The organism is Ruegeria lacuscaerulensis (genome assembly GCF_013034685.1).
GTDB classification, from domain to species: domain Bacteria; phylum Pseudomonadota; class Alphaproteobacteria; order Rhodobacterales; family Rhodobacteraceae; genus Ruegeria; species Ruegeria lacuscaerulensis_B.
The window spans coordinates 1-112,569 of sequence record NZ_WQGO01000001.1; the positions used below are offsets into that span (position 1 = coordinate 1).

The following is a 112,569-nucleotide window of genomic DNA, read 5'->3' on the forward strand; positions in this document are numbered from 1 at the left end:
GAGAATTGAATCAGCAGCTTGCCTCTCAATCAAGGAAGAGTTTTTCAACGACATCAGCCCAAACCGGAAGCGGTCCTGCGCTAAAGTTCGCAAGTGCAGCAACGCGAACGCCAAAATGGTTAGCCGTGCCGCAGTGAGAAAAGCAGACATTCAGCCCAAACTCAGCGAAAATGACTATGCGGATGTCCGAGTTGCGGACGAAGCGGACCTTGATGGTCACAGACTGAACGTCGGCTTCTGGCATTGTTGCGTGAGCTGTTTCTACAGGGCAATTAAAAATTGTCTGTCCGTTTCGAGCAAGCTTACAATGCCGGGCAACTTTCTTGTTCTATCTTCTACTTTCCGACAAGAATTGCGTGTTCCCGTTCTATAACCTTTTCCCAATCGCCTTGCGTTTTCAGACCGGTCGAAGAGTCTCCCATTAGCGAAGTCACCATCAGTCTTCCGCGCGCTTTCGCTTCTTCTTTCGAAAACCCGGCCTGTTCAAACATCCAGGCGGCGAAGTGGAACCGTTTGCCGATGGTTCTTTGATACGATTCTTTCACCTTCTCATCGGTGTTCGCCCACACTGAGACAGCGTGATCCGGCAAGGCGGCGTCCTCTTCTATGACCTTTTTCATAAGAAGAAGAATGCGGTCTTCCGGGGGACCGCCAAATGTCTTTGCCTGTGCGATCACTTTGTCAGTCAGTTCCTGCTCCCAATATCTGAGAACCTCATCCAAAAGCTCTCGGACGTTCTTGAAATGCCAGTAAAAGCTACCGCTTGTCAGGTTCAGTCGCTTTGCCATTGGCACGACTTTTATCGCGGAAACGCCACCCTCGTTGAGGACTTTGTAGGCCAGCAATATCCAGTCTTCCTTGGTCGCGGCGTTTTTGGGTGAGGCTCGGGTGGCAGTTTCTGACATTCAGATTATAGCATTCATTATTTGACATAGAGTAGTCTATGGTCGTACCGTAGAGGAGTCTATGGGCAACTGGGAGTTCACGACATCGTGCTCTCAGAAACGCCATGCAGAAATGGGGGGATCAATGAAAAGCATTATGAATTCCACGACTGGCGCACTATTGGCTTTGGGTTTGTCGTTGGCTGGCACCGCTTCAGCGCAAAATGCGCTGCCGACTGGTCGAACTGCTTCTGCAATAGAAAATGGTGTTTATCCAGCGTCATACTTTCCCAACACTGAAATCCTTGGCACGGATGAAATGCGTATCACGGCATTGGGGACGGGTATGCCAAACCAAACCAAGGCAGCCGTCTCGATTTCGTTTTATGTGGAACTTGGGAATGGGGACGTCTTTCTGTTTGACGTAGGAACTGGCGCAACGGGAAACCTGTTCTCGCTGCGACCGGACTTCGCAAAGATCGACAAGGTCTTCTTCAGCCATTTGCATGTTGATCACGTTGGAGACTTCATGGGCCTCCACGTTGGAGGTTGGCTTTCGGGCAGATATACACCGCTCCGCATCTTCGGCCCGTCCGGATCAGAAGATGAACTGGGCACCAAAGCCTATGTTGAGGGCATGTCTAAAGCCTATGCTTGGGATTTGGCCACACGTACGGGGGCGCTGCCGGATGATGGCGCCAAGCTTGAAGTCACTGAATTCGATTACATGCAGGAAAACGAGATCGTTTATCAGGAGAACGACGTAACTATCCGTTCTTGGCCTGCGATCCACAGTCTAGATGGCTCGGTAAGTTATTCTCTGGAATGGAATGGGCTGAAATACGTCTTTGGTGGCGATACATACCCTAACAAATGGTATGTAGAATATGCCAAAGGGGCGGACCTCGCTTCTCACGAGGCGTTTCTACCACCGGATGCGCTAGCCCCCTACTTTGGCTGGGATATGAAACAGGCGACTTATGTAGCTACGCGCGTTCATACGGAACCTGCGGCTTTCGGCAAAGTTATGTCCGCTGTCAAGCCACGCATGGCCCTAGGGTATCACTCTGTTCTTTCGCCCGAAAACTATCAGGCAATCCTGGAAGGTGTCCGTTCGACATACGATGGACCGCTCACGCTGGCGCGAGATCTACAGGTGATAAACGTAACTAAGGATCAGATCGTTGTTCGGGAAGCGAGTGTTGACGAATATGCTCTGCCACCAGCTGTGAGCGACGAATACATCAATGCACCGCGTTCAAAAGAAAAAGAGCCTTCTGAAAAGGTTCAAGCCGGCAAATGGGATGGTTACACGCCACCGCCAATGCCGGAAAATTAACGTTCAGGGGTGAACAAAATTCTAATTTGGCGGTATCTGTGCCGACTATTCCTGATGCTGAGCGTGATGGTCTCGGGTGCATTGGCCGTTTCAGCAGATGTCGTTCTGACAAACGGTTCAGAAGTTGCCCCCAATATTGCTGTCCTTCATGTCAAAGAGGATGGGGTCTACGTCGACCTTGAGATCTATGTCGAAGATATTCCGTTTTTTGCGGATATGTTGCCAATAGGATGGTCATCAGATTTCGTCGGGGGTGAGCCGGAGGCTGAACAAGATACCAATCAAGGTTATGCGCAAGCCGAAAGCCGGGCGCTTTCGATTGTTGCAGGCGACGAACGGGTCCTAAACGCTGATATCAGAAAGGTGGAATACCGAACGCGCATAGACCGGGCCGCGCCGCTTGCAGGTCAGCGCGATCCATTCTCGGGGCAAGTTGTTCCCAGCCCGCCAAAAGATCCGCGCGTTTTATTCGCGGAAGTGTTCTTTCCGTTTCAAAACTTAGTTCCCAAGGAGCTGACTATAGTGCCGCCATCGCGGCTTGGTGAACCACTGGCGACTATCGGGATGCAGGTTTTTGACCGTGAGGTTCCGGTCACGGATTTCAGCTTCTTGTCAAAGCCAGCAGAGTTAAAGATTCACTGGCCTGATCCGTGGGATAGCCGCTTTTCTGCTGAAAGCCTGAATCGAAAAGCGCAGGACGGGACATCCACCTTTCTTTACATCGAACCTCGTGAAGTTCGTCATGAAACACTGATCCGCTTGCGTGAACTAGCGCCTTGGATTGATGAAACCACGGAAGTGGGTCAAATGCTTTCGCCACAGCGCAGCGCCTTGATCGTAAACGAGGCGGCGTCCTTCCTGGCGTCTCGTAACCCGGTGACAATTGATGGCAAATTAGTGCAACCGTCAAACGCTACAGCAAAACTCCTGGAGCTAACATCGCAGGGTTATCAGGTTGTCGAGCCTGGAAAGGAAGTGTCTGTGAACAATGCGTTTATCGGAGCTATCCTGTCGTTCTCATCGGCAGACCTTCCCGATCAGGTGACGGTCACATGGGATATGTTTGACGAGGAAATTTCCCGCGTTGCGACCATTTCAAACGATATCGCCGGGCCATTCTTTGGAGCTGTGACACCAGCGGACCCCCAGTTTCACTGGCAGAACCACCTACTCCAATACCAAAGAGCATCTGTTACTCAGATTCCAGTTGAACAGCAGAAACGGCAGAACCCGGCCGTGGCTTTGATCGCCGGGATTATCAGTGCCGCCTCACTCTGTTTTCTCCTGCTAGCCAGAGGCAAAGTCGCAAAGCGTACCAGTTGCGTGACTATGGTTGCCGCTGCTTCGGCAACGTTTGTATTTTCGGGATATTTGCCGGAATTACCCTGGAATAAGCCCGAGCCCCCTGAGCAACAGGTTGCGGAAGATATACTGCGCTCGATGGTCGAAAACTTGAACACGGTGACTCTGGAAGTTTCGCCGGCAGCAAGAAAGGCAGAGCTGGCCCACATTGTGACGGCAGCGTCTCTGGGCGACATCGCAACAGAGGTGGAACGTGGTCTCGTGATCCGAACGCCAGGAGGCAATCTTGCTACAGTTACCGATATCAGCGACCTGAAATTGGAGCGTATTAACCCGACCCTCAAGCCGGGAGGATTTAGTGCCCTGACCAAATGGACAGTGAAAGCACAAGGCGGTCATTGGGGACACGCCCATATACGCGCCGTTACGTTTCGGGTGCTGGCCGAGGTCATACCTGAGTCAGGGCAATGGAAGCTGGATGGATTAACTGTAATCGAGGCCCGAGATCCAAATGCATGAGCGTTTAAGACCAAAGGTTTTTGCTTTCGGCGCTCTGTTTGTCGGAGTGCTTTTGTCACTGACGCTGTCAGCCTCGGCGCATTTTTTACTAAACCTCAACGTTCGAATTTCGCATGTCGAGCATTCCGAAGACGGCCTACGTATCTACATGCGCACGCCTATGCCTTATCTGGTTGCAGATAAGGTCGGTGATCAGAATGGTGATGCCTTGCCGGAAGCTGCACCATTCACGACCAATGCCATGAGCGACGGTCAGTTGGTCCACTTTGTCGACTTGCAAGCTGTCATGAACGATCCCAATGGGCTGGGGCAATTCGCCGAAGGTGGGTTGCATCTGTTGGTCGACAATCAGCGCCTAAGAGGAACAGTTAAGTCCGTTCGCTTGCATCGCGTTGGAAATGAGCCCGGATTTGCAACTTTGGCCGAAGCTCAACAGGCCGTGGACACCGAAACGGCCCTCCTGCCACCGCTTTTTGTTGGTGACACAATTGTCGATCTCGTCCTGCATTATGACACTGACGGCCCGGTCCAATCATACAGCATTGCCAACGTGCTGGACCCCGGCTTGCCGGATCAGGATCAAACGGCCAACCTCATTCTCGACTACGCGTCGGACACACCGCAGATATTCCGATCTCGGGGCCTGATGACTGAACCATTGGTGGTTCAGCAAGAGGGGTATGGAGGATTCCTGAGTTTTGTCTGGGAAGGTATACGACATATCCTCGAAGGGTTGGATCATGTTTTGTTTGTTGTGTGTTTGGTCATTGGAGCGCAGACACTCAGGGCACTATTGTTGCGTGCGACTGGCTTTACCGTTGGGCATAGCGTAACGCTGTCGCTGGGGTTTTTTGGGTTTGTGCCATCGGGCGCTTGGTTTGTTCCTGCCGTTGAAACCGGAATCGCGCTTTCTATCATTTTTGCAGCCGCAGCGGCGTTTATGAGTTTCAAGGACAACGCGCGTTCTGAGATCACGATGGTGCTTCTGACAACGATGATTGGTCTCTTGCACGGGCTTGGGTTTAGCTTTGTGTTGCACAAGATTTTGCAGGTTACATCCCCAAACATCTGGCAAAGCCTGCTTGCATTCAATCTTGGCGTCGAGCTTGGCCAAGTTGCAATTGTTCTTGTACTCTGGCCTGCCTTGGTAATGTGTCGGCGCGTGAACTCCAGTTTGTGGATGTCCCTACGAGTGGGCTTGGCCGGTGGATGTGCGGCTATCGCCTGCTTTTGGACCTTTCAGCGAGTTGCCGAGGTTTATTCCACGCTGACTTAAGGTTATTGCAATGGCGCGTGCCGTGATGGTCACCTGGGAGAAAAGCGGACATTCGGCTGTTCCCCAGCATAAGACAGATTGGGCTCGAAGCGGACTTGCGGCACCGCAGCGGTTCGAACTGCGGACTGCTCCCGAAAGCAGGCATTGCAATCGTCGAGATGACCGGGCGTTTTCAGCGTCTTCGCCCAATGCGCTGACATTCAGATTTCGGAAGCTGTCGTTGGGACAATCCTGGTTCGCCAACCGCTCAGAGCCCTAAGCAGCCTCTTTTTGAGACCGTCTCGAATGGTGCTTATGGATCGCCATACGTGAATCTGATGATGCAAAAAAGCCTATTCAGCTACGACTGGTGCGATTTCATCCCGTTCATCGACTCGTCTTCGAACCATCTCAGCAATCAAAATGCCTGCCGGCGCCGATCCCCAAATGCAAATCTGGATCGCGAGGGCTTCGATGTCGCGAAACAGCGGATCGATGACAAAAAGTAGAACACGAAACAACCAGAATGATCCCCACATCGAACCAACAAAGCGCCACATCCAGATACGGTGCTGGGCTGTATCCTGTCGTCTTATTGCCAGTATTCCCATAACAGCGGCGGCATAGACGAAGATAGACATTGAGAAAAAGCCCCATGTCGACAGGGCCCCGCCGTACTCTCCAACAGGACCGTGTTGGGCCGCGAGTATCGCAGCGCAACCAACACCAACTGTCAGTATCCCAAAGCTGATGCGCCCAAGGATCGCGTGGTTCGCCCCCCGCCCACCGGGAAAGAACATTTGTACGTGCATCAGCACAAAAACAATGGAATTGCAGACGACATGCCCAAGCAGCAGAGCCGATCTCAGCTCTGGTCCATTCGCAAAACGATCATAAAAGGCAACGCCCCACGCAGGATGGTTTGTGAATGTGTTGCCCCAGACAGAGCAGGAATTGTCGGGGCACGTGGAGACGGCAGCGGCACTCACCGGATCGCTCAGTCCCAAATTGATCAAGACGTCATAGATACCGACAAAGTTAGCTATGGAGGCCGCGGGGCCGTAAATGACGTATCCGGCGTTCAAGTACAGCATCAGCAGAATGCCAAAGAGAAGTACGGGCACGAACTTTCTCTTCATGACCGCATGAACAGCCAGACCCGCCCATATTGCCAGACCGACGAAGACCGATATCACACCCAACGGAACCGCCATTTTGCCCTCCCCGAACAATACGATCGTTTAAGAGGCTCGCACAATGGGCGTCCGCGGCGCAATAAATTTTGCGATCGGAAACTCGCGCAGCGAGGACGAGCGCGTTTTACGATCCTCCCACAATGCGCGTCTCGAACAGGAAATCCTTGAGCTTTTGCTCAACAAGAGGTTCGGACGTCGTGTTTGCATCATTCAGTTTCACCGTCACGCAAAGCCCGCGTGGCCCTCCAGCCTCCACCTGCACATCGGCATCAGACACCTGAAGTTCGTCACAAAGCAGATTTGTCACGACCAGCTTTGCAGCATCGCATCGCAGGCTGGGTTTGAAAATCTTGCCCACGGACGTCAGGGGGATCTCATCAACAATTTCAATGATTTTGGGCCATGCCGGTCTTTCGTCGATGGTCTGCCGAGCATGTTCCATGAGTTCCTCGACCGTAACATCATCCGGTGTGTGAACCTGAACAAAGCACATGGGCAGTTCTCCGGCATAAGGATCAGGCATCCCGACCGCAGCGGCCAACGCGACAGCGGGATGGGTGCTCATCGCGTTTTCGATCATGGCCGGATCTATATTATGACCGCTTCTAATAATGAGGTCTTTCGAACGGCCAGCAACGTACAGGCAGCCATCAGCGTCTTTGTATCCCAAGTCGCCCGAGTTTAGGACACCCTCGTCGAATACCCCAGTGTTGAAGCTCGGCTCGCTGTATCCTGGAGACACGTGGGAGCCTGTAATTGCAATTACACCAATTTCGCCGACCTCGCATTCCTCTCCCAGACGGCCATCGCTTTCCAGCTTCAGAACGTCGACACTTGTGTATGGCAACGCCCAACCCACTGAGCCCGCAGTGCCAGAACCACCCAGTGGGTCGATACTGATCAGTCCGGACGCTTCTGTCATGCCAAGAATTTCGAACAAAGTGCAGCCCGTGACCTCCTTGAAGCGTTGCCCGACGGCGGGTGGAAGCAGTGATGCGCCGGTTGCACCCGCCCGCACGCCCGAGACGTCATTATCACCAATCGGTGTCTGCAGGATCGCCCCAATCGCGGTTGGAACACCTCCGACAATCGTGACTTTGTGATCTGCGACAAGCCGCCAGAAGCTTTCGACCACCGATGGATTACGCAAACCCGCGGGCGTCATCACAAGCAGCTCTACGCCTGCCATGAAACAGCTGAGCCCGCCCACAATCGTGCCGGCGACGTGGAAAAGCGGGAACGTGGCCGTAAAAACATCATCCGAACGAAAACCACACATAGCTGCGCCCCCGAAAGCTGCAACCAATTGACTGCGATGCGTGTGTGCAACAAGCTTTGGAACGTCCGTTGTACCCCCGGTGTGAAAATAGGCCGCCAGATCAGAACCGCTCCGGGCCTTCCCAAATGCCAGGTGATCCTGTGGTTGGTCAGACAATGCCTCGATGAGGTCAATCACCCCGGCTTCAGCAGGCGTACCCGGGGGAGAAACGCGTACCAGCACGAGGTCCGGGATTTGCTCCCTCAATGCCAAAGCTTTCTGCCAGATGTCGAGTTGTGGGTGTGGGCCAAGAGTAACGAGGATTTTCGCCCCCGACGCTTTGATAAGCTCTGCTATGCTCTCAGGCTGCAAAAGAAAGTTTATGGGCACAGCGTATCCAGCCGTTTCTGCGCCCCAAAGCGTGGCGTGTGTTTCAACCAAAGCGGGCAACATATACGCCACGCCCGGTGCCTCCCCTCCAATCTCGGCAAAAAGATTTGCTGCGCGCCGGATCTGCCCAAGTAGCTGGCCGTAGGTGACACGACGAGGCTGCTCATCTGGTGCTCCGGTCATCAACATCGTCAGTGCAACAGCATCGGGATCACGCTCAGCACTGTTTTCAAAGACCTCCAAGATGCTTTGCTCGGGCAACCGTTCGTCGAGCGTCATCTCGGCTTCGAACTCAGCTATGTCGTCGCGCGTCCTGATCTGACGTGTGCCCAGATTAGCCATGGGGTCTCCTTCTACTCTACTAAGGTAGTTTCCGAGCTTTGGCCGAAGAACAGGATTTTGCAACTCCGATGTAAGTGCTGAGATCCACATGCTGATCGAGTAGGCTGCGGAATCCAGCCATTTACGAATTTCCGGTGTGTCCGCATGTGAGACATAGAACTGGAGCGTAGCTAATGTCCGGATTGGATTTCGGTCGATTTGCGTGATTTGGACGTCCGCTTTCGGGAAATCGCGCTGCATTGCCGCGAGTATTTTTGCGATCTGGTTGGTGAGGGCGCGCGATGTTTGCTGCATCAGCATCCGGCAGCTAAGTCCGCAGAGCGGACATTCATGCAAGCTGTAGCGAATGGCTGTTTCGAGCCCACTTTGACCGATGCTGCGCGTTGCCCCAATTACAGAAACGCGCAGAAAGCGGACTTTGCTTCAGATAGCAGCGAGTGTCGGCCATGAGCCTTAAGGACTGCTAAGAGGCGCTTACTCTACGACGCGAAGCTGCGCCACAGAACCGGTATTCAGGTTAGCCAGACGTCCAAGTTTTTCGGTGCGCTTAAAATAGTGTTTCAGGATCAGGTTTGGGTCTACATCGCTCATCTGCGAGATCGTCAGAAGGTCCGTCGCCTGCGATTCTACCGCGTGGGTGATCGCGCCACGCCGGATCGCGTACAAGGTCGCCTCCTTCGGAAGCCCGACTTTCTTCACAGCCCACTTCATTGGGTATCGTTGGAAGTCTTGCTCTAGCCTGTTTCCTTCTGTGTCCGTGATCAATGGAGCCCAGCGAGACCGTCCTGCAACCAACCCCTGAAAGAACTCAACCGCGTCCGCAAACAACGGGATGACGAGCGGCGTGTCTTTCTTTGCTGCGTTCTTTCCGTACCTGAGTGTCAACTCCGCTCGGTCGGCATCAAAGTCCCGAACGTCGGCCATCCTCAAGGATTGAACGCGCTGCAGCGTCAGGAACATCGCTTGCGCAAATCGCGCGAAACCGATGTTGGTAGACGTCCCGATGACCGCCTCGATCTCCGGCACCGACAATGCAATTCCATCTAACTCATCCGCATCAGCTTTTCGGTGCGCCAACTCCCCTTTTGGAATCTTCTGAGCCTTTTCCCATGCGCGAGGCCCATGGTACTCCGCCGCACCGGCTGTGAGGACCGCTTTGACGTGGCCCATTTCTCTGTTGAAACCCTCCCCGCCTCTCTCGGTCGATCCCGTTTCCTTGTCGGCGCGCTCTTTTGGTCGCCCGGCCCACTCGTTGACCATGTCGACGGTGATCTGGCTCAGCGGTGTGTCATCGCCGAGGAACTCGCAGAGTTTGCTGCACGCCCAGCCCAACCGAGGATAGACTTCTCGGACACGCGCTTTCCCTTGTTTCGTTTCATTTTTGCCAGCCAAGCATCGGCACAGGAACGAACGGTTGGTTCGCCCCGCCGTTTTTCCTTAGCGGCCATTTCAGCGCGTTTTTGCTTTGCCCAGCCCAATACCTTGAGCAGCGCTTCTTCGTACCCGATACCGTCGCGCTCTGGCGCGCATGGAGCAAAAGTCTCGTAGACAAATCTCTTCCCGTTCCCAAGGTTCTCCACGCGGCCTTTCCAAGTCATCCCTTTTTTGCCGACGTACACTCCGAGCGCCACGTTTTCAGCGACAGTCTCGTAGTAAGGCGCAGAGCGGACTTCTAACCGCGACCGGCCAGTTTGGCTTCTGATGTTCATGTCGGTCGTTCCTTGTTCAGAATTTGGTTAATTCGCGCTGGCGACACATCGAAGTGTTCAGCCAATTCTCGTTGTGTGGGCTGCTTTCCCGTTTGCTCTTTGATCCATTCGCTCAACTTGGCAACGTCGGAGTAAACAAGACCAACCGTCTTTCTCGGTGCTTCAAGTAGGGTGATAAGGCGCGATTGATTTCCTGCCAGCGTCTGTGCTGCGTCGCTCAGGTCCACCAGATGCTTCAGGAGTTTTTCCGGTGGCAGGTTCTTTGCCAACTCAGGATTCTCTTTCAGCAACTGGACCTGACCGATCAAGTTGTGAAATGGCGGGATTGCGGCGTCCACTGCCTTCCGCGCTTCTGCCTTCGTTTCAGGCTGCGAAATTTTTTTCGTGTTCATCGGTTACCTCGTCCTTAACCGTTTCGGATTGATCCGGGTCTATACGAAATGACTAAGAGGTAAACACTATTTGTTCAATATGCGCGTTCAATTGTTTGTAAATTTAACTCTTATGATTTAACTTTTGCCGGGTAACCCTAGATTGAAATTGAATCGAAACCATGGGGGATTTGAGCGATGCCAGCCATCATAGCGGGAGCGAAGCCAAGCGGTAAAGCGGTGCCATACGTTGAGGAAATGAACCGTCGCGGGATCAAGAAAAACAAGGCAAACGAGATCGCGCGATGTGAAAAAGGCCCACAGACATTCTTTTTGGGCAACCGGCGAATGGTCGACATTGGCTATCTCGACGCGTGGTTCATGGCACAGGCCACCGGGCAAATCCGCGTCACGGCTCAAGACCTCAAAGAAGCGCGCGACGCCGCTGTGCCGAATGAGAAAATTAGGGAAGGAAAGCGGCGGGGAAAAGCGGCGCGCGAGGCGGAGACCGCAGCCTAACCTATCAGAAGATTGACCAAGCACGGCAACGCCTCGGGGCGAACAAGGAGGAGTTGCCAACCAGCAAAAGCGAAACGCGCCGCTGAAGGGGCGACGCGTTTCAAAGGTCAAACCGGGAGACCCGGCCAATTTACCTAATAACCGTGTGTAGATTAGCCGTGGCTCTCCACAAAAGAAAGCCTGACGGAATGGGCAAAAAGCCTCAAATGGACCTCCTGCAATACCACAAACCCCTCTGTAGCGGATTCCAGGGTCAAGCCGCCGCCAAACTCATATTCCAGCCGCTTCTATTCCGAGCGCAATTAGCGCCGTATTACTGGCACAACATCCGTGCCGGTGATCTGGTCACAGAATGGGCATTGGACAAAAACGCCGTCACTCGCGGCTTGCTGGCCTTGGAGCAGACCGGGTTGATTATTCGCAGCGGCCAAAAATACCGCGTCGATCCATTGCAACTTTCAATACTCGCAAAATCCGCGAAACAGGGATTTTTAGAAAATCCGCGAAATGCGGAATTTACCCCAAAAAAACCCGCAAAACAGGAGATTTCAGAAATCCACGAAACGCGGAATGAAAATCCGCGAAATGCGGAATCACAAAGAAAGAAGGAATAATTAATAGAGAAAAGGAGGACCGAGAGTCTGACGAGACCGAGATAGGCACCGACGTCAGAGGGAATGAATCTTGGACCTCTGTGGCATTCAGGTTAATGAACAACCTCAAACCGTGTTAGCCCGGAACGTCGATCCCGGTTCCAAGTTTGGGGCCGTATGAGGAACCGTTGCAGGTGGCTTTGAACAACGAGGGCTGGACGCCAGCTTCGGTGGAAGCTGCCGAATGAGTGATCCTGTATTCCGCATCGGCCAAATGACGGACGACGCGCTCCGGAGCCAGGTCGGGCGCATGGCCGAGAAAATCCAGACCGGCTTGGTGACGGCAGCGAACATGCCCGGCCTGTATCTGAGGGTGGGTCGCCGATCCCATAGCTGGCAGGGGCGCTACTACCTCGACGGACGCGAGAAACGTTTGCGGCTAGGGTACTGGCCGTTGATGAGCGTTGAAAAAGCCATAGACGCGCACACAGCTAACCGAGAGCGGGTCCAGCAGGGTATTGCACCCATAACCCCACGACAGGCCCCTTACGGGCATTCTCTGGGCGATCTCGTGGACGAATGGCAAGCAAACAACGGCACGGCGACCGCCCGGCACCGCGCCAATATCGTCAGACGCACGTTCCAGCCCCTGCTGGGACACGATGCTCGGTTCATTAGCCGAGACCACATTAAGCCAATCGCAAACCTAATCCGGCAGGAAAAGGGACCAACGCTGCGCAATGCGCTCGACAACCTGAGCGCCGTCTTCAACTACGGAAAACAAGTCGAATTGGTGGACCACAACCCGACGGCGGGTATTAAGCGCCCAGCCCGATCACTCGACCCGAATTGGTTTACCCTAGTCGACCTGTTCACGCTGTTCAGAGCGTTTGACCAGTTAGCCGAATGGGAGCAACGGTTCCTGCTGTTCTTAGTATTAACCGGGTGCCGGTCGGGCGAAACAATGGCGGCAAACGTCGGCCACTTCGATCCGAGCGCCGACATGGTGACCTTGCCACCTCCCCTCACGAAAAACGGCGCGGGCCTAATGATCCCTCTCCCGCCGTTCACCCTAAAGGTCGTCACGGATGCCGTGGGTGACCGCACGGACGGAAATGCGCCGCTGTTCGCAAGCCGTACCGGCGGTCGTATCGACCAACATCAAAAGCGTGGCCTCATAACCTTCTGTAACGCCAATCGGGCGACACCACTGCACCGCGGTACTTCGCCGGGCTGGGCCAGAATCCACGCCTTTAGAAAATCAATGGTGACGGAGGGCTGCGCTCTCGGCCTGCCACGGGATGTTCTGGACCGCATGCTGAACCACGTCGCGATCTCCACCACCAGCCAAGTCCTCGCCGCCTACAGCCTGTCTGAACGCTTGGAAGAACGAGTCGCCGCTGCAAACGCATGGGCCAGCGTGATCGAATGTATATACAAACACGCCGTAGAAAAAACCTTACCCATGCCCAGAAGGCCCGAACTGAAAAACATCGTTAACCAACTCTATTGGAAGGGAAAAACCTAATGCCAGACCCGCCTTTTACAATGTGGCACTGCAACACTGTAAATTTAACGGTTTGGGGTATCGTTGCGTCTGTAACTAAACTGAATGGGACGCAACATGACCCCAAAAAACAATTTTGGCCGACCGAAAAGCTTCGCTGGTGGCGTTTATGACCCTGACCATTTTGAAACTCATTGTTTTTGGAAGAGGTACGGACCAGCCGGGCGGTTGCACTGCCCGTTCTGTGGATGGGTCGAACAGCCACACGTTTGTGAATGGGCAAACAATGACCAATCCGCAACCGTCAATCACAGCGGAAATGAATGCCGAACACTTTGAACTGTTTCGCAACGCCATTGCTCAAAATGATTAGCGATGAAGCGCCGGACAATTTTAACTACCTGTTTCTCAAGCTTATCGGGAGTTTCTGAGGCTATGAAAAAGTGCGACTATTTCATCAGCCCGCGATAGGAACAATCCGACCACTACAAATCATATCAGCAATGTATGCGGGAGAGCTGTCCGGAATAAGCGATGAGATCGGCGCCCATTCTTTATTTTGATTGCCCAGCTGCAATCCCTTAGTGCGTTCAACAGCCGCTGTCAGATCGCGATACCGCTTGTTTCTGCAATCATACTCACGCTGATATACGAACTCACTCTGGCTAGTGCGAATTGTTTCCCAATAGACGTTGCCCGGAACCCCTTCCGCTTTTCGGATGTAGAATTCACTTTGTGCATCATTCTTAGCGACGAGAAGCCAACCGGCATCTTGCAGGTTTGTTCCGGTTCCCATCGTGGATACGTCACAAGCAGTCAGAACGACATACGCTGCGCATACCAAGGCAATTTTCTTAAGCATGATGTCCAAACTCTAATTTAAGTCGATTCATCTGTATGTGTTACCAGAGTGAACAGACCGATTGTGAGACTTCGCCAACTTGCTTCGCGTAACTGCCAATCTCAATGCTCCCGGCACAAATTCGGGTCAATCTTACCCTTTGGCCTGAATGCCACATTCTACGCCCAAGGGCTTGAGCGCTCGACGCCTCTCCGCCTATATCCAGCCTAGCACGCCGACTAAACGGCTGGCCCATAAAAGGAACATGAGATGGAAAAAACGGGCAGGGTTGAACCCCTCATCGAAACCGAACTTGTTCGGCTTTATCACCAGATTCGCGCGACACTGCATTCCGATGAAAACGGTTCATTGGACCTCGCGCTGGCCGACCGGGACCGGGAACATATCAAGCAGGACATGCTGAACGCACTGAAGACCGCTGAAAAGGGTCTGAAAGCAATTTTTCACGATTGCAAAATCGAACACGGAAAACACCGTTAGAAAACAAAAATAGTGTGGCCTAGTGAGCAGCCCCATTAGACGGGTCAAAGATGATTGTTAGTGCATCATCGGCCTGTGATCCATCGGGATGTGGTGTCGGACGCTGGCGGGCGATAGAAAGTGCACTGTGAAGGCGATTTGTGTTGTAGTGTTTCCTCCATTGCTCGATCAGAATTTGCGCTTCGCGCAAGTTGTAGAAGATCTCACCGTTGAGTCACTCGTCCCTAAACCTGCCATTGAAGCATTCGCAGTATGCGTTCTCCCACGGGCTGCCAGGTTCGATGTAAGCCGTCTTGGCGCCAACGGCGGCGATCCAGTCTCGAACAGCCTTTGCAGGGGGGGACGGTCGAAATTCTCGCGAAGGCGGTCGACCGACGGGGGTAGTCTCGCTGATTTGCTATTGTAAAATTTTGGCGGCTACATTTGCAACTAACAGCAGGTGAGGACGAGAATGGCTGGTAGACGTAAACGTAGTGACAGTATCGCAGCAGAACAGGAACGCGCGCAAGCCCGAATGGGTAATTTTCCATGGCCGACGGACTTGGTCGCATTGCCCATCGATACCGATCACCGGGAGAGGGTTCTGGCTGTCGCCGACCGCGTTTGGCAGACCCGAATGCCGGATGACTGGCTTTCAACGGACACAGCCGTCATCGCTGAATACGCCAGAGTTCAGGTTCAAATCCTGATTATTCAGGAGCAGATGGACAGCCTCGGCGTTCTAATCAAAAGCAAGGATGGCACTCCGCAAGAGAACCCGCTGGTGTCCATCGAAGGTGATCTTAGCCGCCGACGCATGGCGCTGGCGCGGGCGCTACACCTTCACTTGGCTATCGATCCGCGCAACCTGATCAACAACCGGCCTCGGCAGTATCACGAACCTCTGTCCAAGCCTAACGGCGACGCGAAAAATGGCCTACCTAAACACCTGCGGGGCTTGATCCAATGAGCGGCGTGTCTCCCATGACGGACGCCGAACTGGTGCGGATTCTGGGTGGCGAGCCGCGTTTTGACCTCTGCCCCGGCCCAGCATCAAAACGGCTGTTGTACGACTACTGCTGGAAAACGATGGCCCAGAGCGTTGGTAAGGAAGGAACGATGGCTATCTCGCTGCTCGGTGGTTTCCTTCCGCCGATCTTTCGAAAGGTTCAGTCCGAGGTGGCCCACCTACGAGGCAAGTCCGATGCGGAACTCAAGCGCATGGCGGAGGCCGAGGCAAAGGCGGCTGGGTGAAACGGGCGGTTTTCATACCATGTTCGGATGCTCCGAAGACGGAACCGATCCCTCTGAAAACTCGGGTCGCATCGCACAGCCTGCCCCACAGCCCCGGATCGCGACACTCAATGTCGTATCGATGCAGCGTTCTGCCATACATCGTGCCATTGACACTTAGCCAATAAATACAGCATGTTAGTGCCACTGCCCCTAGCCGACCAATTGATTATTGGGGCAGTCTTTTCGTGTTCACGCGTGGAATTGGTCCACGGTCGAAAGCGAAAAGGAAAAGGCCCCGTGCTATAGCACCTCCCAGCGCCACCCGCAGTCCAGTTTGAGAACGGGTCGCAAATTTCACTTTCCCGCAAAATCTCCGCGCAGATCGGCAAGGAAGCCGTCAACTTCGCAAAGCGCCTGCGTAACAAGATGGGCAAGAGCTCCTCCCCGTTGGCCGATCTGGAAATGATGCACAGCGCGCTCGACGCGATGGATGACGTCATTCCTGCGCTGGACAAAACGGCGACAGAAATGGGTGCTGTTGCGCGGGTACTGGCCACCGGCGAGATCGACGGTTCTGTCAAAGGCGACCTGCTGTCCCTAGCGACAGACAGCCTAACCGTTCTGCCGTGGTGAGGAGATGGCTTGGAACGTATCGTCAGAATTATTAGCCTAAAGGAATGGATACTGCCACCAAATCTACAATTCTCGACACTACTGGTTCTACGATCCCGTCCGCCAGAATTCATGCGTGTCGTTTTGAGTGTGGTAAATGCCAAGTCGGATCGTATAGTTGCATGTAGTTAACATCGTGGCCTCGGTCTCGGTCACTCTGAACGCGACCTGATTATCATGTCCTGGTGCTGGAGCACTTTTCGCGATGAAGGGGCACGCATAGGATAGGTCGTCTGGCAACGCGTGGACAAAGACAAGATGCGTTGTGCCCAACTCGATTCCTTCCGTCTGTATTGAAATGTGGGGCGTGCCATCAAGGTTAAATGCCACACTGGCTGAACTCAGATAAGTGCGCTCATCGACCTCGAGTTTGACCTTATCTGGACCTAGTTTAAGGCTTCCGCAGCGAGGTGTCCGGACGTCAAGCCCGTCGAGCACCGGGCAACCCACCATGATCAGCCAATTGTGCCAACGGTCCGCATCGACCACTTCAAGCAGAATAGTCTCATGCGTGTCGGGACTCTCGGATGGCAGGGCGATCCTGGAGATCGGCGCCAGCCCCATCTCGGACATCTGTCCAGCTTGCTTCACCTTACGCATGGCCTCAGCCACCGTTGTAGACATCGCATGACTGTAGTTTTTCAGCTCATCCGGATCTGCCGGATTCGTAAGCAGAAGAAGCTCTGCGGTAGAAAGTGCTGCCAGTTCGCCCTCGGCGGTCAGTGCCGCGATTGGCGGCGCGGCAGTGGATCTTGGTACGATGAGCGGCGTGCGGAAGCGCGCCGCTTGCTCGGCACGCAGACCACTCATGTCGCGATGAGCCAGTTGCCAGTTAGACAGCTGCGACGCCCTGGGTGTGGTTAGCACCATGGGAGAGACCAAAACCCTGGGCGCTTCGGATGGTGTCTGAGTTTCAACTTGGTCGAGAACCATTTGCATTACCGGTGTAGACCCGAGCAACAGGAAACTTCGTGCAGGCAAGTACCAGTCGTAGCGTGCTGACTGTGCTGTCATTTGGATGAGCGGTACAGCCTGCCACAAGAACAATACGCCAGCCAAGACTGCCGCGTATTGCAAACGCAATCGAATGAGAAGTGATGCAAGCATTGCAGCAAATCCTGTCGGCTGCCGTCGTGCCCTTTCATCCGTATTTGAGGAGGCAAGAGCGAGGATTGGCAACAATGCCATAGGGAGAAGGTAGCGAGGATTCTCGATTGCCACAAAGGCCAACAGCAAGGTCAACCCGACCATAGTTGACGTGGTGACAGCATGGAAGGCCAGTGATCTCAAGTCGCGGTGGACAAAGCTCAAGTACCACTGAACTGCCCACAAGCAGAGTAAGGGCCAGTAGAGTTCAAGATTCCACAAAATGAAGGTGTTGAAGCGCTTGGCGACGACGTTATCGACTCCGAAATCAGAACCGTAGTTATCATAGGCCCAGATTGTAGCACCCAGCTCTGCGCGCAGCGCAATAAGGTTCCGCGTAGTTTCGGGGACATCCAGAGCAAGTGCGATGGGGACGTAGGTCAGAAGCGCAATCCCAAATCCGGTTAGAAAACGCAGCCAATTGTGAATCAATTCGGCACGCATCAGCCATAGAAACAGAACGCCGCAGCACGCAAAGTACGGAGCATTTGAGAGGCGAGTCGTAACTCCGCACATTACAAAAAAAAGTCCGAGCGCGATCAGAATTGTGTTATTCCGGCGCAGGCCGTGCCCGAGGGCAACTGCGCCCGCCAACACAGCCGTGAAGGCTGCGATATCAGTAAAGTACCCAAGCGTCGAGATTACGATGAGCGGCAGGCTCGCCAGCACACAACCTGTCATCCAGTCGAACGTATCCGGAATTCGGAAGATCCCAACGAGCCCGGCGTAGAGAAACGGCAACGGGCACCAGCAGATGACCCAATACGTGATAACATAGGTTTCAACCGACCTGAGGCCGGTCAGCGCGGCCACAATAGCAGCGGGTAGTGAGAAGAATAGATTTTTCTCAGCGCCGATGTTGGCGTTGAATGGGATTTCCCCCACAAGCGCGAGCGACAGATGTGTTGTCCACCACATGAATGCCGCCGAGTCTCCCGACATTTCATAACCACCCACCACCAGCGGGAATAGCAACAGGCCCGACATCGCGACAACATAAAGCGCCGCAGTCCAAGCACCCGCATACAACCTCGTGCGTTCGCCCTGATCCGAACCGAAAAGCATTACACGAGCTCGCAAAACGGGAGTTCCCTCGTGAGCGTTTTTCCAAGCCAAACAATGCTCTCGACCCAGCTAGTGCTCTTCTGCGTCGGACGAAGATTAATTTGCGTCAATTGTTTACCTGCCAGAAAAAATTGCATCTATTGGCAACACATACTGTAATTTGAAAGTCCTGCACATCCATTCGGCCTGTGGCCTCTCTCATTTTCCTGGCACTGAGAGATTTCTTTCGGCACTTCCAGTCGCCTCGATAACCTGATCCCGCACCCAATGGTCGGGCACTTTCGCGCCAACGATTTCTCGAACGCGCGCAACTACAGGCCATTCGCGATGCCGAGACGCCGGTTGCAGTGATCGCGACACCGGTGCTGGACGATCTCATTGCCAATCTTGAAGCCCGGCAGGAACCTGTGGACTACCTCGCCTGCCTCGATCTGGTGGAGGCTTTGGTCCTTGCTCAGTCAGCGCCGAGACGACCGACCAAAGGGGAGGCAACCTTCTCGGCCTTGGCAGTATCCGAACCGCCGCAATCTGGGTGAATGCCGTCACTGGCCGCGATGAGCGCGAGGTGGTTGTCCTGTTGGAGACGGTTGTAATGGAACGGGTGGCTGAAAAAGGCCCGCTGCGCCGCCACGTTCGACCGTCACGCGCGAAAAGCGCGCGCCGGGGCCGGTAGCGCCGGAAAACACCCTTGCGGCGCTGTGTGGCGATTTTTTCGGGGTGCTGTGCTAGGATCGGGACGTGGCCCCGGATGAGCCGGGCCACGGTGCCGCTGAAAAGCGGATTTACTCTGGCGGGTAAATTGGGTTTCGGGATTGCCAGCAGGACGCCGCAGGCCGCGCGCGTGGACAGAGCAACCCCGGCCTTCATGGAAAACCTGTCAGTCTCCGATCAGCAGCAGTTGGTGCGGCTCATGTAGCCGCTGTCACTGTAGCTGCGTGGGGTCTAGCTGCATCGTCTCCCAGCACTCGTCTATGGTCGTCATGACGAGGCTGATCTTTTCCGGATCAATGTCGGGATCAGCGTTGGCAAGCAGTGCCTTGCCTGCATCCAATTTGTCGTCCGTCTCCAGAAAAAGCAGCGCCATGATGGCTGCAACGCTGTCCACAATGTTTTCGGCGGAAGCCCGCAGTTCGAAGTCAACATCGGGATCGACTTTGAACTCCTCCCACGTCATTCCGAGTTCCCACTTATTGGCTATCTGGTCGGCGGTGCAGAACCACACTGGTTTTACAATGTCTATCTCCGGCTCGGCGTTGGCTGCGCCAGCGGCGAGCAGGATGGTTGGGATGGCTACCATCACGGCAGCGTTCAATTTGTCACGGAGTTTCATGGGCGAGCCACCTCCTTGGCGATGCGCGTCAGCAGCCCGATAACGGTGCAAGTGATTGCCGTCGTAAGACCGGTCGCAAAAGCCCCGGCGAGTTGCATGTAGCCCAGCCCCAAATCGCTGCCGTAATAGCTGTTCAGGTTGGCATCTGCGTTAACCAGAAGAAAAATGGCGCCCAGAAATCCTGCTCCGAAGATTAGCAGGTTTATCCAGCCTGCGACCGCGATCCAGCCGCCAAATTCGCAAGCGCCCCCAAACGGTTCTTCGTACACGGCTGTGCCGTGCGGGTTTTTGCTTTCAGTTTTCATGTCTGTGTCCTCTGATCTACAAAGTTAGCTGCTGTGAAAAACACGCCGCCAAAGAACAACCCTCCAAGGATGCTCGTGGGTGCCGGCGTTACCGTTCCCTGCAGCAAGGTGATCAGGTCAGGCGACTCTCCAAACACCGCGCTTAAAGTCGTCACCATGTCAGCCGTCGTGGCAAAAACGTAGAGAGCGAAGCAGGTGCAGATCGATCCCAAACTAACCAGTGCAAGTTTCATGTCCGTGCTCCGTTACGTGTTACGTTACGTGTTGCGATGGACAGATAGGCATGCCATTCCTACATGCAAGCCAATGGCACTACAAAACGTAACACGTAACGCAACGTCAGCTTGAGGACGGACTATGCCCAGACAAACCACTTCCATGCGGATCGATGCCGAACACCGCGATCTGATGCGCCGCGTAAACGCTCGTCTGCACGACGATCCGATGTTCTCGGAGGCTTTGGAGGCGTTGGTTAACGATCAAGGGGCGACCGGCTACATGCGGGCAGACGAGGTGGAGCGGCGGCTAAGGGAAATAGCTGCCCGGTTGGAAAAGCTGGAAGGCACCAAATAGACGGACGGATTCAAAGAGCGCCTATTTTTAATTGACCGGAATGAGAACGCCTGTAGAACATTCGCCATGCGTAAATGGCCCCAAACCATCCCTTATGACCTTCGATGCAAACTGGAATCTCTGCGCCAATACCGCAGCCCGCCTTCGGTGCAGGACGACTGGAGCGCGGTCTTTGAATGGCTGAACAAGCACGGCGTTGAACCGCCTGACCATCCCTTGCCGACTGAACTGGAATTGAAAGGCCCCGTGGGGCATTCATAGCAAATCTAATTTTAGCTAGGTTCGACTAGGGTTGCTTAGGCTCGAATAGGAAGATTTAGAAGCGGATTCATCGCGAGTGTTCACAAATCCTGACTGTAAAAAACCGAATTTTAACGGTCAGTTTCAGCTAAGCGTTTGAAAAGTTTGGCGCACCTGAGAGGATTCGAACCTCTGGCCTCTGCCTTCGGAGGGCAGCGCTCTATCCAGCTGAGCTACAGGTGCCTTGGCCGTTAGCTAACCTTGTTCCGATCCGGGTGCAACTGCAAATCCACCCGGAACAGACAGGTTTCACGCAAAGAGATCATGCGCCAGTTCCAGCGCGTCGATCAATGTGTCGACCTCATCCTTGGTGTTATAGAGCCCAAAGCTCGCCCGGCAGGTGGCAGTGACCCCGTAGAAATCCATCAACGGACCGGCGCAATGGTGGCCTGCGCGCACCGCAACGCCTTTCTTGTCCAGAATGGTCGATACATCATGCGCATGCCCTGCCCCGTCCAGCGTAAAGCTGAAAATGGCGGCCTTGTCAGCACGGGTGCCCTGAACCTGCAACCAGTTGAGGCCCGTCAACCGCTCCATCGCATAGTCGCGCAGACCAGCTTCGTGGGCGGCAATGTTCTCCATCCCCAAGTCCATCATGTAATCCAGCGCCACGCCCAGTCCGATAGTTTGCACAATACCCGGTGTTCCGGCCTCGAACTTCATCGGCGGATCATTGTAGATCACCTGATCCTTGCTGACCTCTTTGATCATGTCACCGCCCCCGATGAAGGGGCGCATTTCAGCCATGCGGTCGGATTTGATGTAGATCGCACCGGACCCGGAGGGACCGTAGAGCTTGTGACCCGTAATCGCATAAAAGTCGCAACCGATGTCCCGAATATTGACCGGCATATGTACCGAACCCTGGCTGCCATCGACCAGAACCGGAACACCTTTGGCATGGGCCCCTTCGGTGATCGCTTTGACGTCCACAACGGTGCCTAAAACGTTGGAACATTGAGTGACGGCAACCAGTTTGGTCTTGGGGCCAATGGCGTCAATGACAGCCTGTGGGTCCAGCCCACCTTCGGCATCCACGTCAACCCATTTCAGGACAACCCCCTGCCGTTCGCGCAGAAAATGCCAGGGGACGATGTTGGCGTGATGCTCCATCACGCTCAGCACGATCTCATCCCCTGCCTGAAGACGCGGCATGGCCCAACCGTAAGCGACGAGGTTAATCCCTTCGGTCGTACCAGAATTCAGAACAATCTCATCCTCATCTGAAGCGCCCAGAAACTTCGCAATCGTGCCGCGCACCGACTCGTACTTCTCGGTCGCCAGATTGGACAGATAGTGCAATCCACGGTGTACGTTTGAATATTCCTCAGCATAGGCGCGAGTCACCGCGTCGATCACCACCTGCGGCTTCTGCGCCGAAGCGCCGTTATCCAGATAGGTCAGCGGTTTTCCGTTTACTTCACGCGAAAGAATCGGAAAGTCCGCGCGGATTTTCTGTACATCATACATGGTATTTTCTTCCCTATACGGGGCCGCTGGGCATCAACATCAGGACAAATGGAACTGCAAGAACAGCAGATAACATTATGACCCAAAAGGATTTCAAGATCGAACCGAACTTATGCGCTTCATTGATGAAATGAAGTGTGATGTAGAGGCTGACGATGAAACTGGCCAGCACAAAAATCACCATCAGAAACGGCAACGCCATGGCGATCATCAGTGTCACCAGCAGCGCTGCAACTTGCAGAAACTGCAACCAAACCATCAGGGTCATGACATCTTCAAACGAGGCCACCCCGCCCAGGAACCGTCCGATCAGCAAGAACGCAACAATGCTGTACAACAGAATGCTGGCAGATTGCAGCAAGCCCAGAAAGACCGGCTGAGATGGCGCGGCCAGATCCCCCTCGGGGACCATCACAAGCTGTTGCACAGCGACCTGAGACAACCCGTTCAGCACAACCGCTAGGAAGAACGCCAACCACAGCGCCTCTCGTCCCGGACGCAGGGTCAGCAACTGTCGTGCCGCGTCGGCCGGGCTTGTCACCGTCAAAACGGCCAAACTGATCAACGCTTGTACGCTCATTGCGACCCCCTCTGTGCTTGTCGCAACCCTGCCAGCCAGAACCACAGGAAGACCACGAACCAGATCAGCCCGACCGCAGTCAGTGTCGGCCCTGACCCGATGAACCCCGCCACCAGACCGTTCAACAGCACCAACGGGGATGAGGACAAAAGCGCCCAGAACAAAGCAACCCGCGCGCCGTAAGCTGTCCCCTTCCCTCCAACCAACCGCGCCGCGCCATACGAGATGAACGCCAGCAGATAGAAGAACAGGGGCAGGATGATCACCGTGCCCAGCAACGCCCCGCCCATGAGCATATTCAGCTCCAGCCCTTCCAGATGGGCACGGCGAGACAGGCCGGGCAATTGCGCAACGAAAGCTACAATGCAAAACGCCATCACAAAGACCAGCGCGCGATCTTCGCGCTGGCCCAGATCGAGCAGCCGACGCACAACGCGCCCTGGCCCGCGATACGTGGCGGCGATATCCGACGTCACCGGCATCAGCTGTGCCGCGACAACCAGCCTTCAAGGCGATCGACAATGGCCTTCGACAGGGCGTCATCTTCGATCTCGTCCACGGCCTCGGCCAGAAACGCCAGCGTCAGCATGTTGGTCGCCTCTTTGGTCGGAATCCCGCGCGAGCGCAGATAGAACAGGGCCGTTTCATCAATCGCGCCCGAGGTCGAACCGTGCGAACACGCCACGTCATCAGCATAGATCTCAAGCTCGGGCTTGGCGAGGAACTGGCTGTCGTCGTCCAGCAACAGCGATTGGCTGATCTGATAGCCATCCGTCTTCTGCGCGCCCTCCTTGACAAGGATCTTGCCCTGAAACACGCCGGTGGCACCGTTGCGCAGCACTTTCTTGAACACCTGACGGCTTTCGCAATTCACGGCGTCATGGGTGATGAACACGGTATCGTCGTGGTGGAAGTCCCCGTCGCCAACGCAGGCACCGGCAACATGGGCCACCGCATCGTCTCCGGTCAGCTCGACCACCTGTTCGTTGCGCGTCAGCACGCCATTCACAGTCAGGGTGAAGGATTTGTAGACCGATTCCTGCCCAAGCCGCGTGAACATATGGGTCGCCGCGCGACGTTCATGATCGCGGCCTTGCGCCCGCACGTGATGCAACACCCCACCATCGGCAATGTCGATCTCCATGCATTTGTTGAAACGCGAAGCCGCCGGGCCGTTTTCAAGGATCGTCACCTCGGCACCGCTTTCGACGCGGATGATATGGTGCAGCATCGCGTCAGAGGTTTCCGAGGCATGGCGATAAATAAAGCTGATCGGCTTGGACGGCTTGCCTGAGACATGAATCGCAATCCCATCCGCCGCAAAAGCCGTGTTCAGCGCCGCCAGAGGACGTTGCACAGGCGATTGACCCCGCGCTTCCAGCACGCCGTACAGCTCTTTCGCCCAATGAATATCCTTGAAGCAAATGTCCTCGATCCGGTCGATGGTGACACCTTCCAGAGTCAGATCATCGGATTCCTCAGGGCTGAAAACGCCATCAACGAAAACGATCTTCAAACGGTCCAGATCGGCGAACAACATGGCCTCGTCCGGATCGAACAGTGCGGCCCGAGGGGCCTCGGGCGCGACCAGCGTATCCGGGCGGGTGTATTTCCAATACTCATCCCGGCGACCGGGCAGACCCATTTCCAACACACGGGCCAGCGCGTCTTCGCGCGCGGCACGGGTGCAACCGGCGTCGGGCATGACCAGATTGGCCAACCGCGCCTCGGTAGCGGTTTGTTTCACTTCGGGCAGCGCCATCAGTTCACCTCGGCCAGAATGTCTGCATAACCGTTGTTTTCAACTTCCAGTGCCAGATCGGGGCCACCAGTTTTGACGATCTTGCCGTCCGCCATGATGTGCACAACGTCCGGTTTGATGTGATCCAACAGGCGCTGATAGTGCGTGATCACCAAGAACCCACGTCCTTCGTCGCGCAGCGCGTTCACACCCTCTGCCACCAGCTTCATCGCGTCCACATCCAGACCCGAGTCGGTTTCGTCCAAGATGCACATCTTGGGCTCGAGCATCGCCATTTGCAGGATCTCGTTGCGCTTTTTCTCACCGCCCGAGAAGCCAACATTGACAGGGCGTTTCAGCATGTCTGCGTCGATTTTCAGCGACTTGGCCTTGGCGCGGACCTCTTTCAGGAAGTCAGCCGCTGACAGCTCATCCTCACCGCGCGCCTTGCGCTGGGCATTCACGGCGGTACGCAGGAAGGTCATGTTGCCCACGCCCGGAATTTCGACCGGGTATTGGAACGCCAGAAAGACACCAGCGGCGGCGCGCTCTTCCGGTTCCATCTCCAGCAGATCTTCACCGCCCAGAGTCGCCGACCCATCGGTTACTTCATACCCGTCGCGCCCCGAAAGCACATAGCTGAGCGTCGACTTACCCGAGCCATTCGGCCCCATGATCGCGTGCACCTTACCGGCCTCGACCGTCAGATCGACACCTTTAAGGATTTGCTTTTCTTCTTCCTCAAGTTTCACGTGCAGGTTCTTGATTTCAAGCATGATGGAGTTCCGTTTCCTGACTGTTCGTTGAAAAGCTCTCCAACAGGTTCGACTGACTTCGTTCGATACCATCCTGGTATGTCAGCGTTGCCGGAGGCTCTTGTTTCGCTTTTTGCGCAATGTCGTCCACCCCAAGAGGCATGGGCAAAGCACGTTCTATTCCGGTTGCATAATCGTAGAATTTCAAACCGGGCTTCGTATGTATTTCCTTGTGGGTAAACCAATGGTTGGCCACGCCGTAGCTGTCGGCCACGATCAGCCCGTGCAGGCTGGATGAAAACACCATGCAGCAGGCCGCGATCTCATCGCACACGACCTTGGCCGGGCGCCGCGTGTCGATAAGGCGAAAACGCGGGTCTGAGCCGACCAGATTTTGAATTGCACGATCGTCAACCTCGGTGTGATGCGGAACGATGCCGATGATATCCTGCTGTGGTTCGCTCCGGGCATGCACCTTGGCCGCGAGTATACCGGGATCACCGTAGGTTACGCCCCGCAGGTTCAGCAGGGACGCCGTGATCGGCCCGCGCACGGTTTTCGGCGACTGCAACGTCTCGACAAAATCCGCAGGAAGCGGTTCAAGACATCCACTTCCCCAGATCATCGGCTTATGTGACGATCCACGCCCCAGCGCCCCTTTGCGGGCCAATGACATGATGGACCCGATCGCAAACAAATCCGCCCGCACAGGTTTGGTCCAGACCACATCGCGGCCGGCCACGAAAGACACGACATCGCGTGACAGGTCATCGCCAAAATTGGGACGACTGGCCCACCAATACAGCTTGACCGGCTGCTTGTCGGGATGCGCTACAGACTGTTCCATCGCCTATCTCCGCCCCACGCCAGCGCCGCGCAAAACCCCAGCGGTCCGCCGGGCGCAATACCCGGCAGGCGCAGCGGTTTTCAGCACATATTTCGAGTGCGCAGCCAATGTGAGACGTCCTTTTTGAAACAGGCAGGTGGTTAACCCACCGACCCCTCCAACGAGATGGCGACCAGTTGCTGCGCTTCCATGGCAAACTCCATCGGCAGCGCCTGCAACACGTCCTTGCAGAACCCGTTGACGACAAGCGCCACGGCCTCTTCCTCGTCCATGCCGCGCTGTCGGCAGTAAAACAGCTGATCGTCGTCCACTTTGGATGTGGTCGCCTCATGCTCAACGCGCGATGAGTTATTCTTGACCTCAATGTAAGGCACTGTGTGCGCCCCGCATTTGTCGCCGATCAGCAAGCTGTCACACTGGGTATAGTTGCGGCTGTTCTTAGCCTTGGGATGCATCGAGACCAGACCACGATAGGTGTTCTGCGCCTTACCCGCGCTGATGCCCTTGGACACGATGCGTGACTTGGTGTTTTTGCCCAGATGGACCATCTTGGTGCCGGTGTCGGCCTGCTGATAGTTGTTGGCGATGGCAATCGAATAGAACTCGCCTTGGCTTTCCTCGCCCCGCAGGATGCAGGACGGGTATTTCCATGTTACAGCGGAACCGGTCTCGACCTGCGTCCACATCACCTTAGAACGGTCGCCCCTGCAATCGGCGCGTTTGGTCACAAAGTTATAGATGCCGCCCTTGCCATTCTCATCACCGGGGAACCAGTTCTGGACGGTCGAGTATTTCACCTCGGCATCTTCTTCGATGATGATCTCGACCACAGCCGCGTGCAGCTGTGCGGTATCGCGCTGGGGTGCGGTGCAGCCTTCCAGATAGGACACATACGAGCCCTTATCGGCAATGATCAGCGTACGTTCAAATTGGCCTGTGTTCTCCGCGTTGATACGGAAATAGGTGCTCAGCTCCATCGGGCAGCGCACGCCCGGCGGGATGTAAACGAACGAGCCATCCGAGAACACGGCCGAATTCAGCGTGGCGTAAAAGTTGTCCGAGACCGGAACCACCGAACCCAGATACTTCTTGACCAATTCGGGGTGCTCTTTGATCGCCTCAGAGATCGAGCAGAAGATCACACCCGCTTTCTTCAGCTCTTCCTGAAACGTGGTTCCAACAGAAACCGAGTCGAACACCGCGTCCACGGCAACCTTGCGACCCTCAGCCGGGGCATCCTCGGCACCTTCGACCCCCGCCAAAATCATCTGTTCTTTCAGAGGGATACCCAGCTTTTCGTAAGTCGCCAGCAGCTTGGGATCAACCTCATCCAAGGACTTGGGCTTTTCCTCCATCGACTTGGGACGGGCATAGTAATACTGGTCCTGAAAGTCGATCTTGGGATAGCTGACCATCGCCCAGTTCGGTTCATCCATCTGAGTCCAGCGCTCGAACGCGGCCAAACGCCATTCGGTCATCCACTCGGGCTCTTCGTTCTTTTCCGAGATCAGGCGGACGATATCAGGGTTCACGCCCTTGGGCGCGTATTCCATCTCGATATCGGTTTCCCAGCCGTATTTATAGGTTCCGACCTCGCGTACCGCATCCACGGTTTCCTGATCGACACCTTCTTTTACCTGGGTCTGGTCCAAAGCGGCCATAAGACACCCTCCGTCTGATCACGCGGCCCGCGCGCGATGCTTTTTCTCTTTTTCCAGCCACGTTTCCGCGAAACGCAGCACATCTTCTTCCGTTGTCTCAGGCCCCAGCGAAACGCGAATGGCGCTGGACGCTGTAGCCTCGTCAAATCCCATTGCGGTCAGAACCGCACTTGCACGCACCTTGCCGCTGGAACAGGCCGAACCCGCGCTAACCGCAAACCCTGCCAGATCCATTTGCATGACCTGTGTCTCACCCTTCCATCCGGGGGTGGCGAAACACAGGGTGTTCGGCAGGCGTTCGCGTTCTTTCCCGACAAAAATAGTAGATTTAGAACCGGCCTCAAGGGCCTTTTCTAGAATATTTCTAAATTCTTTGACCCGCGCCCAAACTCCATCGGCCAGATCACGCGCAGCAGCTTCAGCAGCAGCCCCGAAGCCCGCGATTCCAATGACATTTTCGGTGCCCGAGCGTCGCCCCATCTCTTGCCCACCGCCCTTGATCCGGGCGGGCAGATCGGTGCCGCGCTTCATCACAACCGCGCCAACGCCTTTTGGACCGCCCAGCTTATGGGCCGAGATCAATGCCATCTGAGCGTCCAGCCAGTTGAACGCCACCGGCAGTTTCCCGAACGCCTGAGTCGCATCCGTCACCGCCAGACCTGCAGGCAACGCCTGAACGATCCCTGTCTCGGAATTGGCAAGTTGCAGCGTGGATTGCGCCGGATCGGTCACTGTAACAGCCCCGTCCGGGGAAACTGGCAAGTCTTCCATCGCCCACGCGCGAACCGCATCATGTTCAATGGCAGCCCCGTGCAGACTTCGACCTTCCAAAGCCAGCGCTGCCCCTTCGGTCGATCCTGATGTGAATACGATATCCGCACCATCCGCCCCGAATGCAGTCGCAATCTGTGCCCGCGCACGCTCAATCACTGCCTTGGCCGCGCGACCTTCAGCATGGACCGAGGACGGGTTGCCGCACATCTCCATCGCGGCAATCATCGCCTCGCGTGCCTCGGGGCGCAGTGGGGTTGTTGCATTATGGTCCAGGTAAACACGTGTCACGGATTCACCTTTTCGCCGACCAGAACATTTTGTTTGTTCCCTGCCATCTTATTCGTCCACAACGGCAAACAGGCTGGGCACCGCCGGACAAGGCGCAAGATCGTTCTGAATCACATCCGATAGGCGCGTCTGATGCAGGAAAACGTAGACATGGGCGCTCAGCCCTTCCCACAGTCGATTGGTTAGAGATTGCGCCCGGCTGCCAGACAGCGCCCCGGTCGCACCTGCGCCTTTTTGCAACGCGTCGACGGTTTCATCGACTGCGGCCAGAATCTCAACCACGCGGATCTCGGATGCGGGGCGGGCCAGACGATAGCCGCCACCCGGTCCACGCACCGACGATACCAAGTCGGCCCGGCGTAGTTTGACGAAGAGCTGCTCAAGGTACGGCAGTGAGATATCCTGACGCGCCGAAATTTCGCCAAGCGTCACCAGCCCGCCCGAGGGCTGAAGGGCGATATCGGCCAGCGCCACCATCGCATAACGACCCTTGGTCGACAGCTTCATTTGCATTCCCTCATGGCAGTTTACGCGCGAAATCATTGACGTCGCCGCTGCCAGTGCGTATCTCCGACAGGCAGCGCTTCGGCGCCCAGCATCACAATTAGAACCGTTCTAAGGTGCCCGACGATAACCGTCAAGTATTTCTGGGCACCCAGAAGAAAAAGACAGGACCGACGCACACATGCCCGAGGTGATTTTTCCCGGACCAGAAGGCCGCTTGGAAGGCCGCTACCACCCGCAAAAGGAAAAAGACGCACCGATCGCCATCGTGCTGCACCCGCATCCTCAATTCGGCGGGACCATGAACAACAAGGTGGTCTATAACCTGCACTACGCGTTCTATAACATGGGGTTCACCGTTCTGCGGTTCAACTTCCGTGGCGTGGGCCGCAGCCAGGGCGAATACGATCAGGGCGTGGGCGAGCTGAGCGACGCGGCCTCGGCGCTGGACTATTTGCAGTCGATGAACAACAACTCGAAACATTGCTGGGTCGCAGGGTTTTCCTTTGGCGCGTGGATCGGGATGCAGTTGCTGATGCGCCGCCCCGAGATCACCGGCTTTATCAGCGTCTCGCCGCCTGCCAATATGTACGACTTTTCGTTCCTGGCCCCTTGCCCGTCCTCGGGGCTGATCATCAACGGATCGGCAGACCGCGTGGCCCCTCCGGCGGATACCACATCGCTGGTCAATAAGCTGCACGAGCAAAAGGGCATCACCATCACTCATAACGAGGTGGAAGGCGCCGATCACTTCTTCCAGGACCGCCATATGGACACGCTGATCACCGATGTCAGCGACTATGTGAAACGCCGCCTGACCGAGAATACGCGCTGATGTCCGACACGATCACTTCACTGGCGTCCAAGCTGGCCGAAGACACAATGAAAGTGATGGACGAAACTGGCGACGACCGGTTCTTTGTCGAAGTTGGCGAGATGCTGGGCGCCTCGTCCCAGACATTGGAAGAGGCGTTTCTGACCGAAATTCGCGTTCGTTTGGCCGAACGCAAAGCGCGAAAATTCGTGGTGCAGAGACTGGCGGAACACCGCAGTCAGGTGAAGGCGATCGAAAAGCAATGACAGAACGGCTGTCCGCTCAGATCTCGTTTCTGAAACAGGCGGACAAGCTGAAATCCGTCAATCGCGCCAACACGCTGCTGGACCAGTCGAGGGCCGAAAACGCCGCCGAACATAGCTGGCATCTGGCCTTGTGGGCGCTGGTCATGTCCCCACTGGCCGAGGCAGAGGTGCAGATCGACCGCGTGATCCAGATGTTGTTGCTGCATGATCTGGTCGAGATCGTGGTCGGCGATCATCCCATCCACCTAAAAACAGACTGGGACGCGGTAGAGGAAGCCGAACACGCAGCGGCGCTTGAGCTTTTTGGCCTGTTGCCGTCGGATCAGGCGCAAGCATTTCTGTCCCTCTGGCAAGAGTTCGAAGCAGACGCGACGCCTGACGCGCAATTCGCCAAGCGACTGGACCGGTGCCAGCCTCTGTTTCAGGTCCTGTGCGCGCCTGAACCCAACCCGGACCATGTCGAGATTGCCCAAGACAACCTGAGCGCAGGGCGCGCGGCCTATCTTGAAACAGCTTTCCCCGCCGCATTCGCGCATGCCCATGCGATCTTGCGCAATGAAGCCCCAGTCGAAACCGCGTTTTCAGCCCGCCTTCCCTTTTTGGTGGAAGCCGATCGGTTGAAAGCGGTTCTGCGGGCCTCGCGACTGTTGTCGAACGACCGCTTTGAAAACTCGGCTGAACATTCTTGGCATATCATGCTGTTTGCGTGGGTTTTGGCAGAATATGGTGGGGCTGAGGTTTCGATCTCGCGCGTGCTCAGGATGTTGTTGTTGCATGACATTGTAGAAATCGATGCGGGCGACCACCCTATCCACGGCCAAGTAGACAAAGCCGCGCAGGAAGCCGAAGAGCGTGCTGCCGCGGAGCGTCTGTTTGGGCTTCTGCCCACCGACCAGCGCGACGCGTTTCACGCGATTTGGCTCGAATTCGAAACGGCCGAAACGCCTGATGCACAATTCGCCAAGGCCATTGACCGGTTCCAAACCCCAATCGGCAACCTCGCCACCGGTGGCGGATCATGGGTGGACTATAACGTGAGCCTTGCGCAGATCGACAGCCGCGTTGGCGTTCCGATCAACCGAGGCGCACCGCAGCTTTGGTCATGGCTGCGGCCGCAGCTTGAGGCCCATTTCGCCAGTCGCCACCCCGCGTGACCTCTTGCCCCAGTATGAAATCAGACCTGAACGCCCACTTCACGTATGGTTTCCTGATCTGCTTTGTCACGAGATTACCCCGCGCTGACCAACCAGCCGAAAAGAACAATCAAGGCGGAAAGAGCGACCACGGATTTCGCAAAAATCGTCATTTTCAAAAACCTTTAAACTCGAAAAACTATCGCTTTGATACCATTTTTCTTTTTCAAAAACAGTCCGGTAATCCTGACCAATTGAAGTAAATCCGCACGATCTTCAAACGCTCTACTTTGCGCAAGAAAGGCCTTGCCTGCGCCGATAGTTTCATGGTCAATCCAAGCCGCCACACTCAGATCGAGACCCCGATGCCCAAAGCCTATTTCATCCTGTTGTTCGCCGTGATCGCCGAGACCATCGGCACCACCGCTTTGCAAGCCAGTCAGCAGTTCACACGGTTCTGGCCCTCGGTTCTCGTGGTGGTCGGATACGGCATTGCGTTTTATCTGATGGCGCTGACTCTTCGCTACATGCCCGTCGGGATCGTCTATGCAATCTGGTCCGGTATGGGCATTGCTCTGATCGCGATCATCGGCTTCGTAGTATTTGGCCAGCGCCTGGATTGGCCCGCCGTGCTTGGACTGAGCATGATCCTGACCGGAATCCTCGTCATTCACCTGTTTTCCAAGACTGCAGGGCACTGACCGCCGGTTAGGGCTGGCCTATTTGCTCAAACCGCGCTATGCGCGCGGCAACTTCCCGTTTTAAGGCTGACCTCATGGACCTGCGCAATATCGCAATCATCGCTCACGTGGACCACGGTAAAACGACCCTGGTGGATGAGCTGCTCAAACAATCCGGCGCGTTCCGGGAAAATCAGGCCGTGGCGGAACGCGCCATGGACAGCAACGATCTGGAACGCGAGCGCGGTATCACCATCCTTGCCAAAGCGACTTCGGTCGAGTGGAAAGGCACCCGCATCAACATCGTCGACACCCCTGGCCACGCCGACTTCGGCGGCGAGGTAGAGCGCATCCTCTCGATGGTCGACGGCGTAGTTCTGCTGGTAGATGCCGCTGAAGGTCCGATGCCCCAAACCAAATTCGTGACCTCCAAAGCGCTGGCACTGGGCCTGCGTCCGATCGTTGTGCTGAATAAGGTCGACAAGCCCGACGCTGAACCCGACCGCGCGTTGGATGAATGTTTCGACCTGTTCGCCAATCTGGGCGCCGATGATGATCAACTGGACTTCCCGGCCATGTACGCCTCGGGCCGCTCGGGCTGGGCGGATATGGAGCTGGATGGCCCCCGCAAGGACCTGACCGCTCTGTTTGATCTGATCGTGGATCACGTGCCTGCGCCGAAACAGGCCGACAAAAAAAACGAACCCTTCCGCATGCTGGCCACCACGCTGGGCAGCGATCCGTTCATCGGCCGCATTCTGACCGGCCGTGTGGAAAGCGGGACTCTGAAAGCGGGTGACAGCCTCAAGGCCCTGTCGCGCGACGGGACCCTGATCGAAAACTTCCGCGCCTCGAAAATTCTGGCCTTCCGTGGTTTGGCGCAACAGCCCATCGACGTGGCCGAAGCCGGTGACATCGTCACCATCGCAGGCATGAGCAAGGCAACCGTGGCAGATTCGCTGGTTTCCCCGCAGGTGGACGAGGCCCTGCCCGCTCAGCCCATTGACCCGCCGACCATCACAGTGACCTTTGGCATCAACGACTCGCCTCTGGCCGGTCGTGACGGCAAAAAGGTCCAGTCCCGCGTGATCCGTGACCGCCTGATGAAAGAGGCCGAATCGAATGTCGCCATCCGCATCAGCGACACCCCCGGTGGCGAGGCGTTCGAGGTCGCAGGCCGTGGCGAATTGCAGATGGGCGTTCTGATCGAAAACATGCGCCGCGAAGGGTTTGAACTCAGTATCTCACGCCCGCAGGTCCTGTTCCGCGAAGAAGACGGCCAGCGGCTGGAGCCCATCGAAGAAGTCACCATCGACGTGGATGACGAATTCTCGGGCGCTGTGATCGAAAAAATCACAGGTGCACGCAAGGGTGAACTGGTCGAGATGCGCCCTGCAGGTGCCGGCAAGACCCGCATCATCGCGCATGTCCCCTCGCGCGGACTGATCGGCTATCACGGTGAATTCCTGACCGACACCCGCGGAACCGGTGTCCTGAACCGCGTGTTCCACGGCTGGGCCGCGCATAAGGGAGCGATCCCCGGACGTCGCGCGGGCGTTCTGATCTCGATGGAGAAAGGTCAGGCGGTCGCCTACGCCCTGTGGAACCTTGAAGAGCGTGGCCGCATGTTCGTGGCGCCACAAACAGATGTCTATCAGGGTATGGTGATCGGCGAGCATTCGCGCGACAATGATCTGGAAGTGAACCCGCTGAAGGGCAAAAAGCTGACCAACGTTCGTGCCAGCGGCTCGGACGATGCGGTGCGCCTTACGCCTCATGTCCAGTTCTCGTTGGAGGAAGCCATCGCTTATATCGACGATGACGAATTGGTCGAGGTCACGCCCAATGCGGTCCGCTTGCGCAAACGATTCCTGGACCCGCACGAACGCAAACGCATGGCAAAGTCCGCCTAGCTAAAAGACTGTAAAACAGTTCACAGTGTGGAAACAATTCCACAATCGTGACATATTTGCGTCCACCACGGAAAAACACACAACATATAGGCCCGCCTCGCCGGCGGGCTTTATTGTTGTTTTTAATATATTTTCCTTTTTTGCCCCGAAATTGAGGGCTTTTCTTTTTCCCGCACTTCTTGAAAATGTGACGAGGGATGGCTGTAATTATGTTTAAAGTATGGCACGAGTGTTCGTGCAAATACGGCTTAATGAGTACTAAGGAGTAACGCCATGCGCGTAAAATCTCGTTTATTGTCAATTGTTTTCATTTCGGCCGCAATTCCGTTTGCGGCACCGGCCTTGGCCGCCGACAAGTGCACCGTAAAAACAGCGCGTCAGTCGGTTTCAACTGAAACTCTGTGCGGATGCTCTGTGGTTGACGCACGGATGCTGCGCTATATTCAGAGACGCGCAGATTTCGAAGACATTCTGGCACGTACATCTGAGTTCTGCCCGGCTTTTGCGGCGGTTCTGACGGATATTCCTACCGCAACGATCGCTTCAAATACACAGCGCACCGGCGACGGTGATGCGGATGAATCCGATAACGATGGCGACAACGGTAACGGCGGCGACAACGGCGACGGCGGTAACAACGACGACGGCGGTGACAACGGCGACGGTGGTGACAACGGCGACGGTGGTGACAACGACGACGGCGGTAGCAACGACGACGGCGGTGACAACGGTGGCGGCGGTGACAACGGCGACGGTGGTGACAACGGCGACGGTGGTGACAACGGCGACGGTGGCGACAACGGCGACGGTGGTGACAACGGCGACGGTGGTGACAACGGCGACGGCGGTGACAACGGCGACGGCGGTGACAACGGCGACGGCGGTGACAACGGCGACGGCGGTGACAACGGCGACGGTGGTGACAACGGCGACGGTGGTGACAACGGCGACGGCGGTGACAACGGCGACGGCGGTGACAACGGCGACGGCGGTGACAACGGCAACGGCAACGGCAACGGCAACGGCGGTGGCAACGGAAACGGGAACGGCAACGGGAACGGGAACGGCGGCAACAACGGTAACCAAGGCAACAACGGTGGCGGCAACGGTGGTGAAGACGCAAGCCCCGGCCAAGGCCATGGTGCCAACGACGACGAAAGTTGATCTGGGCCCGTTTACCCAAAGACAGAGAGGCGACCAAACGGTCGCCTCTTTTTTCGTCCTGCGCTCTAGTATCGGGTCACGCTAAGAACGCCCGTAGACTCCCACCCAACTGCTGGGTTTCCGAGGGTCTTGCATCCGCAAGAAGAAATAGCGGGTATCCGACCAGGGTTTGATCCGATTGGTCAGATTGTCCAAAACAAGATCCCCCGAGGCGGACCGATAGACCAGAACGGCATGTGCGTTTCTCTGTCGGTCAAGCACTGTGGCGATCAAAAGCTTGCTGGGATCAATACCTGCTCGGATCAGATCACGTTTCTTCAGCAGGGCAAAATCTTCGCAATCACCGCCAAGCGAAGTCGGCAACGCCCAGCGTTCGCGCGTGCGGTACTGCGATTGGTCGGTCACTTCACGCGTCGTCGCATTTACGCGGCGGTTCACACGGTTCACAATCTGCATCTCTTGCTGGCTGGTCAGCACAACCGAGCGCTTGCTGGAACAGGCCCAAGTATATTGTCGACACAATTGTCGCGCACCTGAAGGTGGGGGAGACGAAACAGCTGTCTGGATAAAGCTGTTTTCTCGGGCTTCGGCCGGGGCGGGTGCAAAAAGTGCCCCGGATGCCAATGCAGCTAGGCCAACAGCCCGAGCCGTCGCAGGCACAAGGCGCCTAACAACGGTTCCGAGTTCACTGCCAAACGATATCATGTCTGTCCCTCGATCCTGGTTCATCCAAGCGATTGCCGACAAACCGGACCGTATCCCCATTTCGGAAACTATCGGTAAACGGGCACGTCGACGCAATCTAAGGGAAAATTGACGGGGAAAAGAGGCGGAAATTCGTCACTCAATATGACCATTTCAGGCAAGAATTGCGGTGCTGCGGTCACAATTGTGGGGCGCGCGCTTTGTTCCACCTCAACGGATGACAAGGCAAATATTTGAAATATATAAGGTTTTTTTGAAATCAAATAGATGACCCAGTCGATACATAGTAAAACTTGTCCGACTGGGCCAAAATCCGCGCATCAAAGCGCTGTCACCCTTCACAGGTACACGGCAGCAGGTGCGATTCTATTCGGTGATCTCAACAACCACCAATTCTCGCTCGCTTGCATCACGTGCGAAATCCAGCGCAGCCTGGTATTCATCCGAGTTGTAGCACTCGACCGCAGCCTCAAGCGAAGGAAAGCGCGCGACCACATTGCGTGGGCGTTCTTTTCCTTCAAGCTGTACATAGCGTGCAGCGCGCGCGATAAATGTTCCACCATGCTTGGCAATCGCCGGTCCGGCCAATTCTGCATATTTCCCATATGCTTCTGTGTCCGTCACCGTCACATGTGCAATCCAGAGAGCTGCCATATTATCCTCCCAAAACGTGTTCGGCCGCTTTGATCGCAGCCTCGGAATTTGTAGCGTCCTTACCACCACCTTGTGCCATGTCGGGGCGACCACCGCCGCCTTTGCCACCCAGTTCGGCCACCGCCGCGCGCACCAGATCCACGGCCGAGACCTTATCGGTAAGATCCGGGGTCACGCCGGCGGCCACCGCCGCCTTGCCGCCCGCATCCGCGATCAGCAGAACAGCGCCCGTGCCCAAACGGCTTTTGTGTTCGTCGATCAAAGCAGGAAGGTCTTTGCCAGACACGCCTGTAAGGGCCTGTGCCAGGAACGGCACACCGTTCACGTCCTTGGCCTCGGCACCGCCTTGCCCTGAACCGCCTGCCATCGCCAGGTCACGGCGCAATTGCGCCACTTCGTTCTGCAATGCCTTGCGCTCGTCCAGCAGGGATTTCACCCGGCCAACAACATCATCGGGCTGCGCTTTCAGCTCGAGTGCAACTTGCGCCAGACGGTGATCCTGTGCCGACAGATAGCGGAAGGCGGCATCCCCAGTCAGGGCCTCGATCCGACGCACACCGGCACTGCTGGCACTGTCGCCCAGCACAACGAAAGTGCCAATATCTCCGGTCTGACGCACATGCGTACCGCCGCACAGCTCGATGGACCAGGTTTCACCGTCCTGACCTTTGCCAGTTGCCGCTTTGCCCATCGACACGACGCGCACTTCGTCACCATATTTCTCGCCAAACAGCGCCTGAGCGCCCAATGCGCGCGCATCCTCCGGTGTCATGATCCGTGTTTCAACGGCCGAGTTCTGTCGGATGAAATCATTCACCTCCCGCTCGACTTTCTGGATTTCGTCAAGAGCAAGCGCCTTAGAATGACTGAAATCGAACCGCAAACGATCCGCTGCGTTCAAAGACCCCCGCTGGGCTACATGATCGCCCAGCGTTTCGCGCAACGCCTCGTGCAGCAGGTGCGTGGCCGAGTGGTTTGCCCGGATCGCGCTGCGGCGGGTATGATCGACTTCAAGCTCGACCGCGTCGCCCTTGGACAGTGTGCCCTGGCTGACCGTTACCTTATGCGCATAGACCTTGCCTTCGGCAAATTTGCGGGTGTCCTCGACCTTGGCCACGTCCTGCATGTTCTCAAGCCGACGGATTTCACCGGTATCGCCGACCTGACCACCGGCCTCACCATAGAATGGGGTCTGGTTCACGATAACCCAACCGGTGCCACCCTGTTCAATAGCTTCGACCAGCGCGCCATCCACGACCAGAGCAGCCACCTGACCTTCGGCCTTTTCGGTGTCATAACCCAGGAAATCCGTGACCCCTGCGCTGTCCAGTACATCAAACCAAACGGCCTGATCCGCCGCCTCACCCGAACCCGCCCAAGCAGCGCGCGCTTTGGCTTTTTGTTCGGCCATGGCTGCATCGAACCCGTCGGTATCCACAGTCCGGCCCTTTTCACGCAGCGCATCCTGCGTCAAATCCAGCGGAAAGCCATATGTGTCGTACAGTTTGAACGCTGCATCACCGGGCAGAGCCTCGCCCTCGGGCAGGCCCGCGACCTCATCATCCAGCAGTTTCAGACCGCGATCGAGGGTCTGCTTGAACCGGGTTTCCTCCAGCAGCAGCGTTTCTTCGATCAGCGCCTGCGCCTGCCCCAATTCTGTATATTGCGCGCCCATCAGCTGCACCAGCGAGGGCACAAGGCGATGCATCACCGGGTCTTTTGCACCCAGCAAATGCGCATGGCGCATTGCACGGCGCATGATCCGGCGTAGAACGTAACCGCGGCCGTCATTGCTGGGCATCACGCCATCGGCAATCAGGAACGAGGTCGACCGCAGGTGATCCGCAATCACGCGGTGATGCACGTTCTGATCGCCATAAGGATCCACACCGGTGGCATCGGCAGACGCTTCGATCAGCGTTTTGAACAGGTCCGTGTCATAGTTGTCATGACTGCCCTGTAGCAGAGCGCCGATCCGCTCCAGCCCCATGCCAGTGTCGATGGACTGCATGTCCAGTTCCACCATCGAGCCGTCCTCGAACTGCTCGTTCTGCATGAAAACGATGTTCCAGATTTCGATGAACCGGTCGCCGTCTTCCTCGGCCGAACCCGGAGGGCCGCCCCAGATGTGGTCGCCATGGTCATAGAAAATCTCGGTGCATGGACCACAGGGACCGGTCGGGCCCATCTGCCAGAAATTGTCACTGGTGGCGATGCGGATGATCCGGTCTTCGGGCACGCCGACCTTTTTCCAGATCTCGAATGCCTCATCGTCGGTGTGATAGACCGTGGTCAGCAGGCGGTTCTTGTCGATGCCGAATTCCTTGGTGATCAGCTCCCACGCGAAGGGGATCGCCTCATGCTTGAAATAGTCACCGAACGAGAAATTCCCCAGCATCTCAAAGAATGTGTGGTGGCGCGCGGTATAGCCCACATTGTCCAGATCGTTGTGTTTGCCACCTGCACGCACACATTTCTGCGCAGTGGTCGCCCGGCTGTAGTCGCGCGTCTCAAGCCCGGTGAAGAGGTTCTTGAACTGCACCATGCCCGAGTTCACGAACATCAGGGTCGGGTCATTGCGCGGCACCAGCGGGCTGGAGGCGACAACCTCATGCCCCTGTTTGGCGAAATAGTTCAGAAAGGTCGATCGGATATCGTTCAGCGTGGGCATAAGGCTCTCTCAGCGCGCAATCATCTTGTTCGAAAACGGGTTTATCGCTGTCCCTGCGGATAGTCCACAGGTGAGGCTGCGCAAACGAAACAAGGCGGCCCCAATGGACCGCCCTGCGTTCACAATTCCGGGATGCCGTCAGGCTTCTAAAATATCGTCATCCTCAGTGGCACCGGGCGGCATGTCGAAGTCCAACCCATGCGCGGCGCGGATCTTGTCCTCAATCTCCAACGCCGAGCGACTGTTATCGCGCAGATATTGTTTGGCATTCTCACGCCCCTGCCCGATCCGCTCGTCCCCGTAGCTGAACCAAGAGCCCGACTTCTCAACCACACCGGCCTTAACGCCCAGATCCAGCAGCTCGCCCATCTTGCTGATGCCTTCGCCATACATGATGTCGAATTCCACCTGCTTGAACGGCGGGGCCACCTTGTTTTTTACAACTTTGACGCGGGTCTGGTTGCCGACAACCTCATCGCGGTCCTTAATCGCGCCGATACGCCGAATGTCCAAACGCACCGAGCTGTAGAATTTCAGCGCGTTGCCCCCAGTGGTCGTCTCCGGGCTGCCAAACATGACGCCGATTTTCATCCGAATCTGGTTAATGAAGATCACCATACAATTCGAACGGCTGATCGAGCCGGTCAGCTTGCGCATCGCCTGGCTCATCAGACGGGCCTGCACGCCGACATTGCTGTCGCCCATGTCGCCCTCCAGCTCAGATTTCGGCGTCAGCGCCGCGACCGAGTCGACCACAACCATATTCACCGCACCCGAGCGCACCAGAGTATCAGTGATCTCAAGCGCCTGCTCGCCCGTGTCCGGCTGCGAGATCAGCAATTCGTCCAGATCGACACCCAGCTTACGAGCATATTGCGGGTCCAACGCGTGTTCCGCGTCAACGAACGCACAGACACCGCCGCGCTTTTGTTGTTCTGCAATACAATGCAGCGTCAGCGTGGTCTTGCCCGAACTTTCTGGCCCGTAAATCTCAACAATTCGGCCCATCGGCAGACCGCCAATCCCCAGCGCGATATCCAGACCCAGCGATCCGGTCGAGCTGGCCTCGATATCCTGTTTGGAATCCTCGCCCAGCTTCATGATCGAGCCCTTGCCGAACTGCCGTTCAATCTGGGCCAGCGCGCTGTCGAGCGCCTTTTGCTTGTCTGCGTTTTTCTTGTCGCTCATCGTCAGAAGATCCGCCATTGTCCTGTCGCCTTCTCTTGTGTCACACCCTTGAACGGGCGGCAATCACTGCTTTGTTCGCCTCTTGTTCCTTATGAGACCAAAAAGAGAACATTTCAACTAAAACTTACAGAACTTACCTTTCGGCAATTGTGTTAAAGAGTCGTTTACGCCAATCTGCAAAAAAGAATGAACTCTGACAGGGACAATTAAATGCTTGTTTTCTATGTGGAACGTCTTGCATTTCTGTCCGTCCCCAAAACCGGCAGCACCGCTTACCACAGCGCTTTGCGGGACCGGGCGGATATCGTTGTCACAGGACCGCCCGACCTGAAACATGCTCCGGTCCGGCGCTATGACCGTTTCTTTCAGAACATTTTCAGAAAAATGCACGACACAGAGATGGAGATCATGGCCGTGGTCCGCGAACCGATCGACTGGCTGGGCAGTTGGTATCGATTCCGCAGCCGTCCCGAGCGGCTGAATCACCCTCATTCAACCCATGATCTCAGCTTTGACGACTATGTTCAGGCCTATATGCAATCCCCGCGTCCAGAATATGCGGATGTCGGCAGCCAGAGCCAGTTCTTCCGCACCCGCAGCAACGGATTCGGGGCGACGCACGTCTTCAAATATGAACATCAGGACAAAATCCTGAGCTTCCTACAATCCCGTCTGAATATGGAGATCACACTACCGCGCGAGAATGTCTCTCCCCTCCGTGACTTGACGCTAAGCGCCGAAACCGAGCGCAAATTCCGGCGCAAACATGCGGCCGAGTTCGCGTGTCACGACGCGGCCCTCTGACTGTTTCAGTTCAATTGCTGGAACACCGCTTCGGTCAGTTCGTTCAAGGAAAACGGCTTCGGCAGGAAAGCCGAATGCGCAAGCTCGGGACCCGAGTCGCCAAATGCCCCTTCGGTATATCCCGACATGAAAATGACGCGGACATCTGGACGGTCTTTCATCGCCTGACGCACCCAGGTTGGGCCATCCATGCCCGGCATCACCACGTCGGTGACGAAGAGATCGACATTCAGGGCCCCGTCTTCCAGCAGATGCAGCGCCTCTTCTGCCGAATCTGCTTCCAAAACGGTATAGCCCTTCAGGCGCAGCGCGCGGGTTGCAAAGGCGCGCACCGGTGCTTCATCCTCGACCAACAGAACTACGCCTTCACCCTGACGCGCAGCTTGTGTTTGCGGTGCCTGCACGGCGGGTTCTTCGACACGTTCGGATGCGGCTGAGACCGGCAGATAAACCGTAAACTCGGTTCCCCGGCCCAAAACGCTGTCAACAAAGATGAAACCGCCGGTCTGTTTCACAATACCGTAGACCGTTGACAGGCCTAGCCCCGTCCCCTCGCCCGTACGTTTAGTTGTGTAGAAAGGCTCGAACACTTTTTGCAGCTTGTCCGCCGGAATACCCGTACCACTATCAATCACCTTGACGGTGACATACTCCCCCGGTTGCACTGTAGCGCGATCGCGGCGCAGAGGCTCAGTCAGCGACACCACTTCAGTCTCGATCCGCACCTCGCCACCTTCGGGCATGGCGTCGCGGGCATTCACGACTAAGTTCATGAACACTTGTTCCAACTGCCGCTTGTCGGCGCGCACCGGTTTCAGCACTGGATCATGGCTGAGGATTAGGCGGATTTTCTCACCCACCAGCCGGTTCAACAGATGGATCAGGTCCGAGATCGTGTCCCGCAAGTCCAACACCTCGGGCTGCAAAGTCTGCTTGCGAGAGAAGGCCAGCAACTGACTGACCAGTGCTGCCGCCCTGTTGGCATTCTGGTTAATCTGCACCAGATCACCATAGTTAGGATCATTCTGATCATGCCTCAGCAGCAACAGGTCGCAATGCCCCGAAATCGCCGTCAGCAGGTTGTTGAAATCATGCGCCACGCCCCCGGCCAACTGACCGACGGCCTGCATCTTTTGGCCCTGTACGAATTGTGCCTCAAGTGTCTTGAGTTCGGTGGCATCGTTCAGAACCGCGATCAGGCAGACCTCGCCGTTATTTACCACGCGGCTCAGCGTCACCTGCACGAACATCTCTTTGTCCTGCCTTGGCAAGCGCAGAAACTCCGAACTTGGCGGGCTGTCTTCGGCCGCTGCGCGGGCCAGCCAATCCAAGATGGGATAGCCGAGCCCCTGCATAATCTGGACAACATTTGTCTGGCCTGGAACGATCTCGCCAACAAGTTTCACGGCCAGCCGGTTGGCGTCCAGAATTTCTCCGTTCGGCGACAGACACATGATGGCAACCGGAAGGTCAGCAAACTGAGCCTCAGTTCGAGGAGTGTTTGAAGTGTCCACTGGAACCAGAGCCAAGTCGACGACCGATCCCGATTTGGACAGTTCCTTAGTGACCACGGAAACCGAACCATCCTTGGTGTCAATCGAGACGATTTTACCATCCTCAGGCGGCTCACTGGAAAGGAGCTGTTTAGCTGTTTCCGGTGTCTGACCCAGAAGATGTTTCGCCATCCTGTTGGAACGTATCACTGCTCCGTTGCGTCCAAGCGTCACTACCGGGACCGAAACGTCTTCCCACTGACCCGGCGCTTCCAGATGAAACCGCCAGCAAAACAAGTCATTGTTCACCTCAAAAACCGATATCGGAACGGTTGAACCGACGGAAACAACCTCTTCTCGCGCTTTGCCGTGGATTTCGGCCATTGCCTGAAGGCGCAGTAAAATCGCCGCCGGATTAGCAAAAATGGCCGTAAGGCACTTATCAATTCGCGTGCCTGGCGCTGCATGAAACCGTTCACGTGCGGCGGTGTTTGCGGTCAGAATGACGCCATCTGCATTGGCGGTGATGCAGGGAAACAGGTCTTGTTCCGCAAATGCTGCCATCACCCCCGCGGATTTCCTCGTGGCCCAATCCATGATGCCACCACGTGCCGCAACCAGCGCACCTGCCGTTAAAAGCGAGATTCCCGCAACGATAAACCCCCCACCCCAGCCGCCCGGCAACACGCCTGCCAAGGGGGCTATGGCGACCAGAATTCCAACAACAGCCAACAGCGTCAGCCGCGCCACTGCCGGAGTTTTGCGAAGGGCGAGGTCGGAAAAAACATCTGTGGTTTCTGACATAAACAACTCTGGTCTTGGGGCGTTCGCGCAAGTGAGCCCAAAATAGGTTAATGTCCGTTTAATGAAATTCAGACACTCTCCTCAAGGTTGTTATTTCGCGACCGCCTATCGCGTCAAGTGTGCTGCAAAGAACCCATCCGTTCCGTGGGACGCCAGCCACAGTTTGCGAAAACTCTCTGACCAGTCAGGATGGGCGGACGTAAATTTATCTACTACGGCACCGTTTTCCTCGTTCAGCATCGAGCATGTTGCATAAGCCAGCACACCGCCCGCATCGACCAAGACAGACGTGTCTGACAGAATTCGGGATTGAAGCGCTGTCAATTCAGTCAGCCGTTGCGCATCCAACGCCCATTTCCCCGCCGGCGCCCGCCGCCATGATCCACTGCCGGAACAGGGCGCATCGACCAGTACAATGTCGAAAGGCGCTTGGGACGCCACCTCATCGGTTGCCAGCATCTTGATCCGCGCAGCGGCCCGTTCGGCGCGCGCGGGCAGATCGCGCATCCGTTCGGGGTTTACGTCATGGGCAAAAACCTCGACCCCGGAATAGGCCGCAAAAGCCAGAGATTTCCCCCCGCCGCCAGCGCAATAGTCCAGAACGCGCAAACCTGGTCGCAAATCCAGTGCTGCCACAACGGCCTGACTTGCCGCATCCTGCAATTCGACCACACCTTCGGAATAAGCGCGGCTTTGCGCAATCTTGCGCGCGCCTTCCCCAATCTCCAGCGCGGTGTCACAAGCCGGGTGTTCTTGCGCCACTATTCCGTCGGTCGCCAAAGCGGCAATGGCACCTGCCCGATCCGACTTGGACAGGTTGACCCGCACGTGAACCGGTGCCCGGTTTTGCAGTGCCTGGGCGACCGCCACAGCCTCATTGCCCAGAGACGATTGAAACATAGGCCACAACCAGTCGGGGATGTCATAGCGCTCGGCATCCGACGCGAAATCGCGGCCCACTTCGTCATCGGTCAGCGCATCTGGCGCATGGCCCTGCCCCGTAAACGTTTCAGCCAAATCCGCCCCAACAGCACGCAAAGCGCCGATCATCAGGCCACGCCCGGTCTCGGCCCCACCTAGGGCGGCATAAGATCGCTTGCACCGCAACGCCTGAAACACGTGATCCCGTATCGCGGCCCGGTCCTTGGAGCCCGCAAACCGGCTGCGCCGCGCCCAGCCCGTCAACGCTTTTTCAACCGGGACACCCAAAAGTATCTGATCAAGAATCTCGATAGAGGCCTGTACCCGGGCTGCTGGGATCATAGGTCTGTCCGATAAGGTGGCTGGAATGCAAAACGGCGCCCAAACCGAGCGCCGAGTTGCAATGGTTTAGGTTTTACATCACCCGATAGTTCGGGCTTTCGCGCGTAATCTGCACGTCATGCACGTGGCTTTCTTTCAGCCCTGCACCCGTGATCTTTACGAAATTGCAGTTCCTGCGCATCTCTTCCACGGTGGCACAGCCGGTATATCCCATGGCCGCGCGCAGACCGCCGACCAGTTGATGCACCACCGCGCTAGCAGATCCCTTATAAGGCACCTGCCCCTCGATCCCTTCAGGAACCAGCTTGTCGTTGGCGGCGTCCTTCTGGAAATAGCGATCGGCCGAGCCGCGCGCCATCGCGCCCAGGCTGCCCATGCCACGATAGGATTTGAACGAACGGCCCTGATACAGAATGACCTCACCAGGGCTTTCATCGGTGCCCGCAATCATCGAACCGACCATGGCGCAGGACGCCCCCGCGGCAATCGCCTTGGCGAAATCACCCGAGAACTTGATGCCGCCATCGGCAATCACCGGCACGTCTCCGGCGGCTGAGGCACAATCCATGATCGCCGTCAGCTGCGGCACGCCCACGCCAGCCACCATCCGCGTGGTACAGATCGAGCCCGGCCCGATCCCAACCTTGATCGCATCCGCACCCGCATCAATCAGCGCCTTGGTCGCGTCGCCGGTCGCGACGTTGCCCGCGATGATCTGAACTTCGTTCGACAGGGTCTTCACCCGCTTCACCGCGTCCAACACACCTTGCGAATGGCCATGCGCGGTGTCCACAACGATGATGTCGACGCCTGAATCCACCAATTGCTCGGACCGCTCAAAACCTGCGTCCCCGACCGAAGTCGCCGCCGCAACACGCAGGCGGCCCAGACGGTCCTTGCAGGCTGTGGGGTTAAGCACTGCTTGTTCGGTGTCTTTCAGGGTTAGCAGGCCGGTCAGCTTGCCTGCGCCATCTACGACCAGCAGCTTTTCGATCCGGCGGGCCTTCATCAGGCTTTTCGCCTCTTCCAGATCAGCCGGTTCCTGAAGCATTGCCAGATTGTCGGTGGTCATCATTGCGTGGATCGGCGTGTCGTCCGAGGTCGCGAAGCGCATGTCGCGGTTGGTCACGATCCCGACCACGCGACCATCGGGATCGACCACAGGGAAGCCGGTGAAATTGTACCGCTCGACCAGCGCCTTGGCGTCGGCCAGAGTCTGATCGGCGCGCAGGGTGACGGGGTTATAGACAATACCGGATTCGAACCGTTTGACCCGGCGCACTTCGCGGGCCTGTTCCTCGGTTGTCAGGTTCTTGTGGATCACTCCGATGCCACCGGCCTGCGCCATGGCAATCGCCATGCGGGCTTCGGTCACTGTGTCCATCGCCGAACTCAGCAGCGGAATGTTCATGGTGATCTCGCGCGTCACACGCGTGGTCGTATCCGCCGTTGCGGGCAGCACTGATGATGCGCCCGGAACCAGAAGTACGTCGTCAAAGGTGAGTGCCTCACGAATCTGCATCTGCTAACCCCATGCAAAACCCCGTTTGACGGCGACCCTATGACATGGATTGAACCCAAGGGAAAGCCCCTGATCTGAACTAGTTTTCCCCTGCGGGTCATTGCCGCGGCAAAAAACGACGCAACCGGTGACAAACGTGCCGCTGATTGGCCTTTCCCTTTGCGCACAAACCCATATCTTCCCCGGCATACGCGCGAATACAAAAGGCAGGCCCGACATGACCACCGACCCCCTTGTTGTCTTTACCCCCTCGGGCAAACGCGGGCATTTCCCCGTTGGCACCCCGGTTCTGACCGCCGCCCGGCAGTTGGGCGTCGATCTGGACTCGGTCTGCGGCGGGCGCGGGATTTGCTCGAAATGTCAGATCACGCCCAGCTATGGCGAGTTTCCCAAGCACGGTGTCACCGTATCCGAGGACGCGCTGAGCGAATGGAACGCGGTTGAACAACGCTATGACGACAAACGCGGGCTGAAACCGGGCCGCCGTCTGGGCTGTCAGGCGACGGTTCAAGGCGATATCGTAATCGACGTGCCCCCTGAATCTCAGGTCCATCGTCAGGTCGTCCGCAAAGCGGCTGCTGCACGCGCCATCACCATGGACCCGGTGACGCGGCTGTATTTCGTGGTGGTCGAAGAACCCGACATGCATTCGCCCACCGGCGATCTGGAACGGCTGGAACGTGCCCTGCGAGAGCAGTGGAAGATCGACGCCGTCACTGCCGATCTGTCGCTGATGGCCAAGCTGCAACCGGTGCTGCGCAAAGGCAAATGGGAGGTCACGGTGGCCGTCCACAAAGGCCACAAGGATGAGGTCGCCAAGGTGGTCGAAATTTGGCCCGGTCTGCATGAACAAGGCCTGTACGGTTTGGCCATCGACCTTGGTTCAACCACCATCGCAGCCCATCTGACCGATCTGGAAACCGGTGAGGTTAAGGCCTCCTCGGGCCTGATGAACCCGCAGATCCGCTTTGGCGAAGACCTGATGAGCCGCGTCTCCTACGCCATGATGAACCCCGGCGGCGATCAGGAAATGACCCGCGCGGTGCGCGAGGCGATCAACGACCTGACCACCTCGATCGCGGATGAGGGCGGGATCGACGCCGCGCTGATCGTGGAAACGGTCTTCGTCTGCAACCCGGTCATGCACCATTTGCTCCTGGGTCTGGACCCGGTCGAGCTGGGGCAGGCCCCCTTCGCGCTGGCCACATCCGAGAGCATGTCCTTGCCCGCACGTGAGATGGACCTGACCAAGATGAACCCGCGCGCGCAGGTTTATATCCTACCCTGTATTGCGGGACATGTGGGCGCCGACTGTGCTGCCGTTGCGCTCTCCGAAGAACCCGGCAAGTCCGAAGACCTCGTGTTGATCGTCGATGTGGGCACCAATGCCGAAATCCTGCTGGGCAACACCACACGCGTGCTGGCCTGTTCCTCACCCACCGGCCCCGCGTTTGAGGGCGCGCAGATCAGTTCCGGCCAGCGCGCCGCCCCCGGCGCGATTGAGCGCATCGAAATTGACCCTGCAACCAAGGAACCCCGCTTCCGCATCATCGGATCGGACAAGTGGTCGGACGAAGACGGCTTTGATCAGGATATCGCCACCACCGGGATCACTGGCATCTGTGGCTCGGGCATTATCGAGGCTGTGGCCGAGATGCGCATCGCCGGGCTGCTGGATGAAAGCGGCTTGATCGGGTCCGCCGAGCAAACCGGCACCGCCCGCTGCGTACCCGAAGGCCGCACCCACGCCTATCTGATCCACGATGCCAGCGCCGAGGGCGGCCCGCGTATCACCGTGACCCAAGGTGACATCCGCGCCATCCAGCTGGCGAAATCGGCACTCTATGCCGGTGCGCGCCTGCTGATGGATGAGATGGAGGTCGACACCGTTGACCGCGTGGTTCTGGCCGGGGCGTTTGGCGCGCATATCTCGACCAAACACGCGATGGTGCTGGGCATGATCCCCGACGCACCGCTGGACAAGGTCTCAAGCGCGGGCAACGCCGCTGGCACCGGCGCGCGGATCGCGCTGTGCAACATCGGATCGCGTAAGGAAATCGAGCGTGTTGTGCGCGAGATCACCAAGGTCGAAACCGCCATCGAGCCAAAGTTTCAGGAACATTTCGTCGCCGCCAACGCGATCCCGCATAAAACCGACCCGTTCCCAGAACTGGCGCAGGTGGTCACCCTGCCCGCGCCGTCCTTCAACACCGGCGGCGGGGATGACGAAAAATCTGGCCGTCGTCGCCGCCGCAGGTCATAGTCGGATCAAACGACGGAGGCCCCAATGCACACACCGAACGAAGAACAGGCTGAGTATTGGGGCAAGTCGCCGTCGGGTGTGAAATGGCTGACATACGAGGATCAGTTGGATCACGTATTCACCCCAGTGCTGGACCTTGTTCTAAGCCGCGCCAATATTGTCGAAGGTATGCGGGTATTGGACATCGGATGTGGCACCGGCGTCAGTTCGCTTGCAGCGGCGAAGCGTGTCGGCGGTTCGGGTCATGTCCAAAGCGCAGACATCTCGCAGGCCTTTCTGGACCGCGCCCAGGAACGCGCACGCGCTGAAAACCTGACAAATATGAGTTTTCTTTGCGCTGACGCCCAGACACAGGCTTTTCCGGAAGGCGAATTCGATGCTGCGATTTCGAGGTTCGGGGTCATGTTCTTTCAGGACTCGGTTGCGGCATTCCGCAATATCGCAAGCGCGCTGAAACCCGGTGGACAGATGACTTTTGCCGCATGGGGGCCGCTCGCAGGCAATCCTTGGTTCAAGATTCCTCACGTCTCTGCCACTGCGCGTCTGGGTAATCCGCCCAAATATGGCCGATTTGCCCCCGGACCGCTTGCCTTTCACGATCTGGACCATGTCGCCGGGATGATGAACGACGCTGGACTGACCGACATCAAGGCAGACCCCGTGCCATTGTCCTTGCCTGGTTTCAACGGTGTGCCGGGCACCGCTGCGCTGTGTACGCGAGTTGGACCGGCGGCCCGTGTGATCGGCTATTTCAATGGAACCGACGAGGATGTAGCGGCCATTGAAGCCGACGTTGCCAAAAACCTTGAGCAATTCGACACCGAAAACGGCATCGAAATCCCGGCAATTATCAACCTGTTTCAGGCGCGCCGGGCCGCGTGATCTGATCTGGGAAAACTGGAGCGGGTAGCGGGAATCGAACCCGCGCGTTCAGCTTGGGAAGCTGACAGGCTACCATTACATCATACCCGCCGCAGGGTTTGGGATAGCATTGCCGCTTTCCCAAACACAAGTCGCAACCTTCACCAAAGGACAAGAAAATCCAGAACAAAAAAGGCCGGGCAGTTGGCCCGGCCTTCTGTTCTTTCTTGCCGACGGATCAGGCGCGACGACGACGGCCACCGCCGCGACGACCGCCTGCAGCACCGCCTGCTGCGGCTTCTTCAGGTGATTTGTTGAACTTGATCCATGCCCCGCCATGCGGGTCGTTATTGGTCAGCAGGTTGGCGGCGCGGATGGCCTCCATTTCCTTGCCAGCACGCGGCTGGGTCGAGCCCAGACCAAACAGCTGGCAGAAGGTCTCATCATCCATATCCGCAGGCAGAATGATACCTTTGGCTTCGACCTCGGCCTTCTTTTCAGCCAGCTTCTTGGGACCAACGGGCAGCGCGACCGGGTTCATGATCGCAGAGGTCATGCCTGCGCCCATCGCCATCGGCAGGAAGGCGTTGTTGATGCCGTGGCGGTTCGGCAGGCCGAACGAGATGTTGGACGCGCCGCAAGTGGTATTCACGCCCAGCTCTTCACGCAAACGACGGACCAGCGCAAACACCTGCTGGCCAGCGGTTGCCATCGCGCCGATGGGCATGACCAGCGGGTCAACCACGATGTCATGCGCCGGAATGCCGAAATCGGCTGCCCGTTCCACGATCTTCTTGGCCACGTCGAACCGCACATCGGGGTCTTCGGAAATCCCGGTATCGTCATTCGAGATCGCCACAACCGGCACGTTGTATTTCTTGACCAGCGGCAGAACCAGCTCCAGACGCTCTTCTTCACCGGTGACCGAGTTCAGCAGCGGACGGCCTTCAGCCGCCTCAAGACCGGCTTCCAGAGCACCAGGAACCGAGCTGTCGATGCACAGCGGCACATCGACCAGACCCTGCACCAACTCGACGATCTTGGTCATCAGCGGCGGCTCGGTCTCGTTCGGGTTGGGGTTCGAGTTGTAGACAACACCCGCGTTGATATCCAGAACGGTCGCGCCTGCCGCAACCTGTGCCAGCGCGTCTTTCTCAACAGTCGAGAAATCGCCCGCTTCCAGTTCCGCAGCCAGTTTCTTGCGGCCCGTGGGGTTGATCCGTTCACCGATCACGCAGAACGGTTCGTCAAAGCCCAGAACGGCAGTTTTTGTTTTTGATTCGACGACAGTACGGGTCATGTCCGTTCCTTAGGAGTTTGCAGGCTTTGCCGAAGCGCCGCCGTTGTTGATGGCCCAGGTGGCGTTGGTTTTGATACCGCCAAGTGGGAAGAAATGCACGTTGGTGATGTTGAAGTCCGGGTTGGCGGCCTTGTGGTTGGCCAACTCGGTCAGAACATCGGTGGGCTCGTAGGGCAGCAGCAGCTTGGACACGTCCATGGCGCGCTTTTGCAGAACCTTCAGCGAGGGGCCAACACCGCAGGCGATGGCGAATTTGATCAGGGTCTGCAGCTTGGCCGGACCCGCGATACCGATATGGATCGGCAAATCGATCCCTGCCTCTTTCAGGCTGTCGGCCCAAGCGATGATCGGTTTGGCGTCAAAGGCGAACTGAGTGGCCAACGCCATTTCGGCGTCGGTGGTTTCGCTGAATTTCTGTTTCCAGCGCAGCGCGTCTTCCACGTTCTTGGTCGAACCGTCCGGGTCAATATCCTTATTGCCCTCGGGGTGGCCAGCCACGTGCAGACGCTTGAAGCCTGCCTTGTCGAACAGACCGGTCTCCATCAGCTGCATCGAGCTGTGGAAATCGCCATGGGGTTTCTCGACACCACCGGCCAGCAGCAGCGCCTGCTCAACGCCCGCTTCGCCCTGATACATCGAAATCCAGTTTTCCAGCGTCGCGGCGTCCTTGATGATCCGCGCGGGGAAGTGCGGCATCACCGGATAGCCCTCGGCGGCGATGCGCTTGGCGGTCTTGACCATGTCCTCGATGGGCGTGCCCTCGATATGGGCGATGTAGACGCGAGTGCCTTCGGGCAGCAGCGCGCGGAAATCTTCGACCTTTTCGGCGGTGCGCGGCATCACCTCGATCGAATAGCCCTGCAAAAAGGCTTCGACGGTCGGGTTCACAGGGCCGTTTTCGGCGGCATCACGTTTTTTGAAGTTCAGCAAAGCCATAGCGGCCTCCCATATAGATTTCGGGCTCATGCCCAACCGTCATTTGCGATCAGCGCTTTGATACGGTCCTGATCATATTCCGCTTCCAGACGCGCTGCTTCGGCTTCGGCGATCTCCGAGGGCTCGCCCTCGACCGCGAAAGGATCTGCTTTGCGCCATTCGGCCAGATAGGCATCGCTGTCCTTGGCATTCACCTTCATCGCCGCTCGGTCGATGGCTTGTTCGAACCGCTCCTCCAACTGCCGCTTGGCACCTCGACGGCCTTTGCCGACGATGACTTGAGCGGGGATGTCGCGCCAGTAAACGATGGTGACGTCAGGCATCGCGTATGATTCCTCCTAACCAGATGGACCGGTTCTAAACATCTATATGGTCGCAGGTCGGTCGGTTTTCGACACAAGGCGCATTTCAAACGACGTTTTGCCTACGACGGGATACCGGGGTTGTAACGAATTCGGCATCAAACGCGCATATCAAAATCCTCATCACTATAATGAGCGTCTTGCGCGATAAGAACGCGCGACCTATGGTCGGGGTAACTCGAAAATCGGAGGGCGTTGAAGATGGCGCCCAAGCGTCCCAAAGGTGCGGGCGCGTTCCCGAAGGCGGTCGAAAGCCCCGCGCCGGCAAGGCCCGATCCCGATGCGCTGTATGCGGCGCTGGATCTGGGTACAAATAGTTGTCGCATGTTGATTGCCCAGCCCAAGGGCAGCGGCTTTCATGTGGTCGACAGTTTCTCGAAATCCGTGCAGTTGGGCGCGGGGCTCGAAAGGACCGGACGGCTGTCTCGGTCTTCGATGGCGCGCACCATTCAGGCATTGCGCATCTGCCAGCAGAAGCTGAAACGCAATAAAGTCAAACGGATGCGCCTTGTCGCGACCGAGGCCTGCCGCCGCGCCAAGAACGCGCGTGATTTCATTCGTCAGGTAAAGCGCGAAACCGGCCTGACGCTTGAGATCATCCAGCCCGAGGAAGAAGCACGCCTGGCCGTGATCTCATGCGCGCCTCTCGTGTCGACCAAGACCGAGCAGTTGCTGGTGGTCGATATCGGCGGCGGCTCGACCGAATTGGTGTGGATCGATATCTCATCCATTGCCCGCCGTGACCGGCCTGCTGCGATTATGCGGTTGCACCATGGGTTTCACCCGGTCGAAAGCCCGTTCCCTGCAGCCAAGGTGGTGGATTGGATCAGCGTTCCGCTGGGTGTTGCAACACTGCGCGATCAGTTCAACGATGTAGAGGATGACTCGGCCCGCTTTGCGCTGATGAGCTGGTTCTTTGAGGAAAACCTTGCCGATTTTGCGCCTTACAAGGACGAACAGGCCCGCGAAGGGTTCCAGATCGTTGGCACCAGCGGGACGGTGACAACCGTTGCTGCCTCGCATCTGGGGTTGAAGCGCTATGACCGGACCAAGGTAGACGGTTTGCGCATGACCAGCGATCAGATTGACAAAGTGATACGAGGGTATCTAGAACTCGGCCCTCAGGGACGGCGCCGGGACCCGCGCATTGGCGACGACCGGCAGGCCCTGATCATGTCCGGCTCGGCCATTTTGCAGGCCCTCTTGCGCTGCTGGCCCACCGACCGCCTTTCCGTGGCGGACCGGGGGCTGCGCGAAGGACTGCTTTATGCGCAGATGAGCGCGGACGGCGTATTGGAAGACGGACCGTTCTGATGGCGAAGACACCGACTGGAAAAAGCAACTCGGGCCGCGGGCAACGCGACCTGAAGGTTAAGGTCAAGACGGCGCGTGGGCGCAAACTCAGCTCGACCCGCTGGCTGGAACGGCAATTGAACGACCCCTATGTCAAACGCGCACAGGCCGAGGGATACCGGGGGCGTGCAGCATTCAAGATATTGGAACTGGACGATAAATTCCGCTTTCTGGTTCCCGGCGCGCGCGTCGTGGATCTGGGCTGTGCGCCCGGAGGCTGGTTGCAGGTCGCCGTCAAACGGGTGAACGCGCTGGGCGAAAAAAGCGGCAAGCGGATCGGGACAGTGCTGGGTGTGGACTTGCAAGAGGTCGAGCCTGTGGCGGGCGCGACCGCGCATGTGCTGGACTTCATGGAAGACGATGCCGACGAGAAGGTTAAAGAGTGGTTGGGCGGCAAGGCTGATGTGGTGATGTCGGACATGGCCGCTGCCTCATCCGGGCACAAGCAAACCGACCATTTGCGCATCATGGCACTGTGTGAAACCGCCGCTTACTTCGCCTTTGATGTGCTGGAAGAAGGCGGCACATTTGTCGCGAAGGTTCTGGCCGGAGGGGCCGAGGGCGATTTGCAAAAGCTGCTTAAGCAGAAATTCACCAAGGTGGCCAACGTGAAACCGCCTGCCTCGCGGTCCGACAGTTCGGAAAAATTCGTTGTAGCGACGGGGTTTCGCGGCGAGACTTAATCTTCCATCGACAGGAAGTCACCCGCCAGAACCTGCTGGCGCAACGATGCGGTAGCAATCCCTTGCATCAAAAGCGCGTCCCCATGGTTGAGGTATTCCGGCTTGCGGGTCCGCAAATCCTCGATCCGCTGCGCCAGCGACAGCGGGCGTTGCAGTTGCGACGTGTGAACCGGTTTATCTGACATTGGGCACCTTTTAACACAGACAGGTTTTGACCTTGTCCGTACCGATACACGCAGAATTTGCCGGGAAAATGACCCAAACAAGGCAGCACAGCGCCGGGATATGGTGAAGCTAGTCTGCCGCCTCGCCCAGATCCATCAACGCCCCGTTGAACTCGGCCCCCAAAATCAGCATAGCCGCGCAGAGATACAGGAAAATAAGTGCCGCCATCACTCCGGCCAACCCCGCATAGGTCGCGTTGTACGAGGCGAACTGCCCGATATAGATCGAGAAGCCCCACCCTCCCGCCGCCCAGAGCGCAAGCGTCAACGCCACGCCGGGCAGGATTTGCGTCAGCTTGTGGCGCCGCGTCGGCAGCAGAAGATGGGCCAGCATCACAAGCCCCGCTGGGACCGCCACTGTAAAGGTCCAGCGCAACCGATCCACGGACAGCCAATTGGACACGTTCACATCCGTTTTTTCGGACACAAGCCTTGTATATACGGGCAAGACAACCTCGACTGCAGCAATCGCAAGAACGGTCGCTCCTCCGGCAATCACCAGTCCAAGACAGTAAAGGCGGGTTTTCCAAAACGGCCAACTGTCTTGATCATGATAAGCCTGATTCATCGCCGCCCGCACTGCCATCACCCCGTTCGAGGCGAAAAACACTGCCAACAGCCCCCCCAGCGTTATTACGCTGGAGTTCGAAGCCTGCAAAACTGCTCTCAGCTCGGCCACGATCGGATCGGCGACATCTTTGGGCCAGGCGCCGAAAATCAGCTCGATCAACTCATTGGTGACATAGTCTTGCGACAGTGTCCCCGCCAAGGCGACTGTGAACAGGACGAAGGGAAACAGGGCCAGCATCAGGGACATGGCAACATGGCTGCTCATGACCATTCCGTTTTTGGCACTGAACCGGCCAAAGGCCAGCCATAGCGCCTGAAGGGGTCGTTTTGCGGAAGGAATCATATTGGCGCTCATGTCCAAGTCTTAACGCGGCGCGCCGGATCACAGAACCGTCAAAACCCGGTTCAACGCAAATTAATACTCCCAAACGCTTGCGCGCATTGCATAATCCTGCTCGGCTGTGCAGGATCAGGGCAGTAAATCGGCTTCTCAAGACAGCTAGAATGGCAACAGACAAAACGATGCCTTTGGATCAGGACCCACATGTGACACGACCGCGACTGCGCCTGTCGGTCGTGCGTGACACCGCGATAGTCGCCACGCTGGTGGTACTGGGCCTTTATGCTGGGTCCGCCTTTCTGATCCCGCTTACCATGGCCTTGCTGATCAACGTTCTGATCATCGCGGTCAGCGATCGTGTCATCTCCATCACGCGCGTGCCGGTCTGGGTGGCCAACATCGCCGGTGTTATCGTTGTTTTGGCCGGTTTGTTCATGATCATGTATATTCTGGGCAGTCAGGCGACACAGTTTGCCCGCTCGATCAACACCTACGAAGATCAGTTCGACAGCGCAGTGAACCGGATCGCGGGGCTGGTGGGCAATGACGTTACAAGCTTTATCCGTGACAATCTGATCAGCATCGACATGTCCTATGTCGCGCGCGTAATGCTGGGCAGCGCTACCTCGTTGCTGAATCAGTTCTTTCTGATCAGCCTCTATGTTGCGTTCCTGATGGCCGAGCGGTTGGCGTTTCGCAAGAAAATACAACTGGTTGCGGGGAACCCTCAAACCGGAGCAGACTTCGCGGCGGTGCTGGATGCCATTTCGTTTAGTCTGCAACGGTATGTGGGGGTAAAGACCTTTATCAGCCTGGTCACGGCCGGGATCAGCTATTCGATCTTCCGCGTTCTCGGGCTGGAATATGCCGAGACCTGGGCCGTCCTGACCTTCGCGCTGAATTTCATCCCCTCGATCGGCTCGATCATTGCGGTCATTTTCCCGGCCATGATCGCGCTGGTTCAATTTGAAAGCATCGGTCCGTTTTTGATCATCGTGCTGGGGTGCGGCACCATCCAATTCCTGATCGGCAATTTCGTAGACCCGGCCATGCTGGGGCGATCGCTGAACATGTCGACCTTCCTTGTCATTCTGGCACTGACCTTCTGGACCACGGTCTGGGGCATGATTGGCGCGTTCCTCAGCGTGCCGCTGACCGTCTGCATTCTGATCGTGTTCAGCCATATCCCTGCGCTCAGGCCGATTGCGATCATGATGTCGCTGGATGGAAGCTTGGGCGAAGACCCGCGTGCAGGGTGAACCATGCAGCCTGTGTTCATCGGGTCCGAGATCTATCGGAACTCTACCTACGGCACACAGCATCCGCTGGCGATTCCGCGTGTGTCGACGGTCATCGACCTGTGTCGCGCGCAAGGCTGGCTGAACCAGCAGAACTACCGTGTCAGTCCTTGCGCAAAACCCTCTGCCCTGCACGCATTTCATACGCCGGACTACATCACCGCGCTGCAACAGGCCGAGGCCGAGCAGGCCGTCTCGAATGACACCCGCAGCCGATACGGGCTGGGAACTTTGTCAAACCCTGTTTTTGCCGAGATGTACCGCCGTCCCGCCACCGCCGCCGGAGGGTCGATGCTGGGTGCCGAACTGCTGCGTGAGGGCGGCATCGTTTTCAGCCCCGCAGGCGGCACGCATCATGGGCTTGCGGACCGCGCCAACGGGTTTTGCTATCTGAACGATCCTGTTCTGGCGATACTGACCTTGTTGAAATCCGGGCTGGATCGAGTCGTCTACGTGGATATTGACGCCCATCACTGCGACGGGGTTGAAAGCGCATTTGCAGGGTCGGCCAAAATCCGCATGATCTCGGTCCACGAAACGCGCCGTTGGCCCTTTACCGGCGCTTTGACGGACACGGCGGGCGGTGCAGCGTTCAATCTGCCCGTCGAACGCGGGCTGAATGATGATGAGTTCTATACGATCCTCGACCAGTTGATCCTGCCCGCCACAATGTCGTTCCGACCTCAGGCCATTGTGCTGCAATGCGGGGCCGATGCAGTGGCCGAGGACCCTCTGTCGCGCCTGACCCTGTCCAACAACGCCCATTGGCGCACCGTGGCAGCCCTGCGCGACTTGGCGCCACGCCTGCTGGTGTTGGGTGGCGGCGGATACAACCCGTGGTCAGTCGCCCGACTTTGGACAGGTGTTTGGGCGGTGCTGAACGGGACCGAGATCCCGGACCGGCTGAACAACACCTCGCAAAGCACTTTGCGCGGCCTGCGCTGGAACAGGGCTGCGGGCAAGCGGCCACCTCTGCATTGGTTTGAAACGCTGCGCGACCGCCCGAATTCAGGCGAGGTTCGGGACACCTTGCGGGCCGACCTCGCGCAATTGGCGGCTCGGTTGCTTTAATCTCAGCACGCGTATAGCCCCGGATCGCAAACGGGTCTACACTGGGGCAAATAACTGGAACGAGGGCCGATAACCCCGTGTGGACATTGCTTGTTTCTGCGCTTGTCTTTGCGCTTTATGTGCTGGCGGCAGTCTTTGCGATCCGCGCCGCGCAGACCGCGCGCACGCCGCAAGGGGCCGTAGGCTGGGTGGTATTCCTGATCTCGGCCCCGGTGTTTGGCGTCCCGCTCTATCTGTTTCTGGGCCACCACAGGTTTCGCGGTTATCGCATCGCGCGCAAGCACAGCGAAAGTGTGGTCGAAGGGATCAAGACATTCGCCGATTTCTCACGACCCGATCCGGCCACGATGCGGATCAACCCGCGCCCGTTCGAGGCACTTGCCCACCTGCCCGTCTCGCGCGGGAACGGGGCCGCGTTGCTGGTCGACGGGCAAGCCACGTTCGACGCCATATTCGAGGCGATTGATGCGGCGCAGAACTACATCCTGATACAGTTCTACATCGTGCGCGATGACGCGCTGGGCCAAAGGTTGCAGTCCAAACTGATCGAAGCGGCCCAGCGTGGCGTGAGCGTGCGCTTCATGACTGACGCTGTCGGCAGCTATGGCCTGCCCACGGCCTATCTGGACACGCTGCGCGAAGCCGGGGTCGAGATTGCCAACCCGCGTGATCGGCGCGGACCTCAACACCGCTTTCAGCTCAACTACCGCAACCACCGCAAGACGGTGATCATCGACGGCGAAACCGGGTTTATCGGCGGGCACAATGTAGGCGTCGAATATCTGGGGCAAGACAACTATTTCGGGCACTGGCGCGATACGCATATCAAGATGAGCGGTCATATCGTCCGGCAGTTGCAATTGATCTTTACCGAAGATTGGCACTGGGCCCATGAAGAAGACCTGATCGACGATCTGGACTGGGCAGGCTCGGAGTCTGATCAGGACATGAACGCGCTTTTGGTTGCAACTGGTCCCGGTGACGAAACAGAAACCGGTTCAATGATGTTCTTTGCCGCCATTACCGAGGCGAAAGAGCGTTTGTGGATCGCATCGCCCTATTTCGTGCCCGATATCGACATAATGACCGCCCTTCAGCACGCTGCCCTGCGCGGGGTAGACGTGCGCATTCTGGTACCCGAAGTGATGGATCACCGCCTGCCCTGGCTGGCAGCCTTTGCCTATTTCGACGAGGTGCGCGACTGTGGCGCGCGGGTCTTCCGCTATACCAACGGGTTCATGCACCAAAAAGCTTTTGTCGTGGATGACACGTTGGCCGCCATCGGTACCACGAATCTAGACAACCGATCCTTCCGCCTGAATTTCGAGGCCATGGCGCTCTTTTTTGACAGCCGCGCCGCCAATGCGGTGGCCCAAATGCTGGAGGCGGATTTCGAACAAAGCTACGAGCTGGACCGCGACCTGTCCGAACAACGCCTTTATATCCGCTTCGGCTCCCCTCTGGCGCGGCTCTTTGCGCCGATCCTTTAAGAGATCAACTCTTCCTGAAAAACACGGGTCATCAAGGCGACCATGAAGGCTGTGGACAACCCGAACGCCAACAGGCCCGTCACCGAGGCGAAGGCGCCGAAAATCCTCAGCCCCTCACCCAAGACAATATCGCCATAGCCAAGTGTCGTGAATGTCACCAATGAGAAATAGAGCGCCTCATTCCATTCCGGCAGTGTTTCCCCCAGCACCCACACAACGGCCCATAGCCAGACCTGAAACGTATGAATCAGAACGATAAACGCCAGCGCGGTACATAAAGGTGCTGCGATGGTAAAGAACCGTTTGCTCTGCTCCAACCGCAGAGAAAGCACTCGGATCACCTGCGTACACCAAGTCAGCAGCACGATCTCGATCAGGAAGCAAATCCCCAGATAAAGACTGCCCCAGACAATTTGCTCTGGTAATGTCATGCTCGCCCGTCTCATTGTGACCACTTGACCTCACCATGACGTGTTCAACAGGGCTGAACAACCCCACCTGCCCGGCTGCGACGAAAGGGTGCGAAATCAACTCTGGTCTGGACACTAATGCCGAAGGGTCCACATTGTGACGGACATCGTTAGAGGCTTGGAAATGCTGCTGAAGATCGACGACGTTCGGAAATCCTATCCGGGTGGTCGCCCCGTTTTGCAAGGGGTGACGCTGAACCTTGATCGCGGGCAAACTCTGGCGCTGACGGGCGAAAGCGGCAGCGGCAAGAGCACGCTTTTGAACCTTGTGGGCGCGCTTGATGGGTTCGACGGGGGCGAGATCACACTGGACGGGACCGCTCTGTCCGGTTTGGACGATCCCGGTCGGGCGGCCTTGCGCCGTGAAAGCATGGCATTGGTGTTTCAGCAGTTCAACCTGATCCCCTCACTGACCGTCGCGCAGAACCTTGCTTTTCATGCGCGGCTTGCGAACCGGCTGGACGCTGAATGGGTCGATCATCTAGCCACGCGACTCGGGCTGTCGGAACTGCTGGCCCGTTACCCCGAAACTTTGTCAGGTGGCCAGCAGCAACGCGTCGCCATCGGTCGCGCCATGGCAACACGACCCAAGCTGCTGCTTGCGGATGAGCCGACGGGAAATTTGGACGAAACCGCCAGCGCCACGGTGCTGGACCTGATGCTGTCCCTGATCGCGGAAACCAAGGCGGCGCTGCTGCTTGTCACGCATTCACAGGACATTGCCGGGCGACTGGATCATCACGCGCATCTGTCTGGTGGGCGGGTGGCATGACGCGTGTCGTCCTGCTGGCTCTGCTGTCCCATTGGCGGGCGCATCGGTTGCAACTTGCCACTTTGCTGATCGGCATCGCTCTGGCCACAGGCCTGTGGTCTGCGGTTCAGGCCATCAATGCCGAGGCGCGGGCCAGCTATCAGCGCGCCAATGACCAACTGCTGCTGGGCCGCTTCGACACGCTGCGTAACCCCTCGGGGACGATCCCGATTGAGCAATATGCAACGCTCAGACGCGCAGGGTGGCAGGTGGCCGCTGTGCTCGAAGGTTCGGTTCGTATCGGAGAGAACAGGTTCCGGTTGCTTGGTGTTGATATGGTCGCTTACCCGGCCCTGCCCGCTGTTACTCAGGTCGAAGAAGGGACTGCCCCGCCCGACCCTGCCGATATGCTGACCGCGCCGGGGCGTTTGCTGACAACGCCTGCAGTGGCCGACCGGTTGCAAAACCAGCCGTCTCTGCCGCCGGTCCTGATCAGCGACGCCCTGCCGCCCGGTCTGATCCTGACTGATATAGGCGTGGCGGAGACCCTGCTGGACCGTCAAGGCCAGATCAGCCACCTGGTCGTATTGCCACAACAACCGAAGGGCCTGCCCGCTCTGCCAGAGATCACCCCCGATCTCGACCGTATCCCCGCCGCGGACCAATTGGACACCGCGCAATTGACCGACAGCTTTCATCTGAACCTGTCCGCCTTCGGGCTTTTGTCCTTTGCAGTGGGCCTGTTCATCGTGCATGGCACGGTTGGGCTGGCCTTCGCCCAACGGCGCGCGATGATCCGCACCTTGCGCGCCCTTGGCGTGTCGATGCGGCGGCTGGTCTGGACCATTCTGGCCGAGTTGACCCTACTGGCCCTGATCGGCGGCGTGTTGGGTCTGCTGCTCGGGTTCTTTATCGCTGGTGCCTTGTTGCCTGATGTGGCCGCCACGCTGCGCGGTCTATACGGCGCGCCAGTCAGCGGGCAGATCAGCCTGCAACCACAATGGGCTTTGGCCGGACTTGCCATGGCGCTGGGTGGTACCTTGCTGGCCAGTGGTCACGCCCTGTATCGACTAGCCCACCTGCCGCTGCTGTCCGGGGCAGGCGTTCAAGCCTGGCGCAGCGCTGCCTCGGGCCGACGGGTGATCGCGATGGCCGGAGTAGCCGCGATTGCTCTGGGTATCGGCGCGCAATTGGCGATCGGAGGCTTGATCGCTGGGTTCATCCTGGTCGCGGGCCTTCTGACCGGCTCGGCCCTACTGCTTCCGTTCCTTCTGTCCATCCTGTTACGCGGCTTCGGGGCTCGGGCGAACGGCCCCGTCGCGCAATGGGTCTGGTCAGATATGCGCGCGCAACTACCGGGTCTTTCGCTGGCATTGATGGCCCTGCTGCTGGCACTGGCCGCCAATATCGGGGTCAGCACCATGGTATCGAGCTTCCGCCTGACCTTTACCGGCTGGCTCGATCAGCGTTTGGCCTCGGAACTCTACCTGACCGCCGCAGACGATGCGCAGGGCCAAGAGATCACACAGTGGCTTGCCCCTCAGGTTGATATGATCCTGCCCATTCGTAACACCGAAATAGCGCATGAAAGCGGTCCACTGTTCCTATACGGCGTTCTGGACCATCCGACTTATCGCGAGAACTGGCCGCTGATCGCCACGTCCGACGGCGCGTGGGACCAAGTGATGCAGGGGCGCGCAGTATTGATCAACGAGCAACTCGCCCGCCGTCAAAACCTCTGGCCCGGCGATGAGTTGGCGCTGACATCGGCGACCACCTTGCCCATCGCCGCCGTCTATTCCGACTATGGCAACCCAACCGGGCAGGCCATTGTCGCAATGCCGCTGTTGGACATGATCGCACCGGGGGTCGAGACACGGCAATTCGGCATTCGCATACCGCCCGAGCGTGCCTCGGCTCTGGCGCAGGAGTTGCGAGACCGGTTCGATCTGCCGTCGGGCGCCGTGGTTCAGCAAGCGGCGATCAAGGCGCAATCGCTGGCAGTGTTCGACAAGACATTTGTCGTAACCTCGGCTCTGAATGTCCTGACGCTGGGTGTGGCCGGGTTTGCCATATTGACCAGCCTGCTGACCTTGTGGACCCAGCGCCTGCCCCAGATCGCGCCGGTCTGGGCGCTGGGGCTAACCCGGAATCGGCTGGCGTGGCTCGAGGTGCTGCGCAGTATCCTGTTGGCAGCACTGACAGCAGTGCTGGCGCTGCCACTTGGGCTTGCACTTGCATGGGCCCTGCTGGCCGTCATCAATGTCGAGGCTTTTGGCTGGCGCTTGCCGATGTATCTTTTCCCTGTGGATTGGGCCTATCTTCTGGCGCTGACCATTCTGGCGGCTTTTGTTGCGGGCGGCCTGCCTGCCTTGCGCCTGCTGCGCCTGCCACCTGCGGACTTACTGAGGGTATTTGCCAATGAACGTTAGGGCTTGGTTTTTGATCGCCGTTCTGCTTCTACCCAATTGGGCTCACGCGCAAGGCTATGCGGGCCTAGGCGGATCTGCCGAAGGCTTTGCGATCCCTCAACGCGGATATCAATTTCAATTCCCGGCTGACCACGGCCCTCACCCCGACTACCGGATCGAGTGGTGGTACCTGACGGCCAATCTGCAAGGCGAGGACGGGCGCGATTATGGTATCCAGTGGACATTGTTCCGATCTGCATTGAAGCCCTTTCAAACAGATGGCTGGCAAAACCCACAGCTTTGGCTGGGCCACGCTGCCGTCACCACGCCTGACAACCATTTTCTGGCCGAGCGTCTCTCGCGCGGCGGCATCGGTCAGGCCGGAGTGACGGCCTCGCCGTTCGAGGCATGGGTCGATGATTGGTATATGCGAGGGGATGATCTGAACAGCTTGCAGCTGCGTGCCAGCGGCGCAGAGTTCACGTATGACCTGAGCCTGACAGCCCAAGGCCCGTTGGTGTTTCACGGGGCGGACGGATATTCCGTGAAATCCGCCGAAGGACAGGCAAGCCACTACTACTCGCAGCCCTTCTACAGTGTTGAGGGAACATTGCACCTGCCGGAAGGCAATGTCGCCGTGCAGGGTCAGGGCTGGCTGGATCGAGAATGGTCCTCGCAACCTCTGGCCGCGGATCAGATCGGATGGGACTGGTTCTCGCTCAGTTTTGACGACGGAGACAAGCTGATGGCCTTCCGTCTTCGTGGGACGCAACAAGATTTCACGGCGGCCACATGGATTGGCGCAGATGGCACCACAACCCCGTTGCCGGACGGGTCAACCCGTTTCACCCCGCTGGACACAGCGCGGATCGCAGAGCGAGACATCCCCGTTCGCTGGCGCGTTGAATTGCCTGAACGCGGAGTGGATGTCGAAGTCACGGCCCTGACGCCCAAAGCATGGATGGCAACGCGATTTGAGTATTGGGAAGGCCCGATCATGGTATCAGGCAGTCACACAGGGCGCGGCTACCTTGAAATGACCGGCTATTGATCAGCGCACGACGTAGACTGAGACTTCTGAGTGTCTGACGACGCGTGCTGCGTTTGGGCCGAGGAGGTAGTCTTTGAGGTCGGGCCGGTGTGCGCCGATGACGATCAGGTCGCTGCCTGCTTCTTTGGCCGTGTGCAGGATTTTCTGATAGGCCGTGCCCGTGGCGACCACATGGCGTACCTGTGCGTTGCGCGCTTCGCCCAGGACCGATTGACCCAGCGCCTCGAGCGCTTCTTGCGCTTTGGCCACGGCTTGCTCGTGATGCTCGGGCTCGAAGAAGCTGCCGACAAAGGATTCCCCAAAATCGGGCAGCACCGTAACAACATCAAGCTGAGCATTGTCGAGCTCTGCCAGCCGCGCGGCCTGACGTAGGACCTCGGCATCGGTTTCGGGCTTCCCGGCATCTACGGCACAGAGGACGGATTTGATCATGATGTTACCTCTTGTTCGCTTGTGCGGGCTGCACGGCTGCGTTGCAGGAAGGCGATGAAGCCCAGCAAGATCAGCGCCGGGATGAAGATCAGCTCTTTGGGGGGCTGGTTCTGGGGGGCCTGCACGGTGGTGATGCGGACGGGCTCGTCGGCGTAGTAGTCGAAGTTCGACAGCTCGTCCGAGACCGGGGTGCCGAACAGAGGCTCATCCAGCTTGACCAGGCCGTCCTCCTCAAGCGGCAACAGGCCAAGGGCGTCGATGCGGGCCGCACCATCACCCTCGTCGCCGACCGTCAGGACCACGGTGGTTTCGGTCATGTTGCCGGTGTCAAAATCGGGGCCCGCGACCTCGATCCGCAGGGTGCTGCCCGGTGCGGCGTCGCCCACGGCTTGCTCCAGCTGTGCCGGGTCGATCTGCGCGAAGGGCGGCGCGATGCGGTTCATGAAGAAGTCCGGACGGAACAGCGCAAAGGCGATCAGGATCAGCGCCACGCTTTCGTAGATGCGGTTGCGGGTCAGGAACCAGCCCATGGTGCCGGCGGTGAAGATCAGGATCGCGATGGTCGCAGAGATGGCCACCAGAATGCCCTGCACCCAGCCCACATCAATCAGCAAGAGATCGGTGTTGAAGATGAACACGAACGGCAGCGCCACGGTGCGCAAGGAATAGAAGAAGGCGGTGAAGCCCGTCTTGATCGCGTCGCCTCCTGACACGGCAGCAGCGGCAAAGCTGGCCAGACCCACGGGCGGCGTCACATCGGCCATGATGCCGAAGTAGAACACAAACAGATGCACCGCGATCAGCGGCACGATCAGACCGTCCTGCGCGCCCAGTTCCACGACCACACCCGCCATCAGCGAGCTGACGACGATATAGTTCGCCGTGGTCGGCAGGCCCATGCCCAGAATAAGGCTGAGCAGGCCCACCAGCGCCAGCATGGCGATCAGGTTGCCGCCCGACAGGAACTCGACCAGATCGGCCATCACCTGCCCCACACCGGTCAGCGTCACGGTGCCCACAATCACGCCTGCGGTGGCGGTGGCCAGTGCGATGCCGATCATGTTGCGTGCGCCGTCGATCAGGCCGTTCCACAGGTCGGCCACGCCAGCCATGAAGGCATTGGCCGTGTTGTTCTCACCCCGGAAGATCGACTTCAGCGGCTTCTGCGTCAGCAGGATCACGAACAGCAGCGATGTGGCCCAGAAAGCCGACAGACCTGGCGATTTCTGCTCGATCATCAGGAAGTAGACCAGCACGATGATCGGCAGCAGGTAATGCAGACCGGCCTTGTAGATCTCGGCAATGACCGGCAGCTCGACCTCTTTGGCGTTGGGGTCATCGGGGACGAGATCCTCGACGCCCGAGGCCAGTTTCAACAAGATCATATAGGCCACAACAACCAGCGCCGACAGCACCAGACCCGAGGCACCGGGGATCAGCGCAATCACCGCCTTGATCGGGTATTGGATGCCATAGCACAGCCCGGCAAAGCCCACAAAGAACAGCGCCATGCCACCGATCGTGCGGCCCATCGACACCACGCGGTTGCCCAGCGTCGGCATGTTCCGCTTCACCGCCTCAAGGTGCACGATATAGACCAGTGCGATGTACGAGATCGCCGCCGGCAGGAAGGCATGCGTGATCACCTCGACATAGGAAATGCCCACATATTCCACCATCAAAAAGGCCGCTGCCCCCATCACCGGCGGCATGATCTGACCGTTCACCGAAGAGGCGACCTCGACCGAGCCCGCCTGTTCGCTGGAAAAGCCCACCCGCTTCATCAGCGGGATGGTGAAGGTGCCGGTAGTCACCACATTGGCAATCGAAGAACCCGAGATCAGCCCGGTCGCCGCAGACCCCACCACAGCCGCCTTGGCCGGGCCGCCGCGCAGGTGACCCAGCGCGCCAAAGGCCATCTTGATAAAGTAATTGCCCGCACCCGCCTTATCCAAAAGCGCACCGAACAGCACAAACAGGAAGACGAACTTGGTCGAGACACCCAAAGCGATGCCAAAGACCCCCTCGGACGTGATCCACATATGGCTCATGGCCTTTTTCAGGCTGGCGCCCTTCCACTGGATCACCTCGGGCACCCAGGAGGATGAGCCAAAGAACACATAGGCCAGGAAAATCGTGGCAATGATCGCCATCGCAGGGCCAAGCGCACGCCGCGCGGCCTCGAACAGCAACAGCAACCCAGCCAGAGCCACCCATTTGTCCACGTCATCGGCCAGCAGGCCATTGTTCACGACTTTTTCGTAGAAAATATAACCATAAAGCGCGATCACCGCACCCACCACGCCCATGATCCAATCCTGCACGGGGATGTAATTGCGCGGGCTGGATTTCAGCGCCGGATAGGCCGCAAAGGCCAGAAAGATCGCAAAGGCCAGATGGATCTGGCGCGAGTTGTTCACCACGCTGCCCGGCAGCAGCACATTCGACAAGGGCGAGGCCAGCACCACCTGAAAGACCGACCACAGCACCGCCACGATGGCCAGAAACAGCCCCACATTCCCCGCCGGATTGCGCGCGCCCGCGTCAGAGGACGCCACCAGATCCTGAAGCTCTTCCTCGGATAGCGGGCGGTTGGATTGTGTGTCGGAACTCATCTGGCGTCTCCCCGTCATATGGCCGTTTCGGCCTTATCGTCCACCCGGCTGCTCCGGGTGCAAAAGGGGCGCGCCCGTCACAGGCGCGCCCCACATCAGGTCCGGCTTACTGCAGCCAGCCTTTTTCCTTGTAGTACTTCTCGGCACCCGGATGCAGCGGCGCCGACAGACCGTCCGAGATCATCTCTTCGGGCTTCAGGTTCGCAAATGCAGGGTGCAGCTTTTTGAAATCGTCAAAGTTTTCAAAGACCGAGCTGACAACCGCATAGACCGCGTCATCGGATACATCCGCCGAGGTCACAAAGGTCGCGCCCACACCAAAGGTCGTGGTGTCGCCATCCGAGCCGCGATACATGCCACCGGGGATGGTCGCGGTGCGGTAGTAGGAATTGCCGTCGATCAGACCATCGATCGCCTCGCCGGTCACGTTCACCAGAACGGAATCACAGGCAGTGGTCGCCTCCTGGATCGAGCCCGACGGGTGACCCACGGTGTAGATCATCGCATCGATCTGGTTGTCGCACAGCGCCGCCGACTGCTCAGCCGCTTTCAGCTCCGAGGCCAGCTCGAAATCGTCCAGCGTCCAGCCCACGGCCTCAAGCACAACATCCATCGTGCCGCGCTGACCCGAACCCGGGTTGCCGATGTTCACGCGCTTGCCCTTGAGGTCTTCAAAGCTGGAAATCCCCGCATCCGCGCGCGCCACAACCGTGAACGGCTCAGGATGGACCGAGAACACCGCGCGCAGGTTCTCAAACGCGCCCGCATCTTCGAATTTCGAGGTGCCGTTGTAAGCATGGTACTGCCAGTCAGACTGCGCCACACCAAACTCCAGCTCACCCTCGCGGATGGTGTTGATGTTGTAAACCGACCCACCCGTCGATTCCACCGAACACCGAACCCCATGCTCCTTACGGCCCTTGTTAACCAAACGACAAATCGCGCCACCCGTCGGATAATAAACACCCGTTACACCACCCGTGCCAATCGTGATAAACTCCTCAGCATAAGCCGCAGGCGACAAAAATGCGGCAACGACAGAGCCAAGGGCCAGTTTTCTGCTGTGTTTCATTTGAATAACTCCCATGTTTTTATTGTGTTTGAGAGAATTTTCAGAGCGCCTTGGCCGGGCACATGCACAAGCTTTGCACCGTTCAACCTGGCAACAGGGTCAAACATCTGAATTTTCTACGTCTCCCAACTGCTTCGACGTTTCATTCAGAGACCCGGCTTGTCAACCCCCGCCCGCAGCGCAACGTCCCGGCACCGCATATCTGAGGGCCGATGACGAAAATTCCCCTCAGTAGAACGGTCGACCCCCTTTCGGCCGCTACGCAGCGCGACACAGTATGTCCAATGCTTTATTTCAAGCCGGGGATGGGATTAACTAAGCCTAACAGACCAGAAGGTGAAAAAACTTGGAAAACAACGGCCCAAGCCCGCTTTTGATTACTGCGTTGCTCCTCAGTGCCGCGATTGCCGGTTGGGGTCTCGCTGACCCTCAAGGGTTGGGCAGATTGGCTGAAACTGCGGTGGCCGCTCAGTTCAACAGCCGCGGCTGGTTCATCATGCTTGAGGTCAGCGGTCTTCTTTTCGTGGCTATTTTCCTTGCCCTGTCCCGCTTTGGCGATATCCGTCTGGGAAGCGACGCGACCGAGCCCGAGTTCTCGACACCCGCCTGGATCGCGATGCTGTTTGCGGCCGGAATGGGTGTTGGGCTGTTGTTTTACGGCGCAGCCGAACCTCTGACTCATTTCGAGGTTCTCAAACAGTACAATAACGATGCCGAAGCCGCCAGCTATGCGATGTTCGTGACCTACCTGAACTGGGGCTTTCACGCCTGGGCGATCTACGGAATTGTAGCGCTTGTCATTGCCTATTTCGCCTATCGTCGGGGTGGGTCAATGTTGCTAAGCGCACCCGTCGTCGAGGCGTTGGGCGATGTACGCTGGACTCGTGCGATGGGATGGATCTTTGACCTCCTGTCCATCGTCGCCATCGCGGTCGGCCTGGCCGGGTCAATGGCAATGGGTGTATTCCAGATACAAACCGGCGTGGCTGGCCTGATCGGAATAGATACGCCCGAGGTCCTGACCTACCCGGTGTTCATTGCGCTTTGTATCGCGTTCATCATCCCGCTACGAAAAGAGCTTGGAGATGGAATGGCGAAACTGTCGAACGCGGCGATGCTGATTGCCGTGGCCATGATGATTTATCTTTTGATTCTGGGCCCGACCTCATTTTTGATGAATGACATTGTCGCCGGATTTGGCCGCTACCTGTTCGAAGTTTTACCCGCTGGATTCTCGACGGCCGAATTTTTTGACGAAACCATCGTAAACTGGTTCCAAAGCTGGACACTGAACTACATGATCTGGTGGCTGGCGTGGTCGCCTTTTGTCGGCATCTTCATCGCCCGGATCTCGCGCGGGAGAACGATCCGAGAATTTCTTGTCGGCGTGATCATAGCACCCACCCTGTTTTCGATACTTTGGTTCGGTATTTTTGGCGGCCTTGGCTTCTATGACGCCCTGCGTCAGGACGGGGCGCTATCGGTTATCAACGCCCAGAATTTGGACGCAACCACGTTTGCCCTGCTGGAACGGTTCCCCTTGGATGCCATCACGCGGGCCGCGACCGTGTTGGCGGCGTTCCTGTTTGTCGTCACTAGTGTCGTCAGCGCCGGCTTCACTCTTGCCATGATCGGAACCGGCGGCGATCAGAATCCCTCGCCGCGTATTCGAACTGTCTGGGGCGCCATTCTCGGAGCGTTGGGGCTTGCGATGATTCTGGTCGGGGATATCGGACTTGTCCGCTCTATCATCGCGCTGTCGGCCATCGCATTTGTCTTCATCGTTCCAGTTCTGGTGATCTGCCTGTTCAAATCCCTATCGCAAGAGGCCCGTTCATGAGCCAAGCCCTGATCGATACCGTTCTGAACCTGAACGTCTTTGCCTATATGGGATTTCTGATCTGGCTCGTGCTTCGACCCAAGAAATGACCCCTGTTCGGGTAACGTATCAGAACAATTTGCGGAGGTGGTGCCCAAGGAGAGACTCGAACTCTCACGATGTTACCATCGGGGGATTTTGAATCCCCTGCGTCTACCATTCCGCCACTTGGGCAACGAACACTGGATTAGCGCCCATGGCCCAGAAGGTCCAGAGGCAAAAAACACCGCGCGAAAGGTTTGTTTCACCTGCAAGGTTGACGCCCCACACAGCGCATGATTTGGCTGGCGGGGAATGAAACAGGATTTGAGCGTCTGATGCTGCGATCTCTTTACGACTGGACCCTTCGTCTGGCCGAACATCCGCACGCGCTGTGGGCGCTTGCCTTTGTGGCGTTCATCGAAAGCTCGTTCTTTCCGATCCCCCCGGACGTGTTGATGATTCCCATGATCATCGCCCGCCCGTCTCGCGCGTGGCTGATTGCCAGTGTCGCCTTGGTCGCCTCGGTTCTGGGGGGAATGTTGGGCTATGCCATCGGGGCATTCTTTTACGAAAGTATCGGTGCACCGATCCTTGAATCCATGGGCAAGGGCCACGCGATGGAGGAGTTCAACACCCGCTTCAACGATTTCGGCTTCTGGGCCGTGCTGGCTGCAGGTGTGACCCCCTTCCCATACAAGGTGATCACCATCATGTCGGGTTGGACAGGGATGCCGCTGGGCACGTTCATTGCAACCTCGATCTTGGCCCGCGCGCTACGGTTTTTCCTGGTGGCGGGTCTGCTGTGGGGCTTTGGCGAGCCCATCCGAGGTTTCATCGAAAAGCGCCTTGGTCTTATGTTCACCCTGTTCATCATTTTGCTCTTTGGCGGCTTTCTGGTGGTGAAATACCTATGACACGACGTACTATGTTGATTTTCTGTGCGGCCGGCGGGTCGGCTGCGCTGTTGCTGGGGGCGTGGGGCTTTCAGTATCTAAGCGGTCTGGCACCGTGCAAAATGTGCATCTGGCAGCGTTACCCACATGGGGCCGCTGTCGTGATCGGCGCTTCGGCCTTGGCGCTGCCGCGCTCTGGAGTGCTGCCACTGCTTGGAGCGCTGGCCGCACTGGCCACCTCGGCCATTGGCGTCTTTCATGCGGGGGTCGAGCAAGGCTGGTGGGAAGGTCCGACAAGCTGCACGTCGGGCGATATCGGTGGGATGTCGACCAATGACTTGTTCGATCAGATCATGACCGCTCCGCTAGTGCGCTGCGACGATATCCCGTGGCAAATGCTGGGTTTGTCGATGGCTGGATGGAACGCCGTGATCTCGGCCGGGTTGGTGCTGATCTGGCTGGCGGCGTGGCGTCAGAACTCGTCCAGTTCCGCATCCCAGTAAAGGAAGTCGATCCAACTGTCATGCAGGTGATTGGGCGGGAATTTCCGCCCGATATTGCGCAACGCTTCGGCATCGGGCTGACGCGGAGGTTTACGCAAGCTCATCCCCGCCTGCCGCAAGGATTTCGACCCCTTTCGCAGGTTGCAAGGGCTGCACGCCGCCACAACATTCTGCCAACTGGTCACGCCACCTGCGGCGCGCGGCACCACATGGTCAAAGGTCAGATCACCCCGGCTGCCACAATACTGACAGCGGAATTCATCCCTCAGAAATAAATTAAAGCGCGTGAAGGCCACGCGCTTTCTGGGTTTTACGTAATCTTTCAGCACAACAACCGACGGTATTCGGATTTGGGTGCTGGGGCTTCGAACGACCTCGTCATATTCGGCCACGATATCCACCCGATCCAGCCAGGCCGCCTTGATCGCTTCTTGCCAGGGCCACAACGACAGAGGGTAGTAGGACAAGGGGCGATAATCGGCGTTCAAAACCAATGCCGGATGATGCCTCAGCGCACCGGGTTCCCTGACAAATTCGGTCCTGAAGTCTGCGTCCATATCAGAATCGCTCCTCGCTCTGCTCTGCCCGTTTGACATCAGAGCGGGGAACACCCGCCCCGGCCTTAACTTAACTATATATCGTGTTAAAACTCTGACAAGCCCCGAGTTTCCACAATATCTCGGGATTGGTTATTCCGAATCCGTAACAGTGACGTGACGGTTATCCACAGCTTGCGCCGCTGTCTCCTGCACGCTAAGGCGGGCCCATGGCCTGGTTCATCCGATTCAACAAACCTTTTGACGTGCTGCCGCAGTTCACCGACCGCGCCAATGAAGGCTCGCCGCGCAGTACCCTGTCGGATTTCATCGACCTACCCGGTGTCTACCCGGCCGGTCGGTTGGATCGGGACAGCGAAGGCTTGATGCTTTTGACAGACAATGGCCGTCTGCAGGCCCATATCTCGGATCCCAAACACAAAATGTCCAAAACCTATTGGGTTCAGGTCGAGGGGCGGCCCGACACCGCCGCCCTGAAGGTACTGCGCGACGGGGTAGAGTTGAAAGACGGCGTAACGCGCCCCGCCAAGGCTCGTCTGATGGACGAACCCGAAGGGCTATGGCCGCGCAACCCTCCAATCCGGGTACGTCAGACGGTGCCGGATTGCTGGATCGAATTGACCCTGCGCGAGGGAAAGAACCGACAGGTTCGTCGTATGACGGCGGCTGTGGGGCACCCAACCCTGCGCTTGATCCGCGCTTCAATCGACGACTGGACGCTGGACGGGTTGCAGCCTGGCCAATGGGACAGCCTGCCCGAACCGGCGTTCAACGTGGCCCCACAACGTAAACGCGACCGCCGCACGCGCCGGTGACAAAAACCGCGATTTGTGATAGGCTTACGCCATGAAGATCACACCAGATATCCCGGCCCCCAACGGTATTCTCGAGGCTGCGATCTATGTCGATGATCTAGACGCCGCTGAACGGTTCTATGGTGAGATTCTGGAGTTAGAGAAAATCCAGCGCATTGCCGACCGGCATGTATTCTATCGGGTCGGCGCTTCGGTTCTGCTGGTGTTCAACGCGGACGAGACCGAGAAACCGCCCCAGAACCCAGACTTGCCCGTGCCGCCGCACGGCACGCGTGGACCGGGCCATGTGTGCCTGTCCATGCCGCGCTCGCAGATCGAAGCGATGCGCAAACATCTGCTGGACTGGAACGTGCCAATTGATGCGGAGTTCGACTGGCCTAACGGCGCGCGTTCGATCTATGTGCGCGACCCAGCGGGTAATTCGGTGGAGTTCGCAGAACCCCACCTGTGGGGCTGACCCTAGCTCAGTGGCTGTTTCTCACCACCCACAATCCGGCACACGCTGTTCGAGATCACGCCAACCTCGGCCAGAGCGGCCCGAAACGCAGCCATATGCGTAGTGGCGAAATGCGCCTCTAGCGCGGCTTGGCTTTCCCATTCTTCGTAGACACGAAACAGGTTGGGATGCCCCAGAATCTGGCTGAATTCATAAACGATACAGCCCATTTCCTGCACCGTTTTCGACACCATTTCCTGCGCTGCTTTTGCAGCTTTTTCAACACCTTCTGGCGCGACCTCAACCACTCCTGTGACCACCAGCATTGCCAATCCTTTCTGGTTTAAACTCGTTCAGACCCAAATAGGGGTTCAAAGGCTCAGCTTATCGCGCATGAAGGCCAGTGCCACGCTCAGGCCATCGGGGGCGATCCCGTGGCCGGTGCCCTTCATGACATGGGCGTAGACCTCTTTGAAATCAGCGGCTTGCAGAGCTTCGGCGGCTTCGGGCAGAGACTGAGGCGGAACCACGTCATCAGCGTCACCATGCACCAGCAGGACCGGCATCCGACTGACGGTTTCATCGGGCAGAAGATCTGGCTCCAGCAACCGGCCCGAGAAGGCTACGATCCCGGCGACCGGATCCTCGCGACGCGGGGCGACATACAGGCTCATCATCGTGCCCTGTGAAAACCCGAACAGAACCACCTGTTCAGGTAAAACGTCCTCGTCGACCATCAGCGCGTCAAGGAAGGCGTTGAAATCTTCGATCGCCATCTCCATGCCACGGCGCGCCTCTTCTTCGGAGGAGCCATCGATCCACGGGATCGGGAACCATTGAAATCCGTTGGGCATACCGGGGATTTGCTCTGGCGCATCAGGCGAAACAAACAGCGTGTCCGGCAGGTGTTCACCAAGCGGATCGGCCAGACCCAGCAGGTCGGCCCCGTTAGCGCCATAGCCATGCACAAACACCACGACCGAGCGTGTGTCGCCCGAAACCGGCTCTTTTCGGAGCGCATTCAATACTCTAGTCATCTGATCCCTTCTCGTTCCTTGGCCACCCGGTAATAGGCCCACAGCACCCGCGCAGCAACCGAGCGCCAGGGCGACCACGCCTCGGCCATCTGTCGCAGTTCTTTGTCGGTCGGTCGCTTGGGCAAATCGTAGAGAATACGCGCGGCCTCTTGCAGCGCCAGATCGCCGGGTGCAATCACATCGGCTCGGCCCAGCGAGAACATGGCATAAATCTCGGCTGTCCAGACCCCGATGCCGGGAACCTCGGTTAAAATAGCGACAACATCCGCATCAGGAAGGTCGCGTAATGCCTTGTAATCAATACGCGCCTCGGCCAGCGCGCGAGCATAACGGATTTTCTGACGGCTCAACCCAACGCCGCGCAGGTCATCTTCCGTGGCCCACATGATCTTACGTGGACCGGTCAGTTTCGCCTCCTGCAAGCGTTTCCAAATCGCATTCGCCGAAGCTACGCTGACCTGCTGGCTGACAATGGCGCTGAGCAGCTGCGCAAACCCGTCAGGCCTACGGCGCAGAGGTAACGGACCCACCTGCTCCATCGCATAAGCCATGCGCGGGCACGCATCACACAGCCACTCGGCCCCTTCTCGCACGCAGTCATTGGTTTCGATGATACGTCCGACGGACATGCAGGCCCCAATCTGTTTGTTTGCGCACACGTTAGGCTGCTTTGCCGCATATGCAAGCCGCTTGTACGGCTGCAGTTTCGCGGATACCCATGAGCGCATGACGAAGACCGCCACCGCCCCCAATGACAGCCAAGCCAAACGTAACGTGGCAGTGCTGGTCGCAGCCCAAGCCATGCTGGGTGCGCAGATGCCAATGGTATTCATCGTCGGCGGGTTGGCCGGTCAATCGCTGGCGACCAATGCCTGTTTGGCAACGCTACCAATCTCACTGATCGTTCTCGGCTCGATGTTAGCGGCGACACCGATTTCGGCTATCATGCAACGCTGGGGACGACGGACCGGGTTTTTGATAGGCGCCACGGCGGGCGCGTGTGGCGGGCTGGTTGGGGCCTATGGCCTCTACCTCGGGTCGTTTCCGGTGTTCTTGCTGGGCAGCCTGCTGACCGGTGTCTACATGAGCGCGCACGGGTTCTATCGCTTTGCTGCTGCCGATACCGCGTCCGAGGCATTCCGGCCCAAGGCGATTTCATATGTCATGGCTGGCGGTCTGGCGGCCGCCATTATCGGCCCACAGATCGTCAAGCTGACTTCGACCGCCTATGTGATTCCGTTCCTTGGCACCTATCTGGCGATCATCGCGCTGAACATCATCGGATCGGCCCTGTTCTTCTTTCTGGATATTCCAACGCCACCGAAAGCAGAAGAAGGCGCATCTACAGGTCGTACGCGCCTTGAGATGCTGAAAACCCCGCGCATCGCCGTGGCCATCATTTGCGCAATGGTGTCCTATGCGCTGATGAACCTAGTGATGACCTCGACCCCGCTGGCTGTTGTGGGATGCGGCTTCTCGGCCAATGATGCGGCGGATGTGGTGACCGGCCATGTGCTGGCCATGTATATCCCCAGTTTCTTTACCGGTCAGTTGATCGCGCGCTTCGGGGTGGAAAAAATCGTCGCCTTTGGCCTTGCCATTCTGGCAGGCGCCGGTGTCGTCGCGCTGCAAGGCGTTGAGCTAGAAAACTTTTTCATCGCCCTGATCCTGTTGGGCATTGGTTGGAACTTTGGCTTTATTGGCGCCACCACGATGCTGGCCGCCTCGCATGACGTAAGCGAACGCGGGCGGATGCAGGGCCTCAACGACTTGTTGGTGTTCGGAGGCGTGACACTGGCATCATTGTCCTCGGGCGGGTTGATGAACTGTTCGGGCGGATCCCCGGTTGAAGGGTGGACAGCCGTGAACCTTGCCATGATCCCGCTGCTGACACTGGCCGGAGGCGCGCTGCTGTGGCTCGTCCTGCGCCCGGCCGAGCCGGAAACGGCCTGAGACCTACCAGCGCCCCCGCGCCACATTCCACATCAGTGACGCCCGCCGACGAATTTCGCCTTGCGCCAACGCACCCGCGGCAACGCGCTCGGGCTGTGCAATCGCCTTGCGCAACACCCAATCGGTCTGCCAACCTACGTGCATCGCAGGGCATGCCTCGGGCGAAACACGCGATCTGTTCGCTCGTGCGGATTCTAAACGCTCCAACGCCGATCCCGCCAGCGCCTGCACCCCTGCAGGGGTCCCGTCCAACAATGGGATACGACCGCGTGCTTCAAGTTCTGGGATCGCCCGCAACCAGTTGGCAACGCCTACAGCATACCCAAAATCGCGCAGCACTTTCTCGTCGGCTTCACCCAAGGCCTGCGCTGAAGCGACCATCATCGACCCTGCGCTTTGATCCAGATATTTATCGAAATGCGCCTGATCTTCGAACGGGTCTCGGTATATATCCCAACGCCTTACGGCCACATATTCATCTAAAGCAGCAGCCAGATGTGGTGATAGAACGCGGGACAAGGGTGTGACGACCTCATGCCTGCGCACCGTGTTGCCTTCGGCAATCTCCTGCAACGCATCCCGCCACCATTGAAGACGCATCTCGGCAATCATGGTTTCCTGCGTGACCCAGGGCGCGCGCGCGACCTCGACATTCAGTGCATAGATCGGGAACAGAACAACCCGCGCGGCAACCGGAGCGGCCATCGCTGCCATGAACCGATCCGGATCGGCGCGATGCACCAGCGCGGCACAGGCCTTTACGTCATCGTCAAAGGCGACGCTCACTCGGCCACCGCAGTCTGTGTTTCGCAATCACGCACCAGCTTCCACTGGATCGCATCCAGCAGCGCCTCGAACGAGGCATCGACTATGTTCGCGCTGACGCCAACTGTGGACCAGCGCCGCCCCTGCCCGTCTTCGCTGTCGATGATGACGCGGGTGACGGCCTCGGTCCCGCCTTGGGTGATACGCACCTTGAAATCCACCAGCCGCATATCGGACAGCACCTGTGAATATTGCCCCAGATCCTTGGCCAGCGCCTTGGAAAGCGCGTTCACCGGGCCTCGGTCACTGCCATCCTCATCCAGAGATTCACTGACCGATAGCTTCTTTTCACCGTCGACCTTCACTACGACCACGGCCTCGGACAGGCTAACCATCTTGTTATACTTGTTCTTGCGCCGCTCGACCGTAACCTTATAGCGCTTGACCTCGAAGAACTCTGGCAGTTGACCCAGCTCATCCCGCGCCAGCAATTCAAAACTGGCCTGCGCGGTGTCATAGGAATAGCCCTCGGCCTCGCGCTGCTTGATCCTGTCAAGGATACGCCCCAGCGCCGGGTCGGCTTTTTCCACCGACAGCCCCGCCTCGGCCAGACGCTTGCGCAGGTTCGACTGGCCCGCCTGGTTCGACATCGGGATGATCCGCGCATTGCCGACTGCACCGGGGTCGATATGCTCATAGGTCGAGGGATCCTTGAGGATCGCACTGGCGTGCAACCCCGCCTTGTGGGCAAAGGCCGAGGCCCCCACATAGGCCGACTGTTTGCTGGGCACCCGGTTCAAGATATCATCCAGCATCCGGCTGATCCTCGTCAGCCCAGCCAGCGCCTGCGTGCTGACGCCGATGTCAAACTGCGAGGCATAGGGTTCTTTCAGCAACAAGGTCGGGATCAGAGCAGTCAGGTTCGCATTCCCACACCGTTCACCCAGCCCGTTCAGCGTGCCTTGTATCTGCCGCGCGCCTGCGTCGACAGCGGCCAGTGAACAGGCCACCGCGTTTTCGGTATCGTTATGCGAATGAATGCCCAACCGATCGCCAGGCAGCCCTGCGGCAATCACCTCAGACACGATGCGCGACACCTCGGCGGGCAGCGCGCCACCATTCGTGTCACACAGCACGACCCAACGCGCGCCCGCATCCAACGCAGCCCGGCAGACTTCGACCGCATAGGCGGGATTGTCCTTGTAGCCGTCAAAGAAATGCTCGGCGTCAAACAGCGCCTCGCGCCCCTGCGCCACGATATGCGCGACCGAGGCGCGGACATTCTCAACATTCTCCTCCAGCGTGGTCCCCAACGCGTGGGTCACGTGGTAATCATGCGATTTTCCCACGAGACAGACGGCCTGCGTCCCCGCGTTCATAACAGCGGCCAAAACATCGTCATTCTCAGCCGAACGCCCCGACCGTTTGGTCATACCAAAGGCCGTCAATCGGGCCGAGGTCTTTGGTGCAACCTCGAAAAACGCGCTGTCGGTGGGGTTCGCACCCGGCCAACCGCCCTCAATGTAATCGACGCCCAACTCGTCCAGAGCCTTGGCGATCTGCACCTTTTCAGCGGTCGAGAACTGCACGCCCTGGGTCTGCTGCCCGTCGCGCAGAGTGGTGTCGTATAGATAAAGTCGTTCCTTCGACATCAAACGCCCTCCAGCTTGGCGGCGTCAAACCCGGCACCTGGTACAAGCTCCACACCGTCCTTGCTCATCCGCACTTCCAGCCCCGCCGCGACATAGGCCGCCTTCAGCCGGTCAACTTCCGAGAAGTCCTTGCTTTGCATCGCCTGGGCCCGCGCCTCGGCCAGACGCGCCGCATGGCCAGAAAGATCCGCTGAGCCCGTATCGGCCCAAGCGCCCATTTCAGGCTCCAACACCCCCAGAACCTGCGCACTGACCAACAGGCCCGCTGCGTCACCCTCTGCCGCCAGACGGTGGAGTTCCGCGACAGCCCCCGCCGTGTTCAGGTCATCACTCAGCGCGGCGATCACCGAGGGGGCCGCGCTGGCGGCGGGCTCGATGCCCGCTGTCAGCGCCCGCCACTTGCGCAGCGTCGCCTCGGCCTCGCGGGCCTTCTTCTCGGTCCAATCCATCGGCTTGCGGTAATGCGTTTGTAGGAACACAAACCGGATCACCTCACCCGGAACACCCTGATCCAGTAGATCATGCACAGTGAAGAAATTGCCCAAAGACTTGGACATCTTCTTGCCTTCAACCTGCAGCATCTCATTATGCAGCCAAACCCTCGCGAACTCACCCTCGGGATGGGCACAGCAGCTTTGCGCGATCTCGTTCTCATGATGCGGGAACATAAGATCATTGCCGCCGCCGTGAATGTCGAAACTCTCACCCAACAGCTCATAGCTCATGGCCGAGCATTCGATATGCCACCCCGGACGCCCGCGTCCCCACGGGCTGTCCCAGCCGGGAAGCTCATCGCTCGACGGTTTCCACAGCACAAAATCCATCGGGTTCTTCTTGTAGGGCGCAACCTCGACCCGTGCCCCTGCAATCATGTCATCAACCGACCGCCCAGAAAGCGCGCCATAACGCTCTTTCCAGCTGTCTACGGCGAACAGCACATGCCCCTCAGCAGCATAGGCGTGGCCTTTGTCGATCAGCCCTTTAATCATCGCGATCATCTGCGGAACATATTCAGTCGCACGCGGCATCTGGTTCGGCTCCAGCGCGCCCAACGCCCCCATATCATGCAGATACCAGCCGATCGTCTCATCCGAGCGTTCCTGCACCAATTGCTCCAATGTGCCCGGTGCGCCGGCCTTTTGACGCGCCAGGGCGGTCGCGTTGATCTTGTCATCCACGTCGGTAAAGTTACGCACATAAGTCACGTGATCCGCCCCATAGGTGTGACGCAGTAACCGGTACAGCACGTCAAACACCACCACGGGCCGCGCATTGCCCAGATGGGCGCGGTCATAAACCGTCGGACCACAGACATACATCCGCACATTGTCAGCACTGATCGGCACGAAAACCTCTTTCGTCCGCGTCCGTGTGTTGTGCAGTTTGATCGTGGTCATCGGTCAGCTCCTAGGAACAACGTGGCGTCTCGCGTTGGCGCGGGCTTAGCAACTTGTCTCAGGGATGAAAACGAAAGAAACCGGCCCGCGTGATAAATCAGCAGGAAATGCAGCAGATAATGATGCAGTTCATCGGGTTCATAGGATGTGAGTATCACGCGCGCGCCACCTCGCCAAGCCCCTGATTTCCGGCTCTGATCCGATTGACAATCGCAAGTCTCTCTGGCCCAACTCACGTAAGACCCAGACGGAGACCGGCCATGAAACTGTCGCAGCGGATCACGCAGCTTACCCAAGGCGGCAGCGACGGGTGGGGTGTGTTCTATCGCGCCCGCCGGATGATAAGTGAGGGACAAGCGGTTACCGAACTGACCATTGGTGAACATGACATTCGCACCGATCCGTCGATCTTGGCTGAGATGGAACTGTCTGCACGCCAAGGTCATACGGGCTACGCCATGGTGCCCGGCACCGAACTGCTGCGCGAGACGGTGGCCGCCCGCATTCAGACCCGCACCGGTGTCAATACAACCCGAGACAATATTCTGATCACGCCCGGAGGTCAGTCGGCCCTGTTCGCCGCGCATGTAGCCGTCTGTGACCCCGGTGATGTGGGCCTGTATCTCGACCCTTACTATGCCACCTATCCCGGCACGATCCGAGGGGCCGGAGCGGTTGCGCGTGTGGTTCAGACGAAGGCAGAAGACGCATTTCAACCACGTGCAGACAGGATCGACGCGGCGTCGGAGGGCGCTGTCTCACTTCTGATCAACTCGCCCAACAATCCCACTGGCGTCGTTTATTCGCGCCAAACTTTGGAAGCCGTTGCGGAAGTCTGCCGCAGGCGCGACCTTTGGCTGATCTCGGACGAGGTCTATGACACTCAAGTGTGGGACGGCACGCATATCTCGCCCCGTGCGCTGCCAGATATGCTCGCCCGCACGCTGGTAATCGGCTCGATGTCGAAATCCCACGCCATGACCGGATCTCGGTGCGGGTGGGTTGCCGGACCTCCGGATGTGATCGAACACATGATCAATCTGGCCACGCACACGACATATGGCGTTCCTGGTTTCATTCAGGACGCTGCGGTTTTCGCGTTGAACGCAGGCCCCGAGCTTGAGAACCGCATCGCCGCCCCTTTCCGCAGACGTCGCAAGCTGGCGATGGATATTCTGGCCGCGCAAAACACGGTCGGGTTGATTCCAGCCCAGGGCGCGATGTATCTGATGCTGGACATTCGCCCCACCGGCCTGAATGGCGAGGGATTTGCCAATGCCCTGCTGGATACGCACGCGATTGCCGTCATGCCGGGCGAAAGTTTCGGCCAAGCCGCCGCAGGACATATCCGCGTTGCCATGACCATAGACGACGATCGTTTTGCCGCCGCTTTGCGGACCATATGCTGCTTTGCAGCGGAGCTGAGTTCAGGGCGATAGTTGAATCAGAACCGGAACGTGGTGCGCAGGTTGAACACGTTGGAATCCAGCCCTCCTTCGGATTGGGTGGCATCGTCAAATTCCTGCCGCAACGCCTCACCACTGATGACGAACCGATCGTTGATCGGGTAAGCAACTCCAATGCCATAAACCGCAGCGGTGTCATCATCCGCCGAGGTCTCGGCCCGCGCAGCGCCAACTACGACATATCCCAAAGCGGAGCCGAAGTCGTACCCTCCGCGCAGCTTCAGCCGGGTCGTGCTGTCCAGACTGCCTTCATTTTGGCTTAACCCAAGGGACAGTCGGTTATATTCAAGCTCTCCGCCCAGAACGAAATTGCCGAAATCGAAATCATATCCGACATGCGGGCCAAAGCTAGCATCGCTTCCGCTTGACCCGTTGGGCCCATCCGCATCCGCATAGCCAAAGCTGAAACCAGCATAGGCACCGCTCCAATCCTCAGCCGCAGCGGGGGCTGCGAGGGCCACCAAAATGGAGGCAAGGATTGCGCGGAACAGTTTCATCGCCTTGCGAAGGCCTTTCATAAAAAAATTTGAGTATTCTTCAGAGACTGGCACAGAACTGTATGTAAATGGTTAAAATTCAATTGAGATCACGAAAAGCTGTTAAACAAGTGACCGAAGTATAACAGATTTCCCGCAATATGGGGTCTTTTCTTTACTTTACGTCACCTAAGCGATCTGACGACACGGATTGTTTCGCTTTTGACCCATCAGGTCGCAAACAGAACAGATTGCGACGTTTCGGATTGAAAGACTGAACGTCACGAAGCGAGGAACCGTATGCAAAGCGACGTTTGGAAAATCCGGTTGATCAGCCGTACGATCGGGGCGGATCGCGGTCGCGCGGCGCGGGGGCGTCCATTCGGGCACTAATTGACGCCACCCTGTACGCTTTTCATCTATCGGATCCTGAAATGAACGACCAATCCCGTACATCCTCGCGCAGCGGCGGACGCGCCGCGCGTCGGGCCGCCCGCGCCACGGCCCTACCCGATCACCTGCGCCCAGTGCGCCCCGGCCTTGAGGGCGGTACGTATAAACCTCTGACCGCTCAACAGGTCGAGCAAATACACCAAGCGGCGCTGACAGCGCTGGAAACCATCGGACTTGCCGATGCACCGCAAAGCGGAATCGACTATCTGGTGGGCGCTGGCTGTACCTTGGGCGAGGACGGACGCATTCGGTTTCCGCGCGCACTGGTCGAGGATACGATCGCCAAGGCGAACCGCTCGGTAACCCTGCACAGCCGCGATGGGCAAACTGATCTGGAGCTGTCTGGTACCCGCGTCCACTATGGCACCGCAGGCGCCGCTGTCAGCATGGTCGATGTGGAGGGGCGAGAGTACCGCGATTCGACCGTGCAAGACCTGCACGACGCCGCACGCATCTGCCAGCAACTGGACAATATCCATTTTGTTCAACGCCCTATGGTGTGTCGTGACATCACCGACAATCTGGAAATGGATCTGAACACGGTCTATGCCGCTTGCTCCGGCACCTTCAAACATATCGGCACCTCGTTCACCGAACCTAGCCATGTAGCCCCCGCAGTGGAAATGCTGCACATGATTGCTGGCGGCGAGGACAAATGGCGTGAGCGGCCTTTCGTGTCGAATTCGAACTGTTTCGTAGTGCCTCCGATGAAATTCGCCACCGAAAGCTGCGAAGTGATGGAGGAATGTATCAAAGCTGGAATGCCGGTTCTGCTGCTCTCGGCCGGAATGGCGGGGGCGACCGCACCGTCGACTATCGCGGGAGCAATCGCTCAGGCGACGGCGGAATGTCTTGCAGGGTTGGTTTACGTAAATGCCGTAAGCCCTGGGGCCCCTGCGGTTTTTGGAACATGGCCATTTGGCTTGGACCTGCGCACAGGCGCGATGTCCATCGGGTCGGGCGAACAAGCGCTGCTGACCGCAGGCTGCGCCCAGATGCATCATTTCTACGATCTGCCGGGCGGTGCCGCCGCTGGTGCGTCAGATTCAAAATTGCCCGACATGCAGGCCGGATGGGAGCAGATGTGCTCGAACGTTATGGCCGGCCTGTCCGGGGTGAACATGGTCTATGAGGCCGCTGGTATGCACGCCTCCCTTCTTGGATTTTGCTTTGAAAGCCTTATCTTGGGGGACGATCTTATCGGTCAAGCGCAGCGCTGCGTGCGGGGGATCGAGGTTACGGACGAGACCCTTGCCCTTGATCAGATGGCCGAGGTCTGCATGGGCGGCCCCGGTCACTATCTGGGCACCGAAGCAACGCTCAGCCGGATGCAAGCCGATTACGTGTATCCGACCTATGGCGACCGAACGTCACCCAAAGAATGGGCCGAATTGGACAAGCCTGACCTGATCGCCAAGGCCACGGCCCGGAAAGAGGAAATCCTGTCCGCACCGTCACCCGCACGGTTCGATCCCATGCTGGAAGCGGCGCTTCGCGAGAAATTTAACATTCATTTGCCAACGTAAGTGCCTGAAAAAAAGGGGGCCGAGGCCCCCTTTAAGTTTCGCCATCCAGGCTCATCTCGTTGACCGCCCGGTGTTTTTTTGCCTGCGGCCTGGACTGCGCATGGGACGAGCGCACCCGTCCCGTGAGAGAGTGGGAAAGAGCAATATTCCGCCCCACCCTGTTCCCGGCCGACACGGGCATGTCGGCCGAGTGGAAAAAGGCATCGTCGGTAAGTCTCGGCGCCTTCTTCCGTTTTCGTCGGGACCGGGCATTCGGGGGAAAGCCCAGGTCCCTACACCCCGCCTGACGGGGCGTTTGCCTTAGCTACACCCGCTGGTCGCACCGCAGGTGTTGCATTTCATGCAGGTGCCGTTGCGCACCAGCGTGTAGTTTCCGCATTCACCGCAGGGATCGCCCTCGTACCCTTGCATCTTGGCTTTGGTACGGGCGTCCATACCGGTCGCCACTGCGGTTTCAGCAGGGGCATCAAAGACGGCGGCAGGTTCCGCCATTCCCGTTGCATCTGCTTGCGGCGTGAACACGGCCAGATCCTGCGGCAACCGCTTGCGCAGATACCCAGTCGAGCTGATTTGTTTCAATACTTCCAATGACTTGGAGGCCGCTGTTTCACTGACTTCCGAGACGTTCGAGACACCTTCTTCCTCGCCCCGGCCGATATCGTCAAAGGTCGCACCTTCGGGCTTCACATGGGCCAGATCGGTGCGGTCCAGATAGCTGACAGCAAGCTCGCGGAAGATGTAGTCTAGGATGGACGTCGCGTTCTTTATCGAGTCGTTGCCCTGCACCATCCCCGCCGGTTCGAACTTGGTGAAGGTAAAGGCGTCCACGAACTCTTCCAGCGGCACGCCGTATTGCAGACCGACCGAGACTGCGATGGCAAAGTTATTCATCATCGCCCGGAAGCCAGCGCCTTCCTTGTGCATGTCGATGAAAATCTCGCCCAACGAGCCGTCCGAATACTCACCCGTCCGCAGATAGACCTTATGGCCGCCCACGATGGCTTTCTGAGTGTAGCCTTTCCGACGCTCGGGCATCTTCTCGCGGTGCGAGCGGACGATTTCCTTGACGACGACCTTCTCGATGACCTTCTCGGCCAGCACGGCAGCTTTTTCGGCCGGTGTGCCGCTTTCCAGAACTTCGGCGGCCTCATCATCATCCTCAACCAATGCAGCGGCCAAAGGCTGAGACAGTTTCGAGCCGTCGCGGTACAGCGCGTTCGCTTTCACACCCAGCGACCACGACAACTCATATGCCTTCTGGCAGTCTTCGATGGTCGCGTCGTTCGGCATGTTGATCGTCTTCGAGATCGCACCCGAGATGAAGCTCTGCGCCGCCGCCATCATGGTGATGTGGCTGTCAACCCCGAGGAAACGCTTACCTTTCTTGCCGCACGGGTTGGCACAATCGAAGATGGAATAGTGTTCCTCTTTCAGGTGCGGCGCGCCTTCCAGTGTCATGGTTCCGCAGACGTGATCATTCGCCGCTTCGATATCTGCGCGGGTGAAACCCAAGTGACGCAGCAGGTCGAAGGTCGGGTCATTCAGCTTGGTGGCCGGGATGCCCAGAACGCCGGTGCAGAAATCCTCGCCCAGCGTCCACTGGTTGAAGACAAACCGGATGTCGAAGGCGCTTTCTAGCGCAGCATCCACTTTCGCCAGTTCGTTCGGACCGAAGCCGTGGCCGGTCAAAGAGGTGTGATTGATCCCCGGCGCGTTCCCGATGGTACCGTGGCCGACCGCGTAGCCCACGATCTCTTCGATCTGAGACGAGGAATAGCCCAGCTTCTCCAGCGCCGAAGGAACCGAACGGTTGATGATCTTGAAGTAACCACCACCGGCCAGCTTCTTGAACTTGACCAGCGCAAAGTCCGGCTCAATCCCGGTGGTGTCGCAATCCATCACCAGACCGATGGTGCCGGTGGGGGCGATCACAGTGGCCTGCGCGTTGCGATAACCGTTCTTTTCACCCAGACTCAGCGCCTCATCCCAAGCGGACATGGCCAGATCGATCAAACGCTTGTCCGGGCAGTTGCCGTGGTCCAGAGGCACCGGCTTTACCGCCAGCTTCTCATAGCCCTCGGTCACACCTTGCGCAGCACGGCGGTGGTTGCGGATGACACGCAGCATATGATCGGCGTTCCGCTCATAGCCTTTGAACGCACCCAGCTCACCGGCAATTTCGGCAGAGGTCGCATAGGCCACACCTGTCATGATCGCGGTCAACGCGCCACAGATTGCCCGCCCCTCATCCGAGTCGTAGCTGTAGCCCATGTTCATCAGCAGACCGCCGATATTTGCATAGCCCAGACCCAAGGTGCGGAAGTCATAAGACAGTTGCGCGATTTCCTTCGACGGGAACTGCGCCATGGTCACCGAGATTTCCAGCGTCAGCGTCCACAGGCGAGAGGCGTGCATGTAGTCGGCCGCCTGGAACTCACCATCCTTCAGGAATGTCAGCAGGTTCATCGACGCCAGGTTACAGGCCGTGTCATCGAGGAACATGTATTCCGAGCACGGGTTCGAACCGCGAATCTCACCATCTTCGGGGCATGTGTGCCATTCATTGACCGTGTCATGGAACTGAATGCCCGGATCGGCGCAAGCCCATGCGGCGTGTCCAACTTTCTCCCACAGATCGCGTGCCTTGACAGTCTTGGCGATCTTGCCATCAGTGCGGTTGATCAGCTCCCAATCGGCGTCTTTCTCAACGGCGGTCAGGAACGCGTTGGTCACACGGATCGAGTTATTAGAGTTCTGACCCGAGACCGAGCTGTAAGCTTCCGAATCCCAGTCCGTATCATAGGTCGGGAATTCGATGCTGTCGTGACCCTGCTTTGCGTAATCCAACACGCGCTTGATGTAAGTCTCGGGGATTGCTACCTTTTTGGCCTCGCGCACAGCGTTCTTGAGGCTGTCATTCTTGTTCGGATCATAGGCGTCATCGGCGGCACCGTCCCAGCTGCGGATGGCCTCGAAAATGCCGTTCAGCATCTTCTCGTGCATCTTCGATCCGGCAACGATCGAGGCCACCTTCTGCTCTTCGATCACCTTCCATTCGATGAATTGCTCGATATCGGGATGATCTGCATCGACGATTACCATCTTTGCTGCTCGACGGGTTGTTCCGCCTGATTTGATCGCGCCAGCGGCGCGGTCGCCGATCTTGAGAAAGCCCATCAGGCCCGAAGACTTGCCGCCACCCGACAGCGCTTCGCCCTCTGCACGCAGATGGCTGAAGTTGGTCCCGGTTCCCGAGCCATATTTAAACAGGCGCGCCTCGCGCACCCACAGATCCATGATGCCGCCTTCGTTCACCAGATCATCATCGACGGACTGGATGAAGCACGCGTGCGGCTGCGGATGCTCATAGGCAGATTTCGACTTGGTCAACTTGCCGGTTTTATAGTCGACATAGTGATGCCCCTGCGCCGGGCCATCTATTCCGTAGGCCCAATGCAAGCCAGTGTTAAACCACTGCGGCGAGTTTGGCGCGGCACGCTGGGTGGCCAGCATGTAGCGCATCTCGTCAAAGTAGGCGCGCGCGTCTTCCTCGGTTGAGAAATAGCCGCCCTTCCAACCCCAATAGGCCCATGCACCCGCCAGTCGGTCGAACACCTGTTTGGACGAAGTCTCACCTTCGAATTCCGCGCCATCCGCAGGGACCGAACGCCACAGGAATTCAGGTACATCCTTTTCTTTGACCTTCTTCAGCTTGGACGGAACACCAGCCTTGCGGAAATACTTCTGGGCGATGACATCACTTGCCACCTGGCTCCAGCTGGAGGGCACTTCGATATCATCCAGACGGAAAACAATCGTACCATCAGGGTTACGGATTTCTGACGTTGCCGAAACAAAGTCCAGCTCCGCATAAGCGTCTTGTCCTGATTTGGTGAATTTTCTGTCAATCTTCATGTCCGCCGCCCTAGATTCAATTACTTGTCCTTGTCGCCTCAAGTTCGAGAAAGCGAACCTTTGGCCGTGCCAGAAAATTGGGTGCAAGGAACCGGTCGCTGCCAATGGCAACGAAATTCCGTTTCAACGGTTGCACGTCTCTATGTTGTGCTTTCCGACCCTCGCCCTATGCCGCGCTCCGGATTTCCTACCAGATTTAGTGGCATCATATTCGGCCCATACAATCTGGCGTATTCGGCCATAGATCGTCAACGTCATTTTTCCGTCATTTTTGGAATCTTTTATATTGACCCAAGATCTCTCAAATGGCGCTGAACGGGGTGGGCCGATTCCTCCACAGGTTCATCCACGGGTTCAAATGGACCGGCGCAAAATTCTGCAGAACAATTAACCGTGATTTCCGGCACAGTTATCGGCATTTGATAAACCGAAGTTAAGATATCTAAACTCGAATAGAATCATCCCTGCGTTTGTTCGGCGCGAAAACAGCTTCGCCGACCAACGCAGCACGAAGTAAAGGTACGAGCAGAGATGTCGAAGATTGGAATCCTTCCCCTGATGGGGCTGATCGTGGCCTGCACACCACAAGATGTGCCCCCTCCATCGCGCAGCGCGCAGTTTGAAACCTATCCCACGCGGCTGTTCGATACGTTCGAAGTCGGCTGTGATGGCCCTGGAGAAGATTTCAGGCGTGTCGGGAATCGCCTGTTCGAATGCACCGAGTTGCTGCCCCCCGAAACGACGGCCTTTCTGATTCTCAACTATGATGGTTACCCGCAGGATCTGCCCAAAAGCGTGATGCGCCTAACCTCGACCAAAAACTCCGGCGGATACCGCGTCGACGCTGAACTCTATTTCAACGTACCGCGCCAGAATGCGCCCGACATTCAGGTGCCCGTCGAAAGCGAACAATTGGACAAGGCCCTTACCGCGCTTTATCGCGCGATGGGCGGTGCTCCATCTTGAAAGAAAGTGGTCGGGGCGGCAGGATTCGAACCTACGACCCCCTGTACCCAAAACAGGTGCGCTACCAGACTGCGCCACGCCCCGGACCGTGCGCCTTCCTAACGGGGCCGTTCTGATTTGAAAAGCCCTAACAGGGCCAAATTGCAGGACCTTGCGAAAAAACTTCGTGCTGCATCTGCGTGCCCGGTTCAATCAGGTAACGCCGCGCCAGCCCTGCGTTGACCTCCAACACGGCATAGACCGAATCGCCGCCCTCAATCAGCGATAAATCGCCGGGGATGGCATCACTATGCACATTCACGACCTCACCTGCGCGATTCACAAAAATCATATCCAGGGGAATCAGTGTGTTCTTCATCCAGAACGCGACCCGCTGCGGCGGATCGAAGATAAACAGCATCCCTGCCCGTTGCGGCATGGATTCCCGAAACATCAGACCGCGCGCACGTTCCTGCGGTGTCACGGCAAGTTCGATATCGAAGCTGATCTGAGACTTTTCATTTTTCAGGTTCACGCGATCCGCGCTACAGGCCGCAAAGGCCGTTCCCGTCCATACCGATAGTATCGTCGCAGCAACCGAAAGAACCCTGATCATCATGCTCTAGCTATCAAGCGCGGCTTCCCAGGCCAGAACCTGCGCGGCCATACGTCCACGTTTGCCATCGATCACCCGCATCGCCAAAGCCTCGCCCGGCTGCAAATCGGCCAGACCAGACCGGCGCAAAACCTCAATATGAAGAAACACGTCTTCGTCCCGACCGAACACATTGGCGAATCCAAATCCCTTGCCCTTGTCGAACCATTTTACGCGCGCAGCTTCCAATGGGGCTTCGGCTATGGCCACAGGGTCCAGCTCGGCGAAATCGGCAAGCATCATCGAGTCGGCGCGCGCCGGAGGATCTACGCTGATCACCTCGACCGCTTGAACACCGCGATCGGTGCGGTGCGTCATGATCTCAATGCCGGCACCATCCGCGACCGAGCTTTGGCCAAAATTCCGCAAGACATTTACATGCAACAGAATATCCGGGCCACCCTCATCGGACACAACGAAGCCATACCCCTTGGCAGGGTCGAACCATTTCACGTGTCCACGTACGCGGTACATGTTGTTCAGGTCGTCTGGCACAGTGTTCCTATCGCGCGTTTTAATAATTCGTTAAGGTTTTGATGTGTATGGGATTGTCCCACGATTTCAAGCTGAAAAAACCCTTTAAACTCCGAGTGTTGCATTTCGCGGCACGTGAATGTCATGGATTCAGCCTCTGTATCTGCCACTCAGTATCTGCGTTTTCACGCCGCCACTGGAACCGATCATGCAAACGGAAGGCTCCGTCAGCCCAGAATTCGATCTCTGTCGGCTCCAACCGGTATCCACCCCAAAACGGTGGACGCGGCGGATTCGGTCCCAGCTTTGCGGTCACCTTTGCAACCTCGGCCATCAGAGCCGTCCGGCTGCTGAGCGGCTGTGACTGTTTCGACGCCCAAGCACCCAACCGGCTTTTTAGGGATCGGGACGCATAATATTCATCCGCTTGTGGTCCGTTTTCCCGAGTTATTGTACCACGAACTCGGATTTGACGCCGCAAAGATTTCCAATGCATCACAAAAGCAGCTTTCCCGGCACTGTCCAACTCGGCCGCCTTGGTACTTTCGTAATTCGTGTAGAACACAAAGGCCTGAGCCTCGATCTCTTTCAGCAGGACCATCCGAACGTTTGGCATACCAGTCGCGTCCACGGTTGCCAGGGCAATCGCGTTCGGATCGTTCGGTTCACTGTCCCTGGCGTCGTCCAGCCACCGCGCCGCTATTTCAAACGGATCGGTACCGGCGAAAATGCCGTCTCGTTCGCTCATTTCCATCCCCTGGAAACTCTTAATGTTCACCCTAGGGCGAGAACCCGCCACGGGCAAGACCACACGGCCTTGATGCAGACCATCCAATGGCATAAACCATCCAGACATAATGCGAAGGACAGGCGGAGAACCGAACATGTCAAATCAGTTGATGGCCGGCAAGCGCGGCCTCATCATGGGACTGGCGAATGACAAATCAATCGCATGGGGGATTGCCCGCGCATTGTCTGACGCAGGGGCCGAACTTGCGTTCTCGTATCAAGGCGATGCGCTGAAAAAGCGGGTGGACCCGCTGGCCGCTCAATTGGGCAGTGAAATCGTCCTGCCCTGCGACGTCAGCGACGAAGAGTCGATTGACGAACTATTCAACTCGCTTTCGCAGAAATGGGGACATTTGGATTTTGTCGTCCACGCCATCGGCTTTTCCGACAAAAACGAGTTGCGCGGCCGCTACGTTGATACTTCGCGCGCCAATTTCAAACTGACCATGGATGTTTCGGTCTATTCCTTCACCGCCGTAATGCAGCGGGCCGAGAAGATGATGACCAATGGCGGCAGCGCGGTCACGCTGACCTACTACGGCGCAGAACAAGTCATGCCCCACTACAACGTCATGGGTGTGGCCAAGGCGGCGCTTGAGGCCTCGGTCAAATACCTGGCCGAAGATCTTGGCAAAGACGGCATTCGCGTGAACGCGATCTCGGCCGGCCCGATCAAGACGCTGGCAGCCAGCGGGATCGGTGATTTCCGCTATATCATGAAATGGAACGAATATAACTCGCCCCTGCGCCGCAACGTGACCATTGATGACGTCGGCAACTCAGCCCTCTATCTGCTGTCTGACCTCAGCGGAGGCGTAACCGGTGAGAATCTGCACGTGGATTCAGGTTATCACATCGTCGGCATGAAGGCCGTTGACGCACCAGACGTTGAAAAAGGTTAATATCCATGAGCGCCAAAGACCGCCTGCCCCACGAAAAAGGCTTTCACATCAGTTGGGATCAGATTCACCGCGACTCGCGCGCGCTGGCTTGGCGGCTGGACGGGCAAGGCCCCGAAGATGGCGCCTGGCGTGCCGTTGTCGCCATCACGCGCGGCGGCATGGCCCCGGCGATGATTGTCAGCCGTGAGTTGGACATCCGCACCGTCGACACGATCAGCGTCCGCTCTTACCACCATCAGGAACAAGGCGAAGCCGAAGTTCTGAAGGCCCCGGACGCCGGCCTGATGGGCGACGGCACCGGCGTACTGATCATCGATGACCTAGTCGACAGTGGCAAAACCCTGGAACTGGTCCGCGACATGTACCCCAAGGCGCATTTCGCCACTGTCTATGCCAAACCCAAAGGCCGCCCGATGGTTGATACTTTCATCACCGAAGTCAGCCAGGACACATGGATATTCTTCCCATGGGATATGGCCCTGCAATATGTCGAACCCTACCGGGGCACCGACTGATCTTTCTTCTGTTCAAAAATACCTCGGAGCGCGAGGCAGAGCCTCGCAAAAAATGATCCGCCATGTCCCAAACCCGTACCCGCGCCACCTTCCCCCCTCCGGTGATGGAGGCGCGCCGCTGGCTTGAAGGCGTGGACTTCACCCAAGACCGCCCTCTGATCAATGTCAGCCAAGCAGCTCCGGTCGATCCGCCGCCGCTTGCCTTGCGTCAGGCCATGGCCGAGTTTGCCGTCAGTGAAGACAGCGCGCATCTCTACGGCCCCGTGCTGGGAAACCCTGAACTCCGGGCCGAACTTGCCCAACAAATCGGCACCCATTACGGCGCGGACCTTTCGCAAGTTCAGGTCGCCATCACTTCGGGTTGCAATCAGGCTTTCGCCGCCACTATCTCGGCCGTCACCGATGAGGGGGATGAGGTCATTCTGCCAACCCCATGGTACTTCAACCATAAAATGTGGCTAGACATGGCAGGGGTACGCAGCATCGCGTTGCAAACCGGGGACGATTTGCTCCCCGACCCCGAGGCTGCGCGCGCGCTGATTACTGATAAAACACGTGCGATTGCTCTGGTGACGCCGAACAATCCGGGTGGCGTCGAATACCCGGCGGAACTGGTCCGCGCCTTTTACGATCTGGCGCAAGAGGCCGGAATTCGCCTGCTGGTCGATGAAACCTACCGTGATTTCGACAGCCGCAGCGGCCCGCCCCACGACTTGTTCCAACAACCCGGTTGGGACGAGACGCTGGTGCATCTCTATTCCTTTTCGAAATCCTACCGTCTGACCGGCCACAGGGTCGGCGCAATCGCGACCAGCCCAAACCTTCTGGCCGAGATCGAAAAATTCCTCGACACCGTCGCCATCTGCCCCGGTCAGATGGGTCAATTCGCGGCCCTTTGGGGAATGCAGAACCTGTCGCAATGGGTCGCCGGAGAACGGGATGAGATTCTCGACAGACGCGCCGCCATTCAGGACATGTTGCCCGATCTTGCGGAAAAGGGGTGGAAACTTCTGGGGCTAGGCGCTTATTTCGCCTATTTCGAACACCCGTTCGACTTGCCCTCGGACGAGTTGGCCAAACGCATGGTGGCCGAAACCGGCATCCTGCTTTTGCCCGGCACCATGTTCATGCCGCAGGACGATCCAGCCGGCAAGCGGCAGGTCCGCATCGCCTTTGCCAATCTAGACCGCAAAGGCTTGCGCCAATTGTTCGATCGGCTGACCGACGCTACCTTCTGAGCTTGCCCCCCGCCGGTCCGCGTCGTATTCAAGGCCGCAACCGACAGGGCAGCAATCTGCCACAAAACCACAAATGAGGGCACCATGGCCGCAGGCATGAAAAACCTTTCAAAGACCTTTGTCTGGATCCTGATGGGTCTTTTGATGCTGGGCCTTGCCGGGTTCGGGGCCACAAGCCTGACCGGAACCGCGCGCAGTGTCGCGCAGGTAGGCAACGAAGATATCTCGATCAACGATTATGTGCGTGAGCTTCAACGCGAAATCCGCGCCGTCGAAAGTCAGACCGGGCAACCGATGCAAATCTCGCAGGCGCATGAGTTCGGGCTGGACCAGCTTGCCCTCTCGCGCCTGACCGCGCTTGCCGCGCTGGATAATGAGGTCGGTCTGCTGGGCCTTTCGATCGGGGATGAGAACCTGCAGAAGGAAATTCTGGCCATCCCGGCCTTTCAGGGGGTGGATGGAAGTTTCGACCGCGACTCGTATGAGTTTCAGCTTGATCAGGTTGGCCTGACCGACAGCGAATTCGAATCCGATCTGCGCAAGGAATCTGCACGCACCATCGTGCAGGGCGCGATCATGGGCGGCGTCGAGATGCCCCAGACCCTGACAGATGTGATGACCAATTTCGTCGGCGCGCGACGCAGCTTTACTGTTGCGACCGTCAGCCCGGACGCCCTGTCTGAGCCAATCGGACAGCCCACCGATGCGCAGGTTCAAACTTTTTACGACGACAATGCCGACCTTTTCACCCTGCCCCGCACCAAGCGGCTGACCTATGCAATACTGTCACCCGACATGCTGCTGGACAGCGTTGAGGTGGATGAGGACGCGGTGCGCCGCCTCTATGATCAGCGCTCGGAGGAATTCCAACAGCCCGCGCGACGTTTGGTCGAACGTCTGCCATTTTCGGACGAGGCCGCTGCCGAGACCGCCATGGCGCAAATCGCTGTCGGCGGCACAACGTTCGAAACACTGGTGCGCGACCGCGATCTTGAACTCAGCGATGTCGATCTGGGTGACGTGACCCGGGACGATCTTGGCGACGCGGCCGACGGCGTATTTGCCGCCGAACTGGACGATGTTGTTGGCCCCCTTCCGTCGCCTCTGGGCCCGGCACTGTTCCGCATCAACGGCACGCTGGCGGAAAACATCATTGCGTTCGAAGACGCCGCTCCAATTTTGCGTGAAGAACTGGCCGCTGACCGTGCCCGCCGCCAGATCGAGGCGCAAGCCGAAGACATCAACGACCTGCTGGCGGGTGGTGCCACCTTGGAAGAGCTGGTGGGCGAGACTGAGATGGAACTGGGCCAGATCGACTGGACTCGGCAAAGCGAAGATGGCGTGGCCGCTTATGACGGGTTCCGCGTTGCCGCACAGGACGTGAACGAAGGCGATTTCCCCGAAGTTGCGTTCCTTGAGGACGGCTCAATCTTTGCCCTGCGACTGGACGAAGTTCTGCCCCGCCGCCCGGAACCCCTGGACAGCGCCCGGGAGCGCGTGATTGCCGCATGGGTGCAGGCAGAGACGGACAAGGCGCTGGAAGAGCAGGCCAAAACCGTTCTTGCACAGCTTGAGAGCAATGGCGATTTCACTGAAACCGGCCTGCCCTTCCGCGTGGAAAACGCCCTGACCCGGACCGCTTTTCTGGATGACGTTCCCGCAACCTTCATGTCGGACGTGTTTGACATGGAACTGGATGAGCTGCGCGTGATCCCTGGCACTGGTACTGCCTTTGTTGTGCGGCTCGAAGAGCTTTTGCCGCCTGATGAGACAGACGAGTTGCGTCAGGCACGCGAAGCCCTTGCGGCGCAGTTGAACCAAGCTCTGGCTCAGAATATTTTCGACGCCTATGTCCGTGACGCACAGGTTCGCGCCCGTCCCGTCGTGGATCAACAGGCCCTGAACGCTGTCCAAGCGAGCTACTAAGAGACCCCTATGGCCCTGACACCTGAATACGACAGCTTCGCCCGCGCCTATGAGGCAGGCGAGAACCAGGTCGTTTACACCCGATTGGCCGCTGATCTGGATACGCCGGTGTCGCTGATGCTCAAGCTGACGGGCGCGCAGAAAGACGCGTTCATGCTGGAATCAGTGACAGGAGGCGAGGTGCGCGGCCGGTACTCGATCATCGGAATGAAGCCCGATCTGATCTGGCGTTGCCGGGGGGAAGCGTCTGAACTGAACCGTTCCGCCCGCTTCGACCCCGAAGCTTTCGATCCGCAAACCGGCAATCCCATGGACAACCTGCGGGCATTGCTGGCCGAAAGCCGGATCGACCTGCCCGATGATCTGCCGCAGGCCGCTGCCGGGCTGTTTGGATATCTGGGCTATGACATGGTGCGGCTGGTGGAATACCTGCCCAATGTGAACCCTGATCCGCTTGGGCTGCCTGATGCGGTGATGCTGCGCCCGTCCGTCGTAGCTGTGCTGGACGGCGTCAAGGGTGAGGTTACGGTTGTTTCGCCCGCCTGGGTCAGCGAAGGGCAATCGGCCAAAGCGGCCTATGCACAGGCCGCCGAGCGTGTCATGGACGCCGTGCGGGATCTGGAACGCGCCATGCCTGCTGAATCGCGCGATCTTGGCGATGCATCGGAAGTCGCGACTCCGCAGTCGAACTTCACCAAGTCCGGCTACATGGAAGCGGTTGAAAAAGCCAAGGAATACATCCGCGCGGGCGATATCTTTCAGGTCGTCCCGGCGCAGCGCTGGACGCAGGATTTCCCCCAGCCGCCCTTTGCGCTCTACCGTTCGTTGCGTCGGACCAACCCGTCGCCCTTCATGTTTTATTTCAACTTCGGCGGATTTCAGGTCGTCGGCGCCAGCCCAGAAATTCTGGTGCGTGTCTTCGGCAATGAGGTCACGATCCGTCCCATTGCAGGCACCCGCCCTCGGGGTGCGACGCCCGAAGAGGACAAGGCGAATGAGGTCGACCTGCTGGCCGACAAGAAAGAACTGGCCGAGCATCTGATGCTGCTGGATCTGGGCCGCAACGATACGGGGCGCGTGTCCAAGATTGGCACTGTCCGCCCGACCGAAGAGTTCATCATCGAACGCTACAGCCACGTGATGCACATCGTCTCGAACGTGGTCGGAGAGCTGGCCGACGACAAAGACGCGCTGGACGCTTTCTTCGCCGGCATGCCCGCCGGGACCGTCTCAGGCGCACCGAAAGTGCGGGCGATGGAGATCATTGATGAGCTGGAACCCGAAAAGCGCGGTATCTATGGCGGCGGTGTCGGCTATTTCAGCGCGGGGGGCGACATGGATATGTGTATCGCCCTGCGCACAGCCATCGTGAAGGATCAAAAGCTTTACATCCAAGCCGGGGGCGGTGTGGTCTATGACAGCGACCCTGAGGCCGAGTTCATGGAAACAGTCCATAAATCCAACGCCATCCGCCGCGCTGCTGAGGATGCGGCGCGATTCACCGGTTCGGGCAATAGCTGAAAATAGGCGCAGTTAACGCGCCTATTGAACCTGTCGCTTCATCACGGCCGAGATCGGTGCCATTGTCACGCGACCGCCACGATCCTCCAATCCCCAAACCAACAATGCCGAGATCGTGTCGGGGCGCAAACGACCCAACATCACAACCGAACCTTCTTGCCCGGCCCGAAAGGCCGCTTGATCCAGAAAGCGACGCATCACTTTCGGCTCCTGACGCGCACCGTCGATATCACGGAAGATTACGCTGGACGGAATGCCATTCCGCGCGGCCAGTTTCTGCACCGTGTTCAACCCATTGTCTTGAGTGATCAACCCGCGACCAGTGCCGCCTGCGATAGCCGCAACTTGATCAGCCAGCTTGCGGTTGCCCTGAATCCCCGTATCGACCCCTTCAAGGATGCCAACCGTTTCAGGTAGCATATCCAGCCATACAGACAGCGAGACCTCGGCATCCTGCGCGCTGGCTTCTTTGGGCAGGTCCGCCATCGCCAGAACCTCAAATCCTGCCGCGCGGTAACGGGCCATCTTTTCCGCAGCTTCGGGGTCGGACGGGCTGATGGCAAAGCTGATCGGATAAGGGAAGTCCTGCAACGCTTCGGCCCCATACGCGCCTTCGTCGTCGATCAGAATGATCGACATCAGTGGCACCGAGCCGGGTTGGTCGAATTCGGCGGCATAAGCCTCGATCGGCTTGTCAGAAACTGGGGCCGCGTCGGCGGTTTCAACAACGGGTTCACCGCCGTCTCGCTCGGTCAGGGGAACAACGCGCCGGCCGACGCCCTGAGTACCCTCGGTGGCCTGATCGGCCCCGATCTGGGGCACAGCGGCAATACGCGGCAGGGTACGGGTCGGTTCTTCATCCTTCGGCTCAACCGCAACGGGGTCTTGCGTTTCCGGTTCCGGCTCAACGGCGGCCACCTCGGGCAGCGGCTCGGAAGCAGGAGTGTCTTCCGCTGGCGCAACCTCTTCCACAACCACCTCTTCGACAGGGGCCGGAGGTGTCGGAGCCTCCTCAATCACAGCAGGCACGTCTTCGGCCAGCGGAGCCTCGGCCAGTGCTTCAGGAACTTGAGGAGAGGTCGGAGCCTGTGGGGCAACAGGAGCTTCAGTTGCAATGGCCACGTCGTTGGTTTCAACCTGCTCGGCGCTGTCCACCTGAACGGCGGTCTCATTCACTTCGGGGACAGTGTTCGGCGCGTTTTCAACTTCGGACAGCCCCGCCACAGTGTCGGGCGCATCCGCCGGAGCCGGATCAGGGGCAGGCAGCGTCAAAACATCGGCATCGGCGATCGTACCTACCTCGGCCTCGGTCACTTGCGGGGCTTCGATTTCGGCCGGTTCAGGGGCTTTTTCAACCAACTCCGGTTTTCGCGTCAGGGGGGTATTCAGCGACAACGCCGCGCCCAGCAGCAATACAACGACCGCACCTGCGATCATTCCACCCACAAATCCGCCCATAATAATTGCCTCTCGTCCAATTCCTGCGTCGACTGTCAATGTGCCGTCTTCTGCGACACTCACCTTGCAGGCGCGTCAGGTCGGATGTCCTCTTGACGCTGCCCCGCAAGCCTGAGCATGTATGTCCCGACATTATATCGCGGCTCGGGGCTGCATCGCCAGTCCGAAATGCCCAATCTAAGACAAGTGCTCACATGCTGCTGCTGATCGACAACTACGACTCGTTTACCTACAACCTCGTCCACTATTTGGGCGAACTTGGGGCCGAAATGGTGATCCGGCGCAACGACGCTTTGGATGTGCAAGAAGCGATGGCCATGAACCCGACAGGCATCTTGCTCAGCCCTGGCCCCTGTGATCCTGATCAGGCCGGCATCTGCCTGGCTCTGACCAAGGCCGCGGCAGAAACGCAGACACCGCTGATGGGTGTGTGCCTTGGACATCAGACCATCGGTCAGGCTTTTGGTGGCGACGTCATCCGCTGTCACGAGATCGTCCACGGCAAGATGGGCACCATGCACCATACAAGCAAAGGTCTGTTCGCAGGGCTGCCATCGCCGTTTGAGGCGACGCGCTATCACTCGCTGGTTGTGGACCGTAACACCCTGCCCGACTGCCTTGAAATCACGGCAGAATTGGAGGACGGCACCATCATGGGACTGCAACATAAAGAATTGCCCATTCATGGCGTTCAGTTCCACCCAGAATCCATCGCATCCGAGCACGGCCACGTCCTGCTCAAGAATTTCCTGTCCGAGATGAAAGTCCCCGCATGAGCGACGCTCTGAAACCGCTGATCGGGGCCGCCGCCGACCGGCCCCTGACCCGCGCCGAGGCTGAACAGGCCTTTGGCATTCTGTTTGACGGTGCTGCCACGCCCAGCCAGATCGGTGGGCTGCTGATGGCCATGCGCACCCGGGGCGAAACAGTCGAGGAATACGCCGCCGCCGCCGCTGTCATGCGCGCCAAATGCAACGCAGTCCAAGCGCCCGAGGGCGCGATGGACATCGTCGGCACTGGCGGAGACGGCAAAGGCACTCTGAACATCTCGACCGCAACCGCTTTTGTGGTTGCCGGCGCCGGGGTGACGGTAGCTAAGCACGGAAACCGCAACCTCAGCTCGAAATCCGGGGCCGCTGATGCTTTGGGGCAGTTGGGGATCAACGTTATGGTCGGCCCGGAAACCGTTGAAAAGGCGCTGCAAGAGGCCGGGATCGGGTTCATGATGGCCCCGATGCACCACCCGGCGATCGCCCATGTCATGCCCACACGGCAAGAGCTTGGGACTCGCACGATCTTCAATATTCTTGGCCCGCTGACCAACCCCGCAGGCGTCAAACGGCAACTGACCGGCGCGTTTAGCCGCGATCTGATCCGCCCGATGGCTGAGACTTTGGGTCTGCTGGGCGCCGACCGCGCGTGGTTGGTGCATGGATCCGACGGAACGGATGAGTTGACCATCACCGGCGTAAGCTGGGTTGCCGCGCTAGAGGATGGACGCGTCAAAGAGGTCGAATTGCATCCCGAGGACGCTGGCCTGCCGGTTCACCCTTTCGAGGACATCTTAGGTGGCACGCCCGAAGAAAATGCGGTTGCGTTCCGAGCATTGCTGGAAGGCCAACCATCGGCCTATCGGGATGCGGTTTTGCTGAATGCCGCAGCCGCGCTGGTGGTTGCGGATGCAGCCTCGGACCTCAAGGAAGGGGTTGCCAAGGCAGCCGAGAGCATCGATAGCGGAAACGCGAAAGACAAAATTGCCATTGTGGCCCGTATTACTCAGGAGGCCGCATGACCGGGACGGTACTGGATAAAATCAAAGCCTACAAGCTTGAGGAAGTTGCATCAGATAAGACGTATAAATCGCTGGAAACGCTCGAAGAAGAAGCGCGAGAAGCCGGTGAGACACGCGGGTTTACTGCAGCCATTCAAACCGCTGCCCGCACAGGGTATGGCCTGATTGCAGAGATCAAGAAAGCCAGTCCATCCAAGGGCTTGATCCGTCCCGATTTTGACCCACCCGCCTTGGCCAAAGCCTATGCGGATGGTGGGGCCACTTGTCTGTCCGTATTGACCGACACACCCAGCTTTCAGGGCGACAAACCGTTCCTAACCGCTGCGCGTGCCGCCTGTTCGCTGCCTGCACTGCGCAAGGATTTCATGTATGACCCCTATCAGGTGGTCGAAGCGCGTGCGCTGGGGGCAGATTGTATCCTTATCATCATGGCCTCGGTCGAGGACGCTCAGGCCGCAGAGTTGGAACAGACCGCTTTCGACTGGGGCATGGACGTTCTGATCGAGGTGCATGACGAGGAAGAGCTTGAGCGTGCGACGGGCCTTAAAAGCCCTCTGATCGGGATAAACAACCGCAATCTCAAGACGTTCGAGACAACTCTTGATACCACCCGTCGCTTGTCAAAACTGGTGCCTGGCGATCGCACTATTGTCTGCGAAAGCGGTCTAAGCACCCCCGACGACCTTTCAGATATGGCCCGCTATGGAGCGCGCAGTTTCCTGATCGGCGAAAGCCTGATGCGTCAAGACGACGTCGCCTCGGCTACGCGCCACCTGCTGGCCAATCCTCTCATCCCCGGAGTGATGTGATGCCGTTAACTCATTTCGACGCACAGGGTCAGGCGCATATGGTCGACGTGTCTGAAAAGGCGGTTACAAATCGGGTCGCCGTTGCTTCCGGACACATTAAAATGGCGCAGGAAACCTTTGATTTGATATCAGAAGGCCGGGCCAAAAAGGGCGATGTTCTGGGCGTGGCCCGACTGGCCGGAATCATGGGCGCCAAGAAAACACCGGACCTTATCCCACTATGTCACCCGCTGCCTGTCACCAAGGTCGCGGTTGAACTGATGTTGGACCCGGACTTGCCCGGTGTGCAGATTGAGGCGACCGTCAAGACCTCGGGCCAGACGGGCGTCGAGATGGAGGCATTGACTGCCGCCTCGACCGCCGCCTTGACCGTCTATGACATGACCAAGGCAGTGGACAAGGCGATGGAGATCGGCGGCATTCGCGTATTGCTGAAAGATGGTGGTAAATCAGGGCGATACGAGGCGTCATGATCTCAGTCAAAGACGCCCGCGCGCTGCTGTTCAAGCTGGTTTCGCCCCTGCCGTCCGAAACCGTTTCCTTGGCAGACTCTGCAGGCCGGTGCCTGGCCGCTGACGTCGTTGCCACTCGGGATCAACCACCCTTTGCGGCCTCGTCGATGGATGGTTACGCGGTCAAAGCCGCAGAGGTCGAACTGCACGCCATGTTCAAGGTCGTGGGCGAAGCTGCAGCTGGGCGGCGGTTTCAAGGTACAGTGGGTCCGGGACAAGCCGTGCGCATCTTCACCGGCGCGCCCGTTCCTGACGGGGCCGATTTCGTCGTGATCCAAGAGGACACCGACCGGCGCGGCGATCTGTTGACCATTGCCGACGAGCCAGGGGAGAAGACGAACATTCGCCCTGCCGGGGCCGACTTCAAAAGCGGCACAAAAATATGCGCGCCCAAACAGTTACGACCCGAAGATGTTGCGCTGATGGCCGCAATGAACATTGCGGAAGTACCCGTCGCCCGCAAGCCGGTTGTCGCGCTGATCTCGACCGGCGACGAATTGGTCATGCCCGGAGAGATCCCCGGCCCTGACCAGATCATCGCGTCCAACACTTTCGGCCTCAAGGCGTTGCTCGAGAAGACCGGAGCACATGTGCGAGTCCTGCCGATAGCGCGCGACACGCAATCGTCTCTGGAAACCGCGTTTGGTTTGGCTGAAGGGGCCGATCTGGTCGTGACGATCGGTGGCGCATCGGTCGGTGATTACGACTTGGTCTCTGATGTCTCAAGCAATTTGGGGATGGACCGCGCCTTCTACAAGATCCGGATGCGTCCCGGGAAGCCTCTGATGGCCGGACGATTAGGGCAAAGCGCGATGGTTGGACTGCCGGGAAATCCCGTGAGTGCAATGGTTTGCGGCTATCTCTTCCTTGTTCCGATGATCCGCCGGATGTTGGGAATTCAAGAGGTTCTTCAACCCTTCCGCACTGCAAAACTGGCGGCCGATATCAGCCAGAACGGGCCACGTGAACACTACATGCGCGCCGTTTTGGATTATGAAGGCATCCGCGCCTGCGATGATCAGGACAGTTCGCTGCTAAGCGTTCTAGCACAAGCCAACGCCCTGTTAGTGCGCCCGCCCGATGACCCTGCGCGCTCGGCTGGGGACGAGGTTCAGTACCTGCCGATCTGATGCGCCAAAACCATTGACACAAAACGTGAACATGCGTAGAACAAAAGAAAACGCATGACCGACGAGGTGTGAGCAATGCTGACCAAGAAGCAGTTGGATTTGTTGGAATTCATCCACAAACGCGTTCAAGCGGATGGTGTTCCCCCCAGTTTTGACGAGATGAAGGCGGCGCTGGACCTGCGGTCCAAGTCCGGCATCCACAGATTGATCACCGCGCTCGAGGAACGCGGCTTTATTCGTCGCCTCGCCCACCGCGCCCGTGCGATTGAGATTGTGAAACTGCCCGAAAGCCTTGGGGGTGAGCCTACGGCCGCATTCAAGCCGCGTGTGATCGAAGGCGACAGGCCCGATGGCCCGCGCCCAGCCAATTTTGACCCCGTGACCGTTGACGCAATGGAATTGCCCGTCATGGGTCGCATCGCCGCCGGTGTCCCGATTGAGGCGATCAGCCATGTCTCGCACCGTGTTGCAGTGCCGGGCACAATGGTCTCTGGCAAGGGTGAGCATTACGCGCTTGAGGTGCGGGGTGATTCCATGATCGACGCCGGAATCAATGACGGGGACGTCGTGGTGATCCGAGAAACCTCGGTCGCGGATAATGGCGATATCGTCGTGGCGCTGGTCGAAGATCAGGAAGCCACGCTAAAGCGGTTTTTCCGGCGTGGGCATGCGATTGCGCTTGAGGCCGCGAACCCCGCCTACGAAACCCGAGTGCTGCCCGAGGACAAGGTCAAGGTACAAGGCCGGTTGGTCGGCCTGATCCGAAGCTACTGAGCCCGTTTGTCGCCGCGTGTTTTCGGAGACCACAGCCGGTCTCCGACAATCTTTCGGCTGGTCATGACCTTACTTCCAGACAGGGCAAGACTGCCGGTTTGTAACAGCCGCGCAGGATCATAGAGATCACAGTCCCCCTTCAGATCAACCTCTACGGCAGCAATCACGATCTGGTTCGACGTGCAGTCCCCAAAACCCGAGGCTGCTCGTTTTCCCGTCAGGTGAATCAGCTCTTTCCCGCGCCATGAATACCGCTGGATCGCACTCGGTTCAGGCCAACGCGCCGCGGCATTGGGCTGCGCCACCCCGTCCCCATCGTTTTCCAGCCAGACCGTCGCAATAAATCCGCTGCCTTTTTCCTTGCTCAGCGCGCGGCCTTGATCGGTCATGACGCCCACCAGCCCGCCTGAATCAGCAATCAGAACCTCGGGGCGTTGGCCTTGCCCCCACAGCAAAAAGGCAGCCGCCACGGCGCTGACCCCCAGCCATCTTGAACGCCCTTGCCAAAGGGCAATCCACAACGCTCCACATGCACAGAGAGGCAGCACGTAACCGGGCGGGCTTGCGACATGTCCAACGGCGCCCTCCAACCCCGAGACCCGTTCGGACACCAGCAATATCCACTCCAGCCCCAGCCCCATCACCCCCAGCGCCAGTGAGTCCAGCCCGAAGGGGGCCAGCAAGGCCGCAACCACCGCGGCTGGCACCACAACCATGCCCATAACCGGCACGGACAGCATGTTTGCCACCAGCCCATAGTGCGACATCGTGTTGAAATGCGCAGCACCGATCGGCGCCGTCGCCAGCCCGGCAATGGCAGAGGACAGGAACAGCCCAGCTACTGGTTTCAACCATTTAGGTCCGGGTAGCGGGCCGACATCGCGCAATTGGCCGAAGACGGCCACCAAAGCGGTGGTGGCAGCAAAGGACATCTGAAAACCGGGGCTCAACAGCGATTCCGGCCGCAGAATCAATACGATCAGCGCGGCAACGGCCACCGCGCGCAACGAAATGGCCCGGCGGTCGATGAGTACCGCCCCTAGCATGACGCTGGCCATGACAAAGGCACGCTCGGTCGCAACGCTACCGCCTGACAGCATCAGATAGACCGTCGCCGCGATCAGCGCCCCGATCGCGGCCAGTTTGCGCACAGGCCATCTGAGCGCCAAGACGGGCACTGCTGACAGGCCGATACGGAGCGCAAGATACACAAAGCCCGTTAACAGCCCCATATGCAGACCCGAAATGGCCAGAAGATGCGCCAGGTTGGATGCACGCAGGGACTCCAACGTGCTCTGACCCATACCGCTGCGATCTCCGGTGGTGACGGCTGCGGCGAAACCTCCGACCTCACCAGGCAGGATGGATCGGAGATGCCCGGATATCGCCATACGCCACGCTGTGATCTGCACCCCTTCGGGATTTGCTGCGGCAATCGTCAGGACCGGTACGCGTGTATATCCCACCGCGCCGAGGCTTTGAAACCATGCATGGCGGCGAAAGTCGAAACCACCGGGCTCCACCGGACCTTGCGGTGGCGACAGATGCCCTGTGGTCATGATGCGCTGCCCCGGTTCGATCTGCGCCACTGGGCCATGTAGCGAGAGCCGGACACGCTGCGGCCGACGATCCTTGGGCACATCCCCTATCCGCACCCGATCCAATGTCACCCGCAGCGCATCCGACGCAGAGCGGTCAATGGCGACGACCCGCCCCTCGACCGGGCCATAGTATCGCCACGACAAAACCGGCTCTGCTACCGTATGGGCGCGGATACCGGCCAGTATGAACCCGACCGCGATCAGCGCCCCCCCGATTGCCAACGAGGCCCAGCCGGACCGTACCTTGCGGGCTAACCCCCAAGCCGCAAGAACGACCGCGCCGAGACAGACGTAGACTTGCCAAGCCGGTTCGAACCGGAGCGAGAAATACAGACCGATCCCCATCGCCAGACACACAGGAGACCATGGAAACAGGTACCCGGTCTGGTTCAGCAATGCGGCTTCGACCCGGGCCAGAACACGCATGGTTGCCCCCGTCCCTCAGCCTCGTTAGACAGGCGCCAAACTATGCCCGACACGGTTACCAAAAGGTTAATCCACACAATGTCCGATCAGGTCGTCACCCGTTTCGCCCCCTCGCCCACCGGTTTTCTACATATCGGCGGCGCGCGCACCGCGCTGTTTAATTGGCTTTATGCCCGTGGCCGCGGTGGCAAGTTCCTGCTGCGGATCGAGGACACCGACCGCGAGCGCTCGACCCCCGAGGCGACGGCAGCCATCCTGCAAGGTATGGCGTGGCTGGGTCTGGACCATGATGGCGATGTAATCAGCCAGTTCGAGGGCGCGGCGCGTCATGCCGAAGTGGCCAACCAGCTGCTGGCCGAGGGCAAGGCGTATAAATGCTTTGCCACCCAAGATGAAATCGCCGCCTTCCGCGAACAAGCGAAGGCCGAGGGCAAATCGACCCTGTACCGCAGCCCCTGGCGCGACGCCGACGCCGCGACCCATCCAGACGCACCTTTTGTGGTCCGCATCAAGGCCCCGCAGGACGGCGCGACCGTGATCCGCGATCAGGTTCAGGGGGACGTGACCATCCGCAATGATCAGTTGGATGACATGATCCTGCTGCGCTCGGACAGGACACCGGTTTATATGCTGGCCGTGGTGGTGGACGATCACGATATGGGTGTGACCCACGTGATCCGGGGCGACGACCACCTGAACAACGCAGCGCGTCAGATGATGATCTATCAGGCCATGGGCTGGGACGTTCCGGTCTGGGCCCATATCCCGCTTATCCATGGGCCCGACGGCAAGAAACTGTCGAAACGCCACGGCGCGTTGGGCGCTCAGGAGTATCAGGCCATGGGCTATCCTGCGGCCGGCATGCGCAACTATCTGGCGCGTCTGGGCTGGAGTCACGGCGATGACGAGTTTTTCACCGACGCACAGGCGAAGGAATGGTTCGATCTGGACGGGATCGGCAAAAGCCCGGCCCGGTTCGATCTGAAAAAGCTAGAAAATCTGTGCGGGCAACATATCGCTATCTCGGACGATGCTGCACTGCGGCAGGAAATCGAAGCTTACCTTGATGCGGCCCAATTGCCAGCGCTAACCGATACACAATCGAGTGATCTGGAACGTGCGATGTATTGCCTCAAGGATCGGGCCCGCACCTTCCCGGAACTGCTTGAAAAGGCCCATTTTGCCCTGACTTCCCGCCCCATCCAACCAGATGAGAAAGCGGCCAAGGCGCTGGCATCAGTATCCGATGGTATACTGAATGAATTGACGCCGCAGTTGCAAAATGTTAGCTGGTCGCGGAGCGAACTGGAGGAGGCCTTGAATTCCTTTGCGGAAGCCAAGGGCCTCAAGTTCGGCAAGCTGGCGGGGCCGTTGCGCGCCGTCTTGGCGGGTCGGGCTGTAACTCCTTCGGTTTTTGACATGATGCTTGTGCTGGGCCAGGAGGAAACTCTGGCGCGGCTATCTGATGCAGCGAACTAAACCCGATCTTCACATTTGGGTAACGCTGCTCCGCTAACACCCGGACTGCGCGCGTGCGCGCATCCGTTGCCCGCAGGATCGGACAGCGTTCCGTTTTGCGCAAGATTGAGGAAGGGAAAATATGACCGACAGCAACAAATCAGCCACTCTTACCGTGCATGGCGAAACATATGAGCTGCCGATTCATTCGCCGACTGCCGGGCCTGATGTGATCGATATCCGCAAGCTGTACGGCACTGCGGGTGTGTTCACCTATGACCCCGGCTTCACCTCGACCGCCAGCTGTGACAGCACAATCACTTATATTGATGGCGAAAAAGGTGAACTGCTGCACCGTGGCTATCCGATTGACCAGCTGGCAGGCAAATCCCACTTCCTCGAGGTTTGCTACCTGCTGCTGTACGGAGAGCTGCCGACCGCGCCCGTTCTGGAAAAATTCGAATCCACCATCACGCGTCACACCATGCTGCACGAGCAGATGCAGTATTTCTACCGTGGATTCCGTCGCGATGCGCACCCGATGGCGATCATGGTTGGTGTCGTCGGCGCAATGTCGGCCTTCTATCACGATTCAACCGATATCTCGGACCCTCATCAGCGCGAGGTTGCCTCGCATCGCCTGATCGCCAAGATGCCGACCATCGCGGCCTGGGCATACAAATATCACACCGGTCAGCCTTTCGTATATCCGCGAAACGATCTGGACTATGCGTCGAACTTTCTGCGTATGTGCTTTAGCGTCCCGGCCGAGGAATATGAGGTGAACCCGATCCTCAGCCGCGCGATGGACCGCATCTTTACTCTCCACGCCGATCACGAGCAGAACGCCTCGACCTCGACCGTGCGTCTGGCCTCAAGCTCGGGTGCCAACCCGTTTGCCTGTATTGCGGCCGGCATCGCCTGTCTGTGGGGCCCGGCCCATGGTGGCGCGAACCAGGCATGTCTTGAGATGCTGGAAGAGATCGGCTCGGTCGAAAACATTCCCGAATACATCGCCCGCGCCAAGGACAAGAACGATCCGTTCCGTCTGATGGGTTTTGGCCACCGCGTGTACAAGAACTTTGACCCGCGCGCCAAGGTGATGAAACAGTCCGCCGACGAAGTGCTGGATCTGCTGGGTATCGAAGACAACCCGAAGCTGCAGGTAGCCAAGGCGTTGGAAAAGCAGGCTCTGGAAGATCCGTATTTTGCCGAGAAAAAGCTGTTCCCGAACGTGGACTTCTATTCGGGCATCATCCTCGAGGCGATGGGCTTCCCGACCTCGATGTTCACGCCGATCTTTGCCCTGTCGCGCACCGTGGGCTGGGTCAGCCAGTGGAAAGAGATGATCGCCGATCCGCAGAACAAGATCGGTCGTCCGCGTCAGCTGTATCTGGGCGAGACCACCCGCGACTACGTCGATATCGAAAACCGCTGATATACCCTATCGAAAAAGTAAAACCCCGCTACCTGGCGGGGTTTTTCATTTTGACAGCACCCGCTCAGTGGGCGAAATCGGGACGTTTCCGCCTATTTCGGCATGACCTTTCTCAGCGCTTTGATCGCGTCGTCCATTTTCTTTTTCGCATCACCGACCTTTTTGTGCAGCGTGCCGATTTTGGCCGCAACTTTGGACAGCTCTATCGTCGCCGGGCCCATCGCCGAGACATTGCCGCCCTTGATGATGTCATTGTACTTCGACAGGTCCTTGTTGGCCTTATCCAATTCTTGTTGCGATTTATGATAGACTGCCGTTGCGGCCTGCATCTTCTTCGCGGCTGCTTCGATTTCCTTGGGGGTACCCATCTTTTCCTCCTCAACAGTAACCTCAGCTTCGGGAGATATCGGGGCAGCCACGAGATATCCAGATGTGTTTCATCGCATGACCAAAACTTAATATTCCTGTAAAAACAGACGCCTAAAAGCCAATGTTTAGCCGCAGAAAAACCACGACCTTTTGGGTTCAAAACAGAGCGAGCTGATCCCCCGGTTGCGCTGGTCTGGCAAACAGATCGCTTCGCAGAGGCGGCCTGCGCGTCGCAAGCCCAAGCCGTTTGACAGCCAAAGCAAACCGCTTTGCTATCAGCGCGGCATACTCGCCCTCACCGCGCATCCGGTGGCCCCAGCGCGGGTCATAGTCCCGACCGCCATGCATCTCGCGCAGTTTGGACATGACCTTTTCCGCGCGTGCGGGTTCGTGGTCGTGCAACCACTCTTGCCACAAGGTGGACACCTCCCGCGGAAGACGCAGCATGATCCAGCTTGCCGCATCCGCACCTGCGTCCCGGCCAGCCTCCAGCAGCGCCTCCAATTCATGGTCGGTCAGGCCCGGAACCAGGGGTGAGGTCATGACCCGCACTGGCACCCCTGCCCCGGTCAACCGGCGAATGGCCGCCAGACGGCGGTTCGGTGACGGCGCGCGTGGCTCCATCCGGCGGGACAGATCGGCGTCCAGAGTGGTCAGCGAAATTCCGACCCGCACCAATCCGTCCTGCGCCATCTCTGCCAGGATATCCAGATCGCGTTCGATCAGGGCCCCTTTGGTAACGATCCCAATAGGATGCCGGAAGTCCCGCAATACGGACAGACATTCCCGCGTGATCCTCAAATCCCGCTCAATCGGTTGATACGGGTCCGTATTTGTCCCCAGCGCAATGGTTGCCACCTTGTAACGCGGCGATGAAAGCTCTTTACGCAAGACAACAGCCGCATTAGGCCGCGCGATCAGGCGGGTTTCAAAATCCAACCCCGGAGACAGCCCGAGATAGGCATGAGACGGGCGGGCAAAGCAGTAGGCGCAGCCGTGCTCACACCCCCGATACGGGTTGATCGAGCGATCAAACGGCAGATCGGGCGACCGGTTATAGATGATCAGACTGCGCGCGACTTCTGTTCGCACTTCGGTGCGCAGGGGCAGCAGATCTTCCTCAAGCTCCCACCCATCCGTGCAGGTCTCGGTCTCGAATTGTTCGAACCGGCCTGCTGCGTTGGTTGCGACACCGCGGGCTCGGACATGCGGTCGCGACATATTTTGTTTCCCTTTTGTTCTCACTCTCAAATTAGGCTCGAACCGCCGGAATCGCAAGGCCTGGTTACCATCCCGCAAGAGTTTTCAAACCTTTGCACCGCCCCTCGATTTGACTGAAACCTGAAACCAATTCAGGATGATCTTGCGGGAAATGACGTCGAGTTGATTGAGATTTTGCCGTATAGGTCGGTCTCGGAACCGCCAAGGTCGCAATCGTCACAGTCTGGATGCGACGTTTTGGCCAAAACGGAAAAAATGCCACCAACGGGCGCTATGCCCGAACAGCCCTAGGGAAACGCCCCATGTCCGATGAAGAAGACATCGTCCTGTCCGAACTGAACGACGACGAACTTGTCGAACAGATGTTCGACGACCTGTACGACGGTCTGAAAGAAGAGATTGAAGAAGGTGTGAACATCCTGCTGGAACGCGGATGGACCCCTTACGACATCCTGACCAAGGCGCTGGTTGGCGGTATGACCATCGTGGGCCACGACTTCCGCGACGGCATCCTGTTTGTTCCCGAAGTTCTGCTGGCCGCAAACGCGATGAAGGGCGGCATGGCCATCCTTAAGCCGCTACTGGCCGAAACCGGCGCACCCCGCGTCGGCAAAATGGTGATCGGAACCGTGAAGGGCGACATCCACGACATCGGCAAGAACCTGGTGTCCATGATGATGGAAGGCGCCGGCTTCGAGGTGGTCGATATCGGCATCAACAACCCGGTCGAGAACTATCTGGAAGCACTTGAAACCGAAAAGCCCGATATTCTGGGCATGTCGGCCCTGCTGACCACGACCATGCCCTACATGAAGGTTGTGATCGACACGATGGTCGAGCAAGGCCTGCGCGAAGAATACATCGTTCTGGTCGGCGGCGCGCCCCTGAACGAAGAGTTCGGCAAAGCGATCGGCGCCGACGGCTATTGCCGTGACGCAGCCGTCGCCGTGGAAATGGCAAAGGACTTCGTCTCGCGCAAGCATAACCAGCTGGCGGGTTGATCGGACCTACACTCCGAATTCAAGGCCGTCCGGCAACCGGGCGGCTTTTTTTATTCAACACCCAAGGCCCATGGGGGTGACATGACACAGGAACGGGTTCCCGATGACAGCAGCCTGACCACGGATGGCTATCAAAGCCACTCGGAACAAGGGCGTATCCTGTTGCTGGCTTGCGGCGCACTGGCCCGCGAGATTCTGGACCTCAAGAAGCGCAACGGCTGGGATCACATGGCCCTGACCTGCCTGCCCGCCATCCTGCACGTCCACCCCGAACGGATTACACAGGCCGTGCAAGAAGCGGTGGCCAAGCACCGCGATCAATATGACGCGGTCTACGTGGTCTATGCCGATTGCGGCACCGGTGGTCTGCTGCAGAAAGCCTGCGCCGAGTTAGGCGTCGAAATGATCAAAGGCCCGCATTGCTATTCCTTTTTCGAAGGCAATGACATCTTTGATGCACGGGGCGAGGATGAAACGACCGCCTTTTACCTGACCGATTTCCTGGCTCGGCAATTCGATGCCTTCGTCTGGAAACCTCTGGGCCTCGACCGCCACCCCGAGCTGCGGGATATGTATTTCGGCAATTACACCAAGCTGGTCTATCAAGCCCAGACCAACGACCCTGCTTTGACCGCGCGCGCCAAGGACTGCGCCGACCGCATGGGGCTGACGTTCGAGCGGCGCTTTACCGGCTATGGAGATCTGGAGACGACACTGGCGGATTGGGCCAAGCGCGGCTAAGGCCCGTCAGGCGTTTTCCTGCGCTACCTCGCGGATGCGCTCAATCATAGCACGCAAACCGTTGGACCGTTGTGCTGACAGGTGATCGTTCAAGCCCAGTCGTGCCAGCTCTCCGCCTGCGTCTACTTTGGGCACATCAGCGACGGGCAGACCGTTGTACAAAGCGCGCAATACCGCAATCAGGCCCCGCACGATCAGCGCATCGCTATCCCCATCGAAGTGAAAAACGCCACCTTCGATCACTGGGTGCAGCCAGACTTGGCTGGCGCATCCATGCACCTTTGTGGCAGGCACTTTCAGGGCATCTTCCAGCGGCTCCATTGCCTTGCCCTGCTCAATCACATGGCGGTACCGGTCTTCCCAGTCCTCCAGAAACTCGAAATCCTCGACGATTTCTTCAAAGGCAGGCGTTGCCATAGTGCGACGGTCCTTTCATTGCATTCACATTCGTGACCTATGCCGCCGACCTCGGCCTGTCCAGACCCGGTTTGGGTTTTCAAAGCAAGGAATTTGCGTTAGGCCAGTGCGAGAAATACCGCTCAGAGCTTTGGATCCATGCAAAAAACACTGTCTGTTCTTCTGGTCGCTACACTTACCTTGTCGGCTTGCAGCGGGTGGCGCGACTCGCGCGCGAATCCAAGCAACTGGTTTGGGTCCAGCACATCGACGCCTGCACCGACCGAAACAGCGGCCTACGACCCAAATGCGCTGGTGCCCCAACAGCGCGAGCGCGTAAGGCTGTTTGGACGCCCGGAACCCGAGGACAACAGCGTACCCATCGCGCGCATTG

The 112,569-nt window shown here is 58.0% G+C and carries 109 protein-coding genes, 4 tRNA genes and 1 pseudogene (1 of these 114 only partly in view); 56 read left to right on the plus strand and 58 right to left on the minus strand.

Annotated elements, in window-relative coordinates:
* Positions 1-335: 335 nt before the first annotated feature.
* Positions 336-905, minus strand: coding sequence for a TetR/AcrR family transcriptional regulator (locus GOV80_RS00010; RefSeq protein ID WP_170773681.1), 570 nt, complete (start codon positions 903-905; stop codon positions 336-338).
* Positions 906-1,029: 124 nt separating this feature from the next.
* Between GOV80_RS00010 and gntH the strand changes: the two genes are divergently transcribed.
* Genes gntH through GOV80_RS00025 form a run of 3 tightly spaced genes read left to right on the plus strand, consistent with a single transcriptional unit; the run spans position 1,030 to position 5,320 of the window.
* On the plus strand, positions 1,030-2,223 hold the full coding sequence (gntH, locus tag GOV80_RS00015) for a guanitoxin biosynthesis MBL fold metallo-hydrolase GntH (protein ID WP_170782380.1): 1,194 nt from the start codon (positions 1,030-1,032) through the stop codon (positions 2,221-2,223).
* Between the two features lie 54 nt (positions 2,224-2,277).
* Entirely contained in the window at positions 2,278-4,044 is a 1,767-nt protein-coding gene (locus tag GOV80_RS00020) for a hypothetical protein (RefSeq protein ID WP_170782381.1), read from the plus strand.
* Between the two features lie 52 nt (positions 4,045-4,096).
* Positions 4,097-5,320 (plus strand): HupE/UreJ family protein, encoded by a 1,224-nt coding sequence (locus tag GOV80_RS00025; RefSeq protein WP_170782382.1) that lies wholly within the window; start codon positions 4,097-4,099, stop codon positions 5,318-5,320.
* A gap of 332 nt (positions 5,321-5,652) precedes the next feature.
* On the opposite strand, the gene GOV80_RS00030 is transcribed toward GOV80_RS00025, so the two are convergent.
* The 5 genes from GOV80_RS00030 to GOV80_RS00050 all read right to left on the minus strand — a co-directional run bounded on the left by GOV80_RS00030 (position 5,653) and on the right by GOV80_RS00050 (position 10,586).
* Positions 5,653-6,513 (minus strand): DUF2306 domain-containing protein, encoded by an 861-nt coding sequence (locus GOV80_RS00030; protein WP_170782383.1) that lies wholly within the window; start codon positions 6,511-6,513, stop codon positions 5,653-5,655.
* Between the two features lie 106 nt (positions 6,514-6,619).
* Complete coding sequence (locus GOV80_RS00035) at positions 6,620-8,785, minus strand: AMP-binding protein (protein WP_237215586.1); 2,166 nt, start codon at positions 8,783-8,785, stop codon at positions 6,620-6,622.
* Positions 8,786-8,959: 174 nt separating this feature from the next.
* Positions 8,960-9,817, minus strand: a complete 858-nt coding sequence (locus GOV80_RS00040; protein WP_170782384.1) for a site-specific integrase — start codon at positions 9,815-9,817, stop codon at positions 8,960-8,962.
* Complete coding sequence (locus GOV80_RS00045; RefSeq protein WP_170782385.1) at positions 9,763-10,194, minus strand: hypothetical protein; 432 nt, start codon at positions 10,192-10,194, stop codon at positions 9,763-9,765. The genes GOV80_RS00040 and GOV80_RS00045 overlap by 55 nt, the downstream gene beginning before the upstream one ends.
* The gene (locus GOV80_RS00050; RefSeq protein ID WP_170782386.1) at positions 10,191-10,586 is read right to left on the minus strand and encodes a hypothetical protein; all 396 of its coding nucleotides are present in this window, start codon (positions 10,584-10,586) and stop codon (positions 10,191-10,193) included. The genes GOV80_RS00045 and GOV80_RS00050 overlap by 4 nt, the downstream gene beginning before the upstream one ends.
* 177 nt (positions 10,587-10,763) lie before the next feature.
* Here GOV80_RS00050 and GOV80_RS00055 point away from each other — a divergent pair, with 177 nt between their 5' ends.
* The 4 genes from GOV80_RS00055 (at position 10,764) to GOV80_RS00070 (ending at position 13,557) form a co-directional block, all read left to right on the plus strand.
* The gene (locus tag GOV80_RS00055; protein WP_170782387.1) at positions 10,764-11,084 is read left to right on the plus strand and encodes a hypothetical protein; all 321 of its coding nucleotides are present in this window, start codon (positions 10,764-10,766) and stop codon (positions 11,082-11,084) included.
* Positions 11,085-11,272: 188 nt separating this feature from the next.
* Entirely contained in the window at positions 11,273-11,698 is a 426-nt protein-coding gene (locus tag GOV80_RS00060) for a hypothetical protein (RefSeq protein WP_170782388.1), read from the plus strand.
* Between the two features lie 223 nt (positions 11,699-11,921).
* Entirely contained in the window at positions 11,922-13,205 is a 1,284-nt protein-coding gene (locus GOV80_RS00065; protein WP_170782389.1) for a tyrosine-type recombinase/integrase, read from the plus strand.
* Positions 13,206-13,353: 148 nt separating this feature from the next.
* Positions 13,354-13,557 (plus strand): hypothetical protein, encoded by a 204-nt coding sequence (locus tag GOV80_RS00070; protein WP_170782390.1) that lies wholly within the window; start codon positions 13,354-13,356, stop codon positions 13,555-13,557.
* Between the two features lie 84 nt (positions 13,558-13,641).
* On the opposite strand, the gene GOV80_RS00075 is transcribed toward GOV80_RS00070, so the two are convergent.
* Positions 13,642-14,046 (minus strand): hypothetical protein, encoded by a 405-nt coding sequence (locus GOV80_RS00075; protein WP_170782391.1) that lies wholly within the window; start codon positions 14,044-14,046, stop codon positions 13,642-13,644.
* A gap of 249 nt (positions 14,047-14,295) precedes the next feature.
* Here GOV80_RS00075 and GOV80_RS00080 point away from each other — a divergent pair, with 249 nt between their 5' ends.
* The gene (locus GOV80_RS00080) at positions 14,296-14,526 is read left to right on the plus strand and encodes a hypothetical protein (protein WP_170782392.1); all 231 of its coding nucleotides are present in this window, start codon (positions 14,296-14,298) and stop codon (positions 14,524-14,526) included.
* A gap of 57 nt (positions 14,527-14,583) precedes the next feature.
* Here GOV80_RS00080 and GOV80_RS00085 read toward each other — a convergent pair.
* A pseudogene (locus GOV80_RS00085) lies at positions 14,584-14,860 on the minus strand (integrase core domain-containing protein); the annotation flags it as partial.
* 117 nt (positions 14,861-14,977) lie between these two features.
* Between GOV80_RS00085 and GOV80_RS00090 the strand changes: the two are divergent.
* The 3 genes from GOV80_RS00090 (at position 14,978) to GOV80_RS00100 (ending at position 16,374) form a co-directional block, all read left to right on the plus strand.
* Positions 14,978-15,475 (plus strand): hypothetical protein, encoded by a 498-nt coding sequence (locus GOV80_RS00090; protein ID WP_170782393.1) that lies wholly within the window; start codon positions 14,978-14,980, stop codon positions 15,473-15,475.
* Positions 15,472-15,759 carry a hypothetical protein gene (locus tag GOV80_RS00095; RefSeq protein ID WP_170782394.1) on the plus strand — a complete coding sequence of 96 codons (288 nt, stop codon included), beginning with the start codon at positions 15,472-15,474 and terminating at the stop codon, positions 15,757-15,759. The genes GOV80_RS00090 and GOV80_RS00095 overlap by 4 nt, the downstream gene beginning before the upstream one ends.
* Before the next feature lie 408 nt (positions 15,760-16,167).
* Entirely contained in the window at positions 16,168-16,374 is a 207-nt protein-coding gene (locus tag GOV80_RS00100; protein WP_170782395.1) for a hypothetical protein, read from the plus strand.
* Positions 16,375-16,461: 87 nt separating this feature from the next.
* On the opposite strand, the gene GOV80_RS00105 is transcribed toward GOV80_RS00100, so the two are convergent.
* Positions 16,462-18,624, minus strand: a complete 2,163-nt coding sequence (locus GOV80_RS00105; RefSeq protein WP_170782396.1) for a hypothetical protein — start codon at positions 18,622-18,624, stop codon at positions 16,462-16,464.
* A 748-nt stretch (positions 18,625-19,372) separates the two neighbouring features.
* On the opposite strand from GOV80_RS00105, the gene GOV80_RS00110 reads away from it, so the two are divergent.
* Positions 19,373-19,540, plus strand: a complete 168-nt coding sequence (locus GOV80_RS00110; RefSeq protein ID WP_170782397.1) for a hypothetical protein — start codon at positions 19,373-19,375, stop codon at positions 19,538-19,540.
* A gap of 6 nt (positions 19,541-19,546) precedes the next feature.
* On the opposite strand, the gene GOV80_RS00115 is transcribed toward GOV80_RS00110, so the two are convergent.
* Genes GOV80_RS00115 through GOV80_RS00125 form a run of 3 tightly spaced genes read right to left on the minus strand, consistent with a single transcriptional unit; the run spans position 19,547 to position 20,492 of the window.
* Complete coding sequence (locus GOV80_RS00115) at positions 19,547-19,954, minus strand: hypothetical protein (protein ID WP_170782398.1); 408 nt, start codon at positions 19,952-19,954, stop codon at positions 19,547-19,549.
* Positions 19,951-20,259: a hypothetical protein gene (locus tag GOV80_RS00120; protein ID WP_170782399.1), complete on the minus strand. Its 309-nt coding sequence runs from the start codon at positions 20,257-20,259 to the stop codon at positions 19,951-19,953. The genes GOV80_RS00115 and GOV80_RS00120 overlap by 4 nt, the downstream gene beginning before the upstream one ends.
* Positions 20,256-20,492, minus strand: coding sequence for a hypothetical protein (locus GOV80_RS00125; protein ID WP_170782400.1), 237 nt, complete (start codon positions 20,490-20,492; stop codon positions 20,256-20,258). The genes GOV80_RS00120 and GOV80_RS00125 overlap by 4 nt, the downstream gene beginning before the upstream one ends.
* A 124-nt stretch (positions 20,493-20,616) precedes the next feature.
* Here GOV80_RS00125 and GOV80_RS00130 point away from each other — a divergent pair, with 124 nt between their 5' ends.
* A complete protein-coding gene (locus GOV80_RS00130; protein WP_170782401.1) occupies positions 20,617-20,832 on the plus strand; it encodes a hypothetical protein in 216 nt (71 codons plus the stop codon).
* A 66-nt stretch (positions 20,833-20,898) separates the two neighbouring features.
* Positions 20,899-21,093, plus strand: a complete 195-nt coding sequence (locus tag GOV80_RS00135) for a hypothetical protein (RefSeq protein WP_170782402.1) — start codon at positions 20,899-20,901, stop codon at positions 21,091-21,093.
* Between the two features lie 145 nt (positions 21,094-21,238).
* On the opposite strand, the gene GOV80_RS00140 is transcribed toward GOV80_RS00135, so the two are convergent.
* The 10 genes from GOV80_RS00140 to iscR form a co-directional block, all read right to left on the minus strand.
* A tRNA-Arg gene (locus GOV80_RS00140) sits at positions 21,239-21,315 on the minus strand.
* A gap of 66 nt (positions 21,316-21,381) precedes the next feature.
* Positions 21,382-22,602 (minus strand): cysteine desulfurase, encoded by a 1,221-nt coding sequence (locus GOV80_RS00145; protein ID WP_170782404.1) that lies wholly within the window; start codon positions 22,600-22,602, stop codon positions 21,382-21,384.
* Positions 22,603-22,615: 13 nt separating this feature from the next.
* Positions 22,616-23,182, minus strand: coding sequence for a Yip1 family protein (locus GOV80_RS00150; RefSeq protein WP_170782405.1), 567 nt, complete (start codon positions 23,180-23,182; stop codon positions 22,616-22,618).
* The gene (locus GOV80_RS00155; protein ID WP_170782406.1) at positions 23,179-23,664 is read right to left on the minus strand and encodes a YIP1 family protein; all 486 of its coding nucleotides are present in this window, start codon (positions 23,662-23,664) and stop codon (positions 23,179-23,181) included. The genes GOV80_RS00150 and GOV80_RS00155 overlap by 4 nt, the downstream gene beginning before the upstream one ends.
* Entirely contained in the window at positions 23,664-24,944 is a 1,281-nt protein-coding gene (gene sufD, locus GOV80_RS00160; RefSeq protein ID WP_170782407.1) for a Fe-S cluster assembly protein SufD, read from the minus strand. Before sufD ends, GOV80_RS00155 begins: the two co-directional genes overlap by 1 nt.
* Positions 24,944-25,699: a Fe-S cluster assembly ATPase SufC gene (sufC, locus tag GOV80_RS00165; RefSeq protein WP_170782409.1), complete on the minus strand. Its 756-nt coding sequence runs from the start codon at positions 25,697-25,699 to the stop codon at positions 24,944-24,946. Before sufC ends, sufD begins: the two co-directional genes overlap by 1 nt.
* Positions 25,692-26,525, minus strand: coding sequence for a glycosyltransferase family protein (locus GOV80_RS00170; protein ID WP_170782411.1), 834 nt, complete (start codon positions 26,523-26,525; stop codon positions 25,692-25,694). The genes sufC and GOV80_RS00170 overlap by 8 nt, the downstream gene beginning before the upstream one ends.
* Before the next feature lie 140 nt (positions 26,526-26,665).
* Entirely contained in the window at positions 26,666-28,186 is a 1,521-nt protein-coding gene (sufB, locus tag GOV80_RS00175) for a Fe-S cluster assembly protein SufB (protein WP_170782412.1), read from the minus strand.
* Positions 28,187-28,204: 18 nt separating this feature from the next.
* Positions 28,205-29,248, minus strand: a complete 1,044-nt coding sequence (locus GOV80_RS00180; RefSeq protein WP_170782414.1) for an aminotransferase class V-fold PLP-dependent enzyme — start codon at positions 29,246-29,248, stop codon at positions 28,205-28,207.
* 48 nt (positions 29,249-29,296) lie between these two features.
* A complete protein-coding gene (gene iscR, locus GOV80_RS00185) occupies positions 29,297-29,755 on the minus strand; it encodes a Fe-S cluster assembly transcriptional regulator IscR (protein WP_170782415.1) in 459 nt (152 codons plus the stop codon).
* A 178-nt stretch (positions 29,756-29,933) separates the two neighbouring features.
* Between iscR and GOV80_RS00190 the strand changes: the two genes are divergently transcribed.
* The 6 genes from GOV80_RS00190 (at position 29,934) to GOV80_RS00215 (ending at position 35,722) form a co-directional block, all read left to right on the plus strand.
* The gene (locus GOV80_RS00190; RefSeq protein ID WP_170324952.1) at positions 29,934-30,587 is read left to right on the plus strand and encodes an alpha/beta hydrolase; all 654 of its coding nucleotides are present in this window, start codon (positions 29,934-29,936) and stop codon (positions 30,585-30,587) included.
* Positions 30,587-30,832 carry a hypothetical protein gene (locus tag GOV80_RS00195; RefSeq protein WP_170769790.1) on the plus strand — a complete coding sequence of 82 codons (246 nt, stop codon included), beginning with the start codon at positions 30,587-30,589 and terminating at the stop codon, positions 30,830-30,832. Before GOV80_RS00190 ends, GOV80_RS00195 begins: the two co-directional genes overlap by 1 nt.
* Positions 30,829-31,986: an HD domain-containing protein gene (locus GOV80_RS00200; RefSeq protein ID WP_170782416.1), complete on the plus strand. Its 1,158-nt coding sequence runs from the start codon at positions 30,829-30,831 to the stop codon at positions 31,984-31,986. The genes GOV80_RS00195 and GOV80_RS00200 overlap by 4 nt, the downstream gene beginning before the upstream one ends.
* Before the next feature lie 344 nt (positions 31,987-32,330).
* Entirely contained in the window at positions 32,331-32,666 is a 336-nt protein-coding gene (locus GOV80_RS00205; protein ID WP_170769849.1) for a DMT family transporter, read from the plus strand.
* A 74-nt stretch (positions 32,667-32,740) separates the two neighbouring features.
* On the plus strand, positions 32,741-34,558 hold the full coding sequence (typA, locus tag GOV80_RS00210; protein ID WP_170782417.1) for a translational GTPase TypA: 1,818 nt from the start codon (positions 32,741-32,743) through the stop codon (positions 34,556-34,558).
* Positions 34,559-34,831: 273 nt separating this feature from the next.
* A complete protein-coding gene (locus GOV80_RS00215; protein WP_170782418.1) occupies positions 34,832-35,722 on the plus strand; it encodes a hypothetical protein in 891 nt (296 codons plus the stop codon).
* 81 nt (positions 35,723-35,803) lie between these two features.
* Here the strand turns inward: GOV80_RS00215 and GOV80_RS00220 are convergent, their stop codons facing one another.
* The 4 genes from GOV80_RS00220 to recA form a co-directional block, all read right to left on the minus strand.
* Positions 35,804-36,487 (minus strand): transglutaminase-like cysteine peptidase, encoded by a 684-nt coding sequence (locus GOV80_RS00220; RefSeq protein ID WP_336510100.1) that lies wholly within the window; start codon positions 36,485-36,487, stop codon positions 35,804-35,806.
* A gap of 306 nt (positions 36,488-36,793) precedes the next feature.
* Positions 36,794-37,081: a DUF1330 domain-containing protein gene (locus tag GOV80_RS00225; RefSeq protein ID WP_170782420.1), complete on the minus strand. Its 288-nt coding sequence runs from the start codon at positions 37,079-37,081 to the stop codon at positions 36,794-36,796.
* 1 nt (position 37,082) lies between these two features.
* A complete protein-coding gene (alaS, locus tag GOV80_RS00230) occupies positions 37,083-39,752 on the minus strand; it encodes an alanine--tRNA ligase (protein WP_170782421.1) in 2,670 nt (889 codons plus the stop codon).
* 138 nt (positions 39,753-39,890) lie between these two features.
* The gene (gene recA / locus GOV80_RS00235; protein WP_170354230.1) at positions 39,891-40,958 is read right to left on the minus strand and encodes a recombinase RecA; all 1,068 of its coding nucleotides are present in this window, start codon (positions 40,956-40,958) and stop codon (positions 39,891-39,893) included.
* Between the two features lie 192 nt (positions 40,959-41,150).
* Here recA and GOV80_RS00240 point away from each other — a divergent pair, with 192 nt between their 5' ends.
* On the plus strand, positions 41,151-41,744 hold the full coding sequence (locus GOV80_RS00240) for a sulfotransferase family 2 domain-containing protein (RefSeq protein ID WP_170782422.1): 594 nt from the start codon (positions 41,151-41,153) through the stop codon (positions 41,742-41,744).
* Positions 41,745-41,749: 5 nt separating this feature from the next.
* Here the strand turns inward: GOV80_RS00240 and GOV80_RS00245 are convergent, their stop codons facing one another.
* The 3 genes from GOV80_RS00245 to guaB all read right to left on the minus strand — a co-directional run bounded on the left by GOV80_RS00245 (position 41,750) and on the right by guaB (position 46,826).
* A complete protein-coding gene (locus GOV80_RS00245) occupies positions 41,750-44,041 on the minus strand; it encodes an ATP-binding protein (RefSeq protein ID WP_170782423.1) in 2,292 nt (763 codons plus the stop codon).
* Positions 44,042-44,146: 105 nt separating this feature from the next.
* A complete protein-coding gene (locus GOV80_RS00250) occupies positions 44,147-45,304 on the minus strand; it encodes an RsmB/NOP family class I SAM-dependent RNA methyltransferase (RefSeq protein WP_170782424.1) in 1,158 nt (385 codons plus the stop codon).
* Positions 45,305-45,377: 73 nt separating this feature from the next.
* On the minus strand, positions 45,378-46,826 hold the full coding sequence (gene guaB / locus GOV80_RS00255; RefSeq protein ID WP_170782425.1) for an IMP dehydrogenase: 1,449 nt from the start codon (positions 46,824-46,826) through the stop codon (positions 45,378-45,380).
* A 217-nt stretch (positions 46,827-47,043) separates the two neighbouring features.
* On the opposite strand from guaB, the gene GOV80_RS00260 reads away from it, so the two are divergent.
* Positions 47,044-49,089, plus strand: coding sequence for an ASKHA domain-containing protein (locus tag GOV80_RS00260; protein ID WP_170782426.1), 2,046 nt, complete (start codon positions 47,044-47,046; stop codon positions 49,087-49,089).
* 24 nt (positions 49,090-49,113) lie between these two features.
* Positions 49,114-49,971: a class I SAM-dependent methyltransferase gene (locus tag GOV80_RS00265; protein ID WP_170782427.1), complete on the plus strand. Its 858-nt coding sequence runs from the start codon at positions 49,114-49,116 to the stop codon at positions 49,969-49,971.
* Positions 49,972-49,987: 16 nt separating this feature from the next.
* On the opposite strand, the gene GOV80_RS00270 is transcribed toward GOV80_RS00265, so the two are convergent.
* From GOV80_RS00270 to GOV80_RS00285, 4 genes are all read right to left on the minus strand, one after another.
* A tRNA-Gly gene (locus GOV80_RS00270) sits at positions 49,988-50,061 on the minus strand.
* Positions 50,062-50,188: 127 nt separating this feature from the next.
* Entirely contained in the window at positions 50,189-51,250 is a 1,062-nt protein-coding gene (locus tag GOV80_RS00275) for a methyltetrahydrofolate cobalamin methyltransferase (protein ID WP_170782428.1), read from the minus strand.
* A 9-nt stretch (positions 51,251-51,259) separates the two neighbouring features.
* Positions 51,260-52,186, minus strand: coding sequence for a methylenetetrahydrofolate reductase (locus tag GOV80_RS00280; RefSeq protein WP_170782429.1), 927 nt, complete (start codon positions 52,184-52,186; stop codon positions 51,260-51,262).
* A gap of 26 nt (positions 52,187-52,212) precedes the next feature.
* Complete coding sequence (locus tag GOV80_RS00285) at positions 52,213-52,509, minus strand: virulence factor (RefSeq protein WP_170769805.1); 297 nt, start codon at positions 52,507-52,509, stop codon at positions 52,213-52,215.
* 240 nt (positions 52,510-52,749) lie between these two features.
* Here GOV80_RS00285 and GOV80_RS00290 point away from each other — a divergent pair, with 240 nt between their 5' ends.
* Together GOV80_RS00290 and GOV80_RS00295 are read left to right on the plus strand one after the other, a co-directional pair.
* Positions 52,750-53,862, plus strand: coding sequence for a Ppx/GppA phosphatase family protein (locus tag GOV80_RS00290; RefSeq protein WP_170769806.1), 1,113 nt, complete (start codon positions 52,750-52,752; stop codon positions 53,860-53,862).
* Complete coding sequence (locus tag GOV80_RS00295) at positions 53,862-54,584, plus strand: RlmE family RNA methyltransferase (protein ID WP_170769807.1); 723 nt, start codon at positions 53,862-53,864, stop codon at positions 54,582-54,584. Before GOV80_RS00290 ends, GOV80_RS00295 begins: the two co-directional genes overlap by 1 nt.
* Here GOV80_RS00295 and GOV80_RS00300 read toward each other — a convergent pair.
* On the minus strand, positions 54,581-54,769 hold the full coding sequence (locus GOV80_RS00300; RefSeq protein WP_170769808.1) for a hypothetical protein: 189 nt from the start codon (positions 54,767-54,769) through the stop codon (positions 54,581-54,583). The two genes, GOV80_RS00295 and GOV80_RS00300, sit on opposite strands and share 4 nt — an antisense overlap.
* 109 nt (positions 54,770-54,878) lie before the next feature.
* Complete coding sequence (locus GOV80_RS00305) at positions 54,879-55,733, minus strand: YihY/virulence factor BrkB family protein (RefSeq protein ID WP_170782430.1); 855 nt, start codon at positions 55,731-55,733, stop codon at positions 54,879-54,881.
* Between the two features lie 149 nt (positions 55,734-55,882).
* Here GOV80_RS00305 and GOV80_RS00310 point away from each other — a divergent pair, with 149 nt between their 5' ends.
* The 3 genes from GOV80_RS00310 (at position 55,883) to cls (ending at position 59,577) form a co-directional block, all read left to right on the plus strand.
* A complete protein-coding gene (locus tag GOV80_RS00310; RefSeq protein WP_237215588.1) occupies positions 55,883-56,977 on the plus strand; it encodes an AI-2E family transporter in 1,095 nt (364 codons plus the stop codon).
* A gap of 3 nt (positions 56,978-56,980) precedes the next feature.
* Positions 56,981-58,087 (plus strand): acetoin utilization protein AcuC, encoded by a 1,107-nt coding sequence (locus GOV80_RS00315; protein ID WP_170782431.1) that lies wholly within the window; start codon positions 56,981-56,983, stop codon positions 58,085-58,087.
* 77 nt (positions 58,088-58,164) lie between these two features.
* Positions 58,165-59,577, plus strand: coding sequence for a cardiolipin synthase (gene cls, locus GOV80_RS00320; protein ID WP_170782432.1), 1,413 nt, complete (start codon positions 58,165-58,167; stop codon positions 59,575-59,577).
* Here the strand turns inward: cls and GOV80_RS00325 are convergent.
* Positions 59,574-60,008 carry an ion channel gene (locus tag GOV80_RS00325; RefSeq protein WP_170769812.1) on the minus strand — a complete coding sequence of 145 codons (435 nt, stop codon included), beginning with the start codon at positions 60,006-60,008 and terminating at the stop codon, positions 59,574-59,576. The genes cls and GOV80_RS00325 overlap by 4 nt on opposite strands.
* A 163-nt stretch (positions 60,009-60,171) precedes the next feature.
* On the opposite strand from GOV80_RS00325, the gene GOV80_RS00330 reads away from it, so the two are divergent.
* Genes GOV80_RS00330 through GOV80_RS00340 form a run of 3 tightly spaced genes read left to right on the plus strand, consistent with a single transcriptional unit; the run spans position 60,172 to position 64,260 of the window.
* Positions 60,172-60,819, plus strand: a complete 648-nt coding sequence (locus GOV80_RS00330) for an ABC transporter ATP-binding protein (protein WP_170782433.1) — start codon at positions 60,172-60,174, stop codon at positions 60,817-60,819.
* Complete coding sequence (locus tag GOV80_RS00335; protein ID WP_170782434.1) at positions 60,816-63,230, plus strand: FtsX-like permease family protein; 2,415 nt, start codon at positions 60,816-60,818, stop codon at positions 63,228-63,230. The genes GOV80_RS00330 and GOV80_RS00335 overlap by 4 nt, the downstream gene beginning before the upstream one ends.
* Positions 63,220-64,260, plus strand: coding sequence for a lipocalin-like domain-containing protein (locus GOV80_RS00340; RefSeq protein WP_170782435.1), 1,041 nt, complete (start codon positions 63,220-63,222; stop codon positions 64,258-64,260). The genes GOV80_RS00335 and GOV80_RS00340 overlap by 11 nt, the downstream gene beginning before the upstream one ends.
* Here the strand turns inward: GOV80_RS00340 and GOV80_RS00345 are convergent, their stop codons facing one another.
* The 3 genes from GOV80_RS00345 to GOV80_RS00355 form a co-directional block, all read right to left on the minus strand.
* Complete coding sequence (locus GOV80_RS00345; RefSeq protein ID WP_170775899.1) at positions 64,261-64,692, minus strand: universal stress protein; 432 nt, start codon at positions 64,690-64,692, stop codon at positions 64,261-64,263.
* Positions 64,689-67,307, minus strand: a complete 2,619-nt coding sequence (locus GOV80_RS00350; RefSeq protein ID WP_170782436.1) for a TRAP transporter permease — start codon at positions 67,305-67,307, stop codon at positions 64,689-64,691. The genes GOV80_RS00345 and GOV80_RS00350 overlap by 4 nt, the downstream gene beginning before the upstream one ends.
* A gap of 106 nt (positions 67,308-67,413) precedes the next feature.
* Positions 67,414-68,379 carry a TAXI family TRAP transporter solute-binding subunit gene (locus GOV80_RS00355; protein WP_170782437.1) on the minus strand — a complete coding sequence of 322 codons (966 nt, stop codon included), beginning with the start codon at positions 68,377-68,379 and terminating at the stop codon, positions 67,414-67,416.
* 385 nt (positions 68,380-68,764) lie between these two features.
* Here GOV80_RS00355 and GOV80_RS00360 point away from each other — a divergent pair, with 385 nt between their 5' ends.
* Positions 68,765-70,219: a BCCT family transporter gene (locus tag GOV80_RS00360; RefSeq protein WP_237215616.1), complete on the plus strand. Its 1,455-nt coding sequence runs from the start codon at positions 68,765-68,767 to the stop codon at positions 70,217-70,219.
* Positions 70,220-70,346: 127 nt separating this feature from the next.
* Here GOV80_RS00360 and GOV80_RS00365 read toward each other — a convergent pair.
* Positions 70,347-70,432 (minus strand) — tRNA-Leu (locus GOV80_RS00365).
* Between the two features lie 143 nt (positions 70,433-70,575).
* Between GOV80_RS00365 and GOV80_RS00370 the strand changes: the two genes are divergently transcribed.
* A complete protein-coding gene (locus GOV80_RS00370; RefSeq protein WP_170774174.1) occupies positions 70,576-71,154 on the plus strand; it encodes a YqaA family protein in 579 nt (192 codons plus the stop codon).
* Complete coding sequence (locus tag GOV80_RS00375; RefSeq protein ID WP_170782439.1) at positions 71,151-71,636, plus strand: disulfide bond formation protein B; 486 nt, start codon at positions 71,151-71,153, stop codon at positions 71,634-71,636. Before GOV80_RS00370 ends, GOV80_RS00375 begins: the two co-directional genes overlap by 4 nt.
* Here the strand turns inward: GOV80_RS00375 and GOV80_RS00380 are convergent.
* Entirely contained in the window at positions 71,606-72,193 is a 588-nt protein-coding gene (locus GOV80_RS00380) for an HNH endonuclease (protein WP_170774178.1), read from the minus strand. The two genes, GOV80_RS00375 and GOV80_RS00380, sit on opposite strands and share 31 nt — an antisense overlap.
* A 209-nt stretch (positions 72,194-72,402) precedes the next feature.
* Here GOV80_RS00380 and GOV80_RS00385 point away from each other — a divergent pair, with 209 nt between their 5' ends.
* Together GOV80_RS00385 and GOV80_RS00390 are read left to right on the plus strand one after the other, a co-directional pair.
* On the plus strand, positions 72,403-73,008 hold the full coding sequence (locus tag GOV80_RS00385) for a pseudouridine synthase (RefSeq protein ID WP_170782440.1): 606 nt from the start codon (positions 72,403-72,405) through the stop codon (positions 73,006-73,008).
* 31 nt (positions 73,009-73,039) lie between these two features.
* Positions 73,040-73,465: a VOC family protein gene (locus GOV80_RS00390; protein WP_170782441.1), complete on the plus strand. Its 426-nt coding sequence runs from the start codon at positions 73,040-73,042 to the stop codon at positions 73,463-73,465.
* Between the two features lie 2 nt (positions 73,466-73,467).
* Here the strand turns inward: GOV80_RS00390 and GOV80_RS00395 are convergent, their stop codons facing one another.
* From GOV80_RS00395 to GOV80_RS00405, 3 genes are read right to left on the minus strand one after another with little or no spacing between them, the layout of a single operon-like run.
* On the minus strand, positions 73,468-73,770 hold the full coding sequence (locus tag GOV80_RS00395) for a putative quinol monooxygenase (protein ID WP_170782442.1): 303 nt from the start codon (positions 73,768-73,770) through the stop codon (positions 73,468-73,470).
* Between the two features lie 45 nt (positions 73,771-73,815).
* Complete coding sequence (locus GOV80_RS00400; RefSeq protein WP_170782443.1) at positions 73,816-74,481, minus strand: alpha/beta hydrolase; 666 nt, start codon at positions 74,479-74,481, stop codon at positions 73,816-73,818.
* A complete protein-coding gene (locus GOV80_RS00405; protein WP_170782444.1) occupies positions 74,478-75,110 on the minus strand; it encodes a DNA-3-methyladenine glycosylase family protein in 633 nt (210 codons plus the stop codon). The genes GOV80_RS00400 and GOV80_RS00405 overlap by 4 nt, the downstream gene beginning before the upstream one ends.
* A 97-nt stretch (positions 75,111-75,207) precedes the next feature.
* On the opposite strand from GOV80_RS00405, the gene GOV80_RS00410 reads away from it, so the two are divergent.
* Entirely contained in the window at positions 75,208-76,434 is a 1,227-nt protein-coding gene (locus GOV80_RS00410) for an MFS transporter (protein WP_170782445.1), read from the plus strand.
* Positions 76,435-76,437: 3 nt separating this feature from the next.
* Here the strand turns inward: GOV80_RS00410 and GOV80_RS00415 are convergent, their stop codons facing one another.
* The 3 genes from GOV80_RS00415 to cysS are packed head-to-tail and all read right to left on the minus strand — an operon-like array spanning position 76,438 to position 80,248.
* A complete protein-coding gene (locus GOV80_RS00415; protein WP_170782446.1) occupies positions 76,438-77,220 on the minus strand; it encodes a squalene/phytoene synthase family protein in 783 nt (260 codons plus the stop codon).
* Positions 77,217-78,851 carry a citramalate synthase gene (gene cimA, locus GOV80_RS00420; RefSeq protein ID WP_170782447.1) on the minus strand — a complete coding sequence of 545 codons (1,635 nt, stop codon included), beginning with the start codon at positions 78,849-78,851 and terminating at the stop codon, positions 77,217-77,219. Before cimA ends, GOV80_RS00415 begins: the two co-directional genes overlap by 4 nt.
* Positions 78,851-80,248 (minus strand): cysteine--tRNA ligase, encoded by a 1,398-nt coding sequence (gene cysS, locus GOV80_RS00425; protein WP_170782448.1) that lies wholly within the window; start codon positions 80,246-80,248, stop codon positions 78,851-78,853. The genes cimA and cysS overlap by 1 nt, the downstream gene beginning before the upstream one ends.
* 260 nt (positions 80,249-80,508) lie before the next feature.
* Between cysS and GOV80_RS00430 the strand changes: the two genes are divergently transcribed.
* Entirely contained in the window at positions 80,509-81,687 is a 1,179-nt protein-coding gene (locus tag GOV80_RS00430; RefSeq protein WP_170782449.1) for a pyridoxal phosphate-dependent aminotransferase, read from the plus strand.
* Between the two features lie 5 nt (positions 81,688-81,692).
* On the opposite strand, the gene GOV80_RS00435 is transcribed toward GOV80_RS00430, so the two are convergent.
* Entirely contained in the window at positions 81,693-82,232 is a 540-nt protein-coding gene (locus GOV80_RS00435; RefSeq protein WP_237215589.1) for an outer membrane protein, read from the minus strand.
* Positions 82,233-82,624: 392 nt separating this feature from the next.
* Between GOV80_RS00435 and GOV80_RS00440 the strand changes: the two genes are divergently transcribed.
* Positions 82,625-84,169 (plus strand): trimethylamine methyltransferase family protein, encoded by a 1,545-nt coding sequence (locus tag GOV80_RS00440; protein ID WP_170782450.1) that lies wholly within the window; start codon positions 82,625-82,627, stop codon positions 84,167-84,169.
* A 300-nt stretch (positions 84,170-84,469) separates the two neighbouring features.
* Here the strand turns inward: GOV80_RS00440 and GOV80_RS00445 are convergent, their stop codons facing one another.
* The gene (locus GOV80_RS00445; RefSeq protein ID WP_170782451.1) at positions 84,470-88,084 is read right to left on the minus strand and encodes a vitamin B12-dependent ribonucleotide reductase; all 3,615 of its coding nucleotides are present in this window, start codon (positions 88,082-88,084) and stop codon (positions 84,470-84,472) included.
* A 531-nt stretch (positions 88,085-88,615) separates the two neighbouring features.
* Here GOV80_RS00445 and GOV80_RS00450 point away from each other — a divergent pair.
* Positions 88,616-89,050, plus strand: coding sequence for a hypothetical protein (locus GOV80_RS00450; protein ID WP_170782452.1), 435 nt, complete (start codon positions 88,616-88,618; stop codon positions 89,048-89,050).
* Between the two features lie 7 nt (positions 89,051-89,057).
* Here the strand turns inward: GOV80_RS00450 and GOV80_RS00455 are convergent.
* From GOV80_RS00455 to pdxH, 4 genes are all read right to left on the minus strand, one after another.
* Positions 89,058-89,134 (minus strand) — tRNA-Pro (locus tag GOV80_RS00455).
* A 43-nt stretch (positions 89,135-89,177) separates the two neighbouring features.
* Positions 89,178-89,645 (minus strand): DUF192 domain-containing protein, encoded by a 468-nt coding sequence (locus tag GOV80_RS00460; protein ID WP_170782453.1) that lies wholly within the window; start codon positions 89,643-89,645, stop codon positions 89,178-89,180.
* A gap of 6 nt (positions 89,646-89,651) precedes the next feature.
* Positions 89,652-90,158, minus strand: a complete 507-nt coding sequence (locus GOV80_RS00465) for a cold-shock protein (RefSeq protein ID WP_214647936.1) — start codon at positions 90,156-90,158, stop codon at positions 89,652-89,654.
* 142 nt (positions 90,159-90,300) lie between these two features.
* The gene (gene pdxH, locus GOV80_RS00470; RefSeq protein WP_170782455.1) at positions 90,301-90,906 is read right to left on the minus strand and encodes a pyridoxamine 5'-phosphate oxidase; all 606 of its coding nucleotides are present in this window, start codon (positions 90,904-90,906) and stop codon (positions 90,301-90,303) included.
* A 136-nt stretch (positions 90,907-91,042) separates the two neighbouring features.
* Here pdxH and fabI point away from each other — a divergent pair, with 136 nt between their 5' ends.
* From fabI to trpE, 5 genes are all read left to right on the plus strand, one after another.
* Complete coding sequence (gene fabI / locus GOV80_RS00475) at positions 91,043-91,849, plus strand: enoyl-ACP reductase FabI (protein ID WP_170774209.1); 807 nt, start codon at positions 91,043-91,045, stop codon at positions 91,847-91,849.
* Positions 91,850-91,854: 5 nt separating this feature from the next.
* Positions 91,855-92,364 carry a xanthine phosphoribosyltransferase gene (gene gpt, locus GOV80_RS00480; RefSeq protein WP_170774211.1) on the plus strand — a complete coding sequence of 170 codons (510 nt, stop codon included), beginning with the start codon at positions 91,855-91,857 and terminating at the stop codon, positions 92,362-92,364.
* A 62-nt stretch (positions 92,365-92,426) separates the two neighbouring features.
* The gene (locus GOV80_RS00485) at positions 92,427-93,602 is read left to right on the plus strand and encodes an aminotransferase (protein ID WP_170774212.1); all 1,176 of its coding nucleotides are present in this window, start codon (positions 92,427-92,429) and stop codon (positions 93,600-93,602) included.
* Between the two features lie 84 nt (positions 93,603-93,686).
* Positions 93,687-95,528: a peptidyl-prolyl cis-trans isomerase gene (locus tag GOV80_RS00490; protein ID WP_170774213.1), complete on the plus strand. Its 1,842-nt coding sequence runs from the start codon at positions 93,687-93,689 to the stop codon at positions 95,526-95,528.
* 9 nt (positions 95,529-95,537) lie between these two features.
* Positions 95,538-97,049: an anthranilate synthase component I gene (trpE, locus tag GOV80_RS00495; protein WP_170782456.1), complete on the plus strand. Its 1,512-nt coding sequence runs from the start codon at positions 95,538-95,540 to the stop codon at positions 97,047-97,049.
* A gap of 21 nt (positions 97,050-97,070) precedes the next feature.
* On the opposite strand, the gene GOV80_RS00500 is transcribed toward trpE, so the two are convergent.
* Positions 97,071-98,507: a divergent polysaccharide deacetylase family protein gene (locus GOV80_RS00500; protein WP_170782457.1), complete on the minus strand. Its 1,437-nt coding sequence runs from the start codon at positions 98,505-98,507 to the stop codon at positions 97,071-97,073.
* Positions 98,508-98,701: 194 nt separating this feature from the next.
* On the opposite strand from GOV80_RS00500, the gene GOV80_RS00505 reads away from it, so the two are divergent.
* The 6 genes from GOV80_RS00505 to lexA all read left to right on the plus strand — a co-directional run bounded on the left by GOV80_RS00505 (position 98,702) and on the right by lexA (position 103,524).
* A complete protein-coding gene (locus GOV80_RS00505) occupies positions 98,702-99,283 on the plus strand; it encodes an anthranilate synthase component II (protein ID WP_170782458.1) in 582 nt (193 codons plus the stop codon).
* On the plus strand, positions 99,280-100,299 hold the full coding sequence (trpD, locus tag GOV80_RS00510) for an anthranilate phosphoribosyltransferase (protein ID WP_170782459.1): 1,020 nt from the start codon (positions 99,280-99,282) through the stop codon (positions 100,297-100,299). Before GOV80_RS00505 ends, trpD begins: the two co-directional genes overlap by 4 nt.
* Positions 100,296-101,108, plus strand: a complete 813-nt coding sequence (gene trpC / locus GOV80_RS00515; RefSeq protein ID WP_170782460.1) for an indole-3-glycerol phosphate synthase TrpC — start codon at positions 100,296-100,298, stop codon at positions 101,106-101,108. The genes trpD and trpC overlap by 4 nt, the downstream gene beginning before the upstream one ends.
* A complete protein-coding gene (gene moaC / locus GOV80_RS00520) occupies positions 101,108-101,581 on the plus strand; it encodes a cyclic pyranopterin monophosphate synthase MoaC (RefSeq protein ID WP_214647923.1) in 474 nt (157 codons plus the stop codon). The genes trpC and moaC overlap by 1 nt, the downstream gene beginning before the upstream one ends.
* Positions 101,578-102,750 (plus strand): molybdopterin molybdotransferase MoeA, encoded by a 1,173-nt coding sequence (locus tag GOV80_RS00525; protein ID WP_170782462.1) that lies wholly within the window; start codon positions 101,578-101,580, stop codon positions 102,748-102,750. Before moaC ends, GOV80_RS00525 begins: the two co-directional genes overlap by 4 nt.
* A 75-nt stretch (positions 102,751-102,825) precedes the next feature.
* Positions 102,826-103,524 (plus strand): transcriptional repressor LexA, encoded by a 699-nt coding sequence (gene lexA / locus GOV80_RS00530; RefSeq protein ID WP_170782463.1) that lies wholly within the window; start codon positions 102,826-102,828, stop codon positions 103,522-103,524.
* On the opposite strand, the gene GOV80_RS00535 is transcribed toward lexA, so the two are convergent.
* A complete protein-coding gene (locus GOV80_RS00535; protein WP_170782464.1) occupies positions 103,518-105,551 on the minus strand; it encodes a ComEC/Rec2 family competence protein in 2,034 nt (677 codons plus the stop codon). The genes lexA and GOV80_RS00535 overlap by 7 nt on opposite strands.
* Positions 105,552-105,629: 78 nt before the next feature.
* Between GOV80_RS00535 and gltX the strand changes: the two genes are divergently transcribed.
* Together gltX and gltA are read left to right on the plus strand one after the other, a co-directional pair.
* On the plus strand, positions 105,630-107,030 hold the full coding sequence (gltX, locus tag GOV80_RS00540; protein ID WP_170782975.1) for a glutamate--tRNA ligase: 1,401 nt from the start codon (positions 105,630-105,632) through the stop codon (positions 107,028-107,030).
* A gap of 121 nt (positions 107,031-107,151) precedes the next feature.
* Positions 107,152-108,447 (plus strand): citrate synthase, encoded by a 1,296-nt coding sequence (gene gltA, locus GOV80_RS00545; protein ID WP_170774233.1) that lies wholly within the window; start codon positions 107,152-107,154, stop codon positions 108,445-108,447.
* A gap of 92 nt (positions 108,448-108,539) precedes the next feature.
* On the opposite strand, the gene GOV80_RS00550 is transcribed toward gltA, so the two are convergent.
* Positions 108,540-108,815 (minus strand): hypothetical protein, encoded by a 276-nt coding sequence (locus tag GOV80_RS00550; protein WP_170782465.1) that lies wholly within the window; start codon positions 108,813-108,815, stop codon positions 108,540-108,542.
* Positions 108,816-108,972: 157 nt separating this feature from the next.
* Positions 108,973-110,037, minus strand: coding sequence for a PA0069 family radical SAM protein (locus GOV80_RS00555; protein WP_170782466.1), 1,065 nt, complete (start codon positions 110,035-110,037; stop codon positions 108,973-108,975).
* Positions 110,038-110,339: 302 nt separating this feature from the next.
* On the opposite strand from GOV80_RS00555, the gene GOV80_RS00560 reads away from it, so the two are divergent.
* Both GOV80_RS00560 and GOV80_RS00565 read left to right on the plus strand, forming a co-directional pair.
* Positions 110,340-111,038, plus strand: coding sequence for a corrinoid protein (locus tag GOV80_RS00560; protein WP_170774239.1), 699 nt, complete (start codon positions 110,340-110,342; stop codon positions 111,036-111,038).
* Between the two features lie 81 nt (positions 111,039-111,119).
* Entirely contained in the window at positions 111,120-111,779 is a 660-nt protein-coding gene (locus GOV80_RS00565) for a DUF1638 domain-containing protein (RefSeq protein WP_170782467.1), read from the plus strand.
* Positions 111,780-111,785: 6 nt separating this feature from the next.
* On the opposite strand, the gene GOV80_RS00570 is transcribed toward GOV80_RS00565, so the two are convergent.
* Positions 111,786-112,196 carry a SufE family protein gene (locus GOV80_RS00570; protein ID WP_170782468.1) on the minus strand — a complete coding sequence of 137 codons (411 nt, stop codon included), beginning with the start codon at positions 112,194-112,196 and terminating at the stop codon, positions 111,786-111,788.
* 138 nt (positions 112,197-112,334) lie between these two features.
* Between GOV80_RS00570 and GOV80_RS00575 the strand changes: the two genes are divergently transcribed.
* Positions 112,335-112,569: the beginning of a hypothetical protein gene (locus tag GOV80_RS00575; RefSeq protein ID WP_170774245.1), read on the plus strand. It continues 296 nt past the right edge of the window; the window shows 235 of its 531 coding nt (coding positions 1-235); its start codon is at positions 112,335-112,337; its stop codon lies off the right edge, out of view.

Excerpts from the sequence above, each read along its gene's own strand:
- GOV80_RS00010 (WP_170773681.1), bottom strand. The coding sequence starts at position 905 with ATGTCAGAAACTGCCACCCGAGCCTCACCCAAAAACGCCGCGACCAAG.
- gntH (WP_170782380.1), top strand. The coding sequence starts at position 1,030 with ATGAAAAGCATTATGAATTCCACGACTGGCGCACTATTGGCTTTGGGT.
- GOV80_RS00020 (WP_170782381.1), top strand. The coding sequence starts at position 2,278 with ATGCTGAGCGTGATGGTCTCGGGTGCATTGGCCGTTTCAGCAGATGTC.
- GOV80_RS00030 (WP_170782383.1), bottom strand. The coding sequence starts at position 6,513 with ATGGCGGTTCCGTTGGGTGTGATATCGGTCTTCGTCGGTCTGGCAATA.
- GOV80_RS00035 (WP_237215586.1), bottom strand. The coding sequence starts at position 8,785 with ATGCTGATGCAGCAAACATCGCGCGCCCTCACCAACCAGATCGCAAAA.
- GOV80_RS00045 (WP_170782385.1), bottom strand. The coding sequence starts at position 10,194 with ATGAACATCAGAAGCCAAACTGGCCGGTCGCGGTTAGAAGTCCGCTCT.
- GOV80_RS00050 (WP_170782386.1), bottom strand. The coding sequence starts at position 10,586 with ATGAACACGAAAAAAATTTCGCAGCCTGAAACGAAGGCAGAAGCGCGG.
- GOV80_RS00055 (WP_170782387.1), top strand. The coding sequence starts at position 10,764 with ATGCCAGCCATCATAGCGGGAGCGAAGCCAAGCGGTAAAGCGGTGCCA.
- GOV80_RS00060 (WP_170782388.1), top strand. The coding sequence starts at position 11,273 with ATGGGCAAAAAGCCTCAAATGGACCTCCTGCAATACCACAAACCCCTC.
- GOV80_RS00065 (WP_170782389.1), top strand. The coding sequence starts at position 11,922 with ATGAGTGATCCTGTATTCCGCATCGGCCAAATGACGGACGACGCGCTC.
- GOV80_RS00070 (WP_170782390.1), top strand. The coding sequence starts at position 13,354 with ATGACCCTGACCATTTTGAAACTCATTGTTTTTGGAAGAGGTACGGAC.
- GOV80_RS00075 (WP_170782391.1), bottom strand. The coding sequence starts at position 14,046 with ATGCTTAAGAAAATTGCCTTGGTATGCGCAGCGTATGTCGTTCTGACT.
- GOV80_RS00080 (WP_170782392.1), top strand. The coding sequence starts at position 14,296 with ATGGAAAAAACGGGCAGGGTTGAACCCCTCATCGAAACCGAACTTGTT.
- GOV80_RS00090 (WP_170782393.1), top strand. The coding sequence starts at position 14,978 with ATGGCTGGTAGACGTAAACGTAGTGACAGTATCGCAGCAGAACAGGAA.
- GOV80_RS00095 (WP_170782394.1), top strand. The coding sequence starts at position 15,472 with ATGAGCGGCGTGTCTCCCATGACGGACGCCGAACTGGTGCGGATTCTG.
- GOV80_RS00100 (WP_170782395.1), top strand. The coding sequence starts at position 16,168 with ATGGGCAAGAGCTCCTCCCCGTTGGCCGATCTGGAAATGATGCACAGC.
- GOV80_RS00105 (WP_170782396.1), bottom strand. The coding sequence starts at position 18,624 with ATGCTTTTCGGTTCGGATCAGGGCGAACGCACGAGGTTGTATGCGGGT.
- GOV80_RS00110 (WP_170782397.1), top strand. The coding sequence starts at position 19,373 with ATGAGCCGGGCCACGGTGCCGCTGAAAAGCGGATTTACTCTGGCGGGT.
- GOV80_RS00115 (WP_170782398.1), bottom strand. The coding sequence starts at position 19,954 with ATGAAACTCCGTGACAAATTGAACGCTGCCGTGATGGTAGCCATCCCA.
- GOV80_RS00120 (WP_170782399.1), bottom strand. The coding sequence starts at position 20,259 with ATGAAAACTGAAAGCAAAAACCCGCACGGCACAGCCGTGTACGAAGAA.
- GOV80_RS00125 (WP_170782400.1), bottom strand. The coding sequence starts at position 20,492 with ATGAAACTTGCACTGGTTAGTTTGGGATCGATCTGCACCTGCTTCGCT.
- GOV80_RS00130 (WP_170782401.1), top strand. The coding sequence starts at position 20,617 with ATGCCCAGACAAACCACTTCCATGCGGATCGATGCCGAACACCGCGAT.
- GOV80_RS00135 (WP_170782402.1), top strand. The coding sequence starts at position 20,899 with ATGCGTAAATGGCCCCAAACCATCCCTTATGACCTTCGATGCAAACTG.
- GOV80_RS00145 (WP_170782404.1), bottom strand. The coding sequence starts at position 22,602 with ATGTATGATGTACAGAAAATCCGCGCGGACTTTCCGATTCTTTCGCGT.
- GOV80_RS00150 (WP_170782405.1), bottom strand. The coding sequence starts at position 23,182 with ATGAGCGTACAAGCGTTGATCAGTTTGGCCGTTTTGACGGTGACAAGC.
- GOV80_RS00155 (WP_170782406.1), bottom strand. The coding sequence starts at position 23,664 with ATGCCGGTGACGTCGGATATCGCCGCCACGTATCGCGGGCCAGGGCGC.
- sufD (WP_170782407.1), bottom strand. The coding sequence starts at position 24,944 with ATGGCGCTGCCCGAAGTGAAACAAACCGCTACCGAGGCGCGGTTGGCC.
- sufC (WP_170782409.1), bottom strand. The coding sequence starts at position 25,699 with ATGCTTGAAATCAAGAACCTGCACGTGAAACTTGAGGAAGAAGAAAAG.
- GOV80_RS00170 (WP_170782411.1), bottom strand. The coding sequence starts at position 26,525 with ATGGAACAGTCTGTAGCGCATCCCGACAAGCAGCCGGTCAAGCTGTAT.
- sufB (WP_170782412.1), bottom strand. The coding sequence starts at position 28,186 with ATGGCCGCTTTGGACCAGACCCAGGTAAAAGAAGGTGTCGATCAGGAA.
- iscR (WP_170782415.1), bottom strand. The coding sequence starts at position 29,755 with ATGAAGCTGTCGACCAAGGGTCGTTATGCGATGGTGGCGCTGGCCGAT.
- GOV80_RS00190 (WP_170324952.1), top strand. The coding sequence starts at position 29,934 with ATGCCCGAGGTGATTTTTCCCGGACCAGAAGGCCGCTTGGAAGGCCGC.
- GOV80_RS00195 (WP_170769790.1), top strand. The coding sequence starts at position 30,587 with ATGTCCGACACGATCACTTCACTGGCGTCCAAGCTGGCCGAAGACACA.
- GOV80_RS00200 (WP_170782416.1), top strand. The coding sequence starts at position 30,829 with ATGACAGAACGGCTGTCCGCTCAGATCTCGTTTCTGAAACAGGCGGAC.
- GOV80_RS00205 (WP_170769849.1), top strand. The coding sequence starts at position 32,331 with ATGCCCAAAGCCTATTTCATCCTGTTGTTCGCCGTGATCGCCGAGACC.
- typA (WP_170782417.1), top strand. The coding sequence starts at position 32,741 with ATGGACCTGCGCAATATCGCAATCATCGCTCACGTGGACCACGGTAAA.
- GOV80_RS00215 (WP_170782418.1), top strand. The coding sequence starts at position 34,832 with ATGCGCGTAAAATCTCGTTTATTGTCAATTGTTTTCATTTCGGCCGCA.
- GOV80_RS00220 (WP_336510100.1), bottom strand. The coding sequence starts at position 36,487 with ATGGGGATACGGTCCGGTTTGTCGGCAATCGCTTGGATGAACCAGGAT.
- GOV80_RS00225 (WP_170782420.1), bottom strand. The coding sequence starts at position 37,081 with ATGGCAGCTCTCTGGATTGCACATGTGACGGTGACGGACACAGAAGCA.
- alaS (WP_170782421.1), bottom strand. The coding sequence starts at position 39,752 with ATGCCCACGCTGAACGATATCCGATCGACCTTTCTGAACTATTTCGCC.
- recA (WP_170354230.1), bottom strand. The coding sequence starts at position 40,958 with ATGGCGGATCTTCTGACGATGAGCGACAAGAAAAACGCAGACAAGCAA.
- GOV80_RS00240 (WP_170782422.1), top strand. The coding sequence starts at position 41,151 with ATGCTTGTTTTCTATGTGGAACGTCTTGCATTTCTGTCCGTCCCCAAA.
- GOV80_RS00245 (WP_170782423.1), bottom strand. The coding sequence starts at position 44,041 with ATGTCAGAAACCACAGATGTTTTTTCCGACCTCGCCCTTCGCAAAACT.
- GOV80_RS00250 (WP_170782424.1), bottom strand. The coding sequence starts at position 45,304 with ATGATCCCAGCAGCCCGGGTACAGGCCTCTATCGAGATTCTTGATCAG.
- guaB (WP_170782425.1), bottom strand. The coding sequence starts at position 46,826 with ATGCAGATTCGTGAGGCACTCACCTTTGACGACGTACTTCTGGTTCCG.
- GOV80_RS00260 (WP_170782426.1), top strand. The coding sequence starts at position 47,044 with ATGACCACCGACCCCCTTGTTGTCTTTACCCCCTCGGGCAAACGCGGG.
- GOV80_RS00265 (WP_170782427.1), top strand. The coding sequence starts at position 49,114 with ATGCACACACCGAACGAAGAACAGGCTGAGTATTGGGGCAAGTCGCCG.
- GOV80_RS00275 (WP_170782428.1), bottom strand. The coding sequence starts at position 51,250 with ATGACCCGTACTGTCGTCGAATCAAAAACAAAAACTGCCGTTCTGGGC.
- GOV80_RS00280 (WP_170782429.1), bottom strand. The coding sequence starts at position 52,186 with ATGGCTTTGCTGAACTTCAAAAAACGTGATGCCGCCGAAAACGGCCCT.
- GOV80_RS00285 (WP_170769805.1), bottom strand. The coding sequence starts at position 52,509 with ATGCCTGACGTCACCATCGTTTACTGGCGCGACATCCCCGCTCAAGTC.
- GOV80_RS00290 (WP_170769806.1), top strand. The coding sequence starts at position 52,750 with ATGGCGCCCAAGCGTCCCAAAGGTGCGGGCGCGTTCCCGAAGGCGGTC.
- GOV80_RS00295 (WP_170769807.1), top strand. The coding sequence starts at position 53,862 with ATGGCGAAGACACCGACTGGAAAAAGCAACTCGGGCCGCGGGCAACGC.
- GOV80_RS00300 (WP_170769808.1), bottom strand. The coding sequence starts at position 54,769 with ATGTCAGATAAACCGGTTCACACGTCGCAACTGCAACGCCCGCTGTCG.
- GOV80_RS00305 (WP_170782430.1), bottom strand. The coding sequence starts at position 55,733 with ATGAGCGCCAATATGATTCCTTCCGCAAAACGACCCCTTCAGGCGCTA.
- GOV80_RS00310 (WP_237215588.1), top strand. The coding sequence starts at position 55,883 with ATGGCAACAGACAAAACGATGCCTTTGGATCAGGACCCACATGTGACA.
- GOV80_RS00315 (WP_170782431.1), top strand. The coding sequence starts at position 56,981 with ATGCAGCCTGTGTTCATCGGGTCCGAGATCTATCGGAACTCTACCTAC.
- GOV80_RS00325 (WP_170769812.1), bottom strand. The coding sequence starts at position 60,008 with ATGACATTACCAGAGCAAATTGTCTGGGGCAGTCTTTATCTGGGGATT.
- GOV80_RS00330 (WP_170782433.1), top strand. The coding sequence starts at position 60,172 with ATGCTGCTGAAGATCGACGACGTTCGGAAATCCTATCCGGGTGGTCGC.
- GOV80_RS00335 (WP_170782434.1), top strand. The coding sequence starts at position 60,816 with ATGACGCGTGTCGTCCTGCTGGCTCTGCTGTCCCATTGGCGGGCGCAT.
- GOV80_RS00340 (WP_170782435.1), top strand. The coding sequence starts at position 63,220 with ATGAACGTTAGGGCTTGGTTTTTGATCGCCGTTCTGCTTCTACCCAAT.
- GOV80_RS00345 (WP_170775899.1), bottom strand. The coding sequence starts at position 64,692 with ATGATCAAATCCGTCCTCTGTGCCGTAGATGCCGGGAAGCCCGAAACC.
- GOV80_RS00350 (WP_170782436.1), bottom strand. The coding sequence starts at position 67,307 with ATGAGTTCCGACACACAATCCAACCGCCCGCTATCCGAGGAAGAGCTT.
- GOV80_RS00355 (WP_170782437.1), bottom strand. The coding sequence starts at position 68,379 with ATGAAACACAGCAGAAAACTGGCCCTTGGCTCTGTCGTTGCCGCATTT.
- GOV80_RS00370 (WP_170774174.1), top strand. The coding sequence starts at position 70,576 with ATGCTGCGATCTCTTTACGACTGGACCCTTCGTCTGGCCGAACATCCG.
- GOV80_RS00375 (WP_170782439.1), top strand. The coding sequence starts at position 71,151 with ATGACACGACGTACTATGTTGATTTTCTGTGCGGCCGGCGGGTCGGCT.
- GOV80_RS00380 (WP_170774178.1), bottom strand. The coding sequence starts at position 72,193 with ATGGACGCAGACTTCAGGACCGAATTTGTCAGGGAACCCGGTGCGCTG.
- GOV80_RS00385 (WP_170782440.1), top strand. The coding sequence starts at position 72,403 with ATGGCCTGGTTCATCCGATTCAACAAACCTTTTGACGTGCTGCCGCAG.
- GOV80_RS00390 (WP_170782441.1), top strand. The coding sequence starts at position 73,040 with ATGAAGATCACACCAGATATCCCGGCCCCCAACGGTATTCTCGAGGCT.
- GOV80_RS00395 (WP_170782442.1), bottom strand. The coding sequence starts at position 73,770 with ATGCTGGTGGTCACAGGAGTGGTTGAGGTCGCGCCAGAAGGTGTTGAA.
- GOV80_RS00400 (WP_170782443.1), bottom strand. The coding sequence starts at position 74,481 with ATGACTAGAGTATTGAATGCGCTCCGAAAAGAGCCGGTTTCGGGCGAC.
- GOV80_RS00405 (WP_170782444.1), bottom strand. The coding sequence starts at position 75,110 with ATGTCCGTCGGACGTATCATCGAAACCAATGACTGCGTGCGAGAAGGG.
- GOV80_RS00410 (WP_170782445.1), top strand. The coding sequence starts at position 75,208 with ATGACGAAGACCGCCACCGCCCCCAATGACAGCCAAGCCAAACGTAAC.
- cimA (WP_170782447.1), bottom strand. The coding sequence starts at position 78,851 with ATGTCGAAGGAACGACTTTATCTATACGACACCACTCTGCGCGACGGG.
- cysS (WP_170782448.1), bottom strand. The coding sequence starts at position 80,248 with ATGACCACGATCAAACTGCACAACACACGGACGCGGACGAAAGAGGTT.
- GOV80_RS00430 (WP_170782449.1), top strand. The coding sequence starts at position 80,509 with ATGAAACTGTCGCAGCGGATCACGCAGCTTACCCAAGGCGGCAGCGAC.
- GOV80_RS00435 (WP_237215589.1), bottom strand. The coding sequence starts at position 82,232 with ATGAAAGGCCTTCGCAAGGCGATGAAACTGTTCCGCGCAATCCTTGCC.
- GOV80_RS00440 (WP_170782450.1), top strand. The coding sequence starts at position 82,625 with ATGAACGACCAATCCCGTACATCCTCGCGCAGCGGCGGACGCGCCGCG.
- GOV80_RS00445 (WP_170782451.1), bottom strand. The coding sequence starts at position 88,084 with ATGAAGATTGACAGAAAATTCACCAAATCAGGACAAGACGCTTATGCG.
- GOV80_RS00450 (WP_170782452.1), top strand. The coding sequence starts at position 88,616 with ATGTCGAAGATTGGAATCCTTCCCCTGATGGGGCTGATCGTGGCCTGC.
- GOV80_RS00460 (WP_170782453.1), bottom strand. The coding sequence starts at position 89,645 with ATGATCAGGGTTCTTTCGGTTGCTGCGACGATACTATCGGTATGGACG.
- GOV80_RS00465 (WP_214647936.1), bottom strand. The coding sequence starts at position 90,158 with ATGTACCGCGTACGTGGACACGTGAAATGGTTCGACCCTGCCAAGGGG.
- pdxH (WP_170782455.1), bottom strand. The coding sequence starts at position 90,906 with ATGAGCGAACGAGACGGCATTTTCGCCGGTACCGATCCGTTTGAAATA.
- fabI (WP_170774209.1), top strand. The coding sequence starts at position 91,043 with ATGTCAAATCAGTTGATGGCCGGCAAGCGCGGCCTCATCATGGGACTG.
- gpt (WP_170774211.1), top strand. The coding sequence starts at position 91,855 with ATGAGCGCCAAAGACCGCCTGCCCCACGAAAAAGGCTTTCACATCAGT.
- GOV80_RS00485 (WP_170774212.1), top strand. The coding sequence starts at position 92,427 with ATGTCCCAAACCCGTACCCGCGCCACCTTCCCCCCTCCGGTGATGGAG.
- GOV80_RS00490 (WP_170774213.1), top strand. The coding sequence starts at position 93,687 with ATGGCCGCAGGCATGAAAAACCTTTCAAAGACCTTTGTCTGGATCCTG.
- trpE (WP_170782456.1), top strand. The coding sequence starts at position 95,538 with ATGGCCCTGACACCTGAATACGACAGCTTCGCCCGCGCCTATGAGGCA.
- GOV80_RS00500 (WP_170782457.1), bottom strand. The coding sequence starts at position 98,507 with ATGGGCGGATTTGTGGGTGGAATGATCGCAGGTGCGGTCGTTGTATTG.
- GOV80_RS00505 (WP_170782458.1), top strand. The coding sequence starts at position 98,702 with ATGCTGCTGCTGATCGACAACTACGACTCGTTTACCTACAACCTCGTC.
- trpD (WP_170782459.1), top strand. The coding sequence starts at position 99,280 with ATGAGCGACGCTCTGAAACCGCTGATCGGGGCCGCCGCCGACCGGCCC.
- trpC (WP_170782460.1), top strand. The coding sequence starts at position 100,296 with ATGACCGGGACGGTACTGGATAAAATCAAAGCCTACAAGCTTGAGGAA.
- moaC (WP_214647923.1), top strand. The coding sequence starts at position 101,108 with ATGCCGTTAACTCATTTCGACGCACAGGGTCAGGCGCATATGGTCGAC.
- GOV80_RS00525 (WP_170782462.1), top strand. The coding sequence starts at position 101,578 with ATGATCTCAGTCAAAGACGCCCGCGCGCTGCTGTTCAAGCTGGTTTCG.
- lexA (WP_170782463.1), top strand. The coding sequence starts at position 102,826 with ATGCTGACCAAGAAGCAGTTGGATTTGTTGGAATTCATCCACAAACGC.
- GOV80_RS00535 (WP_170782464.1), bottom strand. The coding sequence starts at position 105,551 with ATGCGTGTTCTGGCCCGGGTCGAAGCCGCATTGCTGAACCAGACCGGG.
- gltX (WP_170782975.1), top strand. The coding sequence starts at position 105,630 with ATGTCCGATCAGGTCGTCACCCGTTTCGCCCCCTCGCCCACCGGTTTT.
- gltA (WP_170774233.1), top strand. The coding sequence starts at position 107,152 with ATGACCGACAGCAACAAATCAGCCACTCTTACCGTGCATGGCGAAACA.
- GOV80_RS00550 (WP_170782465.1), bottom strand. The coding sequence starts at position 108,815 with ATGGGTACCCCCAAGGAAATCGAAGCAGCCGCGAAGAAGATGCAGGCC.
- GOV80_RS00555 (WP_170782466.1), bottom strand. The coding sequence starts at position 110,037 with ATGTCGCGACCGCATGTCCGAGCCCGCGGTGTCGCAACCAACGCAGCA.
- GOV80_RS00560 (WP_170774239.1), top strand. The coding sequence starts at position 110,340 with ATGTCCGATGAAGAAGACATCGTCCTGTCCGAACTGAACGACGACGAA.
- GOV80_RS00565 (WP_170782467.1), top strand. The coding sequence starts at position 111,120 with ATGACACAGGAACGGGTTCCCGATGACAGCAGCCTGACCACGGATGGC.
- GOV80_RS00570 (WP_170782468.1), bottom strand. The coding sequence starts at position 112,196 with ATGGCAACGCCTGCCTTTGAAGAAATCGTCGAGGATTTCGAGTTTCTG.